This window comes from Terriglobia bacterium (assembly GCA_020072645.1).
Classification (GTDB): domain Bacteria; phylum Acidobacteriota; class Terriglobia; order Terriglobales; family Acidobacteriaceae; genus Angelobacter.
In genome coordinates this window covers 115344-230686 of sequence record JAIQGK010000009.1, presented here as the reverse complement: position 1 = coordinate 230686, position 115343 = coordinate 115344, and the positions used below count along the sequence as shown (strand labels likewise).

The 115343-nt window shown below is 54.5% G+C and carries 99 protein-coding genes (1 of these 99 only partly in view); 65 read left to right on the top strand and 34 right to left on the bottom strand.

Annotation, left to right across the window (positions count from 1 at the left end):
- Nucleotides 1-64 precede the first annotated feature (64 nt).
- The gene (locus LAO76_14445; protein ID MBZ5492129.1) at nucleotides 65-916 is read left to right on the top strand and encodes a hypothetical protein; all 852 of its coding nucleotides are present in this window, start codon (nucleotides 65-67) and stop codon (nucleotides 914-916) included.
- Nucleotides 917-1109: 193 nt separating this feature from the next.
- A complete protein-coding gene (locus LAO76_14440) occupies nucleotides 1110-2780 on the top strand; it encodes an IPT/TIG domain-containing protein (GenBank protein MBZ5492128.1) in 1671 nt (556 codons plus the stop codon).
- Between the two features lie 23 nt (nucleotides 2781-2803).
- Here LAO76_14440 and LAO76_14435 read toward each other — a convergent pair whose 3' ends face one another.
- Together LAO76_14435 and LAO76_14430 are read right to left on the bottom strand one after the other, a co-directional pair.
- Nucleotides 2804-3199 (bottom strand): PilZ domain-containing protein, encoded by a 396-nt coding sequence (locus LAO76_14435; protein ID MBZ5492127.1) that lies wholly within the window; start codon nucleotides 3197-3199, stop codon nucleotides 2804-2806.
- Between the two features lie 202 nt (nucleotides 3200-3401).
- Nucleotides 3402-4757: a nucleotide sugar dehydrogenase gene (locus tag LAO76_14430; GenBank protein ID MBZ5492126.1), complete on the bottom strand. Its 1356-nt coding sequence runs from the start codon at nucleotides 4755-4757 to the stop codon at nucleotides 3402-3404.
- A 386-nt stretch (nucleotides 4758-5143) separates the two neighbouring features.
- Between LAO76_14430 and LAO76_14425 the strand changes: the two genes are divergently transcribed.
- From LAO76_14425 to LAO76_14365, 13 genes are all read left to right on the top strand, one after another.
- Nucleotides 5144-5800 (top strand): YdcF family protein, encoded by a 657-nt coding sequence (locus LAO76_14425; protein ID MBZ5492125.1) that lies wholly within the window; start codon nucleotides 5144-5146, stop codon nucleotides 5798-5800.
- Between the two features lie 104 nt (nucleotides 5801-5904).
- Entirely contained in the window at nucleotides 5905-8031 is a 2127-nt protein-coding gene (locus tag LAO76_14420; protein MBZ5492124.1) for a prolyl oligopeptidase family serine peptidase, read from the top strand.
- 637 nt (nucleotides 8032-8668) lie between these two features.
- Nucleotides 8669-9787 carry a sigma-54 dependent transcriptional regulator gene (locus tag LAO76_14415; protein MBZ5492123.1) on the top strand — a complete coding sequence of 373 codons (1119 nt, stop codon included), beginning with the start codon at nucleotides 8669-8671 and terminating at the stop codon, nucleotides 9785-9787.
- Entirely contained in the window at nucleotides 9780-11171 is a 1392-nt protein-coding gene (locus tag LAO76_14410) for a TIGR03013 family PEP-CTERM/XrtA system glycosyltransferase (protein MBZ5492122.1), read from the top strand. The genes LAO76_14415 and LAO76_14410 overlap by 8 nt, the downstream gene beginning before the upstream one ends.
- 62 nt (nucleotides 11172-11233) lie before the next feature.
- Nucleotides 11234-11884: a polysaccharide export protein gene (locus LAO76_14405; GenBank protein MBZ5492121.1), complete on the top strand. Its 651-nt coding sequence runs from the start codon at nucleotides 11234-11236 to the stop codon at nucleotides 11882-11884.
- A complete protein-coding gene (locus LAO76_14400) occupies nucleotides 11881-13362 on the top strand; it encodes a hypothetical protein (GenBank protein MBZ5492120.1) in 1482 nt (493 codons plus the stop codon). The genes LAO76_14405 and LAO76_14400 overlap by 4 nt, the downstream gene beginning before the upstream one ends.
- A 39-nt stretch (nucleotides 13363-13401) precedes the next feature.
- On the top strand, nucleotides 13402-14943 hold the full coding sequence (locus LAO76_14395) for a lipopolysaccharide biosynthesis protein (protein MBZ5492119.1): 1542 nt from the start codon (nucleotides 13402-13404) through the stop codon (nucleotides 14941-14943).
- A gap of 78 nt (nucleotides 14944-15021) precedes the next feature.
- The gene (locus tag LAO76_14390) at nucleotides 15022-16566 is read left to right on the top strand and encodes an oligosaccharide flippase family protein (GenBank protein MBZ5492118.1); all 1545 of its coding nucleotides are present in this window, start codon (nucleotides 15022-15024) and stop codon (nucleotides 16564-16566) included.
- 3 nt (nucleotides 16567-16569) lie between these two features.
- Nucleotides 16570-17931: an O-antigen ligase family protein gene (locus LAO76_14385; GenBank protein MBZ5492117.1), complete on the top strand. Its 1362-nt coding sequence runs from the start codon at nucleotides 16570-16572 to the stop codon at nucleotides 17929-17931.
- Nucleotides 17932-17946: 15 nt separating this feature from the next.
- On the top strand, nucleotides 17947-19962 hold the full coding sequence (gene asnB, locus LAO76_14380; protein MBZ5492116.1) for an asparagine synthase (glutamine-hydrolyzing): 2016 nt from the start codon (nucleotides 17947-17949) through the stop codon (nucleotides 19960-19962).
- A gap of 7 nt (nucleotides 19963-19969) precedes the next feature.
- Complete coding sequence (locus LAO76_14375) at nucleotides 19970-21160, top strand: glycosyltransferase family 2 protein (protein ID MBZ5492115.1); 1191 nt, start codon at nucleotides 19970-19972, stop codon at nucleotides 21158-21160.
- The gene (locus LAO76_14370) at nucleotides 21157-21942 is read left to right on the top strand and encodes a formyl transferase (GenBank protein MBZ5492114.1); all 786 of its coding nucleotides are present in this window, start codon (nucleotides 21157-21159) and stop codon (nucleotides 21940-21942) included. The genes LAO76_14375 and LAO76_14370 overlap by 4 nt, the downstream gene beginning before the upstream one ends.
- Nucleotides 21943-21957: 15 nt before the next feature.
- Nucleotides 21958-23067 carry a polysaccharide deacetylase family protein gene (locus LAO76_14365; GenBank protein MBZ5492113.1) on the top strand — a complete coding sequence of 370 codons (1110 nt, stop codon included), beginning with the start codon at nucleotides 21958-21960 and terminating at the stop codon, nucleotides 23065-23067.
- Between the two features lie 20 nt (nucleotides 23068-23087).
- Here LAO76_14365 and LAO76_14360 read toward each other — a convergent pair whose 3' ends face one another.
- The 5 genes from LAO76_14360 to LAO76_14340 all read right to left on the bottom strand — a co-directional run bounded on the left by LAO76_14360 (nucleotide 23088) and on the right by LAO76_14340 (nucleotide 29787).
- Nucleotides 23088-24317 carry a glycosyltransferase gene (locus LAO76_14360; GenBank protein MBZ5492112.1) on the bottom strand — a complete coding sequence of 410 codons (1230 nt, stop codon included), beginning with the start codon at nucleotides 24315-24317 and terminating at the stop codon, nucleotides 23088-23090.
- 706 nt (nucleotides 24318-25023) lie between these two features.
- Nucleotides 25024-25953, bottom strand: a complete 930-nt coding sequence (locus LAO76_14355) for a CpsD/CapB family tyrosine-protein kinase (GenBank protein MBZ5492111.1) — start codon at nucleotides 25951-25953, stop codon at nucleotides 25024-25026.
- A 57-nt stretch (nucleotides 25954-26010) separates the two neighbouring features.
- Nucleotides 26011-26883, bottom strand: coding sequence for an AAA family ATPase (locus LAO76_14350; GenBank protein MBZ5492110.1), 873 nt, complete (start codon nucleotides 26881-26883; stop codon nucleotides 26011-26013).
- A gap of 211 nt (nucleotides 26884-27094) precedes the next feature.
- Nucleotides 27095-28876 carry an ATP-grasp domain-containing protein gene (locus LAO76_14345; GenBank protein MBZ5492109.1) on the bottom strand — a complete coding sequence of 594 codons (1782 nt, stop codon included), beginning with the start codon at nucleotides 28874-28876 and terminating at the stop codon, nucleotides 27095-27097.
- Nucleotides 28849-29787, bottom strand: coding sequence for a polysaccharide deacetylase family protein (locus LAO76_14340; GenBank protein ID MBZ5492108.1), 939 nt, complete (start codon nucleotides 29785-29787; stop codon nucleotides 28849-28851). Before LAO76_14340 ends, LAO76_14345 begins: the two co-directional genes overlap by 28 nt.
- Nucleotides 29788-30167: 380 nt before the next feature.
- Here LAO76_14340 and LAO76_14335 point away from each other — a divergent pair, with 380 nt between their 5' ends.
- From LAO76_14335 to LAO76_14320, 4 genes are read left to right on the top strand one after another with little or no spacing between them, the layout of a single operon-like run.
- Complete coding sequence (locus tag LAO76_14335; GenBank protein MBZ5492107.1) at nucleotides 30168-31139, top strand: DUF3473 domain-containing protein; 972 nt, start codon at nucleotides 30168-30170, stop codon at nucleotides 31137-31139.
- Entirely contained in the window at nucleotides 31136-31906 is a 771-nt protein-coding gene (locus tag LAO76_14330; protein MBZ5492106.1) for a polysaccharide deacetylase family protein, read from the top strand. The genes LAO76_14335 and LAO76_14330 overlap by 4 nt, the downstream gene beginning before the upstream one ends.
- A 10-nt stretch (nucleotides 31907-31916) precedes the next feature.
- Nucleotides 31917-33089, top strand: coding sequence for a glycosyltransferase family 4 protein (locus LAO76_14325; protein ID MBZ5492105.1), 1173 nt, complete (start codon nucleotides 31917-31919; stop codon nucleotides 33087-33089).
- Nucleotides 33086-34105, top strand: coding sequence for a glycosyltransferase (locus tag LAO76_14320; GenBank protein MBZ5492104.1), 1020 nt, complete (start codon nucleotides 33086-33088; stop codon nucleotides 34103-34105). The genes LAO76_14325 and LAO76_14320 overlap by 4 nt, the downstream gene beginning before the upstream one ends.
- A gap of 10 nt (nucleotides 34106-34115) precedes the next feature.
- On the opposite strand, the gene LAO76_14315 is transcribed toward LAO76_14320, so the two are convergent.
- From LAO76_14315 to LAO76_14300, 4 genes are all read right to left on the bottom strand, one after another.
- On the bottom strand, nucleotides 34116-35846 hold the full coding sequence (locus LAO76_14315; protein MBZ5492103.1) for an IPT/TIG domain-containing protein: 1731 nt from the start codon (nucleotides 35844-35846) through the stop codon (nucleotides 34116-34118).
- 52 nt (nucleotides 35847-35898) lie between these two features.
- Nucleotides 35899-36612, bottom strand: a complete 714-nt coding sequence (locus LAO76_14310) for a hypothetical protein (GenBank protein ID MBZ5492102.1) — start codon at nucleotides 36610-36612, stop codon at nucleotides 35899-35901.
- 476 nt (nucleotides 36613-37088) lie between these two features.
- Complete coding sequence (locus tag LAO76_14305; GenBank protein MBZ5492101.1) at nucleotides 37089-37862, bottom strand: class I SAM-dependent methyltransferase; 774 nt, start codon at nucleotides 37860-37862, stop codon at nucleotides 37089-37091.
- Complete coding sequence (locus LAO76_14300; protein MBZ5492100.1) at nucleotides 37862-39016, bottom strand: GNAT family N-acetyltransferase; 1155 nt, start codon at nucleotides 39014-39016, stop codon at nucleotides 37862-37864. Before LAO76_14300 ends, LAO76_14305 begins: the two co-directional genes overlap by 1 nt.
- Nucleotides 39017-39861: 845 nt before the next feature.
- Between LAO76_14300 and LAO76_14295 the strand changes: the two genes are divergently transcribed.
- Genes LAO76_14295 through LAO76_14285 form a run of 3 tightly spaced genes read left to right on the top strand, consistent with a single transcriptional unit; the run spans nucleotide 39862 to nucleotide 43248 of the window.
- Nucleotides 39862-40785, top strand: coding sequence for a HAMP domain-containing histidine kinase (locus tag LAO76_14295; protein MBZ5492099.1), 924 nt, complete (start codon nucleotides 39862-39864; stop codon nucleotides 40783-40785).
- Nucleotides 40782-42209: a sigma-54 dependent transcriptional regulator gene (locus tag LAO76_14290; GenBank protein ID MBZ5492098.1), complete on the top strand. Its 1428-nt coding sequence runs from the start codon at nucleotides 40782-40784 to the stop codon at nucleotides 42207-42209. Before LAO76_14295 ends, LAO76_14290 begins: the two co-directional genes overlap by 4 nt.
- A gap of 58 nt (nucleotides 42210-42267) precedes the next feature.
- Nucleotides 42268-43248, top strand: a complete 981-nt coding sequence (locus tag LAO76_14285; protein MBZ5492097.1) for an SDR family oxidoreductase — start codon at nucleotides 42268-42270, stop codon at nucleotides 43246-43248.
- A 25-nt stretch (nucleotides 43249-43273) separates the two neighbouring features.
- Here LAO76_14285 and LAO76_14280 read toward each other — a convergent pair whose 3' ends face one another.
- From LAO76_14280 to LAO76_14270, 3 genes are all read right to left on the bottom strand, one after another.
- Nucleotides 43274-43834, bottom strand: a complete 561-nt coding sequence (locus LAO76_14280) for a C40 family peptidase (protein ID MBZ5492096.1) — start codon at nucleotides 43832-43834, stop codon at nucleotides 43274-43276.
- Nucleotides 43835-43947: 113 nt separating this feature from the next.
- Nucleotides 43948-44520 carry an HD domain-containing protein gene (locus tag LAO76_14275; GenBank protein MBZ5492095.1) on the bottom strand — a complete coding sequence of 191 codons (573 nt, stop codon included), beginning with the start codon at nucleotides 44518-44520 and terminating at the stop codon, nucleotides 43948-43950.
- A 21-nt stretch (nucleotides 44521-44541) separates the two neighbouring features.
- Nucleotides 44542-45051, bottom strand: coding sequence for a DinB family protein (locus LAO76_14270; protein ID MBZ5492094.1), 510 nt, complete (start codon nucleotides 45049-45051; stop codon nucleotides 44542-44544).
- Between the two features lie 119 nt (nucleotides 45052-45170).
- Here LAO76_14270 and LAO76_14265 point away from each other — a divergent pair, with 119 nt between their 5' ends.
- Nucleotides 45171-46310 carry an NTP transferase domain-containing protein gene (locus LAO76_14265; GenBank protein ID MBZ5492093.1) on the top strand — a complete coding sequence of 380 codons (1140 nt, stop codon included), beginning with the start codon at nucleotides 45171-45173 and terminating at the stop codon, nucleotides 46308-46310.
- Entirely contained in the window at nucleotides 46307-47044 is a 738-nt protein-coding gene (locus LAO76_14260; protein ID MBZ5492092.1) for a hypothetical protein, read from the top strand. The genes LAO76_14265 and LAO76_14260 overlap by 4 nt, the downstream gene beginning before the upstream one ends.
- An 8-nt stretch (nucleotides 47045-47052) precedes the next feature.
- On the opposite strand, the gene LAO76_14255 is transcribed toward LAO76_14260, so the two are convergent.
- Nucleotides 47053-47913 carry an XdhC family protein gene (locus tag LAO76_14255; GenBank protein MBZ5492091.1) on the bottom strand — a complete coding sequence of 287 codons (861 nt, stop codon included), beginning with the start codon at nucleotides 47911-47913 and terminating at the stop codon, nucleotides 47053-47055.
- Between the two features lie 191 nt (nucleotides 47914-48104).
- Between LAO76_14255 and LAO76_14250 the strand changes: the two genes are divergently transcribed.
- The 11 genes from LAO76_14250 to LAO76_14200 all read left to right on the top strand — a co-directional run bounded on the left by LAO76_14250 (nucleotide 48105) and on the right by LAO76_14200 (nucleotide 59766).
- Complete coding sequence (locus tag LAO76_14250) at nucleotides 48105-48974, top strand: xanthine dehydrogenase family protein subunit M (GenBank protein MBZ5492090.1); 870 nt, start codon at nucleotides 48105-48107, stop codon at nucleotides 48972-48974.
- A gap of 26 nt (nucleotides 48975-49000) precedes the next feature.
- Nucleotides 49001-49486, top strand: coding sequence for a (2Fe-2S)-binding protein (locus tag LAO76_14245; protein MBZ5492089.1), 486 nt, complete (start codon nucleotides 49001-49003; stop codon nucleotides 49484-49486).
- Nucleotides 49486-51837, top strand: coding sequence for a carbon-monoxide dehydrogenase large subunit (locus LAO76_14240; protein ID MBZ5492088.1), 2352 nt, complete (start codon nucleotides 49486-49488; stop codon nucleotides 51835-51837). Before LAO76_14245 ends, LAO76_14240 begins: the two co-directional genes overlap by 1 nt.
- Nucleotides 51838-51839: 2 nt before the next feature.
- A complete protein-coding gene (locus LAO76_14235; GenBank protein MBZ5492087.1) occupies nucleotides 51840-52451 on the top strand; it encodes an SRPBCC family protein in 612 nt (203 codons plus the stop codon).
- On the top strand, nucleotides 52451-53359 hold the full coding sequence (locus LAO76_14230) for a MoxR family ATPase (protein ID MBZ5492086.1): 909 nt from the start codon (nucleotides 52451-52453) through the stop codon (nucleotides 53357-53359). Before LAO76_14235 ends, LAO76_14230 begins: the two co-directional genes overlap by 1 nt.
- Before the next feature lie 3 nt (nucleotides 53360-53362).
- A complete protein-coding gene (locus LAO76_14225; GenBank protein ID MBZ5492085.1) occupies nucleotides 53363-54505 on the top strand; it encodes a VWA domain-containing protein in 1143 nt (380 codons plus the stop codon).
- A gap of 61 nt (nucleotides 54506-54566) precedes the next feature.
- Nucleotides 54567-55544, top strand: a complete 978-nt coding sequence (locus LAO76_14220) for an XdhC family protein (protein ID MBZ5492084.1) — start codon at nucleotides 54567-54569, stop codon at nucleotides 55542-55544.
- A 234-nt stretch (nucleotides 55545-55778) separates the two neighbouring features.
- Entirely contained in the window at nucleotides 55779-56198 is a 420-nt protein-coding gene (locus LAO76_14215) for a hypothetical protein (GenBank protein ID MBZ5492083.1), read from the top strand.
- 136 nt (nucleotides 56199-56334) lie between these two features.
- Nucleotides 56335-56721 (top strand): BlaI/MecI/CopY family transcriptional regulator, encoded by a 387-nt coding sequence (locus LAO76_14210; GenBank protein MBZ5492082.1) that lies wholly within the window; start codon nucleotides 56335-56337, stop codon nucleotides 56719-56721.
- Entirely contained in the window at nucleotides 56718-58091 is a 1374-nt protein-coding gene (locus LAO76_14205) for a M48 family metalloprotease (GenBank protein ID MBZ5492081.1), read from the top strand. Before LAO76_14210 ends, LAO76_14205 begins: the two co-directional genes overlap by 4 nt.
- Nucleotides 58092-58212: 121 nt before the next feature.
- Complete coding sequence (locus LAO76_14200; protein MBZ5492080.1) at nucleotides 58213-59766, top strand: Do family serine endopeptidase; 1554 nt, start codon at nucleotides 58213-58215, stop codon at nucleotides 59764-59766.
- 534 nt (nucleotides 59767-60300) lie between these two features.
- Here the strand turns inward: LAO76_14200 and LAO76_14195 are convergent.
- From LAO76_14195 to LAO76_14170, 6 genes are all read right to left on the bottom strand, one after another.
- Entirely contained in the window at nucleotides 60301-60696 is a 396-nt protein-coding gene (locus LAO76_14195) for a VOC family protein (GenBank protein MBZ5492079.1), read from the bottom strand.
- A gap of 237 nt (nucleotides 60697-60933) precedes the next feature.
- Complete coding sequence (locus tag LAO76_14190; GenBank protein MBZ5492078.1) at nucleotides 60934-61593, bottom strand: hypothetical protein; 660 nt, start codon at nucleotides 61591-61593, stop codon at nucleotides 60934-60936.
- Between the two features lie 233 nt (nucleotides 61594-61826).
- Entirely contained in the window at nucleotides 61827-62861 is a 1035-nt protein-coding gene (locus tag LAO76_14185) for a hypothetical protein (GenBank protein MBZ5492077.1), read from the bottom strand.
- 41 nt (nucleotides 62862-62902) lie between these two features.
- Nucleotides 62903-64183, bottom strand: coding sequence for a radical SAM protein (locus tag LAO76_14180; GenBank protein ID MBZ5492076.1), 1281 nt, complete (start codon nucleotides 64181-64183; stop codon nucleotides 62903-62905).
- Between the two features lie 128 nt (nucleotides 64184-64311).
- A complete protein-coding gene (locus LAO76_14175) occupies nucleotides 64312-64497 on the bottom strand; it encodes a hypothetical protein (protein ID MBZ5492075.1) in 186 nt (61 codons plus the stop codon).
- A gap of 70 nt (nucleotides 64498-64567) precedes the next feature.
- Nucleotides 64568-64948, bottom strand: a complete 381-nt coding sequence (locus tag LAO76_14170) for an AhpC/TSA family protein (GenBank protein ID MBZ5492074.1) — start codon at nucleotides 64946-64948, stop codon at nucleotides 64568-64570.
- Between the two features lie 308 nt (nucleotides 64949-65256).
- On the opposite strand from LAO76_14170, the gene LAO76_14165 reads away from it, so the two are divergent.
- From LAO76_14165 to LAO76_14140, 6 genes are all read left to right on the top strand, one after another.
- Complete coding sequence (locus LAO76_14165; GenBank protein ID MBZ5492073.1) at nucleotides 65257-66114, top strand: SDR family NAD(P)-dependent oxidoreductase; 858 nt, start codon at nucleotides 65257-65259, stop codon at nucleotides 66112-66114.
- Between the two features lie 479 nt (nucleotides 66115-66593).
- Nucleotides 66594-69905: a TonB-dependent receptor gene (locus LAO76_14160; protein MBZ5492072.1), complete on the top strand. Its 3312-nt coding sequence runs from the start codon at nucleotides 66594-66596 to the stop codon at nucleotides 69903-69905.
- A gap of 108 nt (nucleotides 69906-70013) precedes the next feature.
- The gene (locus tag LAO76_14155) at nucleotides 70014-71696 is read left to right on the top strand and encodes a thiamine pyrophosphate-binding protein (protein ID MBZ5492071.1); all 1683 of its coding nucleotides are present in this window, start codon (nucleotides 70014-70016) and stop codon (nucleotides 71694-71696) included.
- 34 nt (nucleotides 71697-71730) lie between these two features.
- Nucleotides 71731-72522 (top strand): SDR family oxidoreductase, encoded by a 792-nt coding sequence (locus LAO76_14150; protein MBZ5492070.1) that lies wholly within the window; start codon nucleotides 71731-71733, stop codon nucleotides 72520-72522.
- A 7-nt stretch (nucleotides 72523-72529) separates the two neighbouring features.
- Nucleotides 72530-74137, top strand: a complete 1608-nt coding sequence (locus LAO76_14145; protein ID MBZ5492069.1) for a long-chain-fatty-acid--CoA ligase — start codon at nucleotides 72530-72532, stop codon at nucleotides 74135-74137.
- A 144-nt stretch (nucleotides 74138-74281) separates the two neighbouring features.
- Nucleotides 74282-74749, top strand: a complete 468-nt coding sequence (locus LAO76_14140; protein ID MBZ5492068.1) for a MaoC family dehydratase — start codon at nucleotides 74282-74284, stop codon at nucleotides 74747-74749.
- On the opposite strand, the gene LAO76_14135 is transcribed toward LAO76_14140, so the two are convergent.
- The 5 genes from LAO76_14135 to LAO76_14115 form a co-directional block, all read right to left on the bottom strand.
- Nucleotides 74740-75210 (bottom strand): hypothetical protein, encoded by a 471-nt coding sequence (locus LAO76_14135; GenBank protein MBZ5492067.1) that lies wholly within the window; start codon nucleotides 75208-75210, stop codon nucleotides 74740-74742. The two genes, LAO76_14140 and LAO76_14135, sit on opposite strands and share 10 nt — an antisense overlap.
- A gap of 10 nt (nucleotides 75211-75220) precedes the next feature.
- Nucleotides 75221-76318 (bottom strand): phosphotransferase family protein, encoded by a 1098-nt coding sequence (locus LAO76_14130; protein ID MBZ5492066.1) that lies wholly within the window; start codon nucleotides 76316-76318, stop codon nucleotides 75221-75223.
- 66 nt (nucleotides 76319-76384) lie between these two features.
- Complete coding sequence (locus tag LAO76_14125; GenBank protein MBZ5492065.1) at nucleotides 76385-77104, bottom strand: histidine phosphatase family protein; 720 nt, start codon at nucleotides 77102-77104, stop codon at nucleotides 76385-76387.
- Between the two features lie 84 nt (nucleotides 77105-77188).
- Nucleotides 77189-79069, bottom strand: a complete 1881-nt coding sequence (locus LAO76_14120; GenBank protein MBZ5492064.1) for a VWA domain-containing protein — start codon at nucleotides 79067-79069, stop codon at nucleotides 77189-77191.
- Nucleotides 79070-79255: 186 nt separating this feature from the next.
- Nucleotides 79256-80155, bottom strand: coding sequence for a hypothetical protein (locus LAO76_14115; protein MBZ5492063.1), 900 nt, complete (start codon nucleotides 80153-80155; stop codon nucleotides 79256-79258).
- Nucleotides 80156-80273: 118 nt separating this feature from the next.
- Between LAO76_14115 and LAO76_14110 the strand changes: the two genes are divergently transcribed.
- Together LAO76_14110 and LAO76_14105 are read left to right on the top strand one after the other, a co-directional pair.
- Entirely contained in the window at nucleotides 80274-81275 is a 1002-nt protein-coding gene (locus tag LAO76_14110) for a proline iminopeptidase-family hydrolase (protein MBZ5492062.1), read from the top strand.
- A 49-nt stretch (nucleotides 81276-81324) separates the two neighbouring features.
- The gene (locus tag LAO76_14105) at nucleotides 81325-81726 is read left to right on the top strand and encodes a DUF1801 domain-containing protein (protein MBZ5492061.1); all 402 of its coding nucleotides are present in this window, start codon (nucleotides 81325-81327) and stop codon (nucleotides 81724-81726) included.
- A 269-nt stretch (nucleotides 81727-81995) separates the two neighbouring features.
- On the opposite strand, the gene LAO76_14100 is transcribed toward LAO76_14105, so the two are convergent.
- The 3 genes from LAO76_14100 to LAO76_14090 form a co-directional block, all read right to left on the bottom strand.
- Complete coding sequence (locus tag LAO76_14100; GenBank protein MBZ5492060.1) at nucleotides 81996-83867, bottom strand: ABC transporter ATP-binding protein/permease; 1872 nt, start codon at nucleotides 83865-83867, stop codon at nucleotides 81996-81998.
- A 126-nt stretch (nucleotides 83868-83993) separates the two neighbouring features.
- Nucleotides 83994-85607: a choline dehydrogenase gene (locus LAO76_14095; protein ID MBZ5492059.1), complete on the bottom strand. Its 1614-nt coding sequence runs from the start codon at nucleotides 85605-85607 to the stop codon at nucleotides 83994-83996.
- Nucleotides 85608-85717: 110 nt separating this feature from the next.
- Entirely contained in the window at nucleotides 85718-86287 is a 570-nt protein-coding gene (locus LAO76_14090) for a class IV adenylate cyclase (GenBank protein ID MBZ5492058.1), read from the bottom strand.
- A 501-nt stretch (nucleotides 86288-86788) separates the two neighbouring features.
- On the opposite strand from LAO76_14090, the gene LAO76_14085 reads away from it, so the two are divergent.
- The 9 genes from LAO76_14085 (at nucleotide 86789) to LAO76_14045 (ending at nucleotide 97653) form a co-directional block, all read left to right on the top strand.
- The gene (locus LAO76_14085; protein MBZ5492057.1) at nucleotides 86789-87163 is read left to right on the top strand and encodes a septal ring lytic transglycosylase RlpA family protein; all 375 of its coding nucleotides are present in this window, start codon (nucleotides 86789-86791) and stop codon (nucleotides 87161-87163) included.
- Between the two features lie 83 nt (nucleotides 87164-87246).
- Nucleotides 87247-87945, top strand: coding sequence for an orotidine-5'-phosphate decarboxylase (gene pyrF, locus LAO76_14080; protein MBZ5492056.1), 699 nt, complete (start codon nucleotides 87247-87249; stop codon nucleotides 87943-87945).
- 48 nt (nucleotides 87946-87993) lie between these two features.
- The gene (locus tag LAO76_14075; protein MBZ5492055.1) at nucleotides 87994-88803 is read left to right on the top strand and encodes a TrbI/VirB10 family protein; all 810 of its coding nucleotides are present in this window, start codon (nucleotides 87994-87996) and stop codon (nucleotides 88801-88803) included.
- 321 nt (nucleotides 88804-89124) lie between these two features.
- Nucleotides 89125-92316 (top strand): TonB-dependent receptor, encoded by a 3192-nt coding sequence (locus LAO76_14070; GenBank protein ID MBZ5492054.1) that lies wholly within the window; start codon nucleotides 89125-89127, stop codon nucleotides 92314-92316.
- A gap of 510 nt (nucleotides 92317-92826) precedes the next feature.
- Nucleotides 92827-93915 carry a Xaa-Pro peptidase family protein gene (locus LAO76_14065; protein MBZ5492053.1) on the top strand — a complete coding sequence of 363 codons (1089 nt, stop codon included), beginning with the start codon at nucleotides 92827-92829 and terminating at the stop codon, nucleotides 93913-93915.
- 68 nt (nucleotides 93916-93983) lie between these two features.
- Nucleotides 93984-94481 carry an acetyl-CoA carboxylase biotin carboxyl carrier protein gene (gene accB, locus LAO76_14060; GenBank protein ID MBZ5492052.1) on the top strand — a complete coding sequence of 166 codons (498 nt, stop codon included), beginning with the start codon at nucleotides 93984-93986 and terminating at the stop codon, nucleotides 94479-94481.
- A gap of 117 nt (nucleotides 94482-94598) precedes the next feature.
- Nucleotides 94599-95984, top strand: a complete 1386-nt coding sequence (accC, locus tag LAO76_14055) for an acetyl-CoA carboxylase biotin carboxylase subunit (protein MBZ5492051.1) — start codon at nucleotides 94599-94601, stop codon at nucleotides 95982-95984.
- A 166-nt stretch (nucleotides 95985-96150) separates the two neighbouring features.
- Complete coding sequence (locus LAO76_14050; protein ID MBZ5492050.1) at nucleotides 96151-96357, top strand: hypothetical protein; 207 nt, start codon at nucleotides 96151-96153, stop codon at nucleotides 96355-96357.
- Nucleotides 96358-96663: 306 nt separating this feature from the next.
- Nucleotides 96664-97653 (top strand): aldo/keto reductase, encoded by a 990-nt coding sequence (locus LAO76_14045; GenBank protein MBZ5492049.1) that lies wholly within the window; start codon nucleotides 96664-96666, stop codon nucleotides 97651-97653.
- A 70-nt stretch (nucleotides 97654-97723) separates the two neighbouring features.
- On the opposite strand, the gene LAO76_14040 is transcribed toward LAO76_14045, so the two are convergent.
- The gene (locus LAO76_14040; protein ID MBZ5492048.1) at nucleotides 97724-97882 is read right to left on the bottom strand and encodes a hypothetical protein; all 159 of its coding nucleotides are present in this window, start codon (nucleotides 97880-97882) and stop codon (nucleotides 97724-97726) included.
- Between the two features lie 77 nt (nucleotides 97883-97959).
- Here LAO76_14040 and LAO76_14035 point away from each other — a divergent pair, with 77 nt between their 5' ends.
- Nucleotides 97960-98220 (top strand): helix-turn-helix domain-containing protein, encoded by a 261-nt coding sequence (locus LAO76_14035; GenBank protein MBZ5492047.1) that lies wholly within the window; start codon nucleotides 97960-97962, stop codon nucleotides 98218-98220.
- Here LAO76_14035 and LAO76_14030 read toward each other — a convergent pair.
- A complete protein-coding gene (locus LAO76_14030; protein ID MBZ5492046.1) occupies nucleotides 98217-98678 on the bottom strand; it encodes a hypothetical protein in 462 nt (153 codons plus the stop codon). The genes LAO76_14035 and LAO76_14030 overlap by 4 nt on opposite strands.
- 138 nt (nucleotides 98679-98816) lie before the next feature.
- A complete protein-coding gene (locus LAO76_14025) occupies nucleotides 98817-99131 on the bottom strand; it encodes a hypothetical protein (GenBank protein ID MBZ5492045.1) in 315 nt (104 codons plus the stop codon).
- A gap of 75 nt (nucleotides 99132-99206) precedes the next feature.
- Here LAO76_14025 and LAO76_14020 point away from each other — a divergent pair, with 75 nt between their 5' ends.
- The 9 genes from LAO76_14020 (at nucleotide 99207) to LAO76_13980 (ending at nucleotide 110342) form a co-directional block, all read left to right on the top strand.
- Complete coding sequence (locus tag LAO76_14020) at nucleotides 99207-100106, top strand: DsbA family protein (protein MBZ5492044.1); 900 nt, start codon at nucleotides 99207-99209, stop codon at nucleotides 100104-100106.
- Nucleotides 100106-100753, top strand: coding sequence for a thiamine phosphate synthase (gene thiE, locus LAO76_14015; protein ID MBZ5492043.1), 648 nt, complete (start codon nucleotides 100106-100108; stop codon nucleotides 100751-100753). Before LAO76_14020 ends, thiE begins: the two co-directional genes overlap by 1 nt.
- Nucleotides 100754-100768: 15 nt before the next feature.
- Nucleotides 100769-102307: an amino acid permease gene (locus LAO76_14010; GenBank protein ID MBZ5492042.1), complete on the top strand. Its 1539-nt coding sequence runs from the start codon at nucleotides 100769-100771 to the stop codon at nucleotides 102305-102307.
- Nucleotides 102308-102330: 23 nt separating this feature from the next.
- Complete coding sequence (locus LAO76_14005) at nucleotides 102331-103884, top strand: amino acid permease (GenBank protein MBZ5492041.1); 1554 nt, start codon at nucleotides 102331-102333, stop codon at nucleotides 103882-103884.
- A 108-nt stretch (nucleotides 103885-103992) separates the two neighbouring features.
- A complete protein-coding gene (locus LAO76_14000) occupies nucleotides 103993-105528 on the top strand; it encodes an amino acid permease (GenBank protein MBZ5492040.1) in 1536 nt (511 codons plus the stop codon).
- A 317-nt stretch (nucleotides 105529-105845) separates the two neighbouring features.
- Nucleotides 105846-106796, top strand: a complete 951-nt coding sequence (locus LAO76_13995; GenBank protein ID MBZ5492039.1) for a potassium channel protein — start codon at nucleotides 105846-105848, stop codon at nucleotides 106794-106796.
- Nucleotides 106793-108523, top strand: coding sequence for an NAD(P)H-hydrate dehydratase (locus tag LAO76_13990; protein MBZ5492038.1), 1731 nt, complete (start codon nucleotides 106793-106795; stop codon nucleotides 108521-108523). The genes LAO76_13995 and LAO76_13990 overlap by 4 nt, the downstream gene beginning before the upstream one ends.
- Nucleotides 108520-108948, top strand: a complete 429-nt coding sequence (gene tsaE, locus LAO76_13985) for a tRNA (adenosine(37)-N6)-threonylcarbamoyltransferase complex ATPase subunit type 1 TsaE (protein MBZ5492037.1) — start codon at nucleotides 108520-108522, stop codon at nucleotides 108946-108948. The genes LAO76_13990 and tsaE overlap by 4 nt, the downstream gene beginning before the upstream one ends.
- A gap of 173 nt (nucleotides 108949-109121) precedes the next feature.
- On the top strand, nucleotides 109122-110342 hold the full coding sequence (locus LAO76_13980; protein MBZ5492036.1) for an immunoglobulin domain-containing protein: 1221 nt from the start codon (nucleotides 109122-109124) through the stop codon (nucleotides 110340-110342).
- Between the two features lie 12 nt (nucleotides 110343-110354).
- On the opposite strand, the gene LAO76_13975 is transcribed toward LAO76_13980, so the two are convergent.
- Complete coding sequence (locus tag LAO76_13975) at nucleotides 110355-110543, bottom strand: hypothetical protein (protein MBZ5492035.1); 189 nt, start codon at nucleotides 110541-110543, stop codon at nucleotides 110355-110357.
- Nucleotides 110544-110578: 35 nt separating this feature from the next.
- Nucleotides 110579-111346: an enoyl-ACP reductase gene (locus LAO76_13970; GenBank protein MBZ5492034.1), complete on the bottom strand. Its 768-nt coding sequence runs from the start codon at nucleotides 111344-111346 to the stop codon at nucleotides 110579-110581.
- Nucleotides 111347-111601: 255 nt separating this feature from the next.
- Here LAO76_13970 and LAO76_13965 point away from each other — a divergent pair, with 255 nt between their 5' ends.
- The 3 genes in view from LAO76_13965 to fdxH are tightly spaced (at most 48 nt apart) and all read left to right on the top strand, a layout consistent with a single transcriptional unit that may run on beyond the window.
- Nucleotides 111602-112180, top strand: a complete 579-nt coding sequence (locus LAO76_13965; protein MBZ5492033.1) for a molybdopterin-dependent oxidoreductase — start codon at nucleotides 111602-111604, stop codon at nucleotides 112178-112180.
- A gap of 48 nt (nucleotides 112181-112228) precedes the next feature.
- Entirely contained in the window at nucleotides 112229-114868 is a 2640-nt protein-coding gene (gene fdnG / locus LAO76_13960) for a formate dehydrogenase-N subunit alpha (protein ID MBZ5492032.1), read from the top strand.
- Between the two features lie 11 nt (nucleotides 114869-114879).
- Nucleotides 114880-115343, top strand: partial view of a formate dehydrogenase subunit beta gene (gene fdxH, locus LAO76_13955; GenBank protein MBZ5492031.1) — the 5' portion only. Its footprint extends 448 nt past the window's final position; 464 of the gene's 912 nt are visible here — the first part of the coding sequence; it begins with the start codon at nucleotides 114880-114882; its stop codon lies beyond the right edge, outside the window.

The following is a 115343-nucleotide window of genomic DNA, read 5'->3' as shown; positions in this document are numbered from 1 at the left end:
CCACAGTTTTGAAAAATCTAAAGCCACCCAAAAACCTGGGTGGCTTTTTTATTGGGAGAAGAAGATGACCAATCAAAAAGCAAACAGGAAGATACGCAAACCGGGCAAGACGAAAGAAGAGATTATGTCCGCCATTACCAGGTGCGCAGAAAAGCTGGGACGCGTGCCGAGCCTTACAGATCTGCAAAGGACGAGCAAGGTGAGTGAATCGGCCATTAGAAAGCACTTTGGCAAGTACAGCTGGGCCCTCCGAGACTGCAAGCTTAGGACCGAAGGAGACAGCCGGAAGGCGGACATGCCGGATTTGTTTCGAGACTGGGCTACCGTAGCAAGACAGCTAAAGAAGATCCCCAGCGTGTTGGAATACACCCACCTTGGCAACTACAGTGAAACGCCACTGAGAATGCGTTTTGGAAGTTGGAAACACGTCCCATACGGATTGAAACAATATGCAGAGAAGCACGGACTGGCAGAGGAATGGAAGGACATCCTGGAACTGATTACGGCGAATGACAAAAAAGCCGAGGGATCCATGATGCAAGAGCAGGGGGAACAATCCTTGAAGCGGTGGAAGGCGCTAATTGACAGGCCATTATATGGAGCCCCGATGAAGCCTTGCGCGCTGGCGTATTGTCCGACGAATGAGGCGGGGGTGCTGTTTCTATTTGGTTCCCTGGCGGTGGAACTGGGTTTTATGGTGACAGGTCTGCAAGCGGCGTTTCCGGATTGCGAAGCGATGCGCCGCGTGGAGGGCGGAAAATGGCAGCCGATATGGATTGAATTTGAATATCAAAGCCGCAATTTTCTGCAACATCTGCACGATCCGAATGGATGCGACCTGATTGTGTGCTGGGAGCATAACTGGCCGGAGTGTCCCATTGAGGTGATTGAGCTGAGATCGCTGATGGGACACTAGGGAGATTGCCAAAATGAAAAGCAAAAAGGTTTGTCCGCAGATTAACGCGGATGAGCGTGGATAACGCCAAAATCCTTGAAACACAGAGGAACGGAGGAAGCGGAGGAACTCTTGTAACGGATGACACGATCAGCAGGACCTGCGGTGCGAGGTGAGAATCTTTTCTCCCCGCACCGTGTTCTAATACTCCTTGATGAAATTCTTGCTCGCCCTCGCGCTGTTGCTCGTGTTGCCGCTGTCTCTTGCCGCACAATCTCCGCCCCGCATCTTTTTCTCTGACCTTGAAAGCGGCCCCAACGTTGGCGGACAGAAAAATCTGGGCGTCTGGGTGACGATCTGGGGCAAGGGCTTTGGCGCGGAGCGCGGCGCTTCAACAATAACAATCGGCGGCGGCGCGGCGGCGGACTATCCTATATGGTCTGATACGAAGATCACCTTTCAACTGGGGCCTGCGGCGAAGACGGGCCCGATCGTCGTGAACGTGAAAGGGAAGAGTGGCGACGGCGCAAGCAACGGTCTGCCTTTCACTGTCCGCGCGGGAAAGATTTATTTCGTCGCGGTGAATGGCAGTGACCGGCGCAATGGAAGCGTTCAATCGCCGTGGAAAACGATTGTCCATGCCAAGGACCGCATGTCCGCGGGCGACGTGACTTATATAAAAGACGGCGTGGCGCAAACTTCTGAAGACCACTTTACCGCGTACATGAGCATGGACCGCGATGGCGGCAACAACTCCGGCAAAGCGGGCGCGCCCAAGGCGCTGGTGGCGTATCCGGGAGCGCGCGCGACGATTGGCAAAGCGTACGGCCTGGACTATGGCATTCGCACGCCGAACATTCAGGCGCGCGAGGATTACTGGGTGATCTCGCAACTGCATATCATCGGCGGCAAGCAGGCGATTGATATGGGTGGCGCGGGCTGGAAGATTGTTGGCAATGACATTGAATGTCCCGGCGGCGATGGCCAGGTGGGATGCGTGCAAGCGAGCGGCGCCAGCGGCATAAAGTTTTATGGGAATGAAGTGCACAATGCCGGCGCGGGACCGGTGGCGTCAAAGTTTTATCACGCGGTGTATTTCAGCACGGACTCCAACCACATTGACGTTGGCTGGAACCATATTCATGACAACATGACGTGCCGCGCCGTGCAGTTCCATTCGTCGCCGCTGTGCCGCCCGGATTGCGGCGCGCGCGACCAGACAGGCCATGACCAGTTTGATCTTCACGTGCATGACAACCTTATCCATGGCGATAGCTGCAACGGAATAAACTTTGCCACCGTCGATCCCAGCAAAGGCCCGGTGGAGGCGTATAACAACGTGATCTATCACGTTGGCGTGGCCGATCCTAAAGATGGCGGCGGCGCTTTTTCCTGTATCTATGTTGCGGGCATCACGAACACCGGCCCTGTGGGCACAGGCGCCGTGGAAGTATTCAACAATACTTTGTACGACTGCGCAGCCAATCGCTCGCGAAACTCTGACGGTTCACGCGGCGCGTTTAGCGTGGGGGCCGCGCCGGCGGGATTGACGCTCCGTCTGCGCAATAACATTGTGTATCAGCTGCCCGGAGAAGTTTATCTTGACGGCAACAAAGCGCAGATTACCGGCGAGAAAAATCTGTGGTTCGGAGCAGGGAACGCGCCGGGGCAGACCGCTGCAAACATAAACGCCGATCCGCAATTCATCGATCTGGGAAAATTTGATTTCCATTTGCGCGGCGCCAGCCCGGCACGCGATGCGGGCGCAACCGTGCTGCCGAATAATCCATTTGATCTGAGCAAGGGCGGCGCGACGGATAAAGATGGTGTGGAGCGTCCGCAAGGAAAGGCATTTGACCTGGGCGCGTATGAAGCGCCGGAGTAAAAAGTATTTTGTGTTTGGCGACGCTACTCTGTCGCGTTGCCGGCGGCCAGGCGAAGCAGTCCACGAAACTTTTCTGTCTGCTCCTGGTCTTCTTTGGTATCGTGCGCGAACTCAATCCCGTAATTGTAGCCGCGGCGATGGCGCACCAGGCCCCGCGCGCGAACAGGTCCAGCGGCAAACGGCGGCGTAAACTCAATCAGCACTTCGTCGCCCGTCTTGAGCTCCATGCCGGCAAACACCAGAACGCCTCCCTCCGACATGTCATTTCCACGGCCGGCCATTATTTTTGTTGTGCCGTCCTTGGTATGAATAAGTCGAATAGGAAGATTGAGCCGGTACCGCTGCCAGCGTCTGAAAACCGCTCTTTCTGGAGACACCTTGCCACCCGGGACCGAACGTAAGCGCGCTTGCGTTGCCATACACGGATGATATCCGTAGAAATTCCAGAGTAGAAGGTTACCGAGGTATCAAGCTTAACTACTATTTCCACAGGAAATACGGGGTTACACCTTAGCCGCCGAACCAACCCCGCTCTGCTCAAGGCTGGCTCATGGCGCAAAAAATGGCTGGCCAATCACGGCCAGCCCATCGAAAGAGAGGAAGCTACAAGGGCCCAAAACTTTAGCAGCGCACGATCTTAGCGCTCTGAATGCCTTTCGTCGCGTTGCGCGTGTCCACCACAAGGTTCGCTTCAGCCACAATCTGCGCGTAATCGTACGACGAATGGTCTGTCACGATGACTACGGCGTCATATTGGCCAAGATTTTCCAGTGGCGTGTTTTTCATTTCCAGATTGTATTTGCGGCCGCGTCCCACGTATTCAAAGAACGGATCGTTATAGCTGACCTTTGCGCCTTCTTTCTGCAGCAGCTCAATAATCGTCAGTGACGGCGACTCGCGCAGATCGTCAATGTCCTTCTTATAAGCCACGCCCAGCACCAGGACGTTTGCTCCGTTCAGGCTCTTGCGCTGCGTGTTCAGCGCCGCCGCGGTCGAAGCCACGCAGTGATACGGCATGTTCAGGTTGATCTCTCCGGCCAGCTCAATGAACCGCGTATGGAAGTCATACTCCTTGGCTTTCCATGAGAGATAAAAAGGATCAATCGGAATGCAGTGTCCGCCCAGTCCCGGCCCCGGATAAAACGGCTGGAACCCAAACGGCTTGGTTGAAGCCGCTGCAATCACTTCCCAAATATCGATTCCCATGCGCAGGCTCAGCAACTTAAGTTCATTCACCAGTGCAATGTTCACGCACCGATAGATATTTTCCAGCAGCTTCGTCATCTCCGCCGCCGCCGGCGTTGAGACCGGAACGGTCTTGTGAAAGATGGTGCCATACATCTGGCGACCAAACTCAGTCGCCTTCTTGTTCAGCCCGCCCACAACTTTTGGTATGTCGCAGCGCGCCACCGTGTCATTGCCCGGATCTTCGCGCTCCGGAGAAAACGCCACATAGAAAGTGTTTGCGGCTTCTTCATCGCCGCGCGCCGCCTTCAGCCCCAGCGGATTCTTCTCCAGGATCGGTATCAGCAACTCTTCCGTCGTGCCCGGATACGTCGTGCTTTCCAGCACTACCAGTTGTCCGGCCCGCAGGTGGGGAACAATCGCTTCCGCTGTCGCTTCAATAAAGCTCAGGTCAGGCTCATGGTGATCATCCAGCGGAGTCGGCACGCAGATGATGATCGCGTCCATGTTTGAAATCTGTGAGTAATCGGCGGTCGCCGTAAAGCCTTTGCTTTTGGCCGCCTGAATTTCGGTTTCGGGGATCCGCACAATGTACGATCCGCCGCGCTTAATGATGTCAACTTTCTTTGCGTCAACGTCAAAGCCGGTTACCCGGAAATCTTGTTCGCTGAAAAGCAGCACCAGCGGAAGGCCAACGTAACCCAGGCCAATCACGCCAATTTTTGCCGTGCGGTTTTCCAGCTTGGTGGTCAATGAATCAGAGGGCGTAGCTATATATTCCAAAGTGCTCATAATGCTTTCGATTAGGGCATTTCAGCTGCCAACTTTCAATCCTGCCCGCGCGCCGCGTTTTTGCTCCAACATCCTTTACTTTCTTGCCGATAGATGGACATCCAAGTCCGCCCCCCTGATCGCATCCCGTCCAGCAACGCAAAACTTTGCACAGTTTTACCGAAAACTATTGCATTCTCCGTTGAAAGCCCCAGTGGTTCTACTTTGCCCAAAAAGCAAATCTCGCCCAGATAAGGATCACGGATGACGCGCATTTTTACAAATTCAAATGGCCCTTTTGAACTCTTTTTAATCTGTGTAAATCATTGTTATCAGTGTTATCAGCGGTAAGGGTTTGGTTTGTTGTGCAAAGCCGCCCTTCCTTATTAATCTGTTGGTAGCCGATCATGAGCTCAGTGCCCAGCCAACCCGCCCAGTCCGCGCCGCCAAACCTGATTTCCCACTCCCATCGTCGGGCTAGGATACGCAACTTCTTCCTGCTTCTGCTCCTGGCTTTCTTATTGTTTGCTCGATTCGCCGGCAGCATGCTGGTGCGTGACCATCCGGAAAAGTCTGACGTGATCGTGGTCCTGGCCGGTGACAGCCAGGACGAGCGGTACCGTCGCGGCATGGAGCTGTTGCGCGCCGGCTATGCCCGCCATTTGCTGCTCGACGCTTCTTCTGATTCCCGCTATTTCGGCCACACCCCCGCCGAATACGCCGAAGCCTTCCTCCGGCAGGACGCCAAAAACAAAGACATGTCATCACAGGTCAGCGTCTGCGCGTTTGAACTGGATTCCACTCTCACTGAAACCGGTTATGTAGGCAAATGCCTTGAGCCGTTCCATCCTGCCGCCGTCTTGCTGGTCACCAGTGACTGGCATACCATGCGCGCACTCTCCATCTTCCGTCATCGCCTGCCTCAATATCATTGGTCGGTTGCCGCTGCCAAAGACCCTCGGCTTTTCGGCCCAAGGTGGTGGAACCGCCGTGAATGGGCCAAAATCGCGTTCAATGAATGGCTTAAAGTCATCTGGTGGAATTGCATCGATCGCTGGAGATAAAGACCGTTGGCAGTGAGGCGATCGGCGAGAGTTTGCTGCCTGACAAGCCGCACCGGCCAACATGGTACGATGATCCAAAATTAATCTCTAGTGAGGGTTCAGTGATGCGAAAAATTCTCCTGCCGGTAGCTGTGTCAATGTGGATGCTGAGTTTGGGCGCCTGGGCGCAGGTACACGGCAAGCAGGGGATTACGCTCCCTGCTCCCCCGGTGGTGGCGAAGCAGCCTGTAGTCGATGTGTATAGCCAAACCAGCGGGACGGATATGAAGGTGACAGACGACTACCGATGGCTGGAGAATGCGCAAAGTCCAGAGACGCGTGCCTATATTGCGGCTGAGAATGCATACACGCAGCAGTATCTGGATCAGGTGAAGCTTCTGCCGCAGGTGCGGACGGAGATGGCGGCACTCTTGAAGGTGGATCAGATGTCGGTACCCATGCGGCGTGGCGACCGGCTGTTTTTCACGCGGCGTCTGGCGGAGGAGAATCAGAGTTCGATCTATATGCGTGTGGGCATCCATGGCAAGGACGAACGGCTGATCGATGGGACAAAGATGTCGGCGGATGGAAATACGTCGGTGAATCTTTTGGGCGCCAGCGAGGATGGCTCGGTTTTGATTTATGGCGTGCGCGTGGGCGGAGCGGATGAGGCGGTGATCCATTTTTTCGATGTGTCGTCGCGCAAGGACAGGGCGGATGTGCTGCCCACGGCGCGGTATTCCGGTGTACGGATGAGCCCTGATAACAAGGTTGTCTATTATTCCCGGTACTACCCGCATGAGGGCTCGCGCGTTTTCTCTCACGTTTTCGGCGGGGGCGATAACGACCCCATGCTTCTGGGCAAGAGCTATCGTGGTGAGAAACTGGGCGAGATCGACTACATCAATGTGCAAGTGACGGAGAACGGACACTATCTGCTGATGACCGTCAGCCGCGGCGTCCCCGCAAAGCGCGTGGATTTGCTTTTGAAGGACCTTCGAGTGAAAGACTCGCCGATCGTTCCCTTGGTTTATGGCTACGACAGCCGATTTCGTGCGCTCGTGGTGGGCGACACATTCTACGTCGACACGGATATGGACGCTCCGAACCACCGCATTTTGAAAGCCGAGATGGGGACAAAGCCAGAGGCTTGGAAGACGATAATTCCTGAGGGCAAAGACGTGCTTCAACAGGTGACCATCGTCGGCAACAAGTTTTTTGTGCTGCGCTTGAAGGATGTGAACAGTGAATTGACCATCTTTACGCTGGAAGGCAAGCAGACTGGGAAGATCGACTTTCCAGGGATTGGCGACGGGTCAGGTCTCAGTGGCAGGCCGGAGGACAAGGATGGGTTCTATACCTTCGAGTCGTTCATTCAGCCGCCGACGATCTTTCACTACGATATTGGTTCAGGAAAGAGTAAAATTTTCTACCAGTTGAAGGAACCATTTGACGCCAGCCGCTATGAATTGAAACAGGTTTTCTATTCATCCAAGGACGGCACGCGGGTGCCAATGTTTATCGCAGGTAAGAAGGGAATGAAACGGGACGGCACCGAGCGGCTGCTGATGACAGGGTATGGTGGATTTGCCGTGAGCATGAGGCCGGCTTGGAATCCGGAATATGCGTGGTGGATGGAGCAGGGTGGATGGTTTGCGATGCCGAACCTGCGGGGCGGCAATGAGTATGGTGAGACGTGGCACAAAGCTGGGATGTTTGAGAAGAAGCAAAACGTTTTCGACGATTGGTATGCTGCGGCCGAGTATCTGATTAAGGAGAAATACACGTCCGCAGAGCACTTTGCCATCCGCGGGCGGTCGAACGGCGGCCTCCTGATGGGTGCGTCCATGACACAACGGCCGGATCTGTTTGCGGCGATCTGGTGCGGATATCCGTTGCTGGATATGTTGCGCTATCAGAAGTTTCTGGTAGGGCGCACCTGGACGACGGAGTATGGGTCGGCGGAGAATGCTTCGGATTTTGCCTATATCTACAAATATTCGCCCTATCAGCACGTTGTAGCAGGAAGGAAGTATCCGGCAATCATGTTCTTTACCGGGGACGCGGATACGCGGGTAGATCCAATGAACGCTCGCAAGATGACCCCGCTCATGCAGCGCGCAAGCGCGAGTGGACGTCCCGTGCTGCTGCATTACTCGCTGAAGGGCGGCCATAGCTCAGGAGTGAGTCGGACGCAACTGGTCGAGGACTATGCGGATGAGATGGGATTCCTTTGGACTGAGACAGAGTAGAAATACGGGTTTGTTGTTTCGAAGAAAACCACATGGGGCCTGAGAAACGCCCAAGCGTTGACAAATCAGCTTAATGCCTTTGTCGGCCACCCGGAAGTTGGCCATAAATGGGCATCGGGAAAGTTGGTTCGGTATTAGGAAGTTGGCTTTCAGGTCGTATTAGATTGCGCCGCTTTTAGCATTGCATTCCTGCTTACAGTCATTCGGAAGCGACTCCGATGAACTTGGCGGGGCAACAATGATCCGACTATGTGCCCAGCCCTTTACATTACGGGATAGGCAAACCATGCTGCCGGATCGCACCATACCGCAAGCCTGGCGAGTCGCCTCCTCCCAAAGAGAGCTTCAGAATTGCCTATCCTGCCAGCCCCCATCCCAGTGGGAAACCCATGTTCCCTGTGTGAAAACATTTTCCTATTTTTGCGCTCCCCTCTGCCTCGATGGACAGCCCTTGACGACAGCAGCTTCCCAAGCAATTCTTTGCTAACCAAATTTTTTTCAATCACATAGCTCAAACCGCCAGCCTCCCAGCCCTTGCCCCCTCGGTCATGGCCGTGTGGCACCTTTGGCTCTGAACATGCACATATTAGATCCAGATTAAGAATCAAAAGCGCACGTTTGGCAGGACGGAGCAAGAATGAAACATACGGTAGAGCACAATTTTGACGTCCCTCCCCAGTCCGTTATCTTCGGCACATCGGACGCTATGAAAAAAGTCCAACGCGACCTCGCCATGGTCGCGTCGGCGGATGTACCCGTGCTTATTCAAGGGCCCAGTGGCAGTGGTAAAGAGATCATCGCCAAACTAATTCACATGGGCTCACCCGTGGCTAAGGGGCCGTATGTAAAGGTAAACTGCCCCGCCATTCCGGATGCTCTGTTGGAAAGCGAGCTTTTTGGCTATGAAAAAGGCGCGTTTACCGGAGCGGTTACCGCCAAACCTGGCTTGATCGCGCTGGCCGATGGCGGCACGCTCTTCCTCGATGAGATCGGCGAACTTAGCCTGGGTCTTCAATCCAAGCTCTTGCAGGTTTTGCAGGACGGCAAATTCAGCCGCATCGGCGCGGAAGAAGACACCCGGTCTGAAGCGCGGGTAATCTGCGCTACCAATCGTGACCTGAAACGCGAAATTGCCGCCGGCACTTTCCGTGAAGATCTTTTTTACCGTGTCAACGTCGTGAATATCACGCTGCCTTCGCTGCGTGAACGTAGCGCGGACATTCCTGAGCTGGTCGACTATTTCCTCGCTCATTTCAACATGATGTATAACCGCCGCGCGGTTCCGCTATCGGCTTCGCTCATGCGCCTGTTGCAGGCCTATCACTGGCCGGGAAACATCCGCCAACTGGAAAACCTGATCAAGCGCTATGTGATTCTTGGCACGGAAGCTTGCATCACCAGTGATCTGGCTGAGCCCGCGCCCAGCAACTTCGATTTTGAAATTCCCATGGAAGGACCGGTGCCTCTCAAGAAGATCACCAGCCAGGCCGTGCACCGTCTTGAAAAAGAGATCATTCTCAAGGTGCTGCAGGCCCACCACTGGAACCGCCGTCGCGCAGCTGAATCGCTCAAGATCAGCTATCGCGCACTCCTTTATAAGATTCGCGATGCCGGTCTGTCACCCAATCGCACGGCCAACGTAAAGAACATGCCCTCGGAAAACGGCGTTCCCGTCCCTCACGGCGATCTGGAGCCTGAAGCTGCCGCAAAAAATCTGGAGAACATCCTGCCGATTGCCAAGGTGAGCAATGCTTAAGATTGGCGGCCAAAAGATTCCCACCAAGACGCTGGTGCTGCTGACGAGCGAAAGCCTTCTGATTATTTTAGGGCTTGCGCTGGCCACAGCCATGCGTTTTGCCTCTTCACGATGGGAATACGCCGGCGGCAATCCAGTTGTTCGGTTCCTTATCGTCGTTCTCATGTGCGAATTTGCCCTGTATTACAACGACCTCTATGACGTTGAAGTCATGAAGTCGCGCTCGCGTTTGTTGATCGGTCTTTTGCAGGCCCTTGGGGTGGCATGCATCGGTTTGGCGATGGTTTACTACATCGCTCCCGGCGTTAGCCTTGGCCGTGGCATTGCGGCATTTGCCATTCCCACCATCATGACGTTGATCTTCGGATGGCGTGTGCTGCTTGATTCCAAAGGTTTCTTTTTTCTCCGCCGGCCGGAGCGGGTCCTGATCGTAGGCACCGGATCCACCGGCATTGCTCTCACACGCGAAATATGTTCGCGTCCCGACCTCAACCTCAAGGTTCTTGGCTTTCTGGATGAAAAGGGAGAAAACATCGGCATGTCGCTGGTCAATCCCGGGATCATCGGCGGCCTGAGCGAGCTGGAAATGATGGTTCGGGAAAAGAATATTGATCGTGTAGTGCTTTCGCTCAAGGAGCAGCGTGGGCACATGCCGTATCGCGAGCTGTTGCGGCTTAAGTTTGCCGGCGTCACGGTTGAAGACGCGCATACGGTTTTTGAAAACATCAGCGGTCGCATCGCCCTGGAAAAGCTTTCTCCCAGCTGGCTCATCTTTAATGATGGCTTCCGCAAGAGCCGGTTTTTGCGGGCGGCCAAACGCGCCATGGATATCGCCGCTGCGCTGGTTGCCATTACGCTTACTCTGCCCATCATGGCCTTGGTGGCAGCCGCCATCCTTATTGAAAGCGGCGCTCCGGTTCTCTTCCGGCAAAAACGCGTGGGGTTGAATGGCGAGCAGTTTGAAATTTTCAAGTTCCGCTCCATGCGGCAGGACGCGGAAAAAGGTGGCCCGAGCTGGGCCGCCGATGGCGACAATCGCATCACTCGCGTCGGCGCATTTATTCGCAAGTATCGTCTCGACGAATTGCCGCAATTTTTCAACATTCTGCACGGCACCATGAGCCTGGTGGGGCCGCGCCCTGAGCAGCCGTACTTCTGCGAGATGCTGGAAACCAGTCTGGATTTCTTTTCCCAGCGCCACACCGTGCGCCCCGGGATTACCGGCTGGGCCCAGATCAAGTACCAGTACGGTTCAACCGTGGAAGACGCCAAGAGAAAGCTCGAGCTCGATCTCTTTTACATCAAGCACCTTTCCATTTCGCTGGACATGGTCATTGTTTTGGAAACAGTGAAGGTCATCTTTTTGGGCAAAGGCGCCAAGTAGTGAACTGCAATTTTTACCGTCGACTGCAAAAGCGGACTTCGATGGAGAGTGGGAGACCATATATGTTTTCGTTTAAGAAACAAATCGTACTTGCCGCAGCGATTTCCTGGATCGCCGGCGCGGGCAGCCTCGTGTCCCAGACGCAGACCGCCAACCTTAAATCCCCTGACGCTTCCTCTGCGGATGTCACCAAGCCTGCCGACACTTCCAAGCCCGCTGAGGTAGTTCCCGCCGGCTATATCGTCGGCGACTCCGACATCATCCGCGTGAATGTGTGGAAAGAACCGGAAGTTTCTCAGACCGTTGTTGTCCGGACTGACGGGAATATTTCACTGCCATTGATTAATGAAGTGAAAGTAAGCGGCATGACCCCGCTGCAGATTCAGGACATGGTGGCCGAAAAGCTGAAAGGCTTTCTCAATAATCCGCAGGTTACCGTTACCGTGGTTGAGATTCGCAGCAAGCGCGCCTTCATTACCGGTGAGGTGGCCCGGCCGGGGACTTATTCGCTCAACGCGCAAACCACGGTCCTGCAGTTGATAGCGCAGGCCGGCGGCTTCACGCCCTTTGCCAAGAGAGACGGCATCGTCGTCCTGCGCACGGAAGATGGCCGCCAGTCGCGGCTCAAGTTCAAGTACAACGAAGTTATCCAGGGAAAAAAGACTGATCAAAATATTGCTCTTCATCCAGGAGATACGGTGGTGGTCCCATGAAAACTTTCCAAACTATAAACCGGGTATTGGTTTCTTTCTGCGTTGCGTTGGTGATGATTGCATCTGCCTTCGCTCAGACCGCGCAAAAGGCCACTCAAACTGCCGAGCAGACGGCCCAGCCAACTGCCGCGCAGACGCCCGCGCAAGACAAATCACCTGACGCAGCCGACCAGAAGGCGGACGTCACAACGGACTCGTCAACTGAGTTGCCGTGGTATCCCAACAGTCCGGGAGCGTACACCGTCTCGCTGGGCACTGGGCAGTTGATTAGCCTGTATCCGCCGCAGCGCAACGATCAGACGATTCCCAACGGTGAGTATGTTGAGGGTCAGCAATCTGTCGCGCTCAAGAGCAAAGATTACAAATATCAGATGTTGTACGGCCTTTCCGCCTACAGCGTCTATACCAACAGCGTCGGCGGTCTGGGACCCACGGGTACCGATCTGATCTCTACATCCGTCAGCCCTTACGTCGCGCTTTTTCTTCCGACCCGGACTGGCCGTTACATCGCGCAGTATTCCACGGTCGTTAATCCCAATGACACGCAGAGTGGCGGGCCGCAGGCTTACCACACTCTTACTTTCAGTGGCATGGGTTCCATCACTGAGCGCTTGTATTGGAATTTTGCTAGCAGCGGCAGCTATGGTTCGCAGTCCGCGCGGTTGCAGGGACCGTTGAATTTCCTGGTGGTGCAAAGCACGCCGGTTGTGGATACCTCGTCCACTGCAGTATTGCTGCAAGCCACCAACGTTGCTTTTACTGAAAGCAGCATCGGCCTGGGCTGGCTGAAAAGCCGTCGTGACAAGATCAGCATTACCGCCTTTCACACTTACACCGGCATTCAGGGTGACCCCAACACGCCGCAGTCTGTGGGCTCCCATGCCAATGCTGTTGGAGGAAGACTGGAGTATGTGCGCACTCTCACTCCTCGCATTGACCTCCGCAGCTATGGCGAGGGCGAAACCGTATTGAACGGCCCCATCTGTAATACCGTTGGCGGCGGGCTTGGCATTGCCATGCGCGTAACCCACACGCTTTCATTTGAGGTGCAGGGTGGCCCGCAATTCTCCACAGCCACTTGCGGCTCTCCGCAGGCAGCCAATTTCAGCGCCAGCCTGGTCAAAAACCTGGGCACCAAGGGCAGGGTTTACGCTAGTGCGAACCGCACGTTTACCACCGTGGCCAACCTGAATAGCCGCTGGGAAGATAACGCCACCGTCGGCTTTGCCAAAGACCTTCGCCGTCTGACTTTCATCACGGATGCTGGTTATCTTCGCGGCGACTCCATCACCACCGTTGTGCCCGCGTACCACGGTTACTTCGTAGCGCCTCGCGTGCGTTACAAGATCACCAACAGCCTGGGCTTCACCGGGGGTTATCGTTCGTACCACGGCACCGGTGGGACCGTGGGCAGTGGAAATTTGAGCTACGCAGTCGCCGGCATTGAGTGGTACCCGGCGCCGCTGCATTTCCGGTAAGGCCATCTGTCATCGATGAACGACTCAGGGAGAGGATCAATGAACCAGGCAACAAATCATGAGGCCACAAATCAGCTGATGGCTTTTTGGCACACCATTCGGCACTATCGCGGATGGATTTTTCTCGGCACCGTAATGTTCTCGCTTGTGGGCTGCACCATCGTGCTTCTCATGCCGGACCGTTACAAGGCCACCACCACGATTCTTGTCGACCCGCAGAAAGTTTCAGAGAAATACGTGAGCCCCACGGTAAACTCCGATCCTGGCCAGCGCCTGACGACCATTACGCAACAGGTTCTAAGCACCACGCGCTTGCAGCAGATTATCGATGACATGCACCTCTATCCTGAGCTGCAGGGGAAGATCTCCCGCGAAGAGCTCATCGAGCTGATGCGCAAGGACATTTCGATTACCGTGAAGCAGGGATCGTCTTCCGGATTGAGCGCGTTCACCATTGAATATGAAGGCCATCAGCGTGAGCAGGTGGCGCAGGTGGCCAACCAGCTTGCCGCCAGCTTTATTGAATGGAACGTCAAGAGCCGTGAACAGCAGGCACAGGACACCACGGAATTCCTGGATGCCCAGCTGAAAGAAGCAAAGCAGAATCTTGAACAGCAGGAAGCCCGCCTGAGCGCATTCAAAATGCGTCACTTGGGTGAAATGCCTGAGCAGCAGGCGGCAAACATGCAGGCTCTCACGCAATTGCAGGCGCAATTCCAGGCCAACGCTGATTCGCTCAACCGCCTTGAAGTTGAGCGCACGCTGCTATCGCGCGGACTGGAAAGTCCGAATACCGGCGAAGTCAAGACCGTTCCGGTAGTCACAGAACGGGCGAAACTGGAAAGCGAGCGGCGTCGCCTTCGCACTCAGCTACAAGATCTGCAAAACCGTTATACCAGCGCTCACCCTGAGGTCATTGACACGGCTTCACAATTGAAGCGCGTTGAAGACAGGTTAAAGACTCTTCCGCCGGATCCTCCTGTGGTGGCGGAAGCGCAAGACAATACTGCCGTGACTGTGCGGCTACAACTGCTTGATCGCGAATCAAAACGTCTCACCCAGGAACAGCAGCGCATTACCGGCCAGATGGCTTCCTATCGCGCCAAGGTTGACGCGGTTCCGGTCCGTGAGCAGGAGATGGCTGAATTGAATCGCAATTACAGCGTCTCCAAGGACCACTACCAGTCTTTACTCGATAAAACTTTTTCTGCCGGAATGGCTGCGGATCTGGAAAAAAAGCAGCAAGCTGAGCACTTCACTATTCTTGATCTGGCCCAGGTGCCGGAAAAGCCATTCAAACCCAAGCGCGGTCTCATGTTGCTGGGAGCTTTCCTCGGTGCTCTGGCAATGTCAGTCGGCCTGGCTTATCTCGGAGACATGATGAACAGCACAGTCAAGTTTGAGCGCGAACTGAAGGGCATGTTACCCGCAAATGTCGCGCTGCTGGCCGTTGTGCCTCAACTTCAATCTGCGGCTGACCGGCGCAGTTCGATCCGGTTTGCCGTCATCGCTGTGGTGATTTCGCTAATCGGTTGCGCGCTTGAAGCAGGATTGTATCTAAAGCTGCACTCGATTTTGTAAATAGGCGTCAAATAGAACGACAATGCGGCAGTCCTATGGCGGGAAAAAACGATTCGTCCAGAACGGCAAGGAAGCTTCGTGACCGGAACTCCTATGAGCGCACTCAAGACACTTTATCGCCACTCGTCCCACTACCTCGGTGGGCGATTGGTTGTCATGCTCCTGGGATTCATTTCCTTCCCGGTCTTCACGCGCGTTTTTTCCGTCGCCGAATACGGCGTTATCAACCTGATCACCAACACTGTCCTGCTTTTGACGGTATTGTCCAAATTCGGATTTCAGCATTCCGTTCAGCGTTATTACCCTGAAGGCGAGTCTGCCGCCAGCCCTGACACGCTCCGCCGCTACTACTCGACCTTGTTCTACAGCACGGCACTTCTGGCATTGACGTTGACTCTGTTGTTTATCGTGGCATTGCTCCTTGGCGTCGGACGCTTCATGGGAATCACCGCAGGCGGCACGCTTCTGCTGGCGTGCAGCCTGGTCATGATCCGCTCGCTCCGCTCCATGCAGATGAACCTGATGCAGATGGAGAACAAGACGCGGCTCTTCAACGGCATGGACATCCTGCAAAAAGCGCTGACCATCGGCGTGATTTGCGCATTATTGTTCTTCTGGCAGAAGACAATCTTCGCCTTCTTCCTTGGACTCGTGATCGTTGAGGGCATCATCCTTCTGCAATACGTGCCCGTTCTGGGGCGCCGCCAGTTGCTTTCCCCCAGCATGTTCGACGTAAGTTTTCTCCGCACCGCTGCGGCTTTCTCGCTGCCGTTGATGGCCGCGGAAATCTCCTGGTTCGTGCTCGATTCCGGCGATCGCTTCTTTATCCAGCATTACCTTGGCGCGCAGGCGCTCGGCTTTTACGCCGCCGCCTATGGCATCGCCATCTATCTTCAGGACGTGATGATGGCGCCCTTGCAAATGGCGCTCTTTCCTATCTGCATGCGCGTCTGGAACACTGAAGGCAAAAAAGCGCTGCAGGATTTTCTTTCCCGCAGCCTGGACCAGTTCATTTTCGTTGCGGTTGCAGTCGTGTGCGTGGCCATCGTAACCTCGCGCGATGTCATCGTCCTGCTCGCCTCCCGCAAATTTCAGCAAGCGCATACACTGCTGCCTTTTCTGGTCGTCGGGCTGGTGCTCTCCGCCGTGACAATATATTTCCGCCCCGGCCTCATGATCCACAAGCGCGCCACCAAGATCGCTGCTGCGACGTTTTATGCCGGCTTCCTTAACGTAGTGCTGAACGTAATACTGCTTCCGCGGATTGGCCTTCTCGGCGCCGCTATTGCCACCACCGTGAGCTACGCCGGTATCGTGATATTTCTTGCCTATCAGTCGTTGCGCGTGCTGCCATACGAGCTTGAGCTCATTTCCTTTGTCCGATACGCCGTAACCGGCGCTGCCGTCTCATGGCTTGTGATACAGATACCGGTAGAAACACCTTTGCTCAGCGCGGTGGTGAAGGGAAGCTTGATCCTGGTGCTGTATGCCGGAATCCTCTTTGCCATCGATCTACGCGTGCGCGAACTGCTCACCAGTATCTGGAACGCACTCAGCGGCTGGCTGCATTCTTCCAGCAAGCCCACTCTGGAACCGATGCCCGCCATCACGGAGAGGACCTGAGCCATGCATTTTGGACTGGAACAATACGTCCCCTTGGCTCTCTACATCGGCGCCGTCGCGGCCTTTTTGCTATCGCTCTTCTGGAAACCGCAGGCGGGTCTGTATTTCTTGATTCCCCTGCTGCCGCTCCAGACGCTCCGCTATCGCATTTTTGATTTTCCTCTCGGCAACAAGCTCATTGACATGCTGTTGCTGGGCGTCGTCCTGGGCGCGGTCTTCAAAGGCGGGTTCCGCTTCGCCAAAACGCCATTAAACAAAATACTCATCATCTTCGGCGTGTTCTGCTATATCCAACTCTGGCGCGGTGCATTCTTCCTCAACTCAGAAATGCCGCTTTCCATCAGTGATCCGCGTTTCTCCAACTGGAAGAATTACATGGTCATGTTCATCATCTTTGCGGTAACGGTGAGCGTGATCAAGGACGTAAAGCAGATCAAAATTATCGTCTTGCTCATGTGCCTTTCCGTGCTGGCTGTGAACAAAGGCTATTACGGGACTATGAGTGATCGCGATACTTCGCACTTCTCTTATGAAGTGCGCGATGGCGGCGCTCTGGGCTATGCCGGTGTGAATGGTGTTGCCACATTCGAAGCTGAGTTCATGTTGTTTGTGTTGGGGCTGGCCGCCTTGCAGAAGCGCAAGTCGCTCAAGTTCGCCCTCTGGGGATTGTTTGCTTTCAGTGCCTATTGCCTGCTGTTTTCTTATTCCCGTGAGGCATACGTAGGCGTTCTCGTTGGTTTGCTCTTTCTGGGACTCGTACGGCAGCGCTGGGTTCTCCTTGCACTTGCAGTTTTCCTGCTCAGCTGGCAAAGTTTTGTGCCGACCTCTGTACAGGAACGCGTGCTCATGACTTATGACAAGAATGAGCAACAGCTTGATACCTCAGCGCAGGACCGCGTCGTCCTGTGGGATGACGCCATGAATCTCTTTCATCAAAACCCCGCGCTCGGCGCTGGTTTTGATACTTATCAATGGCAGCATCGAGTCGGCATTTACACGGATACACATAACTACTTCCTGAAAGTTCTGGTGGAGACAGGTGTCCTGGGACTGATGTTCTTCCTTTTTCTGCTGGCCAAAATGACCCGCCTGGGAGTCAAGCTTTACCGTACCGCTCAGGACCCATTTCTTCAATCCATCGGATTGGGTTTCTCTCTCTTGATGGCCTGCGTCTTCGTCGTGAATTTCTTTGGCGATCGCTGGCTGTATGTGGAGGTAAACGGCTTTCTCTGGGTGATGCTGGCATGCGTTGTGCGCGGGCAGATGATTGAAAGTGAACGCAAGAAAGAACCTGTTGCGGTCGCTGCGGAAGTTCCGCCGGAACCCTTGCCGTGGGAGCGTGAAGAAGAGCCGGCGTTGGTGTAAGGGACATCAAATACTATGTGTGGAATCTTTGGACAAATCGGCGGCTCACCAGCGGACGAAAAATGCGGGCTGGAACTCCATCATCGCGGCCCGGACGACGCTGGGCTTAAATATTTTACGTTGTCCAACGGCTCCGTCTGGGTAAGCTTGCAGCACCGCAGGCTGTCCATCATCGACCTCTCATCCGCTGGACATCAGCCCATGTGCAATGAAGATGAGTCCATATGGATCACCTTCAACGGCGAAATTTATAACTTCCAGGAATTGCGCACGCAGTTGGTTGCTGCCGGACACACCTTCCGCTCCCATACCGATACTGAAGTCATCATTCATGGCTATGAGGAGTGGGGCGCTGAAGTGGCGAAGAAGCTGCGGGGCATGTTTGCCTTCGCCATCTGGGACAATCGCCATCGCCGCATGCTGCTGGCCACGGATCATCTGGGCAAGAAGCCTCTCTTCTATTCACATGAGGGCCGCAAATTCGTTTTCGCGTCAGAGATCAAGGCCATTCTTCAGGCAGGCGTGCCTGCGGAACTCGACCCTGTGGCCATGCACGACTATCTCACCTATTTGTATTTTCCGTATCCCTCCACGGCGTTCAAGCATGTGCGCAAGATGGCGCCCGGTTCGGCCATGGAGATCGTGGTCGACTCAGAAGGCGGCGTGCAACGCCGCGAATGGAAATATTGGGACGCCGCTGAAACCGCCGGCACACCTTTGCAGATGTCGGAAAAGGAGATGATTGATCGCGCGCGCGAATTGATGGAAGAATCCGTGAAGCTGCGCATGATCAGTGATGTACCGCTGGGACTGTTCCTGAGCGGCGGTCTTGATTCCAGCGCGATTACTGCTTTCGCGGCAAAGAACAGCTCCGATCAGGTCAAAACCTTCACCATCGGATTTAAGAACAGCAAGTTTTATGACGAGCAGCCGATTGCGAAACTCGTCGCCGAAAGATTCAACACGGAGCACCACATTTTACAGGCCGACGAAGCCTGCGCTGCCTACATGACTGACGTAGTGCGGCACTTCGACGAACCTTTTGGCAATCCTACGGCCATTCTGGAATACATCATTACCAAACAGATGCGGAAGCACGTTACAGTAGCCATTTCTGGTGATGGCGGCGATGAACTCTTTGGCGGCTACGTGCGCTATGCGGGCGCTGCGATGGCCCGGCGTTACCGTCAACTGCCTCAGTTCGTCACCAAGGGATTAGTCTCACGTTTGTCCGGATTCATGAATGATGCAACCGACGGACGCCATGGCTTCCGCCGCGTACGCGAATTCGCCCAATCGGCATGGCAAGCTGAAGAGGATATGTATATCGACTGGGTTGGATATTTCTCTGAAAATGAGAAACAGGAACTGTATACGCCGGCCTTCTCAGCGTCCGTGGGCGGACGCAACTCAGGAGATTTCCTGCGCCAGTTCTTCCGTCGCGGAGCCAAGCTGGATCCCATGAGCCGTCTCGGCTATGTGGATGCGGCGTCATTTCTCTGCTGCAACTGCCTGGAATATGCCGATCGCATGTCCATGGCCAATTCACTCGAAGTGCGGGCGCCATTTACTGACTATCGGCTTCTTGAGTTTGCCATGCAGGTGCCGCAGCGAATGAAGGTCCGTAACATGACCACTAAGTGGATCACCCGCCAGGCGATGCGCGGCATCCTGCCGCGCGAGGTGCTCACCAAGAAAAAGATGGGCTTCAACCCGCCGCTGCCGCAGTGGATCAATGGCGAACTCAAGCCGGTGATCAAGGAATTTCTTTCGCCTGCGGCAATCGAGCGTCGCGGGCTGTTCCGTCCTGACGCAGTGCAGAAGCTCTTGCATGACCACGCTGAGAATCGCCGTGACAACGCGCTGAAGATCTGGGCGCTCCTGATGATTGAAGTCTGGCAGCGCATGTATTTCGATAAACAGCCGGCAGAGTCTGTGCTGCATTCCGCTATGGGCGGGACAAAGATGAAGACGATGATTCAAGTTGGAGACGCACAGAGCAGGAAGGCTGACGTGGTCTGCATTCGATAGGAGAGTAATGGTAGCGTTTGTGATAAGCCAATTCGGAGCGGGCGTAGCAAGTGGAGCCAGCGTGTTTTTCTGGCTTGCGGCGTTCTTGTTGTTTTATGTCTACGCGGGCTACCCGCTTCTTCTGGCTCTGATTGGCCTGGCTGTGCGCCGCCCTCGTCCCGATGCTGGTTTTACTCCGCGGATCTCGGTCCTTATCGCGGCCTATAACGAAGAGGAGGCCATCGAACGCAAAATCCAGCAAACGCTGGCGCTGGAATATCCTGCCGACAAGATTGAAGTGCTGGTCCTGTCAGACTGCTCCACGGACCGCACGGACGAGATCGTAAAAACGTTTCCGGATAGCCGCGTACGTCTGGTCAGAATGCCGGAGCGTCACGGAAAAACTTTTGCGCAGAATGTCGGCGTGAAGGAAGCTGCAGGCGAAGTCATCATCTTTTCCGACGCCACGGCAATCTATCACGCAAAAGCATTGCTATATCTGGCGTGCAATTATGAGGATGCGTCGGTCGGCGCCGTCAGTGGCAGGTATCAATATTTCGATCCCGGAGAGCAATCTCCGACGGGCCTAGGCAGCGTGGCTTTCTGGAACTATGAAAACCTGATCAAGAAATTGCAGTCGGGCATTCGCACCATCACCGGCTGCTGCGGCTGTATTTATTCCGTCCGTAAAGAAGCGTACACGGAATTGCCGGCAGATATCATCAGCGATCTCGTTCAGCCATTGCAGGCCATCAGGAAAGGCTATCGGGTGGTGTTTGAAGATCGCGCTCTCGCCTATGAAGAGACAACACAATCCACCGGCGAAGAGTTTTCCATGCGCGTTCGCGTAGTAACCAGGGCCATGCGCGGACTGCTGAGCGTCTCTGACCTGCTCAAGCCATGGAAGTTTGCCTGGCCGGCCTTCCAGCTCTGGTCGCACAAAATCATGCGCTGGATGGTTCCGCTGTTCCTGATTGCCTTGCTCGTTGCGAACAGCTTGCTGCTTGACTCTTCTTTTTATCGATTCACGCTGGCTGTGCAATTGTTCTTTTATGCTGCGGCGCTGCTGAACATGCTTCTGCCGCTGCACCGCCAATGGAAACCTCTGGGCATTCCGCTTTTTTTCTGTACGCTCAACGCCGCGGCGCTGGTCAGCATGCTGGAGATCTGCCGTGGCCGCAAATATGTAACCTGGCAGACTGTGAGGGCCCGTAGATGAAAATTGAATTTCTAACCCAGGAAGATTCGCTGTATGTCCTGCCATTCTTTGAGGAATTTCTGCGGCACTATGCCGCAGAGTTTGAGATCACTCGTATCTCCTGCTGCCGGGCCATGGGCAAACGCTCCAGGGTGCAACTCTTACAAGAACTCAAGTGGCTTTACGGAGTGACCGGATTGGGCAAACTTCTGCTGCAAGCAGCCAAGGCAAAAGTGTTCTCCTTGTTGCCACGCAGTCGTTCATCGCAGAGCTTTTATTCGATCGCACAGCTTGCTCACGCCTATGGAATTCCTTATGAGCATGTCGATAATCCGAATAAGACGGAATTTACCGATGCATTGCAGCAGCGGTCACCCGATCTGTTGATCTCCGTGGCCTGCCCTTACATATTGAAGGAAAAGCTTCTGGGAATTCCGCCGCGCGGTTGCATCAACATTCATCATGCTCCTTTGCCCCGATATAAAGGTATGATGCCTACGTTTTGGCAGCTCTATCATGGCGAGCAGCAACTGGGCGTGACAATTCACTACATGGCCGCGAAGGTGGATGAAGGCGATGCACTCTTGCAGGAATCTTTGCCAGTGACTCCCGGCGAGTCGCTGCATACGCTTATACGGCGCAGCAAACGCCATGGCGCTCACTGCATGGCCAAGGTTATACGCAGCCTGCAGACAAATTCAGCAGTAGCAACGCAGATGGACCACGCGCAGGGAAGCTACTTTACTTTTCCCCGTCGCGAAGAAGCGCGCGAGTTTCGGCGGCGAGGGTTGCGCGCGATTTAAACGCAAGGACGACACATGGCAAGCCCATTTAGCAGATCGGCGTTAAGGGCCCACGGAAAAGTATTCTGGGCAGGCTTGCTGCGCGCTTCTGGCATGTTGTCACTGGCCCGCAAGTGGGTCCAAAAGCGCGGCGCCATTGTTCTCACATTCCATCGCGTTTTGACAGATTCTGAACTGCAACAGACCGCATCGCTAAGCGGAATGATTGTCCGCGATCGGACGTTTGCCGATTTCTTGAATTACGCTTCCAGACATTGTGAATTTGCCAATCCGGATCAGGAACCAGATTGGAAGCCCTCCGGCAAACTCAAGCTCGCTGTGACCTTCGACGATGGATGGGCGGACAACGCAGAATCGGTTTACCCGATTGCCGCCCGATATTACGTTCCCTTTGTGATTTTCATTGTGCCGGAAAAAACTGGTACGGCGCTTCCTTTCTGGCCGGAACGTACCGCTGCGGCTCTTGATCGGAGTCCCTCAGTCAATGGCTCTCAACGCGCTGCCTCCATTGGAAGGGCCATTGAAGCGCTCAAATCGCTGTCAGCTACGGAACGGGAAAGCCGCATCAGCCAGATGCTGGACTCTGGCGGACTTCTTAAGTCTTCCGCCACTGTGGATAAAACAATGACATGGGAGCAGATCACTCAACTTCACGCCCAAGGCGTGACATTTGGTTCACACACCAGCACGCATGAGATTCTTACCAAAATTCCCGCGCCGCAGGCGGAGCAGGAAATCGTCTCATCTCGCGAAGCGATTCAACAAAAACTGAGTAGTTCCTGCGAACTGTTTTCCTATCCCAACGGAGATTACTCTGATCAAGTGCGCGATTTAGTGGCGCAAGCGGGATATAAGTTTGCGTTCTTGAATCAAGAACCTGGCGTCTGGACGCGCGATTGCGATCCCTTCCTGATTCCGCGAGTCAACGTATGTGAGTATCACCTGGTTGACTCTAAAGGTAATTTTTCTCCGACGATCTTCAATTACGCGGTTGTCTGGAGCGCGGCAAGAGGTTTGCTATCGCATATGTTGTCAAACCGTTTGAAGAAGTTTCAGAGAGGCAGTCAAGCCTCAGGCAAGACATGGAAGCCAAACGAAAAGAAATCCCTGGGAAAATCGTCCTGAGGAATGTTCTGCAGGCTGGTCTATTTTCTATCTCTCTCAGTCAATAGATCGCGATAAACACCAATCAATTTCTGTATCATCACGTCGGCGCTGAATCGCGTTTCTACGGAGGTGCGCCCGTTCTGTCCGATTTGCGCTGCCCGTTCAGGATGCTCGAGCAATGTGAGCAGTCTTTCGGCCGCGGCGGCATCGTCCTCAACCGGAACCAAAAAGCCGTTCTCGCCATCGGTGATTGCTTCAGGATTACCGCCCACGCGCGTGACTACGGAAGGAACGCCGCATGCCATCGCTTCCAGCAGCGCGTTGCAGAAACCTTCACTGCGGGAAAGCAGACAGAACGCGTCACTCATCTTGAGCAGCGGAACAGGATCGCCCACAAAGCCCAGCAGCCTCACATTTTTCTCCAGGCCTAGCTGGCGGACCATTGACTGCATTTTTTCTGCGTAGTCGCGCTCGTAAAGGCTGCCTGCAATTATGAAGACGGCATCCGGGAACGCTTGGCAGACACGTTGTGCCGTCTGTATCAGTGTGTCTATGCCTTTCACCCTGCGGATATTGGCCAGGCAAGCGATGATATGCGAGGCGCCGGCCCAATCGGCGTCTGCAAAGGGATTATCGTCTGAATTCTCAGCGGCAATTTGCTTAAGATCAACTCCGTTATAAATAACTGAAACTTTTTCCGGATCTATGCGGTCAGCGTCAACACAGAATTTCTTTACTTCTTCTGATACGGCAAGCACGCGGTCGGAGAGCCGGTTCACCAGACGATAAGCCAGAGCATACCTGGCTTTCCGCAGTATTCCCATGTCACGGCGGGAAGACAGCAGCAACGCCCCGCTCAGCTTGGCCACAAGGCCGCCCCACAAATTGGAAGTTTCAAAATATGTTTGAACGATATCTACTTTTTCTGTCCGGATCAGTTTGCGCAGCGCGATGACTGCTTTCCAGGCATCCAGATGAAAAAAGCGCTTCCAGGGAAAGACATAAACCGGGACCGAGATACTCTGGAGAATCTCAGGTTTAATACGAAAGGTAGCAATTGAGCAGCGAACTAGCTCTGGCGGCATCAACTGGGCTACCTTCAGCAGGTTGGTTTCTCCGCCGCCCAGGGCCATTAAATGGTCGATAAGGAAGAGCACGTGCGGCCGCGCATTGGCGTCGCCAATGGCCAACTCGTCAAACGCATCTGGGGCGCTAGATGAGCCCTGGGCTTGTGAGGAGTCCAGCACGTGAGTTGAAAATTGTTGCATACCTTCCGTGGAACCAGCGGACGAAAATATCAGGGCACAAAACTTAAGACCCTAAGACTGCAATTTGTCAGCCATAAAGCTTAGATATGGCAAACTCCGTTTTCGTTCCCCAGATTAAAATTCTCTTGCTTTTTCAATGACTTGAGACCGCGAGACCAATTCTTGCGGTCTCTCCGGATTTGCTATCCCATCAATTGTGACATTTTGCTGCAAGCTTTTGCACATTAACTCAAAGTTTGCCGCATATCTCCTTGATTTTGTGTAGATGGCTTTGGCACTGCCCGTGCATATATCCATAGCAGATCATGAAAGCCAAACAGTGCGCGATGATGTAGCCCTTCCGGGCGCGCACTGTCGCTTTTGTAATGACGAATTAACAGATTTGGGCGGATCGAACCATGGTGAAAAAGTTTACCTACTCTATTATCGGAATTTTGTTATTTCTGCTCTCAGGAAGTTTGTTTTTGGGGGCCCTTGAATTCCACAATGTGATTGCTGATGGTGTGCAACATTTTGAATCATTTCCTGAGTCCGCATGGCTGATTGTTCTGGGATCACTCCTGATTTCAGGAGCAACCTTCTTGCGCCGCCGGCGCGCTGCCGCTCGCACTCGGTAGATATCTCAAGGAACAGCGAAATTGGTTCCCGCTGGTCCTTTAGAAAAACGAAGCCCTCCGTGAGGAGGGCTTTTGTTATCTCATTTTAGCTAAGCGCCTGCTTTTGCCGTGTACCTGTAGTATCCATTCTCCGGTGTTTCTTCGGCAGCATTGAAAACCACCCCGGTGATCTTGCGTGGGTCAACCTGAGCCAGTACTTTCGCCAATGACTCGCGGGGTGTCTTGCGGGCACGCGCCACCACCATCACGCTCTCGCAAGAAGCGGCGATCAATTCAAAGTCGGCAAGGTTTAACGCCGGAGGCGAGTCCACCAGGACTAGGCGGAAAGATTCGGTTGCCCAGCCCATGAACTCTTTCCAGCGTTGTCCGGAAAACAGCTCAGAAGGCGAGGCGCTGGTTTCGCCGGCCGGCAGAATGTGGAGTCCGGGAATATCAGTCCGGAGTATAGCAGATTGATAAGAGCAGTCCTTTTCCAGGATCTCAGCCAGACCGGGTGATTCCGGGTCGCCCGCCAAAATCGATAGTCCTCGCGTGCGCAGGTCGGCGTCCACCACCAGCACCGGCCAGTTTTCGATCTTGGCATAGCAGATGGCCAGATTGAAGATCGTCAAGGTTTTGCCTTCACCCTGCGCGGAGCTGGTTATGACCAGTGATCGCGCGCCGGTCCGGGTCTGCTGTTTTACCAGGCGGGTCCGGAGCGTGCGGTAGGCTTCCACTGCGGCCTGCATCGCGGGATTGTATTGCGATACCAGAAAGGACCGCTCTTCTGTGCGCGGCAGCTTAACGCTTCGGCAATTTTCCAGCCGGACGGCCGCAACCTGAGAAGCAACTTCATTCGACTCTTCCAGGGGTTGCAGCAAGTGCTGAAGATCAATCTGGCTGGAATGCGAAGCCGCCGCCCCGTTGCTTTCCATGTGCTCCTTTAGCGAACTGACAAGGTCCTGAATATTGACATTCGCCGTTGCTGGAACTGGATCTGTTTTTCTTACGGTGCGAGTTTCGTTAAAGAATTTGCTCATGCCGTCTTTGTTCCTGTCTGAATTTATTTCAAATTGTTATTACTTTTTTTTTGATAGCTAAGAACCTGTCTTTGCCAAACTTTCCGGCGATGCTACAGGCGCGGGCTGTTCCCAGCCCATTTCCTCGGCTGCTTCAAGCACTGCATCCGCGCCAACTTTTTTTAGCTGGCGCCGGAAACCGACGCCAAGAGTGTGGTCGCAAATCGAGTTGATCAGCCGCGGAACGCCATTCGTAAGACGAAAAACTTCTTCCAGCGCCGATGTGTTAAACGGGTTTTCGCCGCGCAATCCGGCAACATACAGCCGTTCCGCAATGTATGCTCTGCTTTCGGTCAAAGTCAGCGCGCGAAGTTTAGTCACTACAGAGATCCGCTGCTTCAATGCCGCTAATTCGGGCTTGGTCAATAGCGGAAGAAGTTCCGGCTGGCCGCACAGAATGACCTGCAGGACATTGACGGGATAATTATCCAGGTTCATCAGCAGGCGCACCTCTTCTATAAGCTCCGGCGGCATCAGGTGCGCTTCATCGATGATGACTACCACGGCAGTGTTGCTCTTGTGTGACGCCAGCAGCAGCTCGTGGAGCGCGCGCAGGCGGGCTGGTTTGGTTGGCGCAGAGGCGTGAATTTCCAACTCATCAAACAAGGCCTCGAACAGTTCGTCCGGGGTCAGCGTTGGATTCACCACAAAAGCTGAGCGCAGCGGCCGTTCGCGCGTAGCCTCATGCGAAAGGATGTGCTGCAGGCAGTAAAGCAGCGTGGTCTTGCCGGTGCCGATGGGCCCAATAGCGACTTGCAGGCCCTTGCGTCCGACCACTCCTTCCACCATGGCGCGAAGGGTGTTGCGATGCGGCTCCGCAAGATGAAGGAAGCGAGGGTCCGGTGTGAGCCGAAAAGGATCTTGTTTTAAGCCGTAAAAATTTGAATACATTGCCTACCCTAATGTGAACTTCCGCGTGATTAGCTGGAAGGTCAACTACCTAACTATTGGCAAGTGTGCTGCCAAAGCATCTCAGCAAATACCTTTTATTTTCAATGATTTACAAGCAATTTGTGACATCCCGGCGAAGTTTCTTTCATGCTTATATGCAGGAAATTGCACATTTTGCAGCAGAATTTCCTTCAGGCTGGTCAAAGGCGCTTTAGCGACCACCGGGTGCTGTCGTCGGGATGGCAGACGCGGAGGCAGCGCGCTTCATTTCCCCTACCCAGGACGCCAGGTTTTCCACGCCCTGGCGGACCTGCTCGCAAATATTGTTTGTGGCAGTTTCATCAGCAAGATAAGGATCGGCAATATCGAGTGTTTCCGGCGTTCCAAAGAGTCCGAGCAAAGTTGTGCGGTTCGCCATTCCCGAAAATTCCTGCCGCAAGCGATTGAGGTTTTCCAGATCCATGGCAATCACCAGGTCAGCGTTTACCAATTGATCACGCAAAACGCGCGCAGAGCGATGGAATGACAGATCGATCCCAAATGACTTTCCGATTCTAAGGATCTTTTGCGGACAGCCTCGACCGGTCTGATCGTGGAATCCTGCAGAATCAATTGTCACGCCGCTCAGCCGTTTTTCTGCGAGCGCGGCTGCCAGCGGGCTCCGACAGATGTTGCCGTAACACAGAAAGAGAATCTTGCCTGGTGCACCTGCGGCTTTCAGCCGGCGCAACAAGGCATGGTGGTGGTGCAGTAAGCTCCGTTTAATTTGCCAGTCTTTGAACTTGCGGTAGGCTGGACGCAACTGGTCGGTTACTGCCACAGTCAACACTCTGCGGGAAATCCCCAGATCACGCCAGTCAAAATGGTCCCAGCTTTCACGGCCGGTCAAGGGAAGTAGAAGCTCCAGAAAAGAAAACGCGCGCGAGCGCGTATGTAACAAGGGATCGTGCCGGTCCGCGCGGATATTGCATTTGAGCCAGTCCACGTCCGTACGCAGGTCGCGCGTGTAATAAGGGACTTTGTACTTTGGTTGCGGAGCCGGTTGCTCGCGTTTTGCAACCTGCAGCAAGCCCAGGGGAAAATCCACGCCGGCATCGATGGAAAGTGCCAGCGATCCCCAGAGACGAGGATTAATCTCCATTAGCCAGTGTTGCCCTTTGGCATCTATCTTGAATTCAACCATGGCCACGCCGTGCCAATTGAGTGCAGTTAAAAGCTTTTCAGCGTCTTGAAGCATTGCCACCGGTGGATCAATGGAACGGCGGTAAGAGCTTGCTCCGCCAGTGAGCGGATACTCATGCACGCGTTCATGCGCGAAGTGCCAGATTTTTCTGCCGCGGTTGAACAGAAATTCAACCCCAACGCCGCGACCGTGAATATATTCCTGCTGCTGGACCGGGGTAAATGGAAGCCAGCGCCGCAACTGCTCCTGCCGTTCCGATTCATTTTTCACCACAGCCACGGCGAGCGTCCGCAACCCACCATCGACTATCACCTTGCTGTGCGTTGGCTTCAGCACCACGGGGAACTGTTGTAGCGGGCCGATTTCCGATAGCGTTGAAAGCAAGACTCCGCTCGGGGTTAGTATTCCCAGTTGATGCGCCAGTTGCCATGTCTTTTCTTTATCCAGCGCCATATCAAGTGCTTCATCACCCGCAACGACGGCCTTGCGGCGAAGAGGATCGTTTTCATCCAGTTGCCGTAGCCCCAGAAGCGACGCTTCAGTGGCGGGCACAATCAAGGTGTAATTGCGAAGGTTATCCTGCTCCCGCAACCACGTCTGGAAGTCCGCCGCGCTCTCCAGAGACGGTTGCTGTAGCTTGCGCGCTACGTAGCGCGAGTGCATAGCCAGGCAGTCCGGGATTTGGGACGCAAGGTCTACCAGCACTCCAGCTCGGCCCAGGCTCTGCAGGGTTTCCAGGGCCGCGCGGCTATGTCCGTCAAGAATCAGTACAGTCATTTCGCTCATGCTTCCGGCCTGTGCAGCCGCCATGCTGTCAGCGCGGCACTTTCCGCGCTGGGGATGCGGGGCAACCGGTGAACGTCAAGCGCCTTGCCATCTTCTATTACGCCGCCTTCAGTAGTCACTGCCGCGCAATACGTTTTCTGGACCAGCTGATAAGCTCGCCTGTCATAAGCGCCATTGGGATAGCAGAAGAACTCTATCTTGCGTTCCAGCCGCTGTTCCAGACACCGGCGGCTCTCCAGTATTTCCTCTTCGATTTCCTGACCGCTCAACTTAGTCAGGATAGGATGGCTCAATGTATGCGATCCCACGGTGATGAGCTCGCGATCGAGCGAACGCAGGTCATTCCAATTCATGATGTCGAAAGCTTCCCGCTGGGCGGCGCTCGGCAGGAAACCAGCAGTGGCTTGTCTTACGGTTTCCTCGGCTTTGCGGCGTTGTTCCAGCGGCAGAGTTTTCATCCATTCAACGATTGCGTCAACTGATATGCCGGGCGCCAGGAGTTTCATGCGCAGCTCAGCCAGGTCTGCCGCCGCAAGCGTTTGCAGACGGCAGCGCATTTCGTGATTCCAAAGCCACTCGCCGGATTCAACTAATGCAGGACAGACAAACATCGTCGCGGGCAGTTGCAACTCGCGCAAGATGGGATAAACCACCGTCAGGTTATTGCGCAAACCATCATCGAAGGTCAAAACGATTTCATGTGCCAACGGATGGGAACCGTTCATTATCCGATCCAGCATCGTTTCCAGCGACACTACTTTGAAATGCCTGGCCAGATAACGTAACTGAGCTGCCAACTCTCCGGCGCCTTGCGGCGCAACGCCGTGGTACATAAGGATGCGTCCGCAGCCCTGGTGCCGCGCAATGACCGACGAGAGGCCGCTACGGAACGAGATGGCGTGCCCTAAGGATTTCAATTCAGTTGTAACGGACAAAAAGTTTGCTCCAACTTGGCACTTTCACCCAAGGCTCATGATCGATAGGGTGAACCAGAGGTGAGAGCAGTTAGGTTGCCGTTTGGTCTCGTTTGGATGGGTTCAAACCGTCACGACAATGGGCGTTGTTGTGCGCGTGTTTCCACTAAGTTAGCAGCCATTTGCTGTTTTCCGACCGCAAAGTCAACTTGCGGAAAAGACAATCCGATTGCTCATCGTGTGCAACATTTTTCACATCTGCTGAATTAGTTCTGAAAATCCCGACGTAACCTGTTGCTTTCACAGCGACTTCCATTCGACTTCAACGGCAGCTGCGTTGCACTATTCAAAGCAAACGGGGCAAGCCACGCCTGAAAAACGCCCCAGGAGAATAAAGACGGTTGAGTAAGCAGGACCCAAAGCCGAAGCAAACCCATGTTCTAAGCGTGGACGTGGAGGACTATTTCCAGGTAGAAGCGTTTGCCGGATCAGTTGACCGAAAAGGCTGGCATCGGTGGCCTTCCCGCGTGGTCGCGAATACTCAGCGTGTGCTGGATCTCTTCGACCAGCACAATGCCAAGGGAACATTTTTCTTTGTCGGTTGGGTGGCCGAACGATTTCCGCACCTGGTGCGTGAAGTCCAGTCCCGTGGGCATGAGCTTGCCTGCCATAGTTACTGGCATCGTACGGTCTACAGCCTAACGCCGGATGAGTTCCGCAAAGACACGCGGCAGGCTAAACAAGCGATTGAAGACGCAACGGGGATGTCAATAGCCGGTTATCGCGCACCGAGTTGGTCGATTACCAAATCCTGCCTCTGGGCGCTCGACATTCTGGCCGAAGAGGGATTTACATACGACTCCAGCATCTATCCCATTCGTCATGATCTTTACGGAGTGCCAGGTGCGCAACGGTTTCCGTACACGCATGATTGCGCGAACGGACTGAAACTTCGGCAGTTTCCCCCGGCGACGCTTCGCTTTTTTGGCACAAATCTTCCCGCAGCCGGCGGAGGATATCTGCGAATCTTCCCAGCGGCTTTTACCGAGTTTGCGTTTCGCACATTTGAAAAGAAGTACGGCGAACGGGTAGTGGTTTATCTGCATCCTTGGGAGCTTGATCCGGAGCAGCCGCGCATCAGTGGGCCGATGAAGTCGCGTGTGCGCCACTATACAAACCTCAAACATATGCATGCCAAGCTGAATACAGTCTTGAGCCGGCGCAAATTTCAGCCTTTCAAAGACGTACTGGCCCAGGAAGCCGCTGAAGCTGACGCGCAGCAGATCGCGCGCCATTCCCCCGGCTTAGTGGTCGATAAACACTTGCATGAACCGCTTCACGCGGTGGCGCACATCGCAAAAGGTAAAAGATGACGCAGCCTGCCGATCGCAACATGGTTCTTGCCTATCACGAGGTGATGCCAGAATCGAATTACGCTTACTGCGTGACGACAGCTTCATTTGTCGAGCAACTGCGCTTGCTTGATTCGATGAAAAAGACAAAGTCACTCGGTGCCCAGATTACTTTCGATGATGGCGAGCAATCGCAATTTCACAACGCGGCGCCGTTGCTGGCTGAGCACGGAGTTAAGGCCACATATTTTGTCACGCCCGGCCTGATTGGCACAGCGGCAAAATTTCTGGGCTGGGATGATTTCAGGGCATTACAGGCAGCGGGGCATTCAGTTCAGTCGCATGGCTGGTCGCACAAGTTTCTTACGTTTTGTTCTGAAGCGGAACTGGCTCACGAGCTGCGCGCGTCAAAACAATCACTGGAAGATAATCTCGGTAGCGCCGTCGAAGAAATATCGGTTCCAGGCGGACGATGGAACCGGCGGGTGCTCCATGCGTGCGCTGCTGCCGGGTACCGGCGCGTTTACGTTTCCCATCCCTGGGTCGAAACAGAAATTGACGGAGTCGAGGTAATTGGCCGGTTCATGGTGCGCCGTACCACCACGATTCTTGAGCTCGAGAAAATAGTCGCCAAAGATCGCAGCGCACTGCGTAAATTGCGCCTGCGCTCGCAGCTCAGAGAAGGGCTGGTCGGAGTGTTAGGCGACAGCTTATACCATCGGCTCTGGTGCCGCTTGACTGGATACAACGAATTTGAAGCGGCCCGTCAGCAGGATATGCATATTTGAGAGACAAGAAATGAATCGCGTGAAGGTATTACAACTCATCAGCAGCGGCGGCTATTACGGGGCGGAAAACATGCTGCTGAACCTCTGCGCGAGCCAGCAGAAAGCCGGTTGCCAGCAAAGCCTGATGCTTTTTTACAACGTGCATGCGCCCAACGTTGAGTTTTATGAACGTGCGCGGCGTCGCGGCTTGAGCGTGCGCATGGTGCACTGCCAGGGCCGCGCAGACTGGCGCGCCGTCCGCCAGATTGAGGAGTGCATTCAGGAAGACGGCATTGAACTACTCCACACGCATGGATACAAAGCCGATCTCTATGGTTACGTCGCCGCGCGGCGCTCCGACAAACCTATCGTCGCAACCTGCCATAACTGGGTGGGAGGCACCGCTGCTCTGGGAATCTACAACCATCTGGACCGTATGGCGCTCAAGAGATTTCACGGTCTTGCAGCCGTATCGGATTCGGTAGCGCGGCGCCTGCTCGACTCCGGCGTCGCCGCCAAGAAAATCAGGACGATAGCAAACGGTATCGATGTGGAACCGTTTGAGCGTGCACGTCCTTTGCCGGTGTTCGACTTTGATGGCAACAAAGTCGTCGGCATGGTTGCCCGGCTTGATCTTCAGAAAGGTTTTGAGTATCTGCTGCTGGCCGCCCGTGAACTTTGCGGAACTTTTTCAGGATTGAAAATTGTTATCGTAGGTGAAGGTCCTGATCGCCAGGCGATTGAGAACATGATCCAGCGATTCGGATTGCAATCCAGCGTGATCCTTGCTGGTCAGCACTCTGATATGCCGGGTGTTTACGCGGCGATGGATATCTTTGTCCTGCCATCGCTCAATGAAGGATTACCCATGACCATTCTTGAAGCCATGGCAGCGTCCAAGCCCGTGATCGCAACCAGGGTCGGCGCGATCCCCAGCGTGATCAAAGATGGAGAAACGGGGTTGCTCGTTGATCCCGCAGATGTTGATGGATTGCGAGATGCGCTCGCGCGCTTGCTTACCGATTCTGATCTGTGCCGCCGCCTTGGCGCGGCCGGCCACGATTGGGTGAGCCGCAATTACACCTCTGAAGCCATGGCGCTGAAGTATCGCCAGATGTATGACGACGTTCTGGGCACTTCAGCGATTGCTACTGTCCCCACACGAGCGCTGGACAGCAGGAATGCTGATGCGAGGCAGGCATGAGTTCACTCGAACAGGCCGTGCCATTGACGAGCATCACACAAACCGTGTCGAGCCCCGTTGTGAACATTTCCATCATCATCCCAGCGCTGAATGAGGAAAGAATGATCGGCCGTTGTCTGGAGTCGCTTACAAGGCTGACCTTCGCTTGTGATCGATTTGAAGTGTTGATTGTAGATAACGGATCGCGCGATAAAACCCTGGCCATCGCGGAATCTTTCAAAGATCGCCTCAACCTGAAGGTCCTGCAACAGGCGGGTGTTCGCATTTCCGCGTTGCGCAATCTGGGAGCGCGCACCGCATCGGGGGATATCCTGGCGTTTCTAGATGCAGATTGCCTCGTCCCCTCAGACTGGCTCGATCGTGTTTTTGCTTTAGCGCCTGCCAATGGCGCAGGGGTTCTCGGCGCCCATTACTTGTTGCCGGAAAATTCATCATGGGTAGGAAGAACATGGCATCGCTATCAGGAAGCACCCAAGTCCGGTGAAGTGTCACATGTCCCAGCCGGCGACCTGATTATGCGCCGTGAAGACTTTCTAAAGCTGGGCGGCTTCGACGAAACGATTCAGACGAATGAAGACTATGAGCTTTGTGAGCGTGCCAGAAAAGCTGGGATGCAGGTCCGTGCTTTTCCCCAGATCGGCGTGATTCATCTGGGGACGGCCCAGAGCCTGCGCATCTTCTTCCGCAAACAGGCATGGCACGGGACACACGTTATCAAGGTGTTTCTCCGCAATCCACTGAAGTCGCATAATCGCAAAGCTGTGTTCTTTGCCGCATACACTTTGCTCAGCCTGCTGGCTGTGGCGACCGGCATCATATGGATGCTTGCGTGGCACGGACCCTGGCTATTGCCCGCGGCAGGGTTTGCGGCATTGTGCCTGCCACCAACTGTGCTGGCCGTCAGGCATGTACTGAGCAGCCAGAGATACTCTGATTTTTTCCCTCTGTTCGCGCTCTATCTGACCTACGGAATTGCCCGCGCCAAAGCGCTCTTAAGCATCAAGAACTTTATCTAATCGGTGTCGTTTAGTGGACTGCGGCCCGCACGTTCGTAGGCGGATTCGGTCTTGTCGCGGTACCGGAGAAAAATTCATAAGCGCCAAGGTCGTATCCTGCTCCCTGCGCGCGCAGCACTCCATCCTTGTCCGTATCGATAGTTGGACCAGGATTCGGTTCGAAAGGATTATTGGGCACAATTGTCAGGCCCGTGTTGATGGCCGGGCTGCCAGTGAGAATGTGGTAATCGCCAATGGTGCGATTCGCCAATAAGGGATCCGCATTGATGTTGTTAGTCGTTTGCGCGGGGCCTGAGCCAACTCCGAACCAGAGATTTTTGTCTCCGGTGATTTGGGCCAGGCTGCCGTCAATATAGATTTCACCCGCAAGCTGGTAAGCGATATTGTTGCGGAGATGCATGATCAGTGTTGCCGGGCCGCCGCCCACGCCAAATGCCCCGCGCGAGCCGCTGGCGTTCGCTGAGTTATTAGCGGCGCAGTCAGAAAGCGTGTTGTTAAACACTTCCACAGAGCCAGTTCCGGCCACGCCATTATTTGTGATGCCGGCAACATAGATGCAGGAAAACGCCGCGCCCAGTTGCAGGGGATCCATGCGGCCAACGTTATAGATCACGTTGTTATAGGCCTCCACCGGCCCCTTTGACGGATCCACCGTGGCGAAGTTGATGCCGTTGCAGTTGTCTCCGTGAATCAGGTTGTCATGCACATGCAAATCGAATTGATCAAAGCCGGTAGTGTCTGTGGCGCCGCAGGCCGGAGTACAGAGAGGTGAAGAATGGAACTGCAGTGCTCGGCAGGTAAAGTTATCGTGAATATGGTTCCAGCCTACGTCAATATGGTTTGAATCCGTACTGAAATAAACGGCGTGATAAAACTTTGAGGACGTGGGATTGATGCCGGCATTGTGCACGTCATTGCCGTAAAACTTTGCCTGGTTGCCCCCGCTCATTTCAAAGCAACCCACCTGATCGTCAGCGCCGGGGCACTGCATTTCATTGCCGATAATCCGCCATCCCGTGCCGCCAATGTCCATGGCCTGTGTGCCGCCCACAATGTGCAATTGCGAGATCACCCAGAAATCTTCATTGGTCCCGATATTCGGTGTGCGGATTCCATAGTGCAGGCCGCCTGCCACACCCACCGTCACGGTCGCATTAGGATAAGCGATCAGGGCTTTGGGCGCAGCTGCCGTCCCGGAGTTACTCGCGCCATTGTTGTCCATACTCAGGTACGCGGTGAAGTTGTCCTGCGATGTTTGCGAAACCGCATCCTCGATGTAGGCCGTATCGCCTGCGGCAATGGCGTTCTTGGCTTTTACAATCGTCTTCCAGGGCGACGTGAAGCTTCCTGTATTGGCGTCGTTCCCCGTGGTGGCGACAAAAAGTATGTTGCCTGCCCGCACCGTGAATGGCAAACTATTGCTGGCGCCAATTCCCGGCACATTCACGATAATGCTTCCCGTTTTTGCTGCGGCCCCCAACTGGAAAATGATCTTGCCATCGGACCAGAGAGGATAGCTCGCAACCGCGCCTCCGCCGACAGTCACCGTTGACGTTCCTTGTGTGGCCCCAAAGCCCTTACCCCAGATTGTGACCCATACGCCGTTGTTGTTCTGGCCGCCCGTATTCGGGCCGCTTTCCAGATCAGAGAAAAAAATGCGCGGTGGCGCGGTTTGCCCGCTCATGAACGCAGCAGACAACAGCAAGGACAGCACTGAAACGACTTTTACAAATTTAAGCATTGCAACTCCAACTTCATAAACTTGGTAACGATCAGAAATGTCTGTGACCCGCTTAGGGCACTGGAATGGTCACGGCGACCTGTGTGGAAGCCGCGCTCTCTACACCGCTGGTATCCACAGCGGTGACCACGTAAAAGTACTGCTTGCCCGAAACGGGGGTGGAATCGGTAAAAAGCAGTGTCGACGCCGCAACCGTCGGAGAAATCTTGCTATAAGGGCCTCCGCTCACCGTGCTTCGGTAAACGTTGTATCCCTGCAGCGTCGCGGATGTGCTTGCGTCCCACGCGATATCGACTGAATGAGCGAGCGGAGCAAGGCCAGTGCCCGCAAGAGGAATGGAGAGCACGGTTGTTCCGTTACTCATCAGGACCAGGCTGCCGTTCACCGTTCCTGCCGCGGCCGGATTAAACACAACCGGAACATTCACGCTTTGCGCCGGATTCAGATTGATCGGCGTCGTGATGCCTACGGAAAATCCAGAGCCAGCGATGCTGTCCTGCGTGATTGCGATCGCAACACTGCCTGTGTTGGTAATTTTTGTCGTCTGCGTTGTCGGGGTGTTCAGCACCTGTGAGCCAAATCCAAGGCTGCTGGGGGTCGCGGAAAGGCTTGCTGAAGAAGGCGCCGGCGTGGGAGTGGGCGAAGGAGCGGGTGGTCCACCGGCGGACTGTGAGCCGCCTCCTCCGCACCCGATCGCGCTCATCATTGAGATGAGTAACACCAGAAAAGCTCCGGCATGACCTGTATGATTCGTTTTGTTTCGCACCGTAACTCCTAAATCTGAAGAAAACTTTCAGGCGCTCTGCCAGCGCTTCTGAAACTCCTTCATCACTTCATCACTTCAATGGTTTGCGTCTCAAGAGATAAGTGTCTGCAGTCGAATCGTTCGACCATGCACCCCGCCATGTGCAGTCCACTGTCTTCCAGTGACCGCGCGTGCGCGCGCCTGCTCTCATCTCTTGCTTATGTGCTTAGCCAAAAAAACCAAAGTTCCCGAAAGGAAAAAACTACGAGGGTACTGCTAAGTCGTTGCAAAACGAATTGCAAGAATGTGGCCACAGATTCAGAAGCGCAGAAACACTGGAATTTGGCGGGTGTTTAAGAAAGAGACGAGAAGGGGAGAGGAATCAAAAGTGTAAATTGTTCCAGCGGCGATGTGAACAAGATGTAATTTCGAGATCGGTAGTTTAGCTGACACAAGCAGTTGCGTAGTGTGCAAAGAGTTGCACACTACGCCAAAAGCTACACAATGCGGGTCATTTCCATGCGAAACACGCTTTGCCCGAAATAAGAGAGGGTCTTGGGAATCGAGGTAAATCGGGCATACCTCAGGAGCTTACCGCTGGCCCAGGTGATATCTGGATTGCCAAAGCCGCAGCCGCTCAGTAGCTTTGCCCAGAACTCCGGCTGCTGATGCTTGAACCATTCGATATTAGGTGTTAATGGACTCCGCATTCCCAGATCGCCGAAGACGTTGTGTCGCGCGGCATCCATGATAATGAGTTTGCCTCCCGGCTTCATCATGGCGGCAATGTTCCGAAAAATATCCTGGTACTCGCGGACTGCATCTGGCGAGTCGAGCAGCGCAATACAGCTTTTTTCATCCAGATGATTGATGGAAGCCACGGACAACACGACGTCGAAATGGTTCTTGGGACCCTGAAAAGCTTGAACGGTAAGCGGAAGAATCGTTGCCTGCGGCAAATCAAGTTTTTTTGCCATCAGCTTAAAAGCATTGTGGCATTCGCTGGAATCGTAACAACCTTCAGCCATCGGTTCCAGGCCTACCGTCTGCGCACCATGAAGAGCAGCCCACAGGCAAAGCATCCCCTTGCCGCAGCCGATCTCAAGCATAGTCTTACCGCGGAAATCTATGTCGCGGAAAAGCTGTGTGGCGAAACGCGCGAAATCAAAGCCATGGTTCCATAACCCCATTTCCTGGCCTAGTTTTCTGAGACGCTCAGCAGGAGAAACGGTCATGGGTTCGGTTGGAACGCTCTGATAGATGGTTGACATTACTTTTGCTCCGGTTGAGAAGTTTGTCGCGAAGATTCACGTGCGCGGGATGTTGCTTGGCCACGCAGCGCAGTCACCATGCCCGCTGGAAGCTTGCGCTTTAGCCATGTTTTGAATCTGCGTTTTTGCTTTTGTACTTGAAGATAAAGCCGACCCAGCTTTGAAGGTCCGGCAAGGAACAAATTGAGATAGTTTTCCTGGTGCGCTCCGAACTTCGATTTATACGGATCGTCGCCTCCCAGAAAGTCATAGCGCCTGGCTCCGGTGCGGATCATCTCCTCCAGAAAATATGCTTTCAATGCATAGCCAATCTTTTCTGCCGCGTATTTGGGATGAAAGCCTTCCTGCAAAAGTGAGACTGTATCGTGATAGCGAAAACAGAATTGGGCCCCAACGGTTTCGCCATTCAATTCCAGCTGCCAGAATTCCAGCCAGCCGCGCTGCAGGAAGGCCGTTGCCATTCGATAGTAGAAATCCCGCCGTTCATTGCCGGCGAATGCGCCAGTTTCACCGCGCCCGGTCCAGCGCATCTGGTGCAGATCAAACAGGGTTTGCAAGCGGGTTTTGAGATCCGCCACATCTTTGCAGCGCGAGAATTTAACGGTGAACCGTGATTGAAGGCGCCTGGGATAACGCGTAAGCAGTGGGCGGAAAGAAGAGTCCAGAGAACTCACGTACTGCGGCCATGTCGAAGGCAAATCAATAATGAAGTTGGGTGTCAGCGTGGAATCGATCCTTATGCCGGACTCTTGCGCTTCGCGGCAAAGGCGTTCCGCCACCGGTGAATGTTGCGGCAGTGTCTCCAGCGCACATACGTGCCATTCTTTCTGGGCGGCAAGCCAAGCGATAAATGCTTTCGCGCAATCGCCGGCATGTTCCGGAGCGGTGATGAAATCCAGACCGTCAGAGTCTCCTGATCCCGCGCCAACCATACGGAGGGTTGTTAAAGATAAGCCCAGAAAACGTGTCCGGTCGACATACAAAGGAGCGATTCCGACGACAGCGCCAATAGAGTCAGCAAACACCAGAGCAAAAAAATTCCTGTTCTGGTCGTAAGCCTGCCACCAGGAAGCCAGCCATTCTGGCGTCTGGAAGATGGAAGATGCTGGATTTGCCTGCAACAAACTGCTCCAGCGCTCACGAAACTGTTCCAATTCTTCCCAGCTACGGCATATGTGGACCGTGCATTCTTCTGCTCTAGGGCAGGATTCGAGCGGGAGCGCCGTTTCTGTCAGTCCAGCAAGCATGGATTTGCATAGAGAAATGCAAGTGGACTGCCAACACATGCTGATATCATCGACAATAATATTAAGAAAATAAAGGGATTAATGTAGAAATCCCAATAATCTCTAGGCAGCAATATGAAACTATTTGCATATTTATGGCGAATCCGGATGTGCAAAAGTTTTAGAATTTCCAATCTTTTCCCTTGCAAATAGTTTGCACACTCCTTATAGTACATTGTACTTAAGTACAGTAAGTTTATTGGCCAAGTGGACGATTGCCATTTGGTTTTCAGTAGGCCCCCACGGATCGCTTTTCTGACAATTCTGGAAAAGCTACCCATCGCGCTGAAGATCAACGGCATTTCGACGGAACCGGACACCTGGAAGGGGTTACAGAATCGTGCAGAATCAAAATATCTCAGTTGGCTGGTCTTGCATTGGCTTTGCCGCTAGTGCGGTATTGGTAAAACAGAGATCTTCCAGTCGGGCATTTCCTGAACTACGCGGCGTGTCATGCCGCAGGTGGTTCTTGCGATTGCCTCTCTTCCGATCCACTTCAATCGTTTCTCATTTTGTGCACGGGTGCGTACGAGCATTTGCTCGAAACGGCAATTGAAAGCATAAAGCGCAATTAATTGGTTGCAACTCACTGCACATAGTGATCGCGATCACACGGTTATTGGATGAAAACGTAATAGGATCATTTTTATCCAATGGTGATTCCCTCGGCCTTCGGTGGGGACCGTTTCGCGCTTCAGGTAATGGGATAAGGAATGATGGAAAAAGAACAAGTTAATACCGATGTCGAATGTCCGGTATGTCACAGCCTGAGCGCTTCCGCATTGCATTCATCTCATTGCTCCGGTGAGGACATCGTGGAGGTGATTCCTCCTGAGCGGCGGAAACGGCAGTTGCGTTGCGGACATGAAGAAGTTGAGCCATCGGCTTTTCCTCTGGTTTCCGCGGCGCACGAATTTAAAACTCCCCTGGTAGTCATGCTCGGATATACAGATCTTTTGCTCAACGGGCATCTGGGCGGGATCAACCAGAGACAGAAGCAGGTACTGGGAGAAATTCAGGAAGGCGCGCAGCGTCTGCAAAAACTGATTCAGGACCTTTTACTGCTTCAGGAACTTAAAGCGGGTCGCATCGTTGCACAGAACCAGGAATCGACAAGCGTGGATGAAAGTGTCAGCGAGATTTTTAATTACTGGGCGCCTACGGCCACGCAGAAGCGCATCAGGTACCAATTTAATCCATCTGAAGGCAATGAAAGAGTCCGGGTTGAGCCGCTCAAACTCCAGCATATTATTTCCAATCTGATCGAAAATGCGCTGAAGCATACACCTGCGCAAGGATTAGTGACGGTCAGCGTGACACCTTGCTTCTGGGAACGGCGAAAGGCGCAGAGCGAATTTTTGTTCAACATGGAGCGGAAAGAAACCCGCAAGGTAGAAAATGCTGTTCGCATAGACGTAAGTGATACCGGACGCGGCATCGCGCCCGAGCATCACGACGAGATTTTTGGAGACTTCGTACAGTTGCCGGGCGGCTCCGCTCGCGGCACCGGGTTAGGTCTGGCCATCGCCCGGCGTCTGGTGGAAGCGCACGGCGGCGTCATCTGGGTTGAAAGCGAAGTCGGTAGAGGAAGCAAGTTTTCATTGTTGTTGTCCCAGGCCAAACAGGAGGCCAATTGAGCGCGCCAAATATACTACTCGTCGACGATGAACCAAGTGTTCTTCGTTACACCAAGACTTTGCTCGAAATTGAAAATTACAATGTGGAAACCGCAGGCAGCGGTGAAGAGGCATTGCAGCGCATGACCCGGGGACCTGCGCCCAATTTGATCGTTCTGGACATGGTGATGCCGGGAATGGACGGCCTGCAAACACTGGAAAACTGCAAGAAACTCCATCCCGAGCAAAAAGTCGTGATGATTTCCTGCGTGAATGACACAAACCGGGTGGTGCAGGCGATTAAGCTCGGAGCGTCCGACTACGTTACAAAGCCATTTTTGTCGCAGCAGTTTCAAGGCGCGATTCGCAAGGCACTGAATCCGGCTGTTTTGAATAATATGCAGCCTGCTGCTCCGGTAAAAGGCTCAGAGCTGGTTGACGATCTGGACGATGATTTCTTTTTTCTGGCCGCAAGCCCTGCCATGAAGCAGATTCGAGCCCAGGCTGCACTGATCGCCAAGGTGAACGTGCCCGTCCTTCTTCTGGGTGAGAGCGGCGTTGGCAAGGAAATTCTGGCGCGACTAATCCACAAAATGTCGATCCGGGCGCATCGCCCCATGGCAAAAGTGAATTGCGCTGCGTTGCCGGCGGACCTGCTGGAAAGCGAATTGTTTGGTTATGAAGCGGGAGCTTTTACCGGCGCCAACAAATCAAAGCCGGGTAAGTTTGAGATGGCGCACAAAGGCACCATCCTGCTGGACGAAATCGGGGAAATGAGCGCGCCATTGCAAGCCAAGCTGCTGCACGTTCTCCAGGATGGCACATTCTCGCGTCTGGGCGGCCGCGCCAATGTTACGGTTGATGCGCGCGTTCTGGCAGCGACAAACATTGACGTGAAGAAAGCCATTGCCGAGCGCAGGCTCCGTGAAGATCTTTACTACCGCCTGAATGCTTTTACCGTTACGGTGCCGCCATTGCGTGAGCGGCGCGAAGAAATTCCAATCCTGCTGCGTTATTACATGAATAACTTTGCGCGCCAGTTTGGGAAAAACGCTTTGCCTATTTCTGACAAACTGGTGCAGGAATGCATGCGCTACGCGTGGCCCGGCAATCTGCGCGAGCTGGGAAACCTGGTAAAGCGCTATCTGGTGCTGGAAGACGAAAATCAGGTACTGGATGAGTTGCAGACCAAGAGCAGGGATGGAAGCGTGGAAGATGGCGCCTCATCATCCGGGCACGGCGGATTGAAAGCCCTGGTACGCAGCTTGAAAGACGATGCGGAAGCCAAGGAGATCCAGCGCGCGCTGGATGATTCCAACTGGAACCGCAAAGTGGCCGCGGCGGATTTGAATATCAGCTACAAGGCGTTGTTATATAAGATTAAACAGCATGGCTTGTCGCCGGCGGGGAGCCGCGAGCACGGCCTGCGTGCTAGAGCCAACTAAAGACAAATTTCTGGTCAACACAGCTTACGGCTGCTGCTGACGCGAGGTCCATATATCGATGGCGAAGTATCTTGTTACGGGCATTGCGGGGTTTATTGGGTCTTCGATCGGGCATGAACTGGTCCGTCGTGGAGAGACGGTTAGAGGTCTGGACGATTTTTCCACGGGCAAGCGGCAGAACATCGCTGATATTGAGAATGACATCGATTTCCGGGAGGTTAGCCTGCTGGACAAGGCAGGATTGGCTTCAGCCTGTGAAGGAATTGACTATGTAATCCACCAGGCGGCCCTGCCTTCCGTGCCAAAATCGGTGGTTGAGCCTGAGCTGACGCACGCGGTTAACGTAAACGGCACGCTGAATCTTCTACTTGCTGCGCGTGACGCCGCCGTAAAGCGCGTTGTATATGCGGCTTCTTCTTCAGCCTACGGAGAAAGCGAAGTTTTGCCCAAAAGGGAAGACATGCTTCCGCGCCCTATCTCGCCTTACGCGGTACAGAAACTTACCGGCGAATACTATCTGCAGACATTCTCAAAAGTTTATGGGCTTGAGACCGTGAGCCTGCGTTACTTCAATATCTTTGGTCCGCGGCAGGATGCGAACTCACAGTATTCTGGCGTGCTGGCCAAGTTCATTACCCAGATGCAGCTCGGAGAATCGCCGACAATCTTTGGCGATGGCGAGCAGAGCCGCGATTTCACTTTTGTCGCCAATGCAGTGCAAGCCAATTTGAAAGCCTGCCTCGCGCTGGCCAATGAAGTGTCAGGCCGCGTTTTCAACATCGCTACGGGCACAAGATTTTCATTGAATCAAATTTTCGAAATGCTGGGCAGGATCATTGGCTTCAACGGACCTGCCAAATATGCGGAGCCACGCACCGGGGACGTGAGACATTCCCTAGCCGATATCACGCTGGCGCAAAAGCATCTGGGCTATTCACCCGACGTGGGTTTTGAAGAGGGCTTGAAACGCACAGTAGAGTGGTATGAAGAACAGCGTGCGATCACAACCAACCCGGGTGTTCTGGCTGGGCAACGCTAACTAGATCACATATCCTTTAAATTGGCTATTCGCCAGTAGCGCCGCCGCGCGACGCGATTTTTCGTGTCGCCCATTCCGACGGGTCAGTCTCATCCGCGCCAACGTAGCGCATAAAGCGCGGCTTGCCGCGCCTTTGCCAGTAATGTGACTGATAGGATGAGATTTTTACTCCCGAACGCAACGCGCTCAGAAATGTTGTTTCATCCGGGTCGACAACAATTCCAACATGCCCTCGCCAGACAATCAGGTCACCGGGCCTGGGATGAGCTACGCGCTTGAAACCTTCCATCCCGTCGTAAAGCGTCCGGGAAGGCGCATACCCGTAATCCAGACCAGCTTGCTCATATAGGTACTGCACAAAGTGCGAGCAATCAAGCTCAGTTTCATGAATCTGCTGGCCAATTAATAAAAGGAGGCTCTTTGCGTCGGGCCGTTTCTGTGGAAGATCAGGGTTATCAATGCTTGCGGAAAATTTGGTTAATGAGGGCCTGGTTTCTTCTTGTGCATTTGCTAGTTTGGGCGTCCCGCAGAAAATGAGCGAGACAAACAAAATCAAAAACGCCGCTGATGTGGTTGGTCGACGCATAGACGTGCCGGCTTAGCGGTACCTCTACTTCGATGCGACCTTTTTGCAATCCAGAGCTGGATTTCTTGAATACGTTGATTTTTAGCCGATGCAAACAAGCGTACGGAGGATGGCTACAATTCTTTGAGTTGAGAAATCGAGCAATACGCTTTATCAAATTCTGATTTCAAATATTCGTTCGGGGAAGCGATTCCGGAAACTACCTGTCTAGCCCATTCAAAGTACTGCTGCTTTCTTTCCCGGCTCCAGCCCACGGGCGGGCTTGAGATGATGGCGCGGAGGTTTGAAACCTTATCGGCCAGTTTGAGTGTTTGCGCGCGCGGAGATTTATGGGGAGTATGCTCCACCTGTAACTGTTTTCTGGTTTCTTTCGGCAGCGATTTGTCGTCGGTGACCTCCGCCACCAGATCGGCAACATCTTTGCCAAACCGCTCTTCCAATTCCTGCAATGTGACGCCTGTATCCTCCACTGTGTCATGTAGAAAAGCTGCCATCATCAGTTTCACATCCAGCTCATGGCTGCTGGCGGCGATTAACTCAGCAACCTCTAGCAGATGATTGAAGTAAGGCTCTGCGTTCTCGCCCTTGCGCCTTTGCTGGGCATGTTTCTCCGCGGCAAAGCGGGCCGCGGCCATGATGCGCCGGACTGAGTCGCTGCATTCGGAATTTGTCTTGTCTATTGTCATGTGTAGCTTATCTATCTTTCTTTATCTTTGTGCGACAACGATCTTTGCCGTGATGATCGCCTGTCCTACGTGCCTCTGTGTGTGGTCGGCGACATGGACAAGCAATCCTCCCACGGATGTAGGCAGCTGTTTCTTGCCGACGTGGCGCTCCTCCTGCATCTGCTGTTCAGAGAAGGCGCGGATTCGCTTGCCGCTTTTGGCGATCGCGACCACCAATTCTGCCATGAGTTCATTTTTTCTGCCGCCTGGCTCCATCTCGGCTTTCATCGCAGAAATCTGTTCAGCGGAAAGCTGATTGCCTTCAGCATAGGTAAGCAATCGATCCATGCTTCGCGCAATGTGGCGAAGATGAAATGCCACCGGCGCAATCCCGTCCGGACGGTCATGCAACTCTTCATCGCTCAGGCCGTCGCACCAGCGCTCCAGGTCTTCTCTCGCCAGTTCCAACGCGTGCAACACACCCCTCTGAACGGCGGGTACGTCATTCAGAGTGCCGCGCAACCAGGGTTCAGGTAAATCGCTCTTTTGCATCCAGTCATTTCTCCCGTCATTTAATACGGTACAACAAAGTAGAGGACGATAGAGGATTTGCCGCTGAAATTGACTTCAAGGCGTTCGGTGGCTAGGCTGTGCGTGGGTTTGGAATAGGGATGAGCGATCAGGAAAAGCAATCCGGGATTGCGGCAGTGGTGTTGGCCGCGGGAATGTCCCGGCGCATGGGGACTCCTAAGCAATTGTTGCGCATGGGCGGCGAGACAATCCTGCAACGAACGCTCAAAAATGTGCGCGATTCCAATGTCAGCGAAATTATTCTGGTGCTCGGGCATACCGCCGATGAAGTGCGGGAGACTATTGCAACCCAAGGCTTGAAGGTTGTGACCAATCCGGAGTATCAGCAAGGAATGGGAAGCTCGCTGCGTAGCGGACTTGCGGCCGTGGATGCCGCAGCAAAAGCAGCGATCATTGTGCTGGCAGACCAACCTTGGGTGGGGTCGGAAACGCTCAATAGTCTGATTGCGTGCCATCAGGAGCGCAAGCCACAAATTATCGTTCCTACGCACAGAGGCTTCCGAGGGAATCCAGTGTTGCTGGACCATTCTGTCTTTGCCGAAGTGCAAGCGCTAAGTGGTGATGTCGGTTGCCGTGCGATTTTTGGCGACCACCCTGAAGGCATTTTCAAATTACCGGTCGATGATCCGGGTATTCTGCTCGATATCGACAGCCGAGATGATCTGGAAAACCTGAGCGGGGCTGCTGAGCGCGACGCATCGGGAAAGTCCATGGAATCAGGCATTGCTGTTCTGGAATGCCGGGAGGGCATTGTCCCAGGTGCGCCGGAGTTGGTGCTGGTGGGGCGCGATGCGGTGGTACATGCATTGGCAAAGCTTGGACGATTGTTGAACTTTAATGTGACTGTCGTCGATCCCTTCCTGCGGCTTGCAGAATCGCCGGAAGCTGATCGAATACTGCACGCGCTGGACTTTTCTCTGTTGCCGGCGGCAGCCGAACGCTATGTGGTAGTCGCCAGCCGGGGACAGTTTGACGAAGAAGCCGTAGCGCAGGCCGCGCTTGCAGACTCTTCTTATGTAGCGTTGCTGGCTAACAAGAAACGGGCGCAGGAAGTGATTCGAAGCCTTGGCGCGCAATCCATCTCGGCAGCCAAGCTGGCCGCAGTTCGCGCTCCTGCAGGACTGGAGATTGGCGCACAGACTCCGGAAGAGATTGCTTTGAGCATCATGGCGGAAATTGTCGCAGCGAGGCGCCGGCAGCAGGAGAAACTGACATCATGACAAATACTTACGCACGAATCCTGCTCTGCTTGGCTTGTTGCAGCGCGCTTTTATCGGTCGCGTGCTCGGCACAGAAACACGGATCCAAAGGGGATGACTGGCCGCTCCAGAATGCGTCAATCGGCGCGGTTGAAATCGCCGCGGGCACTTCCCGTCAGATGCAGGTCACGTATCCCACGCCGGATGGCCCGTCGTTTCCGCTGAAGGCCAGTGTCACCTGGTCCATAGAAACGCCAGCGAAGGGCATTTCCGTTGACAAGTCGGGAATGCTAAAAGTAGATGCAGATGTCCCGCATGGGACCACAGCGACGCTTTTTGCCGATGTGGAGCACGGAAAAAGGAAGTTATCGGGAAAAGTGTATGTCTACCATCCCGATGAGAACCCGCTGATTGGAACATGGCATGTGGATACGCGCGTGGCTTGTGGCGAATCGCAGGATATCAAGACTGTAGCAGCCAACTCGCTTAGCCTTCGCGGCTACAACTGGAGTTTTGAAGCCAGCCAGCAGTTCTGGGTAGGAAGGGCACAGAGTATTGCGGCGCGAACCATGCTGGTCGGCAGTTATAAGCTCGATGTGAAATTGGCGAAGATTGAGCTGACGCCCATGTGGCCCAAGAAGCCGGTATCCAACTGGAGTTATCTTTTTAAGGATGGCGGCAAGACGTTAATCCTGAGACCCATGGAACATCAGGACGATCTGGAAGCGGGATGCGGTTATATTCTTGCGCGGTAGAGCAGTCTTTATTCGATTTTGCCGGCATCGCACTGAAGGATGACTTTATCAGAGATCCCGGACTTTTCAGTTGTTGGGTCAGTTTCAGCGGCAACTTTTTCCTTCAGCGCGGCCACACTCCCTCCGCGCCGTAATGCCACGATCTGGCTCATGACGCTCAACGCGATCTCTTCAGGGCCGGCAGCGCCAAGATCGAGTCCGGCGGGCGCCCAGACGCGGTCAACTTTTTCTTTCGCGACCCCTTCTGCAAGCAAATAATCGAGGACAAGACGTGAGCGGTGAGCGCTGGCGATGAGAGCAACATAAGCGGCTTCGCCATCCAGCGCGCGCTGCAGCCAGAGATGATCGTTCTTGTGCAGCGTAGCGATTACAACGTAAGTGTTCTGGCCGAAAGTGATTTCGGCGACATTGAAGTCCTTGTTGATGATGCGCTGCGCGTCAGGAAAATTCTCGCGTGCGGCGGATGGATAATGGACGGTGACGGCGAAGTTCATGAGATGCCCGAGTCGGGCCAGCGTTTCTGCGATCCTTCCATGGCCAGCGATGACCAGCTCCGGCTGCGGCAGGACAGGTTCAATGTAAACATCCATCATTCCTCCGCACGGCATGCCCACGCCCAGGATTTCATCCTGCATATCCAGCGTAATCAGCTCTGGCTTTTCTGAGCGTATGCAGCGCAGCGCTTCACTGCGAACGGCGCTTTCCGCGCAGCCTCCGCCTACCCAACCAGTCAGGATATTGCCCTGGGAATCGATAAGAGCTTTGGATCCGCGGCGCGCGGACGACGATCCTTCTACGCGCACAACAGTGGCGATGGCAAAAGGCTTGCGCTGGGCAGCGAGTTCAGCCGCTTTGGAATAGAGATCCATCTGGAGTCTGTCTAACGCGTATCATAGTCTCAGGCCTCCTCACAGTTCAATTGCGGGCAAATTCCATGGCCACGACACGAGTCGAGAGACTTTCCCGCGCATCGTTCGCTGTGGTATAAGGGGACGCTTCCCGAATAGTCACTTTGCGCTGTTTGCTGAAGCAATAGTTTGATGTTGAAAGAGGTGGACCCATGATACCGCCAGCTTTCGAATATCTCCGGCCCAGGACATTGCCTGAAGCCGTGGGCCTTCTGCAACAACATGGTGAAGACGCCAAGATCTTGAGCGGCGGCCAAAGCCTTATACCTATGATGAAGCTGCGTCTGGCGCGGCCCAGCCATTTGATCGATATCAATAGGATCGCAGGTCTTTCTTATATTAAAGAGGATGGCGGCTTTCTGAAGATCGGTGGACTCACGCGGGAAGCGGAGTTGGAAGCGTCTGAGCTGATTAGGGCCAAATATCCTCTTTTGCTCGATACAGCCACAGTGATTGCCGACCCGCAAGTAAGAAATCTGGCGACGGTTGGAGGAAATCTTGCGCATGGCGATCCCGCGAACGATCATCCGGCCACAATGCTGGCTCTGGGCGCGCAGGTTGTTGCCACAGGGGCCAAGGGCGAGCGTGTGATCGCGATCGACGATTTCTTTGTCTCGCTGTTTACCACGTCGCTTGACCACGGCGAGATCCTTACTGAAATTCGCATTCCTATTCCTCCAGCAAAAAGCGGTGGAGCTTACTTCAAACTGGAACGCAAGGTCGGCGACTTTGCAACGGCAGCGGTTGCGGTGCAACTTACCCTGGATGGCGCGGGCGTAGTGCAGAAGGCGGGGATTGGCCTGACGAACGTGGGTGGAACGCCGATCAGGGCGAAGAGTGCTGAAGACGCGCTCCGCGGCAAGAAGCTGGACGCGGCAACGATTGGCGCGGCGGCACAAGCGGCGGCCGATGCGGCGCAGCCGAGTTCGGATCTGCGTGGACCGGCAGCGTACAAAACAGGCCTTATTAAAGAGCTGACCAAGCGTGCGCTGGCACGCGCCGCTCAACGGGCGGGCAAGTAGCAGCAGGCGGACGGAGGGAAATTCGGATGGCGAAAAAAGAATTGATCAAACTCAAGATCAACGGCGAGGAGCGCGAAGTTGCCGCTGAGCCCAGAATGTTGCTGGTGCACTTCATCCGCGAGCAACTGGGGCTCACGGGGACGCACGTCGGCTGCGACACCAGCAACTGCGGCGCATGTACCGTTCTGATGAACGGAAAGACCGTGAAATCCTGCACGGTGTTTGCCGTCCAGGCGGATGGCGCGGAGATCATGACTGTAGAAGGTCTGCCAAGCAACGGCGCTCTCCATCCTTTGCAGGAAGGATTTAAAGAAGAGCATGGACTGCAATGCGGTTTCTGCACGCCGGGAATGCTGATGTCCACTTATGCGCTGCTGAAGAAGACCCCCAACCCAACCGAAGCGGAGATACGCTGGGGAATTTCCGGCAATCTCTGCCGCTGCACCGGATATCAAAACATCGTTAAGGCCGTACAGTTCGCCTCCAAGAAGATGGCGCAGGGAGGTAAGTGATGCACAAGACAAGCGCAGAAATCAGCGGCATGGGCCACAGCATGAAGCGCAAGGAGGATTCGCGTTTTCTCCAGGGCAAGGGCAATTATGTTGACGACGTGAACCTGCCACACATGGTCTACGCGCAGATGGTGCGCAGCCCGTACGCACACGCCCGCATTAAGAGCATCAATACAGATGCCGCCAAGAAAATTCCCGGCGTGCTGGCGATCATCACCGGAGAAGACCTGGCCAAAGCCAATCTGGCATGGATGCCAACACTTTCTTACGACAAGCAGATGGTGCTGGCCACGGGCAAGGTGCTGTTCCAGGCGCAGGAAGTTGCTTTTGTAGTGGCGGAAGACCGCTATGCTGCGGCCGATGCCGCCGAACTAGTGGAAGTGGATTACGAAGAGCTGCCGGTGCTGGTGGACCCACACAAGGCGATGGATGCCGACGCTCCGCTCCTGCGCGAAGATCGCACCGAAAAAAACAACAAGATATTCCATTGGGAAGTAGGCGACAAAGCGGCCACCGACAAAGCCTTCAAGGAGGCTGCGGTGGTTTCCAAGGTGAATGCGCTGTCGCCACGTTGCCATCCTGCGCCGCTGGAAACCTGCGGCTGCGTGGCCGACTACAACAAGGCCACGGAAAAACTCACGGTCTGGCTGACCTCGCAGGCCCCGCACGCGCATCGCACGGTGTTTGCGCTGGTGGGCGGCATTCCGGAGCAGAACATCCGCATCATCGCACCGGATATTGGCGGCGGCTTCGGCAACAAAGTGCCGGTATATCCGGGATATGTGTGCGCGGTGGTGGCGTCACTTACGCTGGGGCGTCCGGTGAAGTGGATTGAGACGCGCTCAGAGAATTTGCAGTCCACGGGGTTTGCCCGCGACTATCACATGACCGCCGAGATCGCCGCCGACAAAGACGGAAAGGTGAAGGCCATGCGGGTAAAGACGCTGGCCGATCACGGAGCGTTCAACGCCGCGGCACAGCCGACGAAGTTTCCCGCCGGGCTGTTCAGCATCTGCACCGGTTCTTATGAATTCCCGAATGCTTTCTGCGAAGTGGATGGCGTCTATACCAACAAAGCGCCGGGCGGCATTGCCTACCGCTGCTCATTCCGCGTGACTGAAGCTGCATATCTAATTGAGCGCGTCATGGATGTGCTGGCCGATGATCTGAAGATGGACCCGGTTGAGCTGCGCCAGAAGAACTTTATTCCGGCGGCAAAGTTTCCTTACAAATCACCGCTGGGCTGGACCTATGACAGCGGCGACTACCACGCCGCCATGAAGCTGGCGCTCGACACAGTCGGCTACGACGCGCTGCTCAAAGAGCAGGCGGAAAAGCGCAAGAAGGGCGAGCTGATGGGAATCGGCATTTCCAGTTTCACGGAAATCGTCGGCGCCGGTCCGGCGCATACGTTTGACATTCTGGGCATCAAGATGTTCGACAGCGCCGAGATCCGCATCCATCCTACGGGCAAAGCGATTTGCCGCATGGGGACCAAGAGCCAGGGCCAGGGACACGAGACTACTTACGCGCAGATCGTGGCGCAGGAGCTGGGAATCCCGGCCAAAGACGTGCAGGTGGAAGAAGGCGACACCGATACCGCTCCTTACGGTTTGGGAACGTACGCCAGCCGCAGCACGCCGACCTCTGGCGCGGCCACGGCGATGGCGGCAAGAAAGATCCGAGAGAAGGCGAAGAAGATCGCGGCCTTTCTGCTGGAAGCCAGTGAAGAGGATCTGGAATGGGAGCCGGGAAAATTCTTTGTGAAAGGCGCGCCGAGCAAGGCCAAGACGATCCAGGAAATCGCGTTTGCGGCTTACACAAATATTCCGCCGGGGCTTGAGGCTGGATTGGAAGCTGTGAATTATTACGATCCGCCGAACCTGACTTTCCCGTTTGGTACCTATATCGCCGTGGTCGATATAGATAAAGGTACGGGCGAGATCAAGGTCCGCCGCTTTGTGGCGGTGGACGATTGCGGCAACATCATTAATCCGATGATTGTGGAAGGCCAGATCCATGGTGGCCTGACCGAAGGTTTTGCCATCGCTTTCATGCAGGAGATTGGCTACGACGAAAGCGGCAACGTGCAGGGCGGCACCTTTATGGACTACCTGATACCTACGGCCGTCGAAACGCCGCACTGGGAGACAGGTAAAACCACAACGCCGTCACCGCATCATCCGTTTGGCGCCAAGGGAGTGGGCGAGTCACCCACCGTTGGATCACCGGGAGCATTCGTGAACGCCGTGGTGGACGCGCTTTCGCATCTCGGGGTAAAGCACATTGAAATGCCTATTACGCCGTGGAAGGTGTGGAATATCCTGAAGGAGAAGGGAATCACGGGCTAAGGATGGCGATAAAGATCGAAAAGACGTTCCGGGTGGATGAGCCGGTGGAGAAAGTCTGGGCGTTTTTGAGCGATCCCAAAAAAGTCGGCGTGTGCGTTCCCGGAGCGCAGATCACAGAGCAGGTGGACGAGCGCACATATAAAGGAGCCATCAAGGTCAAGGTCGGCCCGAGCGTTACCGATTACAAAGGCGAAGTGCAGATCGTGCGCAAGGACGACACCGCGCATGAGATAGAAATCCTGGGGAAGGGCCAGGACGTGCGCGGGAAGGGCAGCGCATCGATGAAGATGACCGGCAAGCTGCGCGGGGTGGATGGCGGGACCGAAGTTATCAATATTTCTGAGCTCAACGTGGTTGGCATTCTGGCCCAGATGGGCGGTCGCGTGATCACAGAAGTTTCAAACATTATGTTTGAGCAGTTTGTGAGCAACTTTAAAAAACAATTGCAGTCGCCGGACGCGGCGGGCGCAGAGGCCACGACTGCCGCAGCAAAACCGATCAGCGCCGTTGGCGTAGCTTTTTCCGCTTTGAAGGCTGCTGTTACCAGACATTCGGGAAGCGAAGAGGCCAAGCCCGAACCGACGAAATCCCCAGGCGATCCCGGCGCCAAGTGATGCCGTCTCTTACCATCCATAAAGACAAAGCAGTGCGCGATCCGCAAGCGTTGGCGCGCCGCTTTGAGCAACTCGGCTATATCACCGATCCGGCGCTGGCAACGGCGATTTATCTGGCTGTGAGTCTGGCCAAGCCACTATTGCTGGAAGGCCATGCAGGGCTAGGCAAGACCGAGGTTGCGAAGACGCTGGCGGCGATGCTGGATACGCGACTGATTCGGCTCCAGTGTTATGAGGGGCTCGACGTCAACTCCGCGGTCTATGAGTGGAACTACCAGAAGCAGTTGCTGGCCATCAAGATTGAAGAGCGAACCAGCTTGTCGGTGGAGGAAAAAGAGAAGCACATCTTCAGCCGCGATTTTCTGATGGAGCGTCCGCTGCTGCAGGCAATCCAGGAAAAAGAATTCTCGCCGGTGCTGTTGGTGGATGAAGTGGACCGCGCCGACGAGGCGTTTGAGGCTTTTCTGCTGGAATTGCTTTCGGATTTTCAGATCAGCATTCCAGAGCTGGGGACGGTAAAGGCCAAACATTTGCCGATGGTGATTCTTACGTCAAACCGCAGCCGCGAGCTGGGTGACGCACTGAAGCGCCGCTGCTTATACCACTGGATTGAATATCCCACCCTGGAAAAAGAGATGAAGATCGTTGCGGCGCGGCTGCCGGGAATTGGCGCGGAGTTTGAACGGCAGATCGTTGCGTTTGTGCAGTCCGTGCGGCGGCTGAACTTGGCGAAAGCGCCGGGAGTTGCGGAAACGCTGGACTGGGCGCAGGCACTCGCGTCGCTGGGTAAGAACATGGTGGACCGCGAATCGGTGGAAGATACGCTAGGCTGTCTTTCCAAGTCTATGGAAGACACGGCCAGGATCAAGGCAGCAGGCATTGAAAAAATGCTGACGGAAGTTGGCTGAGTGATGACGATAGAAGAAGCGCCGGGTTTGGAACGGACGATTGTCGAGTTCTGTCGATTTGCGCGGGCGAACGGGATTGCGGCAGGAGTAAAGGAAAGTCTTGAAGCAGTGCGAGCTGCCAGCGCCGTTGGGATTGAGGAGCGGCAGAATCTGAAGTTTGCGCTGCGTGCTGTGCTTTGTTCGACAAAGGCCGACTGGGACATTTTTGACGAAATCTTTGATGCATTCTGGAGCAGATCAGAGGCTTCCAAGAATTCACTGAGCAGCAGGCGCAATAAGAACGTGCGCGAACAGGAGTCGCAGCAGGAGAACGCCGAACTAGCGGCACTGGTAGAGAGCAGCTCGGCGCTGGCTGACGCTGAAGAAGGCAAAGCCGTGATGGGCGCGACGGTGCATGAGCGACTCAAGAAAGCCGATTTCTCTGAGGTCAAGCAGGCTGATCTGGCCGAACTGGAGAAGATTTCATTGCGGCTGTTGCAGCAGATGAGTCTGCGGCTTTCGCGCCGGATCAGAAGCCTGGCGATGCGAGGCAGAGTCGATTTACGCCGAACGATCCGCCGAAGCATTGGGCGTGGCGGAGATCCAATCGATCTCAGCTTCCGCAAGCGAAAATTGCAGCCCTTGAAGCTGGTGATTGCGCTGGATGTAAGCGGTTCCATGAATCCTTACAGCATTTTCTTTGTCCGGTTCGCTTATGCTCTGCAAAAATATTTCAAGCGTGTGGACACTTTTCTGTTCAGCACCCAACTGACGGAAATTACTTCAGCGCTGCGCGCGCGGCAGCTGCGGGATGCTTTGGAATCATTGGCAGGCCACGCTGCTGGATGGTCGGGCGGAACGAAGATTGGTGACTCGCTGCGGCAATTAACTAAACTCCAGGGAAGACGGCTCTTTTCCCGCGACACAGTATTCATGGTCTTGAGTGATGGTTGGGAGACCGGAGATCCGGCGGTGCTGGCCGAAGAACTCAGTGCTATCAAGAGACGAGTGCGCAAACTGATTTGGTTGAATCCGCTGCTGGGAATGGCCGATTACCAGCCCATCACGCGCGGGATGAGCGCGGCGCTTCCTTATATCGACGTATTTGCTCCGGCGCATAATCTGGAAAGCCTACTGAATTTGGAAACGTATTTGAGGCACGGATGAAAGTAGGACAGTCGTCGAGATGTTTGCCGCTGGAGTTATGAAGCAATAAGAGACGAATGCCATGATGTTTGATCAGTTCCTCAAAGAGACGGCAGAGTTAATCGCCCGGGGCGAATCATTCGTCACGGCGACGGTGGTGCGTGCCCTGCCTCCCACTTCCGGAAAGCCGGGAGACAAGGCCATCATCCACGCGGACGGCAGAATATTGGGATGGATTGGCGGCGGCTGCGCGCAGCTGGTGGTAGTGAAAGAGGCGCTGAATGCGCAGGCTGATGGACGCCCCAGGCTGGTGCGGATCAGCCCTTCTGACAGCAATCCGGAAGAGGGAATTGTGGATTACACCATGACGTGCCACAGCGGAGGAGCGTTGGACATCTATCTTGAACCGGTAAAGCCCAAGCCACAGATCATGATTCTGGGCCGGTCTCCTGTCGCGCGAATTCTGGCGCAACTTGGAAGCACGATTGGGTACGGGGTTTCCGTGGTCTCTTCTGAAAGTCCCAAAGAGGGCGTTGACGGCGTTGAGAGCATTACGACCGATGATTTCAAGCTGCCGGGTGGGAAGATAAATGCGCAGGCGTTTATTGTGGTGTCAACGCAGGGTGAAGGCGACGAAGAAGCGCTGGAGCAAGCTGTGAACAGCGACGCGCTGTATGTCGCGTTTGTGGCGAGCAAGACGAAGGCCGCCAAGGTGATGGAATTTCTGGAATCGCGCGGCGTGAGCCGTGAAAAAAACAGCCGCGTGCGTGCGCCCGCCGGATTAAATATCGGGGCGACATCGCCAGAGGAAATTGCCGTGAGCATTCTCGCTGAGATCGTGCAGATACGGGCCAGAGAAGCCAAGTCTGCCGCCAAGCCCGCAGCCAGCGCTGCGCTGAATGTGATCCAGAATGATGCGAAGGATCCCATCTGCGGGATGACTGTAGAGAAAAGCAAAGCAAAACATAAGGCCGAGTTCCAGGGAAAGATTTTTTACTTCTGTTGTGCCGGCTGCAAACAGAAATTTGAGCAATCCCCAGAGCGATATCTGGCGGGGTAGGCACTGTTTGCAAGTGTCACGAACGATCGGATCCGAAGACACAATTTCGTCGAGACCGCAGAGATTTATCCACAAATGGAAGCGACCTTCCATCTTTATGCATCCGAATCGTATCGTTTCATCCCACTCCACCGATCTGACATCACATTAGTAACCATCTCCTAGGCTTTCTAAGTGTTTTTTAATGTGTGGCGACATTCACTTGGGATAACGTATCCAGCAAGAGGTGCAAGAATGAACGATGCCCTTCCGGGTGCATTTTCCAGTCGCTTGAAGGAGATTTCAAGTGAACTGAGAGAGATAGAACTAGCCTTTAAAGCGGGAGCGACTCCAGAGCTGGTACCTCTGCAGGAATTTCGCCATGTTCTGGATAATGCCCGCCTCACCGCGTGGACAGTGAGCGAATTGCTCAGCGCTGTCGAGGCACAAAAGGACCCCGCGAAGGTCTTGTCTTTTGTGGCTGCGGAGCGCCTGCGCCGCTCCAACCAAATGTTGAAAGACCTTTGTACTGATATTGATCGTCAAGGCGTAACCTGGCAGACGAATGGGATCCAATCCCTGTTTGAAACGGTGAATTCGCTGCAAACGCAGCTCCGCAAGCTGGTAGAAGAGCATCGCGGGCGTTTTGAAAGAGTCGGCGACAGGGTCAGGTAAGCCTAATAAAATCAATAGTCTACAAGACTATAAAATTTCCTTCCAAAATAACTAAAGAATTAGTTACTATTTTGATTGAGCTGCGTCTATATATACATAGGAAATCTCTCAGGGAGTCTAAGGAGCAAAGGGAGCCGTGCCGCCGAAGAAATCGCCAACGTTGACCGAAGCTGAACTCCGCCTCATGGAGGTCTTATGGCAAACGGGGCCGGCGACTGTTCACCAAGTGCTAGAGGCATTGCCGGAAAAATTCCCCCTTGCATATAACACTGTGCTCACCACAATCCGCATTCTGGAAAAGAAGGGATATGTGCAGCACGTAAAAGAGGGGCGGGCGCACGTCTATGCTCCTTTGGTAGGCAAGCAGGAAGCCACGCGCTTTGAGATCAAAAACCTGGTTGGGCGCTTCTTTAAGGATTCCCACGAATTATTAGTGCTCAACATTCTTGAAGACAAAAGCATCAATGCGGACGAACTCAAGCGTCTGGGCCAGTTGCTGCAAGAACACAGGGGGAAGCCATGATGGTTGATTTGAATGGCATGGCGACCGCAGTTTCACAGCGCTTGTTGTTTAGCGCAGTGGGCGGAACCCTGCTGGCGGCCGCCGTCTGGATTCTGTTGCAGTTCTTTCCCAAAAGAGATTCACGGACGAATTTTGCCGTTTGGTTTTCAACCTTGCTGGCGACAGCCCTGTTGCCAGTATTGAGTTTTTATCTTGAACAGAGACCTGCCGCGCCAAGCGATGCGCCCGCGGTATTCACGGTTTCAACTTCATTTGCCGCATACCTGTTCTTTGGATGGGCGGCTATTGCTTTGGCAGGTCTGGCGCGCGTTGTTCTTGCGACATTCCAGCTGCGCCGGTTGCGGTCTAATGCCGCGCCGGTGGCAATGGAGTCCGTGCCTGCGGACATACGCTCTTTGATTGAGGACGCGCAGAAGTCCCGTCCAGTTTCAGTACTTGTTTCAGAGCGGTTGGAAGTGCCAACGGCAATCGGCTTCCGCAAAGCTGCTGTGATGCTTCCAGCATGGATGCTGGAGAACACCCCGGCTGAAGAGTTGAAATACATTTTGTTGCATGAACTGGCGCACCTTCGTCGCCGCGACGATTGGACGAACTTGGCGCAAAAGATTTTGAAAGCACTGTTGTTCTTCCTGCCGAGCGTGTGGTGGATTGAGCGCAGGCTTTCACTCGACCGCGAGATGGCTTGCGACGACGCCGTTCTGGTGCATTCCGGCACACCGGCGGGCTATGCGGAATGCCTGGCGCGCGTGGCGGAAAGAAGTTTTCTGCGGAAACAAATTGCGCTGGCACAGGCCGCGGTTGGCCGCGTTCGGCAATTGACTGCGCGCGTTACCAGAATTTTGGATCCTGAGCGCCCACAGACAACGCAAATGTGGAAGCCGGCTGTACCGGTGGTGATGGTTGTTGCGCTGCTGTGCGCCGTTCCAGCTTCATTCACGCCGGAACTGGTTGGGTTTGCCGATGCAGCAGCGGCCGCGAAGACCCAGGCGAGTAGCCAGCAGAAAATCAAGATTGCTCCAATACCTGCGGCGAAAAGGAGCGCCGATGGTCCAGAAGTCCGTATGGTGCCGGCAAGTTTGAAGACCGATGGCGAAGTGATTGCCCCAACAAAAGCGAAAGCGGCGCTCGCGCCGAAGAACAATATTCGACATGCGCGCCGGGTCATTCGTCCAAAGAAGGCGCAACCGCTGGTGATGATGGCCAAGAACCAATCACCTGTACCGGAGCAATACGTAACGGTACGTGAAGACATGTTTTTTGTAGTTACGCAGCGAACCGCTTCTGGCGAGCAGCAGAGCTGGCAAGTGCACATGTGGCAGGTGAGCTTGCAGCCGCAAACCAAGGTAGTACCCAAACCCCAAAAGATTTAGAGGATTTTTTATAGCGCCGGAGGCGGCAAGTTGAACTCTGGCTTTGAAAAACTAAATAACTAGTTGTAAAGATCGTTTTTAAAGAACACCGAAATCAAAATTACATGGAGAAAAGAAGCAGATGAAAACGCCAATGCAGCAATGGAAGTCTCTCCTGAAAGGCAAGACGCTGGCAGCAGTTCTGATGCTAGCGCTCACTGCGAGCTTTGGAGGGTATGAATTTCTTAAACCCGCGCCGGCGAATGCCGCTAGTGTAGCGCCCGCAGCCGCGGCCCTTGATGACAACAGTGTAAGCGCGATTTCCGCGCTTGATCGCGCAATGGAATCCCTTGCGGCGCACGTGACGCCCGCAGTGGTAAACGTGACCGTGACTTCACGGGCAAAGCAGCAGCAGATCTCTGGTCAGGACCAGGACGAAATCCAGCGGTTCTTTGGGCCGTTTGGATTTGGACCACAGGGTCCGCAAGGACGCCAAGGCCCGCGCGTGGAGCATGGGCTGGGCAGCGGAATCATCATTTCACCCGATGGCTATATTGTGACGAACAATCACGTCATCGACGGCGCAACGGACATTCGCGTTACGCTGAACGATCGCCGCGTTCTGCCGGCAAAATTGATTGGCGCCGATCCCATGACGGACCTGGCCGTGATCAAAGTGAGCGGCAGCGGTTTTCCGAGCCTGCCCTGGGGCGACTCAACCGCTCTCAAGCCGGGACAGACAGTTCTGGCCTTCGGCAATCCGTTTAACTTTCGTTTCACCGTGACGCGCGGCATTGTGAGTGCTTTGAACCGTCCTAACCCTTACAGTGATGACGCGCGCAAGCCTGGTGAATTTATCCAGACCGATGCGGCCATCAATCCAGGAAATTCCGGAGGGCCGCTGGTGAACGCGCATGGTGAAGTCATCGGCATCAACACGTTCCTGATCTCGCCTTCCGGCAGCTTTGCCGGAATGGGCTTTGCCATTCCAACGCAGATTGCGCGGCCCGTAATTGACACGCTGCTCAAAGACGGCAAGATCGAGCACGCACGAATCGGCGTGGGCATCAATGATGTGACTCCGGAAAACGCGAGCTTCTTCCATCTGGACAACGCAAGCGGCGCACTGGTCAGCCAGGTTGATCCTGACTCGCCCGGCTCGAAAGCAGGCTTGAAAGTGGGCGACGTGATCACCGAAATGAACGGTAAAAAGGTGGACAACGCGGGCCAGTTGCAGGCCGCTATCAGCGGGCAGCGCCCGGGGAACAAAGTGACGCTGCAGGTAATGCGTGATGGCAAGAGCCTGAATCTGCCGGTAACGCTGGAATCAATCAACAAGAAGTCCGACGAGACCGCGTCCAACTCCGGCGAAAACCACGGCAAGGCCCGCTGGGGCGTGGCACTTGAAAACCTGAATGCCGACATGCGTGACCAGTTGCAACTCCCTTCGAACGTCAAGGGTGTTGTGGTAACTGACGTACAGCCCGGAAGCCCGGCAGATAATGCCGGCATCAGCCGTGGCGACGTTATCCTGGAAGTCAACCGCAAGCCGGTTCAAACCGCCGAAGACGTAAAGCGCGAACTGGGCAACGTCCCCGCCGGCAAAGATGCAATGGTGCTGGTGTGGGCCAATGGCGGCAGTTCCTTCCGAGTAATGCACGCCGCCGAACCAGGCTCTGGCCAGAACGGCGAGTAAGTTCTCTCCCTGAACAGGCGCATCCTTTTTGATGAGGGTGCGCCTTTTTTATGGAATATTCTGCGCTACATTGATCGCCCAGAATCTATTAAGGTTGGGTTGGTGTTCGAAAGTCCCATCCCATTTGCAATTTGTAGCTCGGCACATTATGCGCTGGGATTCGCGACGCCTCCGACGTTGGTTGTCGTTAATTCAGGCACTTTCCGCGAGCCTGCCAATATCACCAGATCACCTGATCACCTGATCACCTGATTTCCGCCGCACAGCTTCTTATCTCTGGATTGGCAAGCAAGCTGGAATACCAATGTTTGCCGCAGGCTGCTGGGACAAACTTTTTGGTCGCATGCGGCTCCGGATCGCAGTCGTATACGTGGCCCAGAATTGACTTCGATCTGGTAAAGCATGTGTCCAGATTTTTTTCCGTCCTCGATGAGTGCTGGCTTACCGGACTCAAAAACAGCCAGCAAGCTCTTCCTGCGAGCACATCCCCGCAAACCAGCGCTAGTGAGGCGATGCGGCGTAGAGACGCTGTCCTTACTTCTCCACTGGCCGCCCAAAGCACAACACATACCCATTGTTGTCGATGACCTCAAAGGCCCTGAGTCCATCGTGGGTATTGGCCAACTCCCGATGCATGGGAACCTGCCTGCCGGTGAACTCTGCGTACAGTGCGTCGGGATCTTCGGCGTTGATATACGCGTCCCAGGGAGCCCATTCATGGCGCGTATGGTTCGGCTGCGGTTGGACCTCGGGCTTGATGGCCTTGAGCATGAGCATGACCCGGTCGCGTCCAACGATGGCCCAGAAGTCATCGCCGGTCCCATCGCCTCCGCCCTTATAGCGAACGTCAAACCCCAGTTTGGACTGGTAGAAGGCAAGCGTAGCGGCCAGATCGTCGACAATAAAAAAGGGAGCAATCGTGTTCAACATAGCGCAACCGCCGTGGCTTCGAATACAGCCACAAGTTTATAGCTTACGCCGAGCGGTGCGCGCAATCGGGAACTGGCGTGATGGTGGCTGGGTGTTCTCTCCTTTGCGCGCTTTTTAGCAAAAGGTGGGTACTCTCCTAACACAACGTCCGTTGTTTCTCTGTTTGAACTTTTCACCGTCACAAATAAAAAATGCCTGCGGCTTCAGCCGCAGGCATTGTCTTCTCTTTGCCGCGAACTAGAACCTCCAGATGACGCCGCCGGAATAGCGGAAGTTGTTTTGGTTGCTGCTGGTGCCGGAGGTAAGGCCGGTCAGCGAGTCGAGCGTGTTGAAATTTGTGCGGATGTAATCTACCTGCGCCGCGCGGATGGCGAAGTGGCGCGAGAGGCCAATGTCGATGCCGCCGCCAAAAGCCATAGCGAATGCGTTGGAGTTATCCAGCGGAGCAGAGATTCCGCCCAGGATCGGCACGCTTACACCTGCGCTCAGGCTGGAGAGCGCCACGCCGAACAGCGCGTGTCCAAAGACCGAGCTTTTGCCGAAGTAGCCGGTGACAGTGGGACCAAACAGCATGTCATACATGTGCTGTTGCGTGCCGGCCGAAAAACCGAGCCCGGAAATACCGGCCAGTTGTTTGGAGTTGCCACTGAAGTCGGCGGTGAGGCCGAAATGGCGGGTGAAGTTGAAGGTTCCTTGGGCTTCCCATCCACCAAGACTGCCGCCGAGGTTGAAATTGCTGCCCCCGATGCTGGTGCTGCCGAGGTCATTGCTGGAATGAAGCAGGGAGTATCCCCCGTAGATGTTCCCGCGTGTTGCTACCTGGCTGGTTTCCTGCTGGGCAAAGCTCAACAGCGGTAGACACAAAATGGCTGAGAATAAGATCGCGCGTAAGCGCATGGATGGCTCTCCTTGATAAGGTGGGTTCGTTATCAATACAAACCCGCGCAGGGGAAGTTGTTGCGCTGGCAAAAGTAAAGAACTGTGGCGTGTTAGAGAGAGCGGAAGTAAAGAATTGTAAAAAGCAGGGATTTTACCACTTGATTAACATGGATAACACTGATGACGGTCCGAGATCCCAGACCAGAAAGTCTGGGCAAAGAGTATGAATAAAAGAAGATGACATTTAAGACTCACAAAAAGCTTTGCAGTTTTGCTAGGACCAAAGCGACATCTGCGGATAGATGAGCTTCGGTTGAATGGCAAACGCTCGCATAATTGGGTGAGACAAACCCTTTTTTTGCTCGTTCATACAAAGCCACTGGTTCTTTCCCATGATCGCATGCCGATTTCCAAAAATGAAGCAATCCAAACCAGACCAGACAGGCCTGGGCAAAAGACTCCACGCCAAGTGTGGTGCCGGTCCATGGAGAAACGACCTGGAAGTTCGTCCGCTTGCCCTTTCTCCGCAGTGGTTCACCGAAGGACTCAAATTGATAGATGATGCTGTGAATCGCTTCATGGATGATCGCATCTGCAAGTACAGCTTCAGTCGCCGTGGTCAAATGGCAATTACAAATCAAGCTGAAACCGGGAAGTGTTTGAAATGAGCCGGACGAAAAATCCGCTGGATACTGAGACTCGTAGCGGAAGACCAAAACCTCTGTATATTGCCGCGAAAAAGCGTAAGCCTTTTCATTTACATTTCGCACCAGATTCCCGGCGCCTGTTACCTTGTCAAGGATGTGCTGTGCATCGTCTCCCAGGATGGGACTCAAGGAGTTCCCGCCGCGGTCCATAAACGGGATTGGTAAATCTCCTCCAAAACTTATCCTGTAATCATTATTAGGCGGAACCTCATGAGGGCCGTTCACTAACTCTCCTCGTTGATTGTAGAGGGGTGCGTCATGATCAGAAACGCAGCCTGCAGCAATGCCGAGAGCTTTCAAAAAGAAATTTCGGCTCTCGCTCCGGCGGAACACCTCCGGAGAAATGATGGAGGCGGCAATGTGCGGAGCGGAAATAAAGTCCAGGCGTTGCGCCGGGGGCAGCGCTTCCAGCAAAAGATGCGCAGCTTCTCCTGCATCTGGATCGGAAACTGTAACGGCCGCAACTGCCGCTTCCAATCTTTCAGTAAGATGGCAATAATATTTGTCATGCACGGTGTTTGAAAATGAGCTATCGTTCCATTCAAGGACACCGCATAACCGTTCAAGGAATTCTGCCATTCGCATTGGCTGTCGATTTACCCCCGAGCAATGCACGGCTACTACTCAGAAATATGTCCTGAAGAAATTTGAAAAGCAATTTGAAGATGAGCGCGGGCTTGTGCATATGTCACCGGGATCAGAGAGTTTTCAATCCTTAATTCCTCCGGTAAATGTGCAACCACCCAGCTTTGTATTTCGGTAATCAGCTTCATCAGGTCATGGCAGTACACTGACGGATTGTCAAAACCATTGTCCCGGCGGTAGCGATGCGGTAAATAACCTCCGGCGCAAACGCTTTGGATGAGGCATTGGCGGCAGGTCGTGGACAGCTGCCGGCCACTGTTGTAATAAAGACTGACCATCTCATTGTCAAATGCTTCGTCGAGCTCGTGTGTCAGCACATTGGTAAAAGATTTGGTAATGCCATGGCGGCAGACTTTAAGCACATCTAAAGACTCGATTGCGCCGTTTGTTTCTATGATCATTACTTCGTTTGGGTCTTGGCTGAAATTGTCAAAAGAATCATTGGCCCCTAGGATAGTACGCATGAGGTGTGTGAATAGTCGTATGCGAAACGGCGACTCTGCCTCAGCCACCCAGACTTTAAATATTTCCAGCAACCAGTCAGCGTACAGAGTAGTTTCCTTACCAGCCACTTGGCCTGGAGGAAGTTTGTCATGTGTAGAGTCGGGAAGCAGGAAATCGATCGAGCGGGGATTCAGTTCCTTGGCGTGGCGATAGACCTCAAGCGGATCAGCTTTTATATTCACGACGGCAAGAAGCCCTGGCCGGAGGCCGCACGATTTTGCTGCCTCCCAGCCCGCCAGCACGTGGTCGTAGGACCCTTTGCCGGAGTGATAGACCCGATGGATATCGTTGAACTCCTTAGGACCATCCATGCTGATGCCAATTCCAATATTCAACTCAGATAGTAATTTGCACCAGTCCCTCGTTAAGAGAGTACCGTTGGTCTGAAGGCAAAAAAGAGGTTTGGTTTCCGCTGGAAAATGACTGGCTACCTGCGCTACAAAACGGCGAAAGAAATTTTGACCGGCCAGCAGCGGCTCACCGCCGTGAAACACGAATGTGAATAGCTTAATGCCATGCTGGCGGCAATGTGTTGCCGCTCGCTGCACCACAGCATCCATGGTCTCGTCTGACATAACAGCCGGCTGCTGCAGGTAGCTGTTGTCGCCTGCATTGTATACATAACAATAAGAACAATTCAGGTTGCAACGGCTCGCAACTTTAACAACCAGTAAATGGCACTTTGCGCCCTCAGGGCAAGCCTTTGGCAAGGAGCAATTGGAATTGGCAGTACTGGCCTTGGCTGACTGCACGGATGGGTCCTTAACTTACGGTTCGTACTGCAACCCTAAGGGCTGGGTATAATTTAGCTGATTCCACGCATAAGAAGACGTTCTCCCATGTTAGAAGTGTTGGCAGCAAAATCTATTCTAACCTGAACTTACTTTTTTACTGGGGGTGGGTGAGATGGACCAACTCTTGAGAATGTAATTTGAGTCCAGTCTGGTTTAAGCGCATGTTCCGGGCCGATTTCGCTTACGACAGCTTGAAGAAGTTTGTTTTCGATCTTTTCGATTTGTTCTTTGGTAATGTGTTGCAATCCACCTGTGGTAACTCGAATGGCCATGTTTTACGACGCTCCTTACGCCGTGGATTCTAGCATCACGCGGAATTTTTTGCGAATTACCACATACATGTTATCCCAGAATTGCCTCCAGCATGTCTTTTGGGTTCGCGTTGTCGCCAAAAGTTTCACTCACATGGACGAACAGGTCTTTGTTCCCCGGCGCAAACACAAAGCTGCCCCCAAGCTGCAACGGATCTTTTCCCAGGCGATGCTGTTTGTGTCCTGCTGCTTTGGCCCGTTTGCGTGCCTGTAAATTGTCTTTGCGCAGAAGGTGGAGCAGTGTAGCGTGACGCAGGCCAACGGTTTTATAGGCTTCACGCTTGTCATCAATCAGAAGAGGGAACTGGATGCCGGTTTTCTCGCGGAAGAACTTGGCATAGCTGGCATCGCCCAGGCCTACAACAGCAAGATGGGCTCCCTTACGTTTGAACTCGGCTTCAAATTCGCGCAACTGCGCGACATGCTCTCCGCAGAAGATTCAACCGTAATGACGAAGAAAGACCACCACGGCGGGTCCGGTTTCCCACAACGATCCGAGCCGCGTTGGCTTGCCGTCGGCGTCGGGGAGCGTTATTCCGGCGAGCTTGCTGCTGAATGATTCAGCCATGCCGGACATTCTCTTGCCCGGATGGCAGGCTGTCAAGCTGCATTGTTGAAACTGAGGACGAACTAAAGAAACAACAGTGATGCGAAAGACTTTAGATATCAAATTTAAAATTTCGAATTTTAAATCTCGAATTTTGCTATTCTTTTCCGCCTATGCGTGAAATTAAAGGTGCGGTTGCAGTTGTAACCGGAGCGGCGTCAGGAATCGGCCGCGCCCTGGCCGTTGATCTGGCGAAAATGGGCGCACAGCTCGCGCTGGCCGACGTCAACGTTGCCGGTCTGGAAGAAACGCGCGCTCTGCTGGGCAGTGCTCCGGCGCGCACATACACGGTGGACGTTTCCAAAGCGCCCGCGGTTGAGGCCTTCGCCCAAGCCGTGCAACGCGACTTTGGCCGCGCATCCTTGTTAATCAATAATGCCGGTGTGGCGCTAATGGGCACTCTGGCAGAAGTGTCATTGGAAGATATGCAGTGGCTGATCGGCATCAACTTTTGGGGGGTGGTGCACGGCTGCAAGTTCTTTACGCCGTTGCTTCAGCGTGAGAGTGATGCGCACATCGTGAACCTCTCCAGCATCTTTGGCTTGATCGGACCGCCCGGACAGACCGCATACGCTGCCAGTAAGTTTGCGGTCCATGGGTTCAGTCAATCACTGCGTGAAGAGCTGCGTGCCACCAGCTCTATCAAAGTAACGTCAGTGCACCCTGCTGGTATTGCCACGCCGATTGCAAATAGTGCTCGTGCCGGAAGTGGTGTGACCTCGGCGGCTCGCCAGGAAGCAGAAGAGTACTTCAAGAAAGTAGCGACCATTCCGCCGGAAGAAGCGTCGCGCGTGATCATCAAGGGAATTCTGGGAAACAAGAACCGCGTTCTGATCGGCTCGGACGCTTATCGCATTGATCGGATCCAGCGCCTTTTCCCCTCGCGCGCCAGCGCCATGTTTGCCAGTTTTCTGGAGAAGCGCAGAGGGCCAAAGTCACAGGCTGCTGCCGGCGCGTCGAAAGCGGTTTGATCGGCGGGAAAGAAGTCAGGAAGGAATGGTCAAAATCGGGTTCGAATTGCGCTTTCGGAAAACATGAGAACTCATTCCTGCTTTTGACAATTCCTTCCCCGCGAGACATAATTCATCGCCCTATTTTCTATTGATGGATAATTGCGTTTGCTGGTTCATGCGGCAAGAAATCTGATGTAGCAACAGGATTTTTGCCATAAAGTGTCCCTGACTAATTTTTCGCGTCCCAATTTTTGGCCCAATGGCCCGGACGGTTTCAAGGTGTGCGTCTATGGGCGAGATGCAATCAAAGTTTGGTTTTTGGAGACTGCGTCCGGCGCAATCATGTGGCATAATACTGAGCCATTAAAGGATAGAAGAACTATTCATTTCATGAATGAGCACTCATTCACGTTTTCACTGGCCTTTCCGCCCGACTCCATCGGACGACAGCGCCAGATAATTTCCTCACGCTTCGCCACTGCTACCTGGGAGGGTTTATGCGGTTTATCCAATTGTTGAAAATCTTTCTTGCGTCCTTGCTGCTTACCGGCATGGTCTTTGCGCAGGGTGTCGGCGCCTCGGGTGACATCCGGGGAACGGTTACAGATCCGTCCGGCGCTGTTGTTACCGGCGCCAACGTAACGGCCACCGATCTTGCCAAAGGAATCAAGCACACGGTGGCCACCGATGCCAACGGCCAATATCGCCTGACGGGACTGCAGCCGGCCACATACAGTCTCAGTGTCGCGAAAACAGGCTTCCAGTCGGAACTGGCAAAGAATGTAGTGGTGAACGTCGGCCAGACATCAACCGTCGATTTTCCCATGAAGGTATCGCAGGTTTCTGAGCAGGTGGAAGTAACTGCTGAGCCGCCAGTCGTGGAAACCGAGAGAGGCGCGCAAGCCAATGTGGTCACAGAGCAGACCATCCGCGATCTGCCGATCAATCGCCGCGATTATCTGACCTTTACGCTGCTGGCGCCCGCTGTCTCTGATTCCACGCGGTTGGCCTCTGATCAGGATTACCGCGTTAAACAAACGCCGCAAAGCGGACTGTCATTCTACGGCAGCAACGGCCGCGGCAATAGTGTTACGGTCGATGGCGGCGAAGTGAATGATGATTCCGGCGGCGTGCGCCTGAACATGAGCCAGGACGCCGTGCAGGAATTTCAGATCAACCGCAGCAATTACGGAGCCGATCTCGGCGGTGCCAGCGGCGCGACGATCAACATCGTCACCAAGTCCGGCGGCAATGAGGTTCACGGCAGCCTCTTCGGCTATTTCCGCAATGACGCGCTCGACGCAGCCAATCCTTTCTCGATCAGCCAGGCTTTGGCGCCCGGCCAGACTTTCAATCCTGCAGCCCCCGACGTTCAAGGTACCCACGTTAAGGACAGCCTTACTCGCGAGCAATTCGGTGGCGCAATCGGCTTCCCCTTAAAAAAGGACAAGACTTTCCTCTACAGCTCTTTTGAGGGTCTTCTTGGTGATTCGCAAAACGCTGTGCCGCTACTGACCGATACCAGCATCTTCCGGCCTGAAACGGATGTATTCAACAACCAGGGCGCGATCCTAAGTGGTTTGGCGACTCTTCCTGGCAACCCGTCGGTTCCATGCCTGACTGGCCAACCGGCGTTGCCTGCGGCAACATGTGCTGCCATTTTGAATAATGTCTTGACCATCAATCCCGCTACCAGTCCGCTCAATGCGTACATTGTCAACCAGTTTGAAACGAACGGTGGCTTGTTCCCTTATACCAATCGTCTTTATCTGGCTTCGACTCGGTTGGACCACCAGTTCAGCGATCACAACCAGGTCGCACTGCGTTACAGCTTCGGACATGATCTGGAAGAGAACCCTGATGTAACCTCGCTCACCGGCTTTTCCCGCGGCAGCTCCGTGAAAGCTTTTGATCACACGCTGCTGGGTTCATGGTTCCACCAGTTCAGCCCCAGCACATTGAATGAGGCCCGTGTTCAGTGGAATTATTCCAACTTTGACGTGAACCCGAACGCTCTCGGTCAGGTTGGACTCGATATCCCAGGCTTCGCCAATCTTGGTAACCAGATATTTATCCCCAGTTTTACCATCATGCGGCGTTATGAGTTTGCCGATAACATGAGCCTGGTTCGCGGCAAACACAACATCAAGTTTGGCGGATACGAACTCTATCGCGGCAATCACACTGAGTCCCATACTTTCTTCCCCGGCCGTTTTGTGTTTGGCAACCTGCCCGGCGGGATTTTAAGCCCGTGCCTCCAGGTTCCAGCCGCTTGCGGACTGTCTGCCGCTCCAGCCACCATTAACTCGATCCAGTCGGTTTCGCTGGGGTTGCCGCAGTTCTATCAACAGGGATTCGGAGATCCGATCTATAACTACCCACGCCCATTCACCGCTGCGTTTGTGCAGGACCAATGGCAGATGGCGCCTAATTTCACTCTAAATGTTGGTGTGCGTTATGAGTTGGATTCGCAATACGGCGCCTTGAACACGGACAAAAACAACTTTGCGCCTCGCCTCTCATTTGCCTGGGATCCATTCAAGGATCATAAGACTGTTATTCGTGCAGGCTACGGCATCTTCTATTCCCCAATTTACGGGCAGATTGCTGACGTAGTTCAGACTCTGGGATTAGTAAACGGTGTTCGTCAGATCGCGCAGACGTTTGTGCCGCTTACCGGTGCTCCTGGCAATCCGGCTCTGACTTCAGCCGCGATCTTCCAGACCTTGTTTGCCCAGGGTAAGGTCCAGTGCACCACGCCTGCTGCGGGTAACGCGGCCTGCATCACACCGGCGGACCTGACCCAATTCGGCATCAACGTCACGCATACCGGACCGGTTCCCCCGTTGAGTGTTCTGTTCAGCGGCCAGCCGAACTACCAGAACCCGTATTCCCAACAAGCTGAATTTGGCATTGAGCGTGAAATTGCCAAGGGCTGGTCTGCTTCGCTGAGCGGCATTTACGTTCATACCATTGGGTTGCCGGTCGCCATTGACACCAATGCTCTTCCGACGACGCCTATTGTCAACGCACCGATCGGACTCACAGGGCTGCCTGGCGTCACAGTGCCAATCCGTTCCTGGAGCTCGCCCGGATGCGCTGGGGCCCTCATCGTCAATTGCTTTGCTAATCCGCTGTTGCTCCAGAATGATGTTTATTCTTCCAAGGGGGCCGCTCTTTATGAGGGTGCCATCCTTGAAGTGAAGAAGCGTTTCAGCCAGCACTTCTCCGTGCTGGCAAATTACACGCTGAGCAAGGCCTTTGATACCACAACCGACTTCAACAGCGACTTCGGTCCGTTCGATAACACCAACCTGTCGGCCGAGCGCGCCTTGTCAAACTTTGATCAGCGCCATAAGGTCACCATCGCCACAGTTGTGGATACCGGCAATTCCGGTGGACACATTTTCTCCAACTTCCAGTTCGCACCCATCTTCCGCTACAACAGCGGTCACCCCTTTGATCTTCTGGCCGGCGCTGACCTGAATGGCGATCGCCACTCGACCAATGATCGTCCTATCGGAGCTGCGCGCAATACCGGTCTGGGGCCTGATTACATGGACTTTGATATGCGCATCACCCGCCGCTTCAAAATGGGCGACCGGGCTGATCTGCAGCTGCTGGCTGAAGGCTTCAATCTGGCGAACCGCACCAACTATGCCAGCGTGAACAACATTGTGGGGCCAAAAGTGATCGGAAACACCTTCAACGTAAGCGGCACCAATACGGTTTCACCCAGCACGCCTTTGGGCTTCACTTCGGCTTTCCCGATGCGCCAGTTGCAACTTGGTATTCGCATCGGCTTCTAGCTCTTAACCTGGACGACGGAGGCGATGATTGCCTCCGTCGTTTTCTCTTTAGCCACAAATTATCTATTGCTTAGGTAGTAATTGAATCATCGCGATTTTTTAGCGCCAATGTCTGTTGCTTCCCCAACCACGCCGCATTTGAGCCAGATCTCCGGCGCGCAAGCCGTGGTCTCTGCTTTGGTCCGGCATGGCATTACCGCAGGCTTTGGTATTCCCAGCATTCACAATATTGCTGTGTATGAAGCGCTGCGGCAGACTGCCGAATTTCATCATTGGGTCGTTCGTCATGAACAAGCTGCCGGCTATGCCGCGGACGGTTTCTATCGCCGCAGTGGGCAGATAGCCGCAATATTCGCTTCCACCGGTCCCGGAAACCTGTTCACGCTGGTGCCGCTGCTGGAAAGTTTGCAGAACAACATTCCCGTCCTTCTCATCGGCACCAATATCGCATCTTCTATGCTGGGCAAGACCGGCGGAGCGCTGCATGAGACTCCGGACCAACTGGAGATCATCCGTCCTCTCACTCGCTTTGCGCGGCGGGTGGCCAGCCCTGATGCTCTGATGGATACGATCGCCGAAGCGGTAGCCATCCTCCACGGACCTTTGCCGGGACCAGCGTTCATCGAAATACCACACGATTTCTTTCTTGCTACTGTAAGCGCGGATTTATCAAAGCCCGCGCAGCAAAACTCAGATTCGCATCCATCTCCGCCGTCTCAAGAGATAGAAGACGCTCGCCGACAAATTGCTGGAAGCGGCACGCCAACAATTCTCATTGGCGCAGGCGTTCGCGATAGCGCAGCCGCAGTCCGCCAGTTTGCTGAACTTCTTCAATGCCCGGTCTTCACCACCACCAGCGGGAAGGGAATGTTTCCCGGCGATCATCCGCTTTCACTGGGCTGCATCTCCCGGCTTGGTGCGGTCCAGGAAGTCTTGGCGCAAAGCGATCTCCTCATTTCTTTTGGAGCGCGTCTTACGGAGTTCGATACCGGCCGCTTCGGCCTGCAACTTCCGCCAAAGCACATTCAGGTTATCGAGGACGTTCATTACGCCGGAGATAGGATTCCTTCCAGCAAGATTGTTGGAAAAGCTGCTGAGATCGCGCAGACCTTTGCCCAGAGCGCGCCGAAGCGTATTCCGTGGTGTGATATCGCAGCCATCAAGGCAAGCGAATCACAACGGCTGGAGGCGCTGGGGCAGGATAGCTATGCTGCCCTTAAGCTCATTCGCACTGCCATGCATCGTGATGATGTGCTGGTCAACGATCAATCGATTCTCAACTATTGGGCGTCGGCTTTCTTTCCTGTCTTGGGGCCGGGAACTTTCCTCTATCCTTCTGGATCTGGGACACTGGGCTATGCTCTGCCTGCGGCCATTGGCGCGGCTTGTGCTGTCAAGCGATCTGGTGAACAGCGCAAGATCGTCTGCATCGCCGGCGATGGTGGCTTCCAATATACGCAGCATGAACTGGCCACTCTGGCGCAATATGATCTTCCCGTCAAAATACTTCTTGTCAACGATGACTCGTACGGTGTGATCGCATTCTTGCAGCGGACCATGTTTGGCCAGACACACGAAGTCGCATTAAAGAACCCGGATTTTTGCCGCGTGGCAGAAGCTTATGGCATCCGTGCAGAACGCATCACGTCGATTGACGCTCTGCAGCAGCGCATGCCGCAGTGGCTTAGCGCACCCGGTCCTGCTTTGCTGGAGTGGCACACTCAATTGAATGCGCCGTGGGCGGTTGGCGCTATTCCACGCCCAACCGGTATCGCCCAGAAAAGTTCATAGCACATTTGATCACCTTCAAGGAGACAGATCGCCCATGTCCGACCAGCCAGCCCACAAGAGCGTAAAACAACTTTTCGATCTGAAGGGACGGGTCGCCATTATCACCGGCGGATCGATTGGGCTGGGCCGTCAGATGGCCGAAGCTCTGGCTGAAATGGGCGCGAATCTGGTTCTGTGCGCGCGCAAGAAAGAACGCTGTGAACAGGCCGCGCACGACATGGAAAAAATTGGCGTTCGCGCCGTGGCAATGGCTTGCGACGTAAAAGACCAGGCCAGCGTTGAACAACTGATCGCCGGTACGATGGCCGAGTTCAAGCGTATCGACATCCTCGTTAATAACGCAGGCATATCATGGGGCGCTCCCACGGAAAAGATGACTCTGGCTGAGTGGAACAAGGTGATCGAAACCAACCTGACGGGAACATTTCTCTGCGCCCAGGCCGCGGGTAAAGTCATGTTGAAGCAGCAAAGCGGTAAGATTATCAATATGGCGTCTGTTGCGGGCATCCGGGGCGCGCCGCCTGAAACGGTGGAGGCAATTGCTTACCATGCCAGCAAGGGCGGAGTAATTTCCTTTACCCACGATCTTGCGGTCAAGTGGGCGCGGCATAATATCCAAGTCAATGCGATTGCGCCGGGATGGTTCCCTACGCACATGTCTGACAAAGTCATTGAATACAAGCGCGATTACCTGCTCAGCCACATTCCTGCGCGACGCTTTGGTTCCGATCACGACTTGAAAGGCGCAGCTGTCTTTCTCGCTTCGGACGCTTCTGCCTACGTTAACGGCCACGTGCTGGTGGTGGATGGAGGCCAGTCCGCCTGAGGTCATTATGATTATTCCTCTTACTCCAATCAGGTTTTTGCGTTATTCCAGCCAGCAATTTCCCCGGCGCACGGCTGTCGTCTGTGGCGAACAGCGATTCACATATGCTCAATTTTCTGACCGCACCGCCCGCCAAGCGGGAGCATTGCGATCTCTGGCCATCAAGGCCGGTGAACGCGTTGCCTTTTTGGGAGCAAATTGTCATCGCCTGCTTGAGGGTTATTATGGCGTCGTCGAGGCCGGCGGCATTCTGCTTCCGCTCAACATTCGTTTGGCTTCGCAGGAACTGGCATACATTCTTAACGATTCAGAAGCGGATGTGCTTTTCTTTGAGGAGCAATTTATCCCGCTGGTTGAGTCGTTCCGCAAAGATCTCAAGTCGGTAAAACATTTTGTCCCACTAGACTTCAAACCCAACCAGCCCTGGATGTCCGCGAAGAATTATGAGGAGATGCTCGCCGCCGCCACGCCCTATCGTGCGGACGTGATGCAGATCGACGAGAACTCCGTGGCCGAACTGTTCTATACCAGCGGCACCAGCGCCAATCCCAAGGGCGTGATGCTCACGCACCGCAACATCTACCTTCACGCACTCAATGTCGCGATCGCCTTTGGAAGCAAAAGTGAATCGGTGGAGCTGCACACCATTCCATTGTTCCACGCCAATGGCTGGGGCGTGGCACATTCACTCACTTACGTCGGTGGCAAGCATGTGATGATGCGCAAATTTGAGACCACGGAAGTCTTTCGACAGATCGAGCGTGAAGGTGTGCAGTCCTTGAGCGTGGTTCCGGCCATGGCAACCGCACTGGTCAACTGTCCTGAGCGGCCCAAGTTCAATTTGAAAAGCTTGGAGCGCATGAGCCTGGGTGGCGCGGCATCGTCTCCCACGCTAGTCCGTGAAGTGGAGGAGAAGCTGGGATGCGCCTGCTATTCCGGCTACGGTCTCACGGAAACCGCTCCCGTCTTGACCACGGCGCGTATGAAAGCCGGGCTCGATTGGGAAGGCCGCGTCCGTTATGAGAAGCAGGCAAGCACCGGTCACGCAATTCCCGGAGTTGAGATCCGCGTTGTGGATCCTGATGATAACGACGTCCCGCGCGACGGCAAAAGTATTGGTGAGATTGTTGCCCGCAGTGATGGTGTAATGGCCGGCTACTGGAAGCAGCCGGAAGCCACCGCGCAAGTAATGCGCAATGGCTGGTTCCATACCGGTGACATGGCCACCATGGACGAAAACGGCTATGCCCTGATTGTCGATCGCAAGAAAGACATCATTGTGAGCGGCGGTGAAAATATTTCGTCGCTCGAAGTGGAGAAGGCGCTGCTGGCGCACCCCGGAATTTATGAAGTGGCCGTGATTCCTGTTCCCGACGAGCGCTGGGGCGAGGTGCCGAAGGCGCTAGTCGTAATGAAGCCGGGCGTTAGCGCGACAGAGGCTGAAATACTGGAGTTTTGCCGCAGCCACCTTACGCACTATAAGTGTCCGCGCACAGTTGAATTTTTGGAGACACTGCCGCGGACCGGGACCGGCAAAGTGCTCAAGAAAGAACTGCGCAAAAAATACTGGTCAGGCACGGAGAGCATTCGTCCGGAGCTGGCGACGAAGAAATAAGATTTTCGTCCCGAGCGCAGCGAGGGCCCCCTATTGTTCCGATGCTGTATGGGACAGCATGAGCTTCTGATCGCATCTTCGTTTAATTTTGGTGATCAACAAGATCATAGGGTTCCCTCGCTACGCTCGGGATTACATAAAAATATGCCCAAACGCACACTCGATGCTCCCGAAGCTCTCAAAGATCTCATCGGTCAGGAAATTGCCGTCACTGACTGGTTCAACATTACGCAAGAACGAATCCAGCAATTCGCCGACGCCACGCTCGACCATCAATGGATCCACGTGGACGTTGACCGCGCACGCCGCGAGTCACCTTTCAAAGCGCCGATTGCTCACGGCTTTCTCACATTGTCACTGCTCCCACACTTCATGCATCAGGCGCTGGAAATCAAACAGGGCGTTCGTCTGGGAGTGAACTACGGGATGAATCGCGTGCGCTTTGTCTCGCCGGTACGCGCCGGATCAAATATTCGCGCCCGCATCGTACTTCAATCATTGAAAGATGTACCTCCCGACGGGATGGAAGCGCTGTTTAACGCGACCGTGGAAGTTGAAGGTGGAGAGAAGCCGTGTTGCGTGGCGGAGTGGGTAGTGAGGTATTACCGGTGATTTCGAACGACCGAGATGTTGGTCAAGACAAAAAACACAAAGCCACGATCGTCAGGACAGCGATAAACACCTTTGCCACCGAGAATTCGATTGGCGACAGCGGACATTTCCCATCCATCTTCTTCGGAAGCCGCCCAATAATCCTCGGTCAATTTCAATATTTTGTGTGACTCCCCAAATTCTCGTACAGCCGATATTGAACTTTTCACATGCTCGGGAATGCTCTCGTTATTCCATGACCAGAGCCAGCTTTTCGATGCATGAGCAATTGTGCCTACTGCTTGTATGTCCGCGACTACATACGGAACTCCTTCATTGGAGAATGTTAGGATTGCCTTGTCGAAATCATAATCCCATCGTGCGTAGTTCCCAATCTTGAATTCTTCATGGTACGCATGGTTCAGATCGATTAGCTCGTGAACACTTTCGTGGAGGTATTCTTTAAATTCTGGATCGGTCACGAAGCCCCCGCTAAATGCGATCTTTCTTTGAAGTGTTCAGCCCCACCCTCATTAGCGTCTTCGCCACCTCACCCAAAGACGCGAAGCGCTCGTCCTTTGTCATGCCGTGAAAATAGCGGTAATAAATCTGCTGAATGATTACTGCCACCTTGAACATGGCGAACACATAATAGAACACGATGTCAGATAGATCGCGCCCCGTCTTCTCCGCGTAGCGTTGCGCCAACTCGGCGCGGCGCAGCATTCCTGGGACAATCGTTGGCCCCCAGCGCACCATCTGCATTTCCGGAGGATCGTCGGGGTCAATCCAATAGGCCAGCGCGGTACCCAGATCAGTGAGCGGATCGCCCAGCGTGCACATCTCCCAATCCAGTACAGCTTTGATCCGGGTAATGTCCGTGGGATCAAGCACCATGTTGTCGTACTTGTAATCGTTATGGATCAGCGTTGCGCCGCTTCGCGCGGGCATGTGTTCCCGCAACCATGCGGAAAGCGGTTCTACTTCGGACAGATCGTGTGTTTTCGACCCGTGATAGCGCTCCATCCAGCCGCGTACTTGCCGCTCCAGATAGCCTTGCGGTTTGCCTAACCCACCCAGACCAAGCGCCGTGTAATCCAGGCCATGCAGCGCCGCCAGATTGTCGATAAAAGATTCGCTGAGCTTTCTTGCTGTCTCATGCGGCAGCGTCAAGCCGTCCGGCAGGTTGCGGCGCAGTATCAGCCCGCGCACGCGCTCCATCACATAAAAGGGTGCGCCCAGCACGGAATCGTCAGTGCAATAAAGCAGTGGGCGCGGCGTAGGATAAGCGGAGTGCAGCTTCGCCAGCACATTGTATTCGCGCCCCATATCATGCGCCGATTTCACCTTGCTGCCGAAGGGCGGACGCCGCAACACCATTTCTTTTTCGCCCAGTGCGATGGAATACGTGAGATTGGAATGGCCGCTGGGAAACTGCTTTACCACCAACTCGCCGCCGAGATTAGGAAAATGGCTGCGAAGAAATGGTTCCAGCTTGGCGAGGTCCAACTCCTCACCCTGGCGGACGGCCTTTGTGCTGTCCTGTAACTCCTCGGCAACAGAGAAATGTTTTGTGGCTTCGGCTGACATTGTCGCCAGTTCCTTGCTTCACTGATTCACGTTCCGCTGATTTCGCAGCGGGCAATCCCGCTTGCTTTACCGATGCGTGAGAAACTCCGGATCAGTAAAGTGCGGAGTAGCATTATACGAGCTTAGAGTAAACCGTCCGGCGGAGAAGAGAAACTCGCTATAAGAGCAATTGCGCACCATCCACGCAGCTTTCAATGTGGCCTCAGTGGAAAGATCCAGCGCCCGCTGCATGGCCACGCCCACCGGTCCGCCGGAGCTGAAGATGGCGATGCGCTGCCCGCGATTTCCATTCTCAGGGAACTTGGCCAGTGCGCGCTGCACGCGCGCGCTGAAATCTGTCCACGGCTCAATCCCTTCCAGCGGCAGTTCTCCACCTGCCCACCGCCCGATCACTACTTCAAAGATCTGCTGGAATGTTTTGAACTGCTCCGGGCGCGTTTGTGAATCTTTAAAGGCCTGGTGCATTCTGCGGATGTCGGCATCGCTTTCAATCAACTCCGGCAATGACCGTTCCAGCACCGCCTCAGCCTGGAACTCATCGAATTCCGGCAGCACGACCGGTTCGGGCCAGGGAAGCCCAGCGCGTTTGTAAGCTTCACCCACCAGGCGCGCCGTCTCCCGCTGCCGCACTCGCGGCCCTGAATACACGCGGTCAAAGCCAAGCTGCAATCCGGCCCAATAGTCGCCCAGCACGCGGCTCTGCTCTTCGCCCTTGGCGGAAAGCTTGTCATAATTGCGCTCAAGAAAGGATGCTTGGCCGTGCCGGACCAGGAAAAGTCTGCTCATTAAGAAATTGAAAGCTCGAAAGCCGAGGATATCATGCACGCTGCCTCCACGCGAGCACGGAGCAGCAAGCGATTCTCCACTGCGCTAAGGCTTTTTTCCCTCCGGATTGGCCTGCGAACTTGCGCCCGCCGCCGGTACCGTGGCGCTGCCATTGGCGGTGCCGATGAGTCCGTTGTTCGTATCGCGCACGGCCAGCCGCAGCAAATATTCTCCTGGCGGAAGATCCAGGGTCTGGTTGCAGGGAAAGATCGCTTTCATTACCCTCTGATATTGCTCAGGCGCAAGCGCGGCATTGAATGTGTTCCCCTGAATTTTTATTGACTCGCCGGTTTTGGAATAAGCGCGGACGCCGCAATCCACCGCAGCATGCTGTAGTCCATCTTCTTTCAGTTCGAACCCGATACTGTGTGGGTCCACGCCATAATTGATCTGCACTTTGTTACCACTCTGCGCCGTTGGCGGAAGCACAATCGCCTGAAACGGCAGCGCCGTGGAGATTGGATTATTAATGTCCAGCGCGCTTCCCATATCGATTGCAAGAATTTTGGGATCCTGTTTGGCGTATTCCTTGGGCTCAACCGCGTAGAAGCCCTGGCGGTAATGCAGCTTAACTCCTGGTCGATCGACCTTGACGGAGATCCTGCGGAAGCGGCTGTCCCAATTCTTGTTTTCCGGATAGTAGCCCAGAGTGTAGTAGGTTGAGCCATCCTCCATGCTGTCGCGGATGGCCCTGTTAAGATCGTTGGTGTTGTAGAAAGCTTTGCCGCCGGTTTGATCAGCGACTGTATTCATGGTGGAGTGTGAGTTCATCGCATCCACGGAAGCATTGCTGATCTCTGAGGCTTGCGCCGATCCTCCCATCCCATTGCGGACGGCCCCACGCGCGCTGTTGCCCAGATAATTGCCATTGCTGTCCGTATTGCTGAGCGAGGAATATACGTCACGATTGCCCACCGCGCCTGCGTCTACGGGATAGACGGCGACCTGTGCATTCGCCAAGAGGTCAGCAGCATGGTTGATCTGCGCCTGGTAGCTCACAATGTTTGGCAGTTGCGCGGTGGCGGAGGAATTGTTGCGGCCCCTGGGATCTGGGTCTTGCGGGAAAAGGTAAGCGGGAAAAGCCTCAGAAACCCAGATAAGGTTTTTGCGTCCGGGATAGCCGGAAAGATTGCGGGCCAAGGCGCCCAGTTGTTCAATGGTGAGGCGAACGCGTTCATCCATCTGGTTGATGGCCTGCTCTTGTCCAAAGCGAAGGATTTGCTGCAGCATCTGATCGGGCAATTGCTGTAAAAAACCCGGTGGAAGATCAAGTGCATTTGAGCTCTGTGATCGAACGCCCAATGCGTTGCTCCTTGATTTCTTCACGGCTTCTTTCAGCAATTCAGGATCAACAGTGAAATCTTGCAGCATTCGCAGTTTGGCCCCCATGGCGTAAACCGCAAGAGGCTGGCCCGCGGGAAGCTTTTCCAGAAACCTGAGCATTTCCTCGCGCGCATATTTCTGGTTCACGTTGGTTACATTGATTCCATCCAGCAGGAGCACGTTCAAGGCGCTGTTGGTTTTGAATCGAGGCATATTCGTAATGCGATTGGACGAAAGCGTGACGGGAGTCAATACAGCTAGTTGTCCCTGCGGGCCCTGCTGAAAGTTGAAGACTCGTATCTTTTGCGGCTGGTTTTCTTCCTGCACAGTAAAATCGTCAGCCTTCAGATCAGTGACAGGAGCGCCTTTGTGGTCGAGTGCGATCACATCCACGATTACCAGCCTGGTCTTTACTTTGAGTACGGTGGCTGTGCCTTCCACAGCTTCTGATTGTGACTGGGCCGAAGCCGGAGCAGCATTTACCGGGCCAGGGCTGGCGGATCCGCCAGGAGAAGGCGGCGTGGACTGCTGTGCCAGAGGCACTGCGGCACAGGCCATCAGCAGAAACAAGAAAGAAACAAAATTCCGCATAGAAATGCTCATAAAAGCTTTCTCCCTAAAGGCGCTGCATTAAACTTTGAATTAATATAACTGCCCCGAACCTATTTCATTCGATGTTTCTTTAATCCAGTGCTGCTGACTAGGAACCAGGTTTGAGATCGCTCAACGGACAGAAAGATGCGCATCCTTAGGGCCGACTCTTCGGCTGATTCAGGTAGGAATCCAGACCTAGTGTTTCGTCGCAGGCGCCGGAACATGAAATTCAACACCATTCGCGGCATTGGCTTGCTCTGTTGCTGCGGCGTCCAGGTCGGCAAGCTGGTATTTGCGCGCCGCCTGTTCGTTAAGGACCCACAACGTCTGGCCGGCGATAGCATAGCTCTTGGCCGAGAGGCGGCGTCCATCGCGGAAAACAAATATGGTGCTTACGGCTGGCTCCTTTGCGGACAAGGTTGCGCCCGCGCTGGCCCTGTTCCGGTCTTCGTAATATCGTCTGTCTTCTTCGCTGCGCAGATCGGAAACCTCGTCGGTAAGCTGCTGGACTTGAGCTGCAAGCTCCGCGCTGTTGCCGTTGTCTGAATTCACGACAACTGGCTGCTGTGCCGGAGGACCATAGCCGCCGTAGCCATCCCCGTAGTAGTCGCCATAGAAGCTGGGATAGTAGGGATAGAAAGGCGATCCAAGGAAGAGCCCGCCGCCGAAGAAGAATGGTGAGCATCCAAAGCAGCCGTTGAAAAACCCAAAGTGGTGATTATGAAAATGGTGAAAGCCGAACGGACGGTTTACAAAAGGACGATTTACAAAGACGTGCCCAGCGGATGAAAAAGTCCGCGACGAGAAGGTCCGCGATGAAAATGTCCGGTGTGATGGAGCGAAAGATGAAAGGCCGGGAGTCCGCGGACCAAACGAGCTGAAGCCGGGACCTGACCTGAATCCGCGCGGGGCTGAGCTAAATCCCGAAGGGCCTGCTGACCTGAACCCGCCAGAAGGAGCGGACCGAAAACCGCCACCGCCGCGGGAGAAACCGCTACCACCGCCGCGACCTGACATTCCGCGCTGCGCATAGAGTGGGGAAGAGATGAGAACAGCAAGCGTACCCAGAATAATGAGTGACGGTAGGCGTTTCATAGAGGTATCCCAGTCCTTTGATTATATTTTAGTCCTTTCCAAAGATTGCCGATGCAAGTATTTACCCAATGTTTTCAATCATCTGGTGTGGTTGACACGCGGAACTATAATCTTCCGCATGAAAAAATCCATCTTGTTGCTGGTTGTCATTCTTTTATCCATCACAACATTTGCCCAGACGAAAAAGGCTAAAGCTCCCATTGCAACGGCCTCCAACATTTATCCGATCCAGGAAGGTTATGTCGATGCCAATGGCGTGCTCATCTATTACCAGACCATCGGCCAGGGTGCGCCTTTGATGATCGTGCATGGCGGTCCAGGCGTTGCGCACGACTATCTAATGCCTTACCTGCTGCCGCTGGCGCGGGGCAACAAACTTATCTTTATCGACGAGCGCGGTTCGGGCCGGTCAGAAAAACTGGAAGATGCTTCGCAGTACACCGTGGAAAATATGGTGGAGGACGTGGAGAGCGTCCGCCAGGCGCTGCATCTTGGCAAGATCAGCCTCATGGGACATTCTTATGGCGGCGTGCTGGCGCAGGCGTATGCATTCAAGTATCAGCAGAACCTCACGCACCTGGTGCTGGGCGGAACGTTTTACAGCACGAGTGAGATGAACAAAGTGCTGGCCGAAGAAAAGCGCAGCATGCCGCCGGAAGCGCTGGCCAAGCTGGAAGCCTTGGAGAAAGCCGGACTCTTCAACAAAGGCAAGGACTGGGAAAAGGGACGCTATCCGGACGACTACGCCAAGCTGGCCTGGGGCGATGGCTACTTTCAATATCTTTATCAGCGGCGTCCCGACCCGAATTACGATCCCGCTGCCGGAAACACCAGCACCTCATGGGACCTCTACCGCGAGATGTGGGGCTCTGATGGAGAGTTTGTCATCGACGGCAACTTGAAATCGGTGGAATATCTGGACAAGCTTTCCAGCATTCATGTTCCAACGCTGCTGATATGCGGCGACCACGATGAATCCAATCCCCGGCTCTCACGCACCATGCATGAAAAAATTGCCGGATCAAAGCTGGCGATCATGCCACAGTCGGGCCACCTGGCGTTTGTGGACCAGCCGAATTTGTACATCAAGACAGTGTCGGAGTTCTTGAAAGGGAAGTGAGAAGCCACCAGCGCGGGGGAGCCAGTAAAGGAACGGCAGGGAGGGATGAATGGCGGACAACAAAACGAAACCTACCAAATTGAGTGTGTCGGCGTTTATCGATGCGATCACCGACGAGGGACGGCGGGCGGACGCCAAGGCGCTCGTCAAGTTAATGCAGAAAGCGTCTGGCGAAAGGCCGACGATGTGGGGGCCGTCCATCATAGGCTTCGGCAGCTACCATTACGTGTATGACAGCGGGCGAGAAGGCGACATGCCGGTTGTCGCTTTTTCTCCACGCAAGGCCGCAACAGTCTTGTACGGGCTAGGTGATGCTGAAGCCCTGCTGCCGAAACTCGGCAAACACACCAGAGGCAAAGGCTGCGTCTACATCAAGAAGCTTGCAGACATGGACCAAAAAGTCCTGGAGGCGATGGTGGAAAAGGCTGTTGCCGGCAGGGGGGCGCGCTAGTGTGGTGTCTCACAAATACCTTTACAAAGGTTTGGCCGATACTTGCTTGCCCAAAAAATTGCCCCGCGCAGCCGAGAGCGCCTGCGGTCCACAATGATTTTGTTTATTGCATGCATCGTCGAGTTATTTCAGAGACACCACACTAGCTGGTCCTTGAAATCATTAGGTTCTAGGGTGACGGTGGCGGCATGCATTTGTGGACTAGCCGAAGTTGTACATCAAAGTCGGTGACAGATTTTTGTATTTCAGATCAATTCAACTATGCGTCATCAAGCCTGTGTATTGACTGGCATAGAGAGCTGACGCTGGTACAACTCCGCGTAGATTCCCTGTTGTCCCAATAGTTCGGCGTGGGTGCCACGCTGCACGATGCTCCCATTTTGGATAACCAAAATCTGATCGGCCTTGACGATGGTCGACAAACGGTGAGCTATAACAATCGAAGTTCGTCCGGTCAGCGCCCCTTCAAGGGCTTGTTGAATTGCGGCTTCAGACTCAGAATCCAGATGGGCAGTGGCTTCGTCGAGAATGACGATGTCAGGTGCCTTAAGAAGCAGTCGCGCGATTGCCAGACGCTGCTTCTCTCCGCCGGAGAAGCGATAACCTCTTTCTCCAACAAGTGTGTCCAAGCCTTCCGGCAGCGATTCCACAAGACCTGAAATCTGTGCGTCGCGCAATGCTAGCTTGATCTGCTCGTCAGTGGCATCGGGCCTGGCGTACAACAGGTTTGCGCGAATGGTGTCATGGAACATGTGCGCGTCCTGAGTGACCATGCCGATTCGCTGGTGAAGAGAATCGAGCTTCGCATCGCGAACATCGATATCGTTAATGCTGATGGATCCGCTTTTAACATCATAAAGACGCGGTATGAGATGCGTAATCGTCGTCTTGCCCGCACCTGAAGGTCCCACGAGAGCCACTAATTGACCTGGCTCAACGGTAAAGTTTAGATCGTTGAGCACAGTCGATAGCGGTCTTTTGTCGGACACGGCAATCGATTCAAGTGACGCAAGTGACACCTCTGCTGCCGATGGGTAGCGGAATGAGACGTGAACGAAGGAGATTCTTGCCGGACCGGCCGGAATCGCAACAGCGCCGGGCTTTTCCTGGATCATCGGCGCAAGATCGAGGACTTCGAATACGCGTTCGAAAGAGACCAGCGCAGTCATGACGCTGACCTGGATGTTGGAAAGACCTAGAAGTGGGGCATACAAGCGCGCCAGGTAGGACACAAGGGCAACCACGGTGCCCACGTCAAGCGTGTGTTGGACAGCCAGCACCCCACCCCATCCGTAGGCAAGTGCTGTGGCAAACGAGGCCATGAGAAGAAGGGCCGCGAGAAAAAGGCGTCCATAGAGGGCCTGTTTGATTCCGATATCGGAAACGCGGGCAGCTTTGGTTTCAAATGATTTGCGCTCGTCTCGGCTGTGGCCGAAGAGTTTGGCGAGCAGCGCACCGGCAACATTGAAGCGCTCGACCATCAGGTTGTTCATGGCGGCGGTTAGATCGTAGCTTTCGCGAGCAATGGTTTGGAGCTTGCGTCCCCAGAACCGCGCGGGCAGAACGAACAACGGAAGCAGAACCAGCCCTGCCAGCGTAATGCGCCAGGAAAGCACGAACATGGCGCCCAGGATCAGTACAACGGTGATCACGTTCCCCACGACATTGGAGAGAATGTCAGTAAATGCCGTTCGAGCGCCCCCGACATCGTTATTGAGCCTGCTGACCAGAGCACCCGTCTGCGTTCGGGTAAAAAACGCCAGGGGCATCCTCTGGATATGCTCGAATAGTTTCGCGCGGAGAGAGAGCACGATGCCGGCGCCGATTTTTGATGATAGATAGGATTGCGCCATCCCCAGCGCTCCGTCAAGGATGCCCAACAACGCGACCAGCACGGCGAGTCGAATGATGAGAGACGAGTCTCCCTTAAGTATGCCGTTGTTGATGATTTGGCGATAGATAAGAGGATTGGCGATGCCGATGCCAGCAGCGACAATAACAACAAGAAGAAACAGCCCGAGAAGCCACGTGTAGGGCGCGGCGAATGCCAATGTGCGCTTCGCGGTCCCTCGTTTGACCTTTTGTTTTATTACGGAGGAATCCTGCCCGAAGGACCGCAAGGCCCCAATCATGCTTCCCATGGGATGAGTTCTCCAATTTCCAGTGGACGAGAGTAAGGTAGCGAACGCCTAGTTTAGACAATCAATCGCCCGGAACACAAAATGAAGCTTTCGAACAGTAGTGAATCGCAGGTGTCGGTCAGAGTCTCAGCGCGACGCAAGGCTCCCAGCGTAACTTTCTGTTCGTCGCGATGAGGGGCCGCTCTTGATCAGATCAGCCGCCTTTTCCGCGATCATGATTGTCGGCGCGTTTGTGTTGCCGCCGACTACGGTCGGCATGATTGAAGCATCCACCACCCGCAGGCCTTCAACGCCATGAACGCGCAGTTCTGAATCCACCACGGCCATGTTGTCATTGCCCATCTTGCACGTTCCAACCGGATGGTAGAGAGTCTCAGTAAACTTGGCGATGTGTGCGCGCAAAGCGGCGTCATCTTTTGCCGCGGGGCCAGGATGAAGTTCCGTGCCGCGATAGGCATCGAAAGCTTTTGTCGCCGCGAGCTTGCGGGAAAGCTTGATGCCTTCCAGCATGACTTCCATGTCGCGAGAGTCAGAAAGGTAATTGGCGCGGATAGCGGGAGCATCGAGCGGATTGCTGGAGCGCAAACGAATATCGCCACGGCTGAATGGATGCAGAAGAGTTGGTCCCATGGTGAAGGCGTGCCCTTTAATTTGCTGGAATCCATGCTCAACAAAATAGCCGACGCCAAAATGAAATTGCAGGTCGGGTATCTGGGCGCGCGAAGAGGTTTTGACAAACGCGCCGGCCTCCGCGACGTTCGAGGTCAGCGGGCCTCTTTTGGAAATCATGTAACGCATGAGGTTGGAAAAGGTCTCAGCGCTGGCCAGGCTGATAGGCTTGGTGCATTCATACACCGTGGCACAGGCTGCGTGGTCTTGAAGATTCTTGCCAACTCCCGGCAGATCGCACGCAATGGGAACATTGAAGTGGCTCAAATGCTCGGCTGGGCCCACGCCGGAGAGCATAAGCAGCTGCGGTGAGCCGATAGCGCCCGCACACAGGATGATCTCACGCTCAGCCCGCTCCTGCATGCTGTTGTTGCCCTGTTGAAAGCTTACGATCGACGCACGCTTGCCTTCAAAATAAATTCCAAAAACATGCGTCTCGGTTTTTACTGTCAGATTTTTCCGTGATGCCACGGGATGGAGGAAAGCCGCGGCAGTGCTGTGGCGCTGGCCTTTGCTCTGCGTGACCTGGTAAAAACCAACGCCATCTTGCTGCGCGCCGTTGAAATCAGGATTACGCTGAAAGCCCGCTTCCTCGCCGGCTGCGACAAATGCTTCCGACAGCGGATTGACTGTCCGCAGATCGCTCACGCAGAGCGGCCCTGATGCACCGTGATATTCAGAAGCGCCACGCTCCTGTTTTTCCGACTTCTTGAAGTAGGGCAGCACGTCCGCGTAGCCCCATCCGGGATTGCCCTGGTCGCGCCACTGGTCATAATCCGCGTGGTTGCCGCGAATGTAGATCATTGCATTGATGGAACTGCTGCCGCCCAGCACCTTGCCGCGTGGCCAGTATAGGCTGCGATTGCCCAACGTAGCCTCAGGTTCGGTGAAGTAAGTCCAGTCGCACGGGCCTTTGAAGAGCTTGGAGAAAGCCAGCGGAATATGGATCTCCTTCCGTGTATCGCGGCAGCCGGCTTCCAGCAGCAGCACTTTTACGGTGGGATCTTCACTTAGTCGATTGGCCAGCACGCATCCGGCAGACCCGGCGCCAATGATGATGTAGTCATACATTCGCGGACTCCTGGGAAGGGAAGAACAAGATGGAGAGAATTGTAGCGCAGAAAACCATGCCCCGTGGCTGAGATTAACCCTGCGGGACGAGATGCACCGGGCACAGGATCTTAGCCTTTTATCTCCTTGAACGTCATTTCCTTCGCTTTGCTTCTGGTCTTGCGTTTCCAGGCGGCGAACAGCTCCGCGTAAGACTCTTTCAGGTAACTTTTAACGGAAATGTTCAGGCGCCTGGCGGTGGCGTCAATCCACTTGGCTTGGCCTTCAATTTCGCCAAAGTTGCCGATGGGCGTTTCGTCGATCACAACGTGGTCGTTAGAGTCGGCCCATTCACTGCGGAACTTTTCATAGCGGAAGCTGGGGCTGAAGCCGACCGCTTCAATGATCCGGCCCATGGCATCGCCGTTTTTCACCTGGGTTTCAATCTCCCGGCGGGACTTATGCCGCCCAGATTGCCTCCCACTACGGTCCTTGTAAGTCAGTGTCCAGCGCGGGCCATACTCGCGAAGCCGGAGCAGGGCTTCCCGCCGACGGAGTTTGCCCCCGGGCTGGTCATAGAGAGTATTCATCTCATGGGTGCGGGGGGTGATCAGACGGAATCCAGAGGTCTGGAGGGCGGCAGTGAGGGCGTCAATGTCGTCGATCTTGAACTTGATCTCGACTTCGCGATCGGTAGCCATGCCGCCAGTATAAAGAAAAGGTGTCCTTGGTACATTGTGCCGAAAACGCTGAAAGATGGCTTGCCTGGTTACCTCAGAAATGTCCTTTTTCACAATTTTTTGAAAAATAAGCTATTTTTTAAGCAATTCATTTAAAATCAATTATTTACAAGAGAAAAATGTACCCTTTTCTGAACAACTGCTTTCCAGCCACAGGCATCTTACTTTGGGTCGTGAATTAAGGTAACTGGCCTAACCTTAGGAGCTTAGCGGTAATCCCCAGTGTTGTAAAAAAGACACGCTAGGAGTTTGGGAGAATATAAGGCGGTTGCCACCCATCCTTATGATTCCATACAATTAGCGTCGATATGAACACAGGGGAACCCAGATTCTGTATGTCAAGGAGTTTGCATGAACAGAGTACTGTCCATTCTGGCGGCGGCTTGCTGTATGGCTGCCAACGTGGGGGCGGCACCAGTTCCAAACCACCAACAGCCCCAGGTAAAAAATAGCGCCATCCCCATGGCACTCAGGTCAACCCAGAACCAAACATTGAAGAGTTCAAAGGTTGAACCCAAACCCTATCAGGTCGGAACAGCATCCTGGTATGGCAAGCAGTTTCACGGCAAGACCACGGCCAGCGGCGAGGACTTCGACATGTTCGAATTCACGGCCGCGCACCGGAAGCTCCCCTTGGGAAGCTTTGTAAAGGTGACGAACCTGAAAAATGGCAAGTGGATCATTGTTCGGGTCAATGATCGGGGACCGTACGTTGGAAACCGGATAATGGACCTGAGCTATAGCGCTGCCCGGATGCTCAACTTCCGTGATGGCGTGGAGCGTATCCGTATTGACCTGATTCAGCCGGAAAATATGGCTATGAATCGCGGATATTAGCGCACAATAAGCGAAAAATAAATATACTAGGGAGCATGGCTATTCAGTCTCCTGTGATCGCAGGTCTGCCCGCATCCTCCGGGATGCGGGAGCGCCTCATTGTCGCCCTGGACGTTTCGAGCGCCGCTGAAGCGCAAAAACTTGTAGCCCGTGTTGGCGATGCTGCGGGGATTTACAAGGTAGGACTCCAACTCTTTACCGCCGAAGGTCCCAGCATCGTCCGTGATCTGGTGAGTTCTGGCAGGCGAGTGTTTCTCGATCTAAAACTTCATGACATTCCTACGACTGTGGCTTTGGCCGTGAAGTCGGCTGTGGAGCTTCGCGTCGATATGCTTACCATCCACGGCAGCGGTGGCTCTGCGATGCTGCGGGCGGCTACTGAAGCCGCAGCGGGACGGCTCAACCTTCTGGCAGTCACCGTCCTAACCAGCCTGAACGATGAAGACATGCAGGAAATTGGCGTGTCCGGACGCGTATCTGACCAGGTTCTCCGTATGGCCGCCTTGGCGAAAAGCGCAGCCTGCCAGGGAATTGTTACGTCGCCGCGTGAATCTCTGATGGTGAGAAAAGCTCTGGGCGAAGGTTTTGCCATTGTCACGCCGGGCATCCGTCCGGCAGGTGCAGAAACCAACGACCAGCAAAGGACTGCGACTCCAGCGCAGGCAATCAGCAATGGAGTAAGCCACATTGTTGTGGGTCGGCCGATTACCCATGCTGCAGATCCCGCCAAGGCCGCCGCAGCGATAATTTCTGAAATGGAGCAGGCAAGAATCAGCAGATGACTACGTTCTAGGCTTAGCTCTACAATACCTTCCTGGCGAGGTACTCACATGCGTGGCGTGATCTTCTTCCTGATGGCTTCGGCAATCGCGGTTTCAGCCCAAGCGGTTTCATCGCAGAACGCGTCAACCGAGAATGTCTCAGCCCAGAGCGCGTCTTCTCAGACCAGTGATTCCGCTGTTACTGCTACCAGCAGTGATCCGGCCGTGCAACAAATAGTCGTACCCGCCGGCACGCAGGTATTGCTTCACCTGAGGAGTCCTATTGACACCAAGACGGCCAAGGTCGGCGACGGCGTTTATTGCCAGACCAGCTTTCCCGTAACCCAGAACAATGTAGCCGTGATCCCCGCAGGAACGTATGTGAAAGGTAAGATTGCCCAGGTCAAGCGGGCGGGAAGGATCAAAGGCCGGGCCGAGATTTTGTTCAACTTCACAACAATGATTTTCCCGAACGGTTATACCATCGACCTGCCTGGAGCGCTGGAAAATGCGCCGGGCTCCCGCAACAGCACCGTCGCAGACAAAGAAGGGACGGTAAAGGCCGACAGCCAGAAAGGCAAAGATGCAGGCACCGTTGCCAAAACGGGCGCTACCGGAGCCGTGATTGGAGCTGTAGCTTCAGGTGGAAAAGGCGCTGGCATTGGCGGACTGGCAGGCGCTGCTGTTGGTTTGGGACAGGTGCTGTTCACGCGCGGCCAGGACGTGCGTATCGATCAGGATACTGCTCTTGAAATGGTGCTTGAGCGTCCGCTTACGGTGGATATTATGAATGCCAGTCCGGCCCAGGCGGAGAACTCAATCAGGCCTCGAGTGACGAATAATCGGCTGGCGATGCCCCGCACTCCAGCACCAAAATAGACGCACTCATCATCGCAAAGCGCGGTAATGGTTATTAACGCGCTTTGGTGGATCAAAATCTTCGCTTCCAATTTTAATATCCACTTATTTCCCTCTCTACTGATATTGGAAGGCATCTGTCCTATCCAATCCATAGATTCCATTGAATCAATCACTTATCTTCTACTGGAAATGGAACTCTGCTTGCACAAAACAAACCAAGCTTCGCGTGCCGGATATTTTTACGACTATTCAGCAAAACGGCATCTTTGCTTTACATTTATTCGAATTTTTCTTAATTTCGCACGAAAAACTTTCGGTTTCCTTTAGGAGGGAAGTGAGATGTTAAAGAAGGTAGCCTTTTCCCCGTTAATGCTGTCGCTGCTTGTTCTGGTGTTTGCAGCGACCGCATTTTCCCAAACGACAGCCAGTATCCAAGGAACGGTATCAGATCAAAGCGGCGCCGCGGTAGTTGGCGCCAAGGTGACGGTGAAGAACACAGCTCTGGGAATTGAGCGCACCACGCAGACCAATTCCTCTGGATCCTATGAAGTTCCTGCTCTGCCGCCAGGAAACTACACCGTTCAAGTAGAGCAGACAGGCTTTGAGACACAAGTGGCTAAAAATCTGGTGCTTCAGGTCAGCCAGAACTCTGTCCAGAACTTTGGTTTGAAGGTGGCGAGCACCTCAGAAGTTGTCACAGTTGAAGCAACCGCACCGATAATCGAATCGACGACGATTACAGTCGGACAAACCATTAACCAGCGGACGGTGCAGGAGATCCCATTGAATGGGCGTCATTTTGTAGACTTGGGTCTGCTGATTCCCGGTTCAGTCACTCCGCCGCAGAACGGCTTTCTCACCGCTCCTCTTCGCGGCCAGGGATCATTTGCCTTCAACACGGCAGGCAATCGCGAAGACACCGTTAACTTCATGGTAAATGGCATCAACCTGAATGACATGGTGCAGAACCAGATTACGTTTCAGCCTTCGATCAACACGGTTTCCGAATTCAAGGTGGATAACTCTACCTACAGCGCTGAGTATGGCCGCAACTCCGGCGCAATCGTAAACATCGCGACGCGCTCTGGATCTAATGATTACCATGGCGAGGTCTTTGAATTCATCCGCAACAACGCTCTGGATGCCAGAAATTTCTTTAATCCAGTTGGAACTGCCATGTCGCCCTTTAAGCGCAACCAGTTTGGCGCTGCGTTTGGCGGACCGATTAAACAAAACAAGACTTTCTTTTTCCTGAGCTATGAAGGACTTCGCCAGCGCCAGGGACTGACGCTGAGCACCAACGTTTTGTCGGCGACACAACGCGCCACGGTTACGGCGGGTGGGAATGCCACCAGCCAGGCAATTCTCGGTTTGATCCCGACTGCTAATGATCCTACCGGTACGAAATTCCTGGGCTCCGCTACCGCCCCAGTTGATATCGATCAGGGAACCGCAGACATCAGCCACAACTTCACCAGCAACCTGAGACTGCACGGCTACTATGCCGCGCAACATGACCTGCGCCAGGAGCCCACGTTGCAGGGCAACACCATACCAAATTTCGGCGATACGCGTGAGTCGAAGCGGCAGATTGCTACCCTCGGCCTGGATCAGACGCTGTCTTCCAGCATGGTGAATGAAGCCCGCCTGGGTTTCAACCGCATACACATCACGTTTTCGCCCAATGACACGACGAACCCCGTAGCTTTTGGTATTCAGGACGGACTTAATTTCAATGCTGGGTTGCCGCAAATCACCATCGGAGGGACTGGTGTTAATCTGGGCGGACCTACTGGTTTCCCCCAGGGGCGTGGTGATACAACCGCAGTGGTTGCTGATACGCTGAGCTACATCAAAGGGCGCCACTCCTTCAAGTTTGGCGGAGAGTTCCGCCGCTTCTACAACAATAACTTCAACGGTGACCCGGGCACATTGGCGTTTAACAGCATCACTGATTTTGCCGCCGGTCGCGCTTTGAGCTTTACGCTATCGGCCGGAAACCTGCCAAGCCGCATCGCTACTGGCGAATTGGGGTTCTTTGCCCAGGACAGCTGGAAGGTTTTTCAACGGTTGACCCTGGAACTCGGGCTGCGCTATGACTGGAACCAGACGCCTACGGAAGCTCTGGATCGATTCTCAAACCTGATTGTTAGCGGTGGGCAAGCCAACCTTGTTCAAGTCAGCTCACCATACAAACAGAACAATATGAACTTCCAGCCTCGTCTGGGGTTCGCGTTTGACGTATTCGGATCTGGCAAGACAATCGTGCGTTCTGGCTATGCGATTCTGACCGATCAGCCCATTACCAATCTCGTGACAGGTTTGACGGGAAATCCGCCGTTTGGGAACCCCCAGGCATTTAATGGTGTCGCTTCGAACCCATTAAGCCGCACAACGTATAACACGCTCTTGGTGGATGCGAAGGCCGGCGGCTTGGCGCCAACGGTTGTTGATCCTAATTTCAACAATTCATATGTTGAATCCTATAACTTGAACATCCAGCAACAAATCAATAAGAGCTGGAGCATGATGGTGGGTTACTTTGGGTCGGAAGGGCACGACCTTCGCACCAGAGTGAACCTGAACCAATTTGTGGCCTTTGGTCCTGGACCAACATTCACAGGAATTCGGCCGTTTCCGACTCTATCTGCCACCAGCCCAATTCTGCCTGGAGCAAACGTCGGCAACATCTCGGACAACGTCAGCAATGGCAATTCGTCTTATAACGCGTTATGGATCAGCTCAAACATGCGTCCATGGCACGGGTTGCAGTTCAATGCTTCCTATACCTATTCCAAGTCAATCGATTTCACCTCACAAAACGGGCAAGGTGTTGTGGTCCAGGACAGCTCCAACCCCGCTGGAGACAGAGGGCTTTCTGACTTCGACGCGCGCAATCGCTTTGTCGTGAACTTCATCTATGATTTGCCGGCCTTCCGGCACAATCGTCTATTTGAAGGTTGGCAATTGGGAAGCATTATTTCCGACCAGAGCGGCAACCCGGTCGATCTGGTGGTTACCGGCATTTCCGGGCTCACCGGCTTAGCAACCTTGCGCCCCGACCAGATTGGTGCGGTTCAGATTGTGAATCAGCCAACCTCAAATGGCAACATTCAATACTTTGCGCCGTCGCTCTGCGATCCAACCCGGGCGTTTTCACCGAGTTGCTCGGGAGCCACGTTCTCAATTTCAACCACGTCCGGTACTTTGCACTTTGGCAACCAAGGCCGTAACTCGATCATTGGACCGGGCTTCAACAACGTGGACTTTTCGTTGATTAAGAAGACCAAGATCAACGAACGGTTTTCACACGAAATGCGTTTCGAGGCTTTTGACCTTCTCAATCATCCAAACTTTGGTCAGCCCGGTCGCGGAGCACAACTCGTAGCCACAAACCCGGCACTGCCAGTAAGCGCAACAAATCCGTTGATTCCCGTTTCGACGTTTGGAGTAATTAGCAGTACCCGCTTCCCAACCGGCGATTCTGGGTCTTCACGGCAGTTGCAGTTCGCGATGAAGCTGATCTTCTAGATTGTAGTTCTTTAATAGTTCCAAATTGAAATCGCACCGGTTTTAGCCGGTGCGATTTTTTATTACTAATTAAATAAAAAGTGTATCGTGCTACTCACGATAGTTCATTAATACGTGGTTGCCAACCTGTTTCGGATGTGCCGAATAGTTACAGGAGAAAACAAATATATATGGGGTCCTCTTGGAAAATCTCCGACCAGATCTGCCCATAACGTTTCACCCGATGCGCGGTCGCTTCAAACTTGGCCATCGTGCCAACAACGAACGGCTCGATCAATGTATTCTCGTCGAGTTCAACAGATCTGTTGTTGGATATCTTTGGATATTTCGCGCCCTAAAAGGCCACCCATTTCGGATATTGTCCGAAGTTTGTGGCGAAATTCGACTCTTAGAGTGGGCTGGATGTTTGTATCCGGCCCACAGCTTTTCTACAGAAGACATCAGATGGATGCCCAGCCTGCCTTAGTTTAGTATTGGACTGAAGAATTCACCGATGCTAAAGAAAGCCTGATGAACTACATTTCCCGGCAGAAACAACTTGCAACGTTGCTGCGCAGAGGCGGATTTGACGCACTGCTGATCACTCATCTGCCAAATGTTCTTTATCTTTGCGGGTTCACCGGGACGGCGGGAGTCCTGCTTTTTCAGGTGACCGATCGCGCGCACAAAGCCACTTTCTATACCGATGGCCGCTACGATCAGCAGGCCCATGACGAGGTACAAAGCGCCAAGGTGGTAGTGGGCAAGAAGGCGGCGTTTACTGAGGGCTGCGAAGGCGCGCAGAAAGCCAAAGTTCGCACGCTGGGCTTTGAAGCAGACCACCTTAGCTACAGCGCATACAAGCAAATGGGAATGACAGTGCGCGGCAAGACCAGACTCAAGCCGGCGGCTGGACTGGTGGAGCAGTTGCGGCTGATTAAAGATGCGGACGAAATTGGCCAGATTCGCGCATCCGTGCTGCTGGCAGCCAGCTTGTTCCAGACGGCGCTGTCGGTGATCAAGCCTGGAGTGGCGGAAACGCAGGTTGCCGGCGAACTGGAATTGCAGGCACGACGCGCCGGGGCGGAGAAAATGTCGTTTGACACGATTGTGGCTGCGGGATCGCGCTCAGCCCTGCCGCATGGGCGCGCATCGGCGCAACCCATTCCCCCGCAAGGATTTATTATCCTGGATTACGGTGTTATACTCGCAAGTTACTGTTCCGACATGACTCGTACTGTGCATGCCGGACCGGTTTCCCGGTCGCACAGGCGCATGTATGAGGCCGTGAGGGAAGCCCAACTTGCTTCGATTGCCGCCGTCAGGCCTGGGGTAGAAACCGGTGAAGTGGACCGTGCCGGGCGTGAGGTACTCAAGAAAGCGGGCTTTGACGCTTACTTTACCCATTCCACGGGGCACGGAGTGGGAATTGAGGTCCATGAGCAGCCTAGGCTGGCCAAGGGCCAAACCCAAAAACTTGCGCCGGGGATGGTCGTAACGATTGAGCCGGGCATCTACATTCCTGAAGAGGGTGGAGTCCGCATCGAAGATATGGTTCTTGTCACTGAAACCGGACACGAAGTCCTGACGCCTACCGCAAAGGACCTGATCACGCTTTAACTTCATAAGGGGGAGCCGCTTTCGCCGCAGTTGCGAGCGATGAGGGCAGAGAAGAGCCAAATACATTCATGAATCAGAAAGAGCTGAAAGAGCTTATCGATTTCCTGATAGAAAAAGATATTTCGGAGTTTGAGCTTGAGCGCGGGGACGTAAAGGTCCGCATTAAGCGAGGCGGCGAGATGGCGGCCCCGGTGATAACACATGCCGTGCCGATGGCGGCCATGCCGATGACGGCTTCTCCAGCCCAAGCCAGCCATGCGCCTGCCTCGGCAGCTCCGCCTGCAAGCGCTCCACCGCCCCCCAAGGCAGCCGCGGAAGAAGAGCTGCATACGGTGAAATCTCCGATAGTCGGAACATTCTATGAAGCCCCCGGTCCGGGCGCTTTGCCCTTTGTGAAACCCGGTGATCAGGTGGCCGCAGGCCAGGTGCTTTGCATCATCGAGGCCATGAAGCTCATGAATGAAATTGAAGCTGACGCCTCCGGCGAAGTGGTGAAGGTGCTGGTCAACAATGGACAGCCGGTTGAATACGGACAACCGCTCTTTGCGATACGGCCAAGAAAGTAATAAGCGACATTTGGGCGGCGAAGCCGGATGGAGCGCTGAGCCGCAAGTATCAGGTGCAAGACGAATTCCCGGCTATTGCGAGCCCTGAAGCGGTGTGGAGCGAAGCGACAGAAATCAATGTTCAAGAAGATTTTGATAGCGAACCGTGGTGAAATTGCCCTGCGCGTGATCTGCGCCTGCAAAGAGCTGGGCGTGAAGACCGTTGCCGTTTACAGTGACGCTGACCGAAACTCGCTCCACGTACGCTTTGCCGATGAAGCCATTTGCATTGGGCCGCCGCGCTCTTCTGAAAGCTATCTCAATATTCCTGCCGTGATCAGCGCGGCTGAAATCACCAACGTTGACGCCATTCATCCGGGCTATGGACTGCTGAGCGAAAATGCAAATTTCGCGGAAGTCTGCGAGAGTTCGCATATCAAATTTATTGGGCCGCCGCCGGAAGTCATCCGACTGATGGGCGAAAAAGAAAAAGCGCGCCAGGCGATGAAGAAAGCCAAGGTCCCGATCCTGCCGGGATCGGACGGCGTGATTGCCACGGCAGAAGAAGCGCGGGAGTGGGCCACGCAAATCGGCTATCCAGTGATTGTGAAGGCGTCTGCCGGGGGTGGCGGGCGCGGTATGCGCGTCATCCGCAATGAATCCGAGCTTGAGGGCTCGTTTAACTCTGCGCAATCCGAGGCCGCAGCGGCTTTTGGCAACGGCAATCTCTACATGGAAAAATTTATCGAGCAGCCGCGCCATATTGAATTCCAGGTGCTGGGCGACTCACATGGACGCGTGATCAGCCTGGGTGAGCGCGAATGCAGCATCCAGCGCAGACACCAGAAGCTGCTGGAAGAATCACCTTCCACGCGCGTAACAGAAGAGATGCGCAGCGAAATCGGCAAGGGATTGGAAAAGTCTCTGTCTGAAATCGGTTACGTCAATGCCGGCACGGTCGAATTTCTGATGGACGAAGACGGCAGTCTCCACTTTATTGAGATGAACACACGCATCCAGGTGGAGCATCCGGTCACGGAGATGGTGACGAGCCTCGATCTGGTGAAATCGCAGATCCTGCTGGCCACGGGCGCCAAAATTACTGACATCATTCCCAAGATTGACCGCAAAGGCCAGCGCGGACACGCCATTGAGTGCCGCATCAACGCCGAACATCCGGAAAAATTCACGCCCTCCGCGGGCAAGATCAAGACGTTCCACATTCCCGGCGGGCTGGGCGTGCGCGTGGACACCGCCGCTTATGCCGAGGGTGTGATCCCGCCTTATTACGATTCGCTCATTGCCAAGCTGATTACCTTTGGCAAGGACCGTCCCGAGGCTATTATGCGCATGCAGCGCGCGCTGGAAATGTTTATCGTGGAAGGCATTCATACCACGATCCCTCTACACCGCCGTATTCTGGCGGATGCCGAATTCCGTGCCGGCAACATTGATACCAAATACGTTGAGCGGCTGCTGGCGCGCATGCAGGAAGAGCGCGCTGAAGTGGTCGCGCTCACCTAAGCAGCGATCAAGTTTCCCGGGCAAAATTAATTTTGTGGCGCTAAATTAATTTTTTTGCGCGAACAGAAAACTTTTTCAACAATCTGCGCGAATTTCTGCACCTTACCTTAACCCCCGATCATCTATTCAACAGATGCAAAAAATTTACAACCCTCGGGAGGCGGGAATGACGATCAAGTTCGCAGACGGCACACACATTGAAATTGCAGCAACAGCTTTTGATGACTTCGTCAAACACGACCTCAAGTGGGCGGAGTTTGTGCACGGCCGCGCGACGGTGAAAAAGCTGGCATGCAATGACTCCCGCAAGCTGGTGCCTGCTGCGGCAAGCCTTGGACGGAGCGTACATCCTTGCCCGGCCGGCGGCTGCTGATAACCTCACCACTGATTTGAAAAAGCCGAAAATCTTACCGCTGATAACACTGATCTCCAGCAAAACCCAAAAGCTTACCGCTGATAAACGCGGATGAAACTGATCTGCACGGATAAAAGTAAATTGATTTTGTTCAGTTTCATGGCGCTGACACTGATCGATGCGTCATAGCTGAATCCCACATCCTCTTTATCTTGATCCGCTACAATCCATGTTGATCGGTGGCATGCATTTGCTTTTTTCAGATCCGTGTAAGTTTTTATCCTTTTGTGTGTCTTCACTGCTTGAAAGGACATCACAGTATTCATGCTTCCTCAAAGAAAACTTGGCAAACAAGGCTTAAAGGTTTCGGCGCTTGGTCTCGGCTGCATGGGCATGTCAGAGTTTTATGGCGCGGGCGACGAGCAGGAATCCATCGCAACCATCCATCGTTCCATCGAACTGGGCTGCACGTTTCTTGATACGGCCGACATGTACGGCTCCGGCAAAAATGAAGAGCTGGTGGGGCGCGCCATCAAAGACCGTCGGCAGAAAGTCGTGCTGGCCACCAAGTTCGGCAACGTGCGCGGACCGAATGGCGAATTCCTGGGCGTAAAAGGCACGCCGGAATACGTGAAGCAGGCCTGCGATGCCAGCCTGAAGCGCCTGGGCATTGACGTGATCGATCTTTACTATCAGCATCGCGTCGATAAAACCGTGCCTATTGAAGACACCGTGGGCGCCATGGCCGAACTAGTCAAGGCCGGTAAGGTGCGTTATCTGGGATTGTCCGAGGCGTCGCCCAAAACGATTCGCCGCGCGCACAAGATCCATCCCATTTCCGCGCTGCAGACCGAGTACTCACTGTGGGAGCGTGATCCCGAAGATGAAATCCTGGCCACCGTGCGCGAACTCGGCATCGGCTTTGTGTCTTACAGTCCGCTCGGTCGCGGCTTTCTTACCGGGCAATTCAAGCGCTTTGAAGACCTGGCTGCAGACGACTTCCGCCGCATGTCTCCGCGCTTTCAAGGCGAAAACTTCCAGAAGAACCTTGACCTGGTGGCGAAGATAGAAGAGATTGCGCGCGAGAAAAAGTGCACTGCCGCTCAGCTTGCCCTCGCGTGGGTACTGGCGCAGAGAGACGACATCGTGCCCATTCCCGGAACCAAGCGCCGCAAATATCTGGAAGAGAACCTGGAGGCCATCAGCATCAAGCTAACGCCGGACGATCTGGCACGCATCGATAAAGTTGCCCCCAAGGGCGTTGCCGCGGGCATGCGCTATGCGGAGCGAGCGATGGCAGCATTGGATAGATAAAAAGCGGCTCTTGGCTCTTAGCTTTTGGCTTTGTGGCGCCGACTCAGAACAGGCGCAGCCAGGCGTCTGCTTACTTGCTTCTCCCGCCCATCCGCAAGAGCAGCGTAAATCCCACCATCCACGTAACAATCACAATGATGAGGATGAAATGGGCTTCCCTTGCATTCGCCGGCATCGGCACAGATTCAAACGGAGGGTAAGGACTGACGTGCTCTTGCAGGGCGTTCATGTGCGGATTAGCACTGATTGTATCACGTCCTAAATGTACCGTGGTCAATTCAGTGCGAAACCCGTACAAGAACATTGTTGGCCAAAGACACCGAACTCGAGCGCAAATTCTTTGCCGCCCTGGGACAGCGTATTCAGGTCCTGCGAAAGCGCCGCGGCTACAGCCAGGAAGACATGATTTCCTTTGGCTATACCGTGCGCTACTGGCAGCGGCTCGAGTCCGGCAAGCCCATCACTCTGCGGACGTTGCTGCGCATCTGCGGCATCCTGGGCACGACCGCGGAAACCGTAGTGCGCGGATTGGGTCCGGAAGCCGTTAAAAGACCTGTCAAACGCTAGGCTGCGCGGCGTTCGTAGAAGGATTTGAGGCCTTTTCGAATCACAATTGTAAGGAACAATAGAAGAAACCAACGCCATTCTTCTTCCCGATGTAACAAGCCCAGCCCGGCGAACACCAGTTGCATCCCCGCCAAGGTCCAGAACAGAACGTTCTGGGTGCTTCGCCACTTCATGCTGTCCCAAACACTCCAGCTTACGACGGCACCTGCCAGCAGAAACTTGGCCCCGAGCAGCGTAACGTCCAATGTCCGTCCGAACTTCGCCATGGGGGCAGGGAAGACCGCGTTCAGCAGGACCATGATGCTAAAGATCGCCACGGCAAGAGCGGGTATAACAAACTGCTCAGCTTGAACGCCTTTCTTGGGCGACGTTACCACAGCATATTGCCGCTCAAAGCAGTCGCGGCATAGCTTGTCCATGCCTGCCAGTTCGCAACCGCATTCAGGACATTTTGCCATCGTGGCCAAAGTGTATCGTCGGCCAGCGGCGGCAACAACGGTACCGATGGGCTGCACCGACCAGGACGAACCGGTAATTGAATCTATACGCCGGTTGTCCAGGAATGATGGCGGGCAGGCAAGATCGATATCTGGTATCTATTGCTTGCGCTTTCGCGCCGCCGCAATTGATTCCTTGAGCGCCGCGGCCATGTCAGCATCTTCGGTCATCACGTGCGCGGGCTTCGGCATGTGCGACTCGCGGCCCAGCCAAGCCCTTACGGCATCGCGATCGGCCACTGTGAACCTGCCTTCGCGCCGCACCGGCATTCCTTCACTGGCCCAGCGATGCGCCGTCGCCACTGGAATTCCGAGAAAACTGGCGATGGCGGTCCAGCCTTTGAGAGAGCCGTCAGCCTCCGCGACAGGCAGTTTTTTATTTGAAGGCTTCTTTTTGAGGGCCTTATGTTTCACAGCTTGCTTTTATAGCACGGTGCGCATATCGCCAGTTTCAGAGATAATAGCGCCGCCAGACCAAGGAGAGGTCAAATGCGAATCCTGGTTTTAACTCTTGTCCTGACCGCGATGGCGGCATGTGCCGCCGCGCAATGCCCGGTTTCAGGAGATGCAAGCGCGTGTGCGACGCCGCCAACGTCACAGCGACCCAGCAAGCCGGCCGTTGCCGCTAAGGCAGCCAAACCCATGCAGCCTACGGGCAAAGCACCTGCTCCGGCATCGCCGACGCCGGCCAACGCGACGGACTCAATCACCCGGACCCAGGCCGACGCCATCCTGGTTGAGTTGAAGGAGATCCATACCCTGCTGCAGAAACAGCAGCCGGCTGCGCCGGAGATCGATTTCTCGAAATTCGATTTCGATTCCTTTCTTCAGGTCAAGCTGGCTGCGGATGGCCGCAGGGACAACAAGCTGGGCAAAGACGAAGCTCCAGTCACGATCGTGGAGTTCAGCGATTACCAGTGCAGCCACTGCGTCAAGTTCCACAGCGAGACTTTCGACGCGATTAAGACGAAATACATTGATACCGGTAAGGTGCGGTTTGTGAGCCGCGACCTGCCGCTCTTCTTCCATCCCTGGGCCATGGTTGCAGCTGAGGCTTCCCGCTGTGCCGGAGAGCAGCAGAAGTACTGGCAGATGCGCGATGCGCTCATGCGCCGATCAGAAGAGCTTTCGCCTGCTGTAATCGAGCAGGTGGCCCGGTCGATGCCGCTTGATATGGTCCTGTATCGCGAATGTGCTGAGTCGCGGAAGTACTACTCCGCCATTCGCGCCGACCAGGAGGCGGCCATGGGAGCGCAGATTCCCGCCACGCCTGGTTTTGTCATCGGCAAGACCGTTGATAATGTAACCGCAGGCAAGCGGGTGATGGGAGCACTTCCGCTGGCCGACTTTGAAAAGCTGATTGAAGAAGCGCTGGCGGCGAAGCCCTGATGCTGAAGGTTCCGCCTCTTTACTCGATTATTGACTTTGGCTTCTTTGCCGCCAAGCCCGACCCCATCACGGCCATCGTCCGGTATGCGGAGGAGTTGATAGAGGCAGGCGCGACGTTGATTCAGCTTCGCGATAAATCTCAGCCGGAGCATCCACGAAGATTTCTAAGCTGTGCGCGGGAGCTGCGCCGCATAACGCTCGACAGGGCAACATTGATCATCAACGATCGTGTCGACATCTGCCTTGCGGCCGACGCTGACGGAGTTCATCTGGGACAGGACGATCTCTCGCCTGAGTCGGCACGGAGGATCTTTGATCAGGTGAAAGATGGAAAGACCCGAGTCATCGGCTTTTCTACTCACACCCTCGCGCAACTTCGCGAAGCTGACACTCTTCCGATCGACTACATTGCCATTGGGCCGGTGTTTGCCACGGGATCAAAAGCTAATCCTGATCCGGTAATAGGACTGGACGGCGTGAGGCAGGCGCGGCAGGCTACGAAGAAACCCTTAGTCGCCATTGGCGGCATTACCCGCCAGAATTGCTCTCAGGTAAAGGCCGCAGGCGCGGACGCAGTGGCCGTGATTTCTGACCTTCTTGAGTCCCCGGCAAAAGCAGTTGCGGATTTTCTGCGCGTTTTGGGGTAAAACATACAGAACACTATGCCTTCATCCGTGGAAGTTCGCACCACGCCGCCTCAGGGCGCATCTGGCGCGCCTGAATTGGTAAAAGGCCTGGGACTCACCAGTGCCACCACCCTGGTCATGGGATCAATGATCGGTTCCGGCATCTTTATTGTGTCGGCGGAGATTGCCCGCGAGGTCAACTCTCCCGCGCTGCTGATTGGCGCGTGGCTGGTCACCGGCTTTATGACGATTGTGGGCGCGCTCTCATACGGCGAGCTTGCCGCCATGATGCCCCGCGCCGGTGGACAATACGTTTATCTGCGTGAATCACTGGGGTCACTCTGGGGCTTCTTGTATGGATGGACTTTGTTCCTCGTTATCCAGACCGGGACAGTGGCCGCCGTGGGCGTGGCGTTCGGCAAATTCCTGGGATATTTCTTCCCCTCAGTCTCCGCTGAAAATTGGATCCTGCACATCGCGCATGTTCCGCCGATCCCCATTGGCCCCATGGTGCTGGGCAACATGGATGTGGGCCTGAACACGCAGAACCTTTGCGGCATTGTGATTGTGATTTTTCTCACGGTGCTGAATATTTTTGGATTGAAGCTGGGCGCTGCCGTGCAGAACCTGTTTACCATTGCCAAGGTATCGGCGCTGGCAGGCCTGGTGATCACGGGCCTTTTCATTGCTCGAAACGCGCAGGCCATTGCGGCGAACTTTGGCAACTTCTGGCGTCTGGGTTCGCCGCACTCAGCCACCGGCACCGCCGCTGGACCATTTGTTGGCGTGTTGACGATTTTGGCCGTGGCGCAGGTAGGGTCGCTGTTCTCCGCAGATGCATGGAACAACGTGACGTTTACCGCCGGTGAGGTAAAAGATCCCAAACGTAATTTACCGCTTTCTTTGGCGATCGGGACCGGCGTCGTGATTTTGCTTTACGTCGCTTCGAACTTTATTTATCTGGCGCACCTGCCTTTTGACGGCAACATGAACGGCGCAGACGTTGTGAGCCGCGGCATCAAGTATGCAGCTTCAGATCGCGTGGGTACCGCCGTCTTGCAGCAGATGTTTGGCTCCAGCGGTGGCGGACTGATGGCCATCGCCATTCTGATTTCCACGTTTGGCTGCTGCAACGGGCTGATCCTGAGTGGCGCTCGCGTTTACTACGCCATGGCCAAAGACGGCCTGTTTTTTAAATCGACGGGGAAAGTTCATCCCAAGTACCTGACGCCGAAGAATGCGCTGATTGTGCAGGGAATCTGGACATGCATTCTGTGCCTCTCCGGGACCTATGGACAGTTGCTGGACTACATCATTTTTGCCGTGTTGGTCTTTTATATATTGACGATCGGTGGTCTGTTTGTTTTGCGGCGCACCAAACCAGAGGCCGAAAGGCCGTATCGTGCCATCGGCTATCCGGTGCTGCCGGCCATTTATATTGTGATGGCTTTATTCATCGATATCGTATTATTGCTCTACAAACCGCAATACACATGGCCGGGCTTGATCATCGTTCTGCTGGGAATTCCGGTCTATTTCGTGTGGTCGCGCCGTAGCGCGGGTGCACAAGCCTAAACCTACAAAAGGAGAAACTCTGCATGGCCAATATTCTGGCTACGAAGCCGATGGACGTGTTGCTCGCCGAATCCAAGGAGGAAAACGAGCACAGCCTGAAGCGCGCGCTGGGGCCGATCAATCTGATCACGCTTGGCATCGGCGCGATTATCGGCGCAGGAATTTTTGTTCTGACCGGAGCAGCAGCGGCCCAATATGGCGGTCCGGGCATTGTTCTCTCATATATCTTTGCAGGGACGGGCTGCGTTTTTGCCGGTTTGTGCTATGCAGAATTTGCCGCTCTTATTCCCATCGCCGGCTCTGCCTACACGTATGGCTACGCCACGCTGGGTGAAATCTTTGCCTGGATCATTGGCTGGGACCTGATCCTGGAATACGCCTTCGGCGCGGCCACGGTCGCTTCCGGATGGGCCGGCACGATCGTCGCATTCCTGCAGGGCTTCGGCATCAATCTGCCTCCCAAGTTGATTAACGTGCCGGGAACGCAGATGGTCCTGTACAAGAACAACTGGATGCCGCTGGCCACTATTCAGAAAACTCTGACGGATTCGGGAATCGATTGGCACACTCTGCCGCATGTCACGGCCGTTTTTAACCTTGTGGCATTTCTTGGAATTTTGATGGTGACCACAGTTTTGGTGATCGGCATCAAGGAGTCGGCAAATTTCAACTCCGCAATTGTGTTTGTGAAGCTGGCGGCCGTGCTCATTTTCATTGCTGTTGCCGGTAATTACGTGTCGCACCACATGGCCCAGGCTAAAGCCAATTGGACGCCCTTTATCCCGCCCAACACCGGCACTTACGGAATCTACGGATGGTCAGGCATTGCCCGAGGAGCCGCCGTCGTCTTTTTCGCTTATATCGGTTTTGACGCGGTTTCTACCGCGGCGCAGGAAGCAAAAAATCCGCAGAAAGATATGCCGATCGGGATCCTCGGCTCTCTGGCAGTCTGCACCGTGCTCTATATTGTTGTTTCGTTGTTGCTCACGGGTGTTGTTCACTATTCGCAGCTCAATGTGGCGGCTCCGGTTTCGCTCGCCATGTCCCTGACCGGCGTCTGGTGGGGAAGCCTGCTGGTGAACGTTGGCGCGATTGCCGGTTTAAGTACGGTGATGCTGGTCATGTTGCTGGGGCAGTCTCGCGTGTTTTATTCCATGTCGCGTGACGGCTTGTTGTGGAAGTGGGCCGGCGAAATTCATCCAAAATTCCGTACGCCATGGAAATCCACGATCATTGTCGGCATCTTTGTTGCATTTTTTGCCGCGCTGATTCCAATTGGCGTTCTTGGTGAACTGGTGAGTATCGGCACTTTGCTGGCCTTTGTGATTGTCTGCGCGGGTGTGTGGGTTCTCAGGCGCAAACGTCCTGACATGCCGCGGCCTTTCAAGACCCCGTGGGTTCCCTTTACACCAATTGCTGGGATGCTGGCGGCATTCTGGCTGATGCGCTCCCTTCCGGGTGATACCTGGCTGCGGCTCATCATTTGGCTTGTGATTGGAATGGTGATTTACTTCACCTACGGAATCAAGCACAGCAGGGTGCAGGCAGGGCCGGCAACAGCATTGCAATCGAAATAAATTGACGTATAGTTCTGCCCAACCCTCCGCTGCGGCGGAGGGTTTTGTTTTAGAATGGCAAGTCTTTTTTGGCGTAATCGCGTCTATTAATTGCGAGGGTTCTGCCGCATGGCCAATTTGCTTGCCACCAAACCGCTGAAAGTCATCCTGGGCGAAGCCCATGAAACCGGTGAGCACAGCCTCAAACGCGCGCTGGGCCCAAATAACCTGATTGCGCTCGGCATTGGCGCGATTATTGGTACGGGAATCTTTGTGCTTGCCGGCACCGCGACAGCGAACTTTGCCGGTCCAGCTATTATTCTTTCCTTTGTTCTGGCCGCCACAGGATGTGTCTTTGCTGGACTCTGCTACGCGGAATTTGCGTCTGCCATCCCTGTTGCCGGTTCGGCATATACCTATGGTTACGCATCGCTGGGTGAGATTTTCGCCTGGATCATTGGCTGGGATCTGGTGCTGGAATATGCTTTTGGCGCTGCCACTGTTGCTTCCGGATGGAGCGGTTATCTGCTCAGCCTGCTGGGCGACTTTGGCATCAAGCTACCTGCATCTCTGGCCGGCACGCGATGGGACGAATTCATCTTCTATAACAAGCACTGGGAGCCTGCCAACCTGTTGATGCCCAAGGTCCAGTCTGGCGAGATTGACATTACCGGCTTGCCGCATCAGTTCGGCGCTTTCAACTTGTTTGGCTTTCTGGCCATCATGATCGCCACGTTGATTCTGGTTGTCGGCATCAAGGAGTCGGCCAACTTCAATACTGCAATTGTCTATATAAAGGTCTGCGTCCTGATTGTATTTGTGGCTGTGGGCGGATATTACCTGCTGAAACATCCGGAACTAATGGCCGTTAACTGGCATCCATTTATGCCGCCTAACACGGGAGTTTCGGGCCAGTATGGATGGTCTGGAGTGAGCCGCGGCGCTGCGGTAATCTTCTTTGCCTATATTGGCTTTGATGCTGTCTCCACCGCGGCGCAGGAAGCCAAAAATCCCTCTCGTGATATGCCGATCGGCATTCTTGGTTCGCTGGTGATCTGCACCATTCTCTATATTTTGGTCGTTGGCGTTCTCTGCGGCTTGGTGAATTACAAGTTTCTCAACGTGCGCGATGCGCTTGCCGTTGGCATCGACAAGACCGGCGTCGGCTGGGGAAGCCTGATGGTCAAGATTGGCGCGCTCATGGGCTTGAGCTCCACGATTGTGGTCATGTTGCTGGGACAATCACGCGTCTTCTTCTCCATGTCGCGCGATGGACTCCTGCCGGGAGTCTTCAGCACCGTGCACCCAAAATTTCGCACACCATGGATTTCAACTCTCATGGTTGGCACGTGCGTAGCTTTCCTGGCCGCGTCGCTGCCCATCAACCTGTTGGGCGACATGGTCAACATTGGCACTCTGCTGGCGTTCGTGATCGTCTGCGCGGGCGTCTGGATTGTGCGCCGCCGCAATCCCAACCTTGAGCGTCCGTTCAGGACTCCAATGGTCCCATTTGTGCCGATCATGGGAATTTTGATCTCCGGCTACCTCATGGCGAACCTTCCCTGGGAAACATGGGTGCGCCTGGTCGTGTGGCTGGTCATTGGCATGGCCATTTACTTCGGTTATGGACGCAGCCACAGCCGCGTGCAGCGCGGAGCGTTGTAAGTCCCGAGAGAAGCGAGGGACCCCTACCACCGTAAATTCGCGGCATGGCCGCCTTACCGCGGATTCGCGCGGATGATCGCGGATCAGGAAAACTCAAAACGTTGAATTCCCCCAGATGAACCGCTGGTCTTAATCCGTGTGTATCAGCGTTTATCCGCGGTAGAAGCCTTTGCCCTTCTCCGGCTTCGCTGTCTCCGTGGTGGACACTTCTTTTGATCTAAAATGAACTCGATCAGGAGTATCCTCTGAACCTCCATCGCTTTCGCCTGCTGAAAATCTTCACCACGGCCCTGCTGCTGCTCAGCGCGGCTGGGACGGTGGGTTTTCATTTCATTGAAGGCTGGAGCTGGTTTGACAGCTTTTACATGGTGGTGATCACCATGAGCACTATCGGATACCAGGAAGTCCATCCTCTTTCCCACGCGGGGCGGGTCTTCAACGTGGTCCTGATTACGGCCGGCGTATCGCTGGTCTTTCTCATGATCGGGTCGCTCACGCAGGCTTTGCTAGAATTCGAGTTAGTCAAGGTGTTCGGAAGGCGTCGTATGGAACGCGACATTGCGAGTCTCAGGGACCATTACATCATCTGCGGCGCTGGGCGTGTGGGGCATAGCGTGGCCAATGAGCTTGCGCGCAAGCCGTGTCCATTTGTGATTATTGAAAACGCTGAAGCCAGCATAGAAGCGCTTGACTCAAAATGGCTGGTGCTGGTGGGTGATGCCGCCAGCGAAAAGACTCTGCGCGAGGCCGGAATCGATCGCGCCGCTGGGCTGGTTGCCGCCACCACAACGGACGCAACCAATATTTATACCGTGCTTACCGCCCGCAGCCTGAATCCGCACATCAAGATCATTGCCCGCGCCAGTGAGGTCGCCGCGGAGAAGCACTTGAAAACAGCGGGCGCCGATGTGGTGATCTCGCCTTACGCGGCTGCGGGTCACCGAATCGCGCAGAGTTTTCTGCGCCCCAACCTGCTTGATTTTCTCGATATCACCAGTGATCGCTCCGGCACCTTCCAGATGCTGATTGAAGAAATCAAGATCGCGGCAAGCTCTTCGCTGGTGGGCGCAACTGTGGGCTCTTCAGGTATACACCATAAATTCGGGATCATGATTCTTGCCATTCGCCGCGCGGACGGCAGCACCCGATTCAACCCCCAGGCCCATGAAGTTATAGGCGCGGAAGATTGCCTTATCGCCATGGGAGAAACTGCACAGCTGGCACGGCTGGAATCTGTTGCCGCCCACGCTTCCGCCACTCGCTCATGAAAATCGTTACAGCGGAAGAGATGCGCGCCATTGATCGCGCCACCACAGAGAAGTACGGCGTGCCGTCGCTCACCTTGATGGAAAACGCCGGTACAGCGGTGGCCGAATTTGCTCAAAAGCATTTCGATTTCGACTCCGTCTGTGCCGTTTGTGGCAAGGGCAACAATGGCGGCGATGGCTTTGTCGCGGCGCGTAAGCTGCATGAAGCAGGGAAAAAAGTTTCGGTCGTCTTATTGGCCAAAGATCCGGACGAGTTGCGTGACGACGCGGCTGAAATGTTCAAGAAGCTTCCCGTGTCCGCGTCGTGGGTCGCCGACGAAAAAGATTTCAGCAAGCCTGAGATCGAGCAGGCTTTGAAGTCTGATCTCATCCTCGATGCGATTCTTGGAACAGGTTTCAAGCCTCCGCTCAAAGGCATAGCGAAAAAAGCGATCGTTCGCATCAACAAAGCTACAGCCTGGGTGCTGTCTGTTGATCTGCCGTCTGGTGTGGACGCTGACGCCAATGAGAGCGCTTTTGATTACTCATCCTTTGTTCATGCCGATGCCATCGTCTCTTTCACCGCTCCCAAGCCTGCTCTGGTGTTTGCCGATCTTACGGATGGCCCCATTGCCATCGCCAACATTGGTTCTCCGCTTAAGTTGATCTCACAACATGCCTCGCTGCGTCAGGACGTTGTAACCAGTGCCGATGTGCAGGCGCTGGCTTGGCAACGCCGTCCTGATGCGCATAAGGGGGATTTTGGTCATGTGCTGGTCATCGGCGGTTCAGTAGGGAAGAGCGGCGCACCGGCCATGGCTGGGCTTGCGGCTCTCAGGACCGGCGCCGGACTCGTAACCGTGGCATCGCCCAAGTCTGTGCAGAACGCCGTCGCTGCGTCTGCGCCGGAACTGATGACTGAACTGCTGGAGGAGACCGCGGACGGCACGGTTTCGATTTTGGCTCTGGCGCGGCGCGAGCAGCTTTTGAAAGGCAAAACGGTGGTCGCTCTTGGTCCCGGACTCTCGCAGAATGAGGAGACGGCTGAGTTCATCCGTGACTTTGTGAGCATTTGCACGACCTCTCTGGTCATTGACGCCGATGGCATCAATGCTTTTGCCGGGCATGGTGAAGAAATCCAGCCGGACGCCGACGACTATTCATTCCGTGTACTCACGCCGCATCCCGGCGAAATGTCGCGGCTCATCGGCTCCCCTGTCCCGGTCATCCAGGCCAATCGCCTTGCGGCAGCTAGACGCGCCGCGGAATTGACGCGTGCCTGCGTCGTTTTGAAAGGCCATCGCACGGTCATTGCCAGCCCGCATGGCCACGTATGGATTAACTTGACCGGCAATCCGGGAATGGCCAAAGGCGGCTCAGGCGACGTGCTTACTGGAATTGTTGCTGCCGTCTTGGCGCAAAGGCCTTTGCAGGGAGTTTCCGTCGGATGGCGTCCAGGCGATGATCCTGAAGGAAAGAAAATCAAGGACCTGGTAAAGAAATCGGATCCGGAGATGGCGAATATTGCCGCTGAAAAAATAGCAGTCAAGGTCGGTGAGGCCCGCGACCTGATGGCAGCGCTCGGTGTCGCGCGCGCTGTCTATCTCCACGGACTTGCCGGTGACATTGCCGCGTCGCTTTACGGTCAGCAATCCATGATCGCCACAGATATCATTAACTGCTTGGGCGAAGCCTTTGCGGTTTGCGAAGAGGAATCCCTGAGCAAGTTTGCCTACCTCCAGAGATGAAGACTTTTCAAACCCACTCTGCCGAAGAGACCACCGAACTGGGGCGTCGGATTGCCCCTGAGCTCAAGCCCGGTAGCATCGTGCTGCTGCGCGGCGATCTGGGAGCGGGAAAGACCACCATGGTCAAAGGGATTGCCGAGGGTTTCCAGGCGGCCAAAGCTGATGATGTCACCAGCCCGACGTTTACACTCATCCATGAATACCGTGGGCCGCAAGTGACTCTCTTTCATATTGATCTTTATCGCATCGATACGCAGCGCGAACTCGACACCCTGGCGCTCGACGACCTCATGTCGCCGAAGAGTATCCTGCTCATCGAGTGGGGAGAGAAGTTCGAACGTTTTGTGCGTGAACGTGATCGAGAGATAACCATTCAGCATGAAGGTGGCGACAATCGCCGGATCATAGTTCGATCTGATGACTGACAGATCAAAAGGACGCAGATAAGTCTCCATCCACTATTGCACACCGGAATATCAACTTGCGAATCTTTGCAAAACTTGATGCTGGATAGTCCTGTCTAAGTGAGAATATTTCGGCAACTAAGGGCTAGTTAACTAGCCAGAGTTTTTAGCCGAGGGTACATTTGGAACGGGCCATGGAAACGACATCAACCTTCATCAATATTTCCTCTCATCATAAAAGGAACGCTGCTACTCGATCTTCAACTTTTTGTGGATTTGTTGCCTCCCTCATTTTTGCGCTTATCTGCGCGGGCTGCGGTGGAGGCCACGGTGTTACGCCGCCTCCACCTGCGCCACAGGGGTTGGCCATTACGACCCAGCCGTCATCGCAAGGCGCGCGGCTGGGACAGACCGCAACTTTCTCCGTGACAGTGAATGATACTGACGGCGCCAGCTACCAGTGGAGCAAAAACGGAATAGCCATTAGCGGGGCGACGGAAGCGGCTTACACCACGCCGCCAACGGTAACCACAGACAATGCCTCAACTTTCCACGTTACCGTTACAAATTCTGTTGGATCGGTTACCAGCCGGGAAGTACAGCTCGTATTAAATCCACCATCGCCCGGCGATCTGCGTTTTCAGCAAGTAGATAGCGCATCCATTCTGGATGGTTACACTGACACTGTTTCAACCAATATCCTTGGCACTGCAATCTCCACATGGGGCAATTATGGATCGCCCTTGCGTTTTGAGCAGGCAGGCTATTGTTCAGCCGCCGGCAGTCCCGGAAATTGCGCATGGTTTTTTGAATTATTTTCCACGCCAACCACAGGCGTGACCACCACGTATCGGTCAGGTCTTCTCTCCGATTTCCAGACCGATGTGTTCGCGCTGGGTTTTGATACTGTGGTTACTTCCGCAAACATGCAGACGGACAATAATGCCTATGCGGTATCCTCGGTAAAGACGGCATCAACCAGCGTGTTTTCGCCGATTGCTACCCAATCCCTTCCCGCGGCGGACTTCCAGTCTGTTGCTTCACAGCAGGGCCAACAAGGACATGTGATTACCGCTCTAGGCTTCAATGGTGATTTGTTGCAGTACGTCTCTTATGGATTAACCGGCGACCATAACGTCTATGAAGCTCAAGTTCTTTCGGCAACCCTCGCCACAATACCTTCACAAGCAGCGGTGCTTGCCCAGGGTGGTTACTTTGTTACTGCGGTCGGCGGCGACCCTGTCAATGGGTTCTTTGTTGTTGGCACTCGCGTCCAGGGAGATACCATGCCTCGGCCTTTTAAGATTGTGAATTCCGCAAGCGAAGATCCCTCTGTTTTATTCAAAGGGGGATACAGCATTGTAGCCAGCGTAACCAATGCAGATCTCTCAAATACCTGGGTGGGCGAAAAGTAAAACAGCAGAATACTAACGCTGACGCGGCGGAGTCTTTCTAACCGTTATCACCACCAGCCACGCTCCATTTGCCATGAAAAGCAGGATTGCCGGAAAGAAATACTTGCTTACGGGCACATGCTGAAATACGCACCACACCACGCCGCCCACGATGAACAAGTCAATCACAATGTAAGTGATAAGGATTTTGGCGCGCGGCATGGGAGGTCCTGTTCGGTTCGGGATTTCAAAAACAACTAAAATCCCATGATGTTGTAGCCGCAGTCCACATAGATGGTCTCTCCGGTGATCCCGGAGCCGAGATCGGAAGCCAGGAACAGTGCCGTGTCGCCAACTTCTCTGGGTTCCACATTTCTTTTTAGAGGCGCATGTTCGGCGTGGTTTTTGAGCATCTGGCTGAAGTCGCCTACGCCGCGCGCGGCCAGCGTCTTGATGGGACCTGCGGAAATGGCGTTCACGCGAATCTTCTTCTCGCCCAGGCTGTTGGCCAGATAGCGCACTGTAGCTTCCAGTGCGGCCTTGGCCACGCCCATCACGTTGTATCCTGGAACAACTTTCTCCGCGCCAAAGTATGAAAGCGTGATCACGCTGCCGCCATTCGTCATCAGCGGAGCGGCGGCGCGAGTAACCGCAATCAGAGAATAAACACTCACGTCATGCGCAATGCGGAAGCCTTCACGCGACGTATTCAGAAAGTCGCCTTTCAGTTCCTCTGCGGGAGCATAGGCCACGGAATGTACCACGGCATGCAGTTGGCCGAAGTGCTGCTTGAGCTGGGCATAAAAAGCGTCAATCTCGGCGTCGCTGGAAACATCGCATTGAAAAGCCTGTGCTCCGGGCAGGGAAGTGATCAGGTCATGCGCCTCGGCCTTCATGCGCTCATTCTGGTAGGTAATGGCAAGCTTGGCGCCGGCGTCGTTCAAGCGCTGGGCAATGGCCCACGCGATGCTGCGTTTATTGGCCACGCCAAAAATAACCACATTCTTTCCCTGCATGCTCAGCATAACGGAACCCTCACCCGTGTGAAACCGCTCAGGATAACAGGAACCGCGCAAGAATGGGAGTAACTGAGGCATCACACCGCCAATGTGATATCCAGGCACTCTGAAATTCTCTTTATAAAAATTTTATGGACATTTTGCTTTGCGGGTTCTAGCATGTCTTGAAAATTCTTTACGGAAGTTCCCGGCATTCGGACCGGACAATTAAACCAACGCACAAGTTTGCTCGTGAAATGCGCCTGGCAGGAGGCCAACTCTATGGGCTTATCGAGACGTGAATTCTTTAAAGTCGGAACCGGCAGCGCCGCTGCGCTTCTTTTAGGGTTTGACGCCCGCCCGGTTCTGGCTCAAGCAAAAGAACTTAAGATTGCCCGCACCACTGAGACGAGGTCCACGTGTCCTTATTGCTCAGTGAGCTGCGGCGTGATCATTCACACGCTTGGCGATAAGGCCAAGAACGTGACCGCGCAGGTGGTCCACGTTGAAGGCGACCCCGATCATCCGATCAATCGCGGTACTCTGTGCCCAAAGGGAGCGTCGCTCTATCAGGACATCCTGAATGATCGCCGTCTATTGAAGCCGCAGGTACGCCGCCGCGGCGGCACCCAATGGGAAGATATTTCCTGGGACCAAGCGTATACCGAGATCGCGCGCCACATCAAAAAGACGCGAGATGAAACTTTCGTCGATACCGACGCCAACGGGAAAACCGTAAATCGGTGCGAGGGCATCGCCTTTAACGGTGGATGCACTGATACGAACGAGTTCAACTATCTGGTCGTAAAGACCATGCGCAGCCTGGGGGTCTGCTACCTGGAAAACCAGGCCCGTGTTTGACACGGCCCCACGGTCTCAAGTTTGGGACCAACGTTCGGGCGCGGCGCAATGACCAATGGCTGGGTAGATATCAAGAACACCGACATGATGCTGATCATGGGCGGCAACCCTGCTGAAGCTCATCCCTGCGGCTTTAAGTGGGTAGTGGAGGCCAGAAAGGTCCGGAACGCGAAATTGATCGTGGTGGACCCGCGCTTCCAGCGCACGGCCTCGCAGGCCGATATCTTCTGCCAGATCCGCTCCGGATCAGACATTGCCTTCCTGGGCGGCCTGATCAACTATGCTATCCAGAACAACCGCTATGCCAAGGAATACGTAACCAATTTTACCAACGCGCCGCTGATCATCAAGAAGGGCTTCAAGCTGGCAGACGACGGAGTGTTTTCCGGCTTCGATGCTGCGGGCATGAAGTATGACGTCTCTTCGTGGAACTACGAAGAAGGAGGAAACGTGACCGGCACCGCGGCTGCGGCCATTGCGGCTGGCGACGGCCCCGCAAGCGCGGAAACGGCTGCCAAGGCAACCGCGAATCCGGTGGCAATGGCCACTGGGCAGGGCCATGGCGGGGGCGGCCCTGCCGGCGCAAAGGCGACAACGGGCGCTCCCGCTCCACCGTCCCTTCCACCGAACACCGCATACGATATATCGCTCGAGCATCCGCGCTGCGTCTTCCAGTTGATGAAGAAGCACTATTCACGCTATACGCCGGAGATGGTGTCAAGCATCACCGGTATTCCCGCCGACCAATGCGTCAAAGCTTGGGACATGTTCACGTCAATCCGCAAGGATGGTGATACGAAGAAGGTTGCCACCATCATTTATGCGGTTGGCTGGACGCAGCACACCTTTGGAACGCAGATCATCCGCACCGCTGCCATGGCCCAGCTTCTTCTGGGGAACGTGGGGCGCGCCGGCGGCGGCGTAAATGCCCTTCGCGGTCACTCCAATATCCAGGGCGCCACGGATATGGCTGGCATTTTCGATATTCTGCCTGGCTATCTCAAGATGCCCGTTCCAGCTGACACCGACCTGGCAACCTATCTCAAGCGCATCACCCCAACGCCTTCAAAGCCGAAAGATTGGGAGTCATTCAACTACTGGTCGAACACTCCCAAATTCGCGGTCTCTTTCCTTAAGGCAATGTACGGAGACGCCGCTAAGAAAGAGAACGACTTCGCGTTCCACTATCTGCCCAAGATTGATCGCAAATTTTCTTTCGTGGAGCAGTGGGACAACATGTACAGGGGAAAGGTCAAGGGGCTACTGACTTTCGGCATGAACGGCGTTGCCATAGGCCCGAATTCGCAAAAGAACATTGACGCGCTGAAGAAGGCGGACTGGCTGGTGGTGGGCGAGATTTATCCTGACGAAACCAGCAGTTTCTGGGAGTCGCCAGGAATCTCTGACGACGACAAGAAAAAGATTCAAACTGAAGTCTATCGTCTTCCCTGCGCCGGTTTTGCGGAAAAAGACGGTACCTTCGTGAACTCAGCGCGGTGGTTGCAGTGGAAGTGGGCCGCCGTGCCGCCTCCAGGCGATGCCAAACTGGACCAGGAGATTCTGGCCCGGATATTCCTTGGTGTTCGCGCCCTGTACCAGAAGGAAGGCGGCAAGTTCCCGGATGCCATCCTGAATGCTTCCTGGGCTTACACCAATCCAAACAACCCGTCATTGACTGAGGTGGCCAAGGAGATTAACGGCAAGGCGCTGGCTGATCTGCACGATGAAAAGCAGACTCCTTCCGACTGGAAGGCCGGTCAGCAGTTGCCCGGTTTTGCCTGGCTGAAGGATGATGGCACCACGTCTTGCGGCAACTGGCTCTATTGCGGTTCGTGGCCGGATGCCGGTTCCAACTCGCAGCGGCGCAATCCTGACGATCCCTCCGGGCTCGGTATCCATCCGGGCTGGGGCTGGTCGTGGCCCATGAATCGGCGCGTGCTTTACAATCGCGCCTCTTGTGACGTTGAAGGCAAGCCTTGGGACCCGAGCCGCAAGCAGGTATGGTTCAATCAGGCAACGGGCAAGTGGGCGGGCAATGATGTTCCTGACTTCAAGCCCGACTCCAACCCCAAGGACCACATGGGGCCATTCATTATGACGCCGGAAGGCCTGGGCCGCCTGTTTGTCCCCCTGGCCGGAATGGCGGATGGACCGTTTTCTGAGCATTATGAACCCATTGAGAGTCCAGTGGCCAATGCGCTCCATCCCAAACAGTCCAATAGCCCGGTGGTGAAGAAATACAGCACGCCTGCGGACAAATACGGTACGCCCGAGCAGGGTTATGACATCATCTGCACCACGTACCGCCTCACGGAGCACTACCACTACTGGACCAAGAACAACAAGATGAACATGGAACTGGTTCCTGAGCCATTCGTGGAAATTCCCAAGGAACTGGCGGACAAGCTGCAGATTAAGGGTGGCGACAAACTCAAGATCAGCAGCGCGCGCAGCAGCTATTATGCCAAGGCCATGGTCACCGGACGTATCAAAGGCATGCAACTGGCGGGAAAGAACGAAAAAACTTACCAGATCGGCATTCCGATCCATTGGGGATATCGCGGAATCAATGACGGCCGGCCGGAAAACGAGCGCACTCTGGCCAACCAGCTCTCGCCCACAGTGATCGATCCGAACGCTTACACACCGGAGTTCAAAGGCTTCCTGGTGAAAGTCGAGAAGGTCTAAGGAGATACGCCATGAGCAATGGAAATTTGGAGATTAGAGCGATCTCCGGGCACACGGGCGGCACGCCTGGGGGCGGGGAGTATCGCCAGCCAGACGGCAGCACACACGCCGGAGCTTCCCGCGATTATGACGTTTGCAAGCTGATCGATACCACTACCTGCATCGGCTGCAAAGCCTGCGAAGTTGCTTGCGTGGAGTGGAACGGCTATGAGTTCCGCGAAACCACTTTCGATAACACTTACCAGACCATGCCGGAAACGGCGTGGAACTTCTGGAACCTGATCAAGTTCAATGAAGTTGAAACCGATGGCGGCATGCAATGGCTCATGCGCAAAGATCAGTGCATGCACTGTGAAGAGCCCGGCTGCCTTATCGCCTGTCCGGCCGACGGCGCAATCGTGCAGTACACCAACGGCATTGTGGACTTCAACCAGGCTAACTGCATTGGCTGCCAGTATTGCGTTACCGGCTGCCC

Excerpts from the sequence above, each read along its gene's own strand:
- LAO76_14215 (MBZ5492083.1), top strand. The coding sequence starts at position 55,779 with ATGAACGATGCCCTTCCGGGTGCATTTTCCAGTCGCTTGAAGGAGATT.
- LAO76_14430 (MBZ5492126.1), bottom strand. The coding sequence starts at position 4,757 with ATGAGCACTTTGGAATATATAGCTACGCCCTCTGATTCATTGACCACC.
- LAO76_14120 (MBZ5492064.1), bottom strand. The coding sequence starts at position 79,069 with ATGAGCATTTCTATGCGGAATTTTGTTTCTTTCTTGTTTCTGCTGATG.
- LAO76_14375 (MBZ5492115.1), top strand. The coding sequence starts at position 19,970 with ATGGTAGCGTTTGTGATAAGCCAATTCGGAGCGGGCGTAGCAAGTGGA.
- asnB (MBZ5492116.1), top strand. The coding sequence starts at position 17,947 with ATGTGTGGAATCTTTGGACAAATCGGCGGCTCACCAGCGGACGAAAAA.
- LAO76_14260 (MBZ5492092.1), top strand. The coding sequence starts at position 46,307 with ATGACAAATACTTACGCACGAATCCTGCTCTGCTTGGCTTGTTGCAGC.
- LAO76_14330 (MBZ5492106.1), top strand. The coding sequence starts at position 31,136 with ATGACGCAGCCTGCCGATCGCAACATGGTTCTTGCCTATCACGAGGTG.
- LAO76_14175 (MBZ5492075.1), bottom strand. The coding sequence starts at position 64,497 with ATGGCCATTCGAGTTACCACAGGTGGATTGCAACACATTACCAAAGAA.
- LAO76_14350 (MBZ5492110.1), bottom strand. The coding sequence starts at position 26,883 with ATGTATTCAAATTTTTACGGCTTAAAACAAGATCCTTTTCGGCTCACA.
- LAO76_14385 (MBZ5492117.1), top strand. The coding sequence starts at position 16,570 with ATGCATTTTGGACTGGAACAATACGTCCCCTTGGCTCTCTACATCGGC.
- LAO76_14145 (MBZ5492069.1), top strand. The coding sequence starts at position 72,530 with ATGATTATTCCTCTTACTCCAATCAGGTTTTTGCGTTATTCCAGCCAG.
- LAO76_14125 (MBZ5492065.1), bottom strand. The coding sequence starts at position 77,104 with ATGAGCAGACTTTTCCTGGTCCGGCACGGCCAAGCATCCTTTCTTGAG.
- LAO76_14155 (MBZ5492071.1), top strand. The coding sequence starts at position 70,014 with ATGTCTGTTGCTTCCCCAACCACGCCGCATTTGAGCCAGATCTCCGGC.
- LAO76_14295 (MBZ5492099.1), top strand. The coding sequence starts at position 39,862 with ATGATGGAAAAAGAACAAGTTAATACCGATGTCGAATGTCCGGTATGT.
- pyrF (MBZ5492056.1), top strand. The coding sequence starts at position 87,247 with ATGCGGGAGCGCCTCATTGTCGCCCTGGACGTTTCGAGCGCCGCTGAA.
- LAO76_14405 (MBZ5492121.1), top strand. The coding sequence starts at position 11,234 with ATGTTTTCGTTTAAGAAACAAATCGTACTTGCCGCAGCGATTTCCTGG.
- LAO76_14225 (MBZ5492085.1), top strand. The coding sequence starts at position 53,363 with ATGACGATAGAAGAAGCGCCGGGTTTGGAACGGACGATTGTCGAGTTC.
- LAO76_14140 (MBZ5492068.1), top strand. The coding sequence starts at position 74,282 with ATGCCCAAACGCACACTCGATGCTCCCGAAGCTCTCAAAGATCTCATC.
- LAO76_14075 (MBZ5492055.1), top strand. The coding sequence starts at position 87,994 with ATGCGTGGCGTGATCTTCTTCCTGATGGCTTCGGCAATCGCGGTTTCA.
- LAO76_14130 (MBZ5492066.1), bottom strand. The coding sequence starts at position 76,318 with ATGTCAGCCGAAGCCACAAAACATTTCTCTGTTGCCGAGGAGTTACAG.
- LAO76_13970 (MBZ5492034.1), bottom strand. The coding sequence starts at position 111,346 with ATGCTGAGCATGCAGGGAAAGAATGTGGTTATTTTTGGCGTGGCCAAT.
- LAO76_14265 (MBZ5492093.1), top strand. The coding sequence starts at position 45,171 with ATGAGCGATCAGGAAAAGCAATCCGGGATTGCGGCAGTGGTGTTGGCC.
- LAO76_14445 (MBZ5492129.1), top strand. The coding sequence starts at position 65 with ATGACCAATCAAAAAGCAAACAGGAAGATACGCAAACCGGGCAAGACG.
- LAO76_14305 (MBZ5492101.1), bottom strand. The coding sequence starts at position 37,862 with ATGTCAACCATCTATCAGAGCGTTCCAACCGAACCCATGACCGTTTCT.
- LAO76_14270 (MBZ5492094.1), bottom strand. The coding sequence starts at position 45,051 with ATGCAAAAGAGCGATTTACCTGAACCCTGGTTGCGCGGCACTCTGAAT.
- accC (MBZ5492051.1), top strand. The coding sequence starts at position 94,599 with ATGTTCAAGAAGATTTTGATAGCGAACCGTGGTGAAATTGCCCTGCGC.
- LAO76_14150 (MBZ5492070.1), top strand. The coding sequence starts at position 71,731 with ATGTCCGACCAGCCAGCCCACAAGAGCGTAAAACAACTTTTCGATCTG.
- LAO76_14250 (MBZ5492090.1), top strand. The coding sequence starts at position 48,105 with ATGATACCGCCAGCTTTCGAATATCTCCGGCCCAGGACATTGCCTGAA.
- LAO76_13980 (MBZ5492036.1), top strand. The coding sequence starts at position 109,122 with ATGGAAACGACATCAACCTTCATCAATATTTCCTCTCATCATAAAAGG.
- LAO76_14115 (MBZ5492063.1), bottom strand. The coding sequence starts at position 80,155 with ATGAAACGCCTACCGTCACTCATTATTCTGGGTACGCTTGCTGTTCTC.
- LAO76_14165 (MBZ5492073.1), top strand. The coding sequence starts at position 65,257 with ATGCGTGAAATTAAAGGTGCGGTTGCAGTTGTAACCGGAGCGGCGTCA.
- LAO76_14200 (MBZ5492080.1), top strand. The coding sequence starts at position 58,213 with ATGAAAACGCCAATGCAGCAATGGAAGTCTCTCCTGAAAGGCAAGACG.
- LAO76_14105 (MBZ5492061.1), top strand. The coding sequence starts at position 81,325 with ATGGCGGACAACAAAACGAAACCTACCAAATTGAGTGTGTCGGCGTTT.
- LAO76_14255 (MBZ5492091.1), bottom strand. The coding sequence starts at position 47,913 with ATGGATCTCTATTCCAAAGCGGCTGAACTCGCTGCCCAGCGCAAGCCT.
- LAO76_14010 (MBZ5492042.1), top strand. The coding sequence starts at position 100,769 with ATGCCTTCATCCGTGGAAGTTCGCACCACGCCGCCTCAGGGCGCATCT.
- LAO76_14410 (MBZ5492122.1), top strand. The coding sequence starts at position 9,780 with ATGCTTAAGATTGGCGGCCAAAAGATTCCCACCAAGACGCTGGTGCTG.
- LAO76_14040 (MBZ5492048.1), bottom strand. The coding sequence starts at position 97,882 with ATGAACGCCCTGCAAGAGCACGTCAGTCCTTACCCTCCGTTTGAATCT.
- LAO76_14370 (MBZ5492114.1), top strand. The coding sequence starts at position 21,157 with ATGAAAATTGAATTTCTAACCCAGGAAGATTCGCTGTATGTCCTGCCA.
- LAO76_14110 (MBZ5492062.1), top strand. The coding sequence starts at position 80,274 with ATGAAAAAATCCATCTTGTTGCTGGTTGTCATTCTTTTATCCATCACA.
- LAO76_14355 (MBZ5492111.1), bottom strand. The coding sequence starts at position 25,953 with ATGAGCAAATTCTTTAACGAAACTCGCACCGTAAGAAAAACAGATCCA.
- LAO76_14085 (MBZ5492057.1), top strand. The coding sequence starts at position 86,789 with ATGGCACTCAGGTCAACCCAGAACCAAACATTGAAGAGTTCAAAGGTT.
- accB (MBZ5492052.1), top strand. The coding sequence starts at position 93,984 with ATGAATCAGAAAGAGCTGAAAGAGCTTATCGATTTCCTGATAGAAAAA.
- LAO76_14325 (MBZ5492105.1), top strand. The coding sequence starts at position 31,917 with ATGAATCGCGTGAAGGTATTACAACTCATCAGCAGCGGCGGCTATTAC.
- LAO76_14065 (MBZ5492053.1), top strand. The coding sequence starts at position 92,827 with ATGAACTACATTTCCCGGCAGAAACAACTTGCAACGTTGCTGCGCAGA.
- LAO76_14050 (MBZ5492050.1), top strand. The coding sequence starts at position 96,151 with ATGACGATCAAGTTCGCAGACGGCACACACATTGAAATTGCAGCAACA.
- LAO76_14400 (MBZ5492120.1), top strand. The coding sequence starts at position 11,881 with ATGAAAACTTTCCAAACTATAAACCGGGTATTGGTTTCTTTCTGCGTT.
- LAO76_14095 (MBZ5492059.1), bottom strand. The coding sequence starts at position 85,607 with ATGTATGACTACATCATCATTGGCGCCGGGTCTGCCGGATGCGTGCTG.
- LAO76_14220 (MBZ5492084.1), top strand. The coding sequence starts at position 54,567 with ATGATGTTTGATCAGTTCCTCAAAGAGACGGCAGAGTTAATCGCCCGG.
- LAO76_14030 (MBZ5492046.1), bottom strand. The coding sequence starts at position 98,678 with ATGGCAAAATGTCCTGAATGCGGTTGCGAACTGGCAGGCATGGACAAG.
- LAO76_14020 (MBZ5492044.1), top strand. The coding sequence starts at position 99,207 with ATGCGAATCCTGGTTTTAACTCTTGTCCTGACCGCGATGGCGGCATGT.
- thiE (MBZ5492043.1), top strand. The coding sequence starts at position 100,106 with ATGCTGAAGGTTCCGCCTCTTTACTCGATTATTGACTTTGGCTTCTTT.
- LAO76_14275 (MBZ5492095.1), bottom strand. The coding sequence starts at position 44,520 with ATGACAATAGACAAGACAAATTCCGAATGCAGCGACTCAGTCCGGCGC.
- LAO76_14245 (MBZ5492089.1), top strand. The coding sequence starts at position 49,001 with ATGGCGAAAAAAGAATTGATCAAACTCAAGATCAACGGCGAGGAGCGC.
- LAO76_14090 (MBZ5492058.1), bottom strand. The coding sequence starts at position 86,287 with ATGGCTACCGATCGCGAAGTCGAGATCAAGTTCAAGATCGACGACATT.
- LAO76_14185 (MBZ5492077.1), bottom strand. The coding sequence starts at position 62,861 with ATGGCAGAATTCCTTGAACGGTTATGCGGTGTCCTTGAATGGAACGAT.
- LAO76_14000 (MBZ5492040.1), top strand. The coding sequence starts at position 103,993 with ATGGCCAATTTGCTTGCCACCAAACCGCTGAAAGTCATCCTGGGCGAA.
- tsaE (MBZ5492037.1), top strand. The coding sequence starts at position 108,520 with ATGAAGACTTTTCAAACCCACTCTGCCGAAGAGACCACCGAACTGGGG.
- LAO76_14190 (MBZ5492078.1), bottom strand. The coding sequence starts at position 61,593 with ATGCGCTTACGCGCGATCTTATTCTCAGCCATTTTGTGTCTACCGCTG.
- fdnG (MBZ5492032.1), top strand. The coding sequence starts at position 112,229 with ATGACCAATGGCTGGGTAGATATCAAGAACACCGACATGATGCTGATC.
- LAO76_14420 (MBZ5492124.1), top strand. The coding sequence starts at position 5,905 with ATGCGAAAAATTCTCCTGCCGGTAGCTGTGTCAATGTGGATGCTGAGT.
- LAO76_14320 (MBZ5492104.1), top strand. The coding sequence starts at position 33,086 with ATGAGTTCACTCGAACAGGCCGTGCCATTGACGAGCATCACACAAACC.
- LAO76_14395 (MBZ5492119.1), top strand. The coding sequence starts at position 13,402 with ATGAACCAGGCAACAAATCATGAGGCCACAAATCAGCTGATGGCTTTT.
- LAO76_14315 (MBZ5492103.1), bottom strand. The coding sequence starts at position 35,846 with ATGCTTAAATTTGTAAAAGTCGTTTCAGTGCTGTCCTTGCTGTTGTCT.
- LAO76_14160 (MBZ5492072.1), top strand. The coding sequence starts at position 66,594 with ATGCGGTTTATCCAATTGTTGAAAATCTTTCTTGCGTCCTTGCTGCTT.
- LAO76_14440 (MBZ5492128.1), top strand. The coding sequence starts at position 1,110 with ATGAAATTCTTGCTCGCCCTCGCGCTGTTGCTCGTGTTGCCGCTGTCT.
- LAO76_13990 (MBZ5492038.1), top strand. The coding sequence starts at position 106,793 with ATGAAAATCGTTACAGCGGAAGAGATGCGCGCCATTGATCGCGCCACC.
- LAO76_14285 (MBZ5492097.1), top strand. The coding sequence starts at position 42,268 with ATGGCGAAGTATCTTGTTACGGGCATTGCGGGGTTTATTGGGTCTTCG.
- LAO76_14230 (MBZ5492086.1), top strand. The coding sequence starts at position 52,451 with ATGCCGTCTCTTACCATCCATAAAGACAAAGCAGTGCGCGATCCGCAA.
- LAO76_14435 (MBZ5492127.1), bottom strand. The coding sequence starts at position 3,199 with ATGGCAACGCAAGCGCGCTTACGTTCGGTCCCGGGTGGCAAGGTGTCT.
- LAO76_14360 (MBZ5492112.1), bottom strand. The coding sequence starts at position 24,317 with ATGCAACAATTTTCAACTCACGTGCTGGACTCCTCACAAGCCCAGGGC.
- LAO76_14045 (MBZ5492049.1), top strand. The coding sequence starts at position 96,664 with ATGCTTCCTCAAAGAAAACTTGGCAAACAAGGCTTAAAGGTTTCGGCG.
- LAO76_14345 (MBZ5492109.1), bottom strand. The coding sequence starts at position 28,876 with ATGGCGGCTGCACAGGCCGGAAGCATGAGCGAAATGACTGTACTGATT.
- LAO76_13965 (MBZ5492033.1), top strand. The coding sequence starts at position 111,602 with ATGGGCTTATCGAGACGTGAATTCTTTAAAGTCGGAACCGGCAGCGCC.
- LAO76_14205 (MBZ5492081.1), top strand. The coding sequence starts at position 56,718 with ATGATGGTTGATTTGAATGGCATGGCGACCGCAGTTTCACAGCGCTTG.
- LAO76_14235 (MBZ5492087.1), top strand. The coding sequence starts at position 51,840 with ATGGCGATAAAGATCGAAAAGACGTTCCGGGTGGATGAGCCGGTGGAG.
- LAO76_14365 (MBZ5492113.1), top strand. The coding sequence starts at position 21,958 with ATGGCAAGCCCATTTAGCAGATCGGCGTTAAGGGCCCACGGAAAAGTA.
- LAO76_14415 (MBZ5492123.1), top strand. The coding sequence starts at position 8,669 with ATGAAACATACGGTAGAGCACAATTTTGACGTCCCTCCCCAGTCCGTT.
- LAO76_14280 (MBZ5492096.1), bottom strand. The coding sequence starts at position 43,834 with ATGCGTCGACCAACCACATCAGCGGCGTTTTTGATTTTGTTTGTCTCG.
- LAO76_14195 (MBZ5492079.1), bottom strand. The coding sequence starts at position 60,696 with ATGTTGAACACGATTGCTCCCTTTTTTATTGTCGACGATCTGGCCGCT.
- LAO76_14005 (MBZ5492041.1), top strand. The coding sequence starts at position 102,331 with ATGGCCAATATTCTGGCTACGAAGCCGATGGACGTGTTGCTCGCCGAA.
- LAO76_14100 (MBZ5492060.1), bottom strand. The coding sequence starts at position 83,867 with ATGGGAAGCATGATTGGGGCCTTGCGGTCCTTCGGGCAGGATTCCTCC.
- LAO76_14240 (MBZ5492088.1), top strand. The coding sequence starts at position 49,486 with ATGCACAAGACAAGCGCAGAAATCAGCGGCATGGGCCACAGCATGAAG.
- LAO76_13975 (MBZ5492035.1), bottom strand. The coding sequence starts at position 110,543 with ATGCCGCGCGCCAAAATCCTTATCACTTACATTGTGATTGACTTGTTC.
- LAO76_14070 (MBZ5492054.1), top strand. The coding sequence starts at position 89,125 with ATGTTAAAGAAGGTAGCCTTTTCCCCGTTAATGCTGTCGCTGCTTGTT.
- LAO76_14425 (MBZ5492125.1), top strand. The coding sequence starts at position 5,144 with ATGAGCTCAGTGCCCAGCCAACCCGCCCAGTCCGCGCCGCCAAACCTG.